Source organism: Flavobacterium humi (assembly GCF_004745595.1).
In the GTDB taxonomy this organism is placed as follows: Bacteria; Bacteroidota; Bacteroidia; order Flavobacteriales; family Flavobacteriaceae; genus Flavobacterium; species Flavobacterium humi.
The window spans coordinates 1-115343 of sequence record NZ_SRLH01000002.1 but is presented as its reverse complement, the minus strand read 5'-3'; the positions used below and the strand labels follow the sequence as shown (position 1 = coordinate 115343).

Here is a 115343-nt window from a genome sequence, read left to right as displayed (position 1 = left end):
ACTTTTTTGGAAAAAGGGATGCTTTCTTTCGGGGTCTTGGTTTTGATAGGTTCGGGGAGTTATATTTTTTATGAAACCAATATCAAAAACCCTTATGTAACCAAAGCCGAAAAACTGGATTGGAGCGAGCAATACGAACGAAAATACCGGAAATTCGGAGAATTGAACCAGCCCGCTATTGCTTCGGTTAAAACCAATGTCGATTTGTTTCCTGAAAGCAACAGTTATGCGGTAAACGGAAAATATGTATTGGTAAATAATTCGGATCAGCCTATAGACAGTTTGTTGGTATCGATTGATGAAAATATCAAATTAAAATCCTTGCATATCCAGGGTGCCAAATGCATACTTGAAGACCTTCATTTTGGGCATTATTGGTACAAATTGAAAAAGAAATTGCTGCCGAAGCAACAACTGGCCATGGATTTTTCATTCATTTCCTCATGGTCGCCGTTTAAAGGACATGTCCCTTTCAATTCCATCCTGGATAATGGCTCGTTTATGAGGATCAGCCGTTATTACCCGGTATTCGGCTACCAAAGCGATAATGAAATAAGCAGTGAAAACGAAAGGGGAAAAAGGAAGCTAAAACCGCAAACGCCACTTCAAAAACTGGAATCGGAGGAGGTAAGCCCTTATAATTTTATTGATTTTGATGCCGTTGTTTCTACCTCACAAGACCAAATTGCAATAGGGTCTGGCGATTTGATACGACAATGGAAAGCCGGTAACCGCAATTATTTCCACTATAAATCGGACCGTAAGATCCCATTCCGGTTTGCTTTTTCTTCTGCAAAATACGAAGTCAAAAAAGAAATTTACAAAGGAATCCCCATTGAAGTGTATTATGACAAACGCCATGGCAGGAATGTGGCTGAATTGATTCGTGCCACAAAGAAAACGCTCGACTATTGCCAGGAAAATTTTGGGGAATACCCGCATAAGGTTATTCGTTATGCTGAAATTTCTGGTTTTGTCAACGGTTTTGCCGCAACAGCCTATCCGGGAACGATTTACATGAAGGAAAATTTCGGTTTTTACAGCGATATCAACAGAGGGGATAAAGAAGATGTCATCAATCAGCTTGCGGGTCATGAATTATCGCATCAATGGTGGGGAAATACCCGGATTAGCCCGCAAATAAAGGAAGGAGGAGTTGTCTTAACCGAAACACTGGCCCAATATACCGAACTCATGCTGTACGAAAAAAGGCATGGCCGGGACCGCGCCCTGGAAACGGTCAAAGTACACCTGGATTTGTACTTGAGCAGCCGGAGTTTAGACCTGGAAGTGCCTTTGTATAAGGTTACTTACGATACGCCGCATCTGCCGTATAACAAAGGCATGATCATCATGCACCAGCTGCGGTTGCTTATTGGGGAACCTCAAGTAAATAAAGCGCTTAAGGCCTTAATCTCGAAACATGCTTATCCAAAACCGGCTCCGGACACCCGGGATCTCATTCGCGAAATTTACAAAGTTACGCCCATCGCCCTGCATCCGAAAATTGATGAAATGTTTAAGGAAATCATTACCTATTCTTCAAAAGTGGAATCTGTAGGCAGCCACGCACTTGGAAATAAAAAATACGAAGTGGTTTTTGAGGTCAGTTCTGAAAAATTCAGGGAAAATAGCAAAGGAGAACGCAAATTAATCCCAAATGACCCGAGTATTGATGTTGGTGTCTATGACGAAAACGGCAAATTGAACAGGCAGGTTTTCCCTATTGAAAACAATCGGGCCAAAGGCAAAATGATCATTTCCTGCAAACCGTCTGTCATTGTCATCGATCCTGATTTTAAAAAAACAGATACTTTTTTAAAGGATAATGAAAAGGAAATAGAGGAAATTCAAAAATAAAATAAAAATCGTAAATGCTTTATTTTTAAAGGCTTCGGTGCCAAAAATTAAAGAGTTTAATTTGCTTTTCGAAAAAAAATGTGCAGTAAAAACCATTTTTTATTTGGAGTGTATTTAAAAAATGTTATAAGTTTGCCCTGTTCAAAAGAATGAAAAAATGACAAACCAAGTTTTAAATATGATGATGTGTATGTGCTGCCCAAACCAAGGGGAGGTATTTGCTATTCGTTAATGTTTTAAAACAATACACATATTTGCAAAACTCCCCAGTCATATGGGGAGTTTTTTTTTACATGAAATTTAAATTACACAAAAAAATAAAATGAATACGATAACGGAAATAACACTAACGGCCATAACAGCATCTGCAATTTGTATGATGATGATGTGTTGTATGCGAAACTTCGCAAGAGGCCGTCTATCTTATTATTTGCCGTAAATAATAGCATAACCTAAACGTAAGCCTCTTGATTTCAAGGGGCTTTTTTTATATCCAAAAATTAAAACAGACAAACAATGAATCAGGAAATCAGTAACCAATTAAAGCAAAACCGGGACATACAGCAGAATTTGAAGTTTTTGGCTGAAAATTTCTCTGGCAAGATTGTGTTTTCTACCAGTTTCGGCATTGAAGACCAGGTAATAACCGATGCGATTTTCTCTCAAAAGCTCGATGCGGTTGAGGTATTTACGCTGGATACTGGGAGGTTGTTCCAGGAAACGTATGCTACCTGGGATAAGACACAAATCCAATACGGGCAAAAGATAAAAGCCTATTACCCCGATCACCAAAAATTGGAAAAATTTATCCATGAAAACGGGATCAATCCTTTTTACGAAAGTACCAACCTCAGGAAACAGTGCTGCCACATCCGCAAGGTAGAACCTTTACAGAGAGCTTTGAACGATGTAAAAGTCTGGATTACTGGTGTAAGGGCCGAACATTCACCAGACAGGAACGCACTTGAAATCCTGCAATGGGACGAGCAATACGAACTTTATAAATACAATCCATTATTGCACTGGACTACTGAAGAAGTAAAAGAATACGTTGCCAAAAAAGGAGTTCCCTACAATATCCTGCACGACCAGGGATTTGTCAGCATCGGATGTGCGCCTTGTACCAGAGCCTTAAAAATTGGGGAAGATTTCCGGGCCGGCCGATGGTGGTGGGAAGAAGCCTCCAAAAAAGAATGCGGATTGCACAGCTCATAACTCATAATTTATAACTCATAATTACAAACAAATGAATTCAACACATTATTTACATCAACTGGAAGACGAAGCCATTTACATTCTCCGGGAAACAGCTGCACAGTTCGAAAAGCCGGCATTGCTGTTTTCAGGAGGTAAAGATTCCATCGTATTGGTGCACCTGGCACTCAAGGCGTTCCGTCCGGGCAAGTTCCCTTTTCCGTTGGTACATATCGATACAGGGCATAATTTCCCTGAAGCCATTGCCTTTCGGGATTACCTGGCCTATAAAATCGGAGAACCATTGATTGTCGCTTCAGTAGAAGATAGTATTAAAAAGTACAACCTGAAAGAGACCCAGGGGCGGTTTCCGTCAAGAAACGCCTTGCAAACCTACGCGCTTTTGGATGCCATCCAGGAAAACGAATTTGATGCCTGCATCGGCGGTGCACGGCGTGATGAAGAAAAAGCAAGGGCCAAGGAACGGATTTTCTCTGTCCGTGATGATTTCGGGCAATGGGACCCGAAACTGCAGCGCCCGGAATTGTGGGATATCCTTAACGGGAAAATTGAAAAAGGGCATAATGTGCGTGTTTTCCCCATCAGCAACTGGACCGAATTGGACGTTTGGAATTACATCCAGCAAAACAATATCGAATTGCCAAACCTGTATTTTTCCCATGACAGGGAATGTATCGTTCACCAGGGCAAATTAGTGGCGACTTCGCAATTTATCCAGCCTTTGCCATCCGATGTTGTAGTGACCGAAAAAGTACGCTACAGGACGGTGGGAGACATGACATGTACGGCAGCGGTCCCATCCGAAGCAGCTTCCATCCAGGACATCATTGATGACATCATCCAGACCAAAATCAGTGAAAGGGGCCAAACCCGTTTGGATGACCAGCTTTCGGAAGCAGCAATGGAAGACCGTAAAAAACAAGGGTATTTTTAAGATGCAAGAGAAAATAAACAAGAAAAAACAATTAAAATGAACACACTAAAATTTATAACAGCGGGAAATGTAGATGATGGGAAAAGCACATTGATTGGCCGCCTGCTATATGATTCCGATAGCATCCATACGGATCAATTGGGCATATTGCAACAACAGACCAAACAACAAGGAGTTGACATCGATTTATCCCTGATTACCGATGGCCTGCGTGCCGAACGGGAACAAGGCATTACAATTGATGTGGCCTATAAATATTTTTCCACCAAAAGAAGGAAATTCATCATCGCCGACGCGCCTGGCCATGAACAGTACACCCGGAATATGATTACAGGAGCTTCCAATTCAGACCTGATCATCATTCTGGTAGATGCCCGAAAGGGAATTACCACCCAAACGAAAAGGCATGCGAGCATTGGTTCGCTTATCGGTATCAAAAAAGCCATTATTGCCGTAAATAAAATTGATCTTGTCGAGTATTCGGAAACTGTTTTCAATTCGATAAAGGGGGAATTCGAAAACCTGAAAGAGGATCTGAATTTCGATGAGATTGTATATATCCCGATTAGTGCGCTCGAAGGAGACAATATCGTGGAAAAGTCTGTAAATACGCCTTGGTTTGAAGGAGATACGTTGCTTAAAACATTGGAATACATTGAAATACCTTCAAGCGAAAACCTGGCTTCCCGTTTCCAGGTGCAATGGGTCATCCGTCCCAAAAACGAAGAAAACCATGATTACCGCGGTTATGCAGGCCAGGTGCTGAGTGGGGCATACCAGGAAGGTGACCGGGTAACCATCTTGCCATCCGGTATCGAAACCACAATTCTTAAAATCGAAAAACATCAGGAAACTATCGTAAAAGCGGTTGCCGGAGAAAATATCGTCCTGCATCTTGCCGGAAATACAGACATCAGCCGTGGCGACAGTATTGTCAAAACAACAGAATTGCCGCTGTCTTCCAATGACCTGAAATCATGGGTTTCCTGGCTTGACCATACCGTTTTGCAAATTGGGAAAACCTATGTATTGCAGCACCGTTTCCGGAAAGTGCGGGTTAAAATTCAATCGATTGACAAAAAATGGGACAGTAACCAATGGCAGTTTAGCCAGGCAAATGAAATCGGGCTGAACGACATCGGGCAGATTTCCTTAAAATCGAACCAGCCGCTTTTCTTTGATGCTTTTTCCGAAAATTCAAAAAACGGAAGCGCCATCCTGATTGATGAAACAACGCATAATACCGTAGGAGCCTTACTTTTTCTGGCGTAAATGCCTAAAAATACAATGATATGACACATCCTATTTATAACAGAAACAACGCAAAGGTTAACAAATTGCCGGATAAGGTCAAAGCCGAAGTATGGGTGGAAGGTCTCTTTTATTGGTTGTTTTCCATTGGGGAATCCTATTCGGAGGCTGGTTTTTTCCTGGCAAAAGAGAAAGAATTGCAACAAGGCTTAAACGGGTTGCTGCAAAGTGTTTCAGAGGCAACCGAAGGGATCCCGGGCCTGGTTGATGATTTCTTCGCAACACTGGAAAAAATCCACAGCTGGCTCGAAGCGGACCTGGAAGCAGTTTTCCGTTTTGATCCGGCGGCCAAATCCCGTAGCGAAGTCCTGATAGCGTACCCCGGTTTTTTTGCCATCGCTGTTTACCGGCTCTCAAACCATCTTTGGAAAATGGGAGTGCCGGTATTGCCCCGCCTGATTTCAGAATATGTGCATAGCAAAACAGGCATCGACATTCATCCTGGCGCCAAGATAGGGGAGCGGTTCTTTATTGACCACGGCACGGGAGTTGTCATTGGGGAAACGGCAATAATTGGCAATGATGTCAAGATTTACCAAGGAGTAACACTCGGAGCCCTAACGGTTAGTAAGGATAAAGCGGAAGAAAAACGCCATCCCACGATTGAAAACCAAGTCACTATTTATGCCAATGCGACCATATTGGGAGGAAATACAATTGTCGGAAGCGAATCGGTAATTGGGGGGAATGTCTGGATCACGCATTCTATCCCGCCAAAATCACTGGTGTACCACAAGAGCGAAATTGTCATCAAAAACAAAAATCCTTTTCCTGAACCGTTGAATTTTGTGATTTAACTATAGAAAAACAGTCAGCACATTTAAAAATATAAAAGATGACCCGAAGCTTAACAAGCGAACGGCATCGAACACCTCTAACAAATAAATTATAGTGAGATGAAAGCAAATACCATTTTAGAAACCATCGGGAACACACCGGTTGTCCAATTGAATAAACTATACGGAAACCGCAAAAATGTGTGGATTAAATTAGAAAAAAACAATCCGGGAAACAGCATCAAGGACAGGATCGCCCTGGCTATGATTGAAGATGCGGAACGCAAAGGAATACTAAACCCGGACAGTGTCATTGTCGAGCCTACTTCAGGAAATACAGGAATAGGGCTGGCTTTGGTCGCGGCTGTCAAAGGCTATAAGGTAATCCTGGTAATGCCGGAATCCATGAGTGTCGAAAGAAGGAAACTGATGGAAATTTACGGCGCCAAATTCGAACTTACCCCCCGTGAAAAAGGAATGAAAGGTGCTATTGAAAAGGCAAACGAACTGGTTTCCCAAATACCCAATGCCTGGTCACCGCAACAATTTGACAATCCTGCCAATGTTGAAGTACACGAAAGGACAACCGCACAGGAAATCATTGCAGATTTTCCGGAAGGGCTCGATTATATCATCACCGGAGTAGGAACCGGAGGCCATATCACCGGCGTAGCCAAAGTATTGAAAGCGAAATTCCCACAGCTCAAAGTGATTGCTGTCGAACCCGAATTGTCTCCGGTATTGAGCGGCGGTGCTCCCGGACCGCATCCGTTACAAGGGATTGGAGCAGGGTTTATTCCTTCCATCCTTCAAAACGAGCTGATTGATGAGGTAGTGCAGGTGGCCAAAGAGGAAGCCTTCGGGTATGCCCGTAAAATAGCCTCGGAAGAAGGCATCCTGGTAGGGATTTCTACAGGAGCGTCATTAGCAGCCGTGGCTAAAAAAATAACTCAAATCCCCGACGGGGCAACCATCCTGACCTTTAATTACGATACAGGGGAAAGGTATTTGTCTATCGAAGGATTGTTCGAATACGATACAATAGAAAATAATACGCTGGCCAGCAAATAAGCCATCGGAACAAATCACACGGTTTTTTCAAAAGGAAAGATTCGGGTGAGATAAAAAAACAACAAAATGAATATAGAAAACCAAGGAAAAGTAATATTAGCCGGAGCTGGTCCGGGAGATCCCGATTTAATAAGTGTCAAAGCACTCAAATACCTGCAAACCGCAGATGTCATTTTAACCGACAGATTGGTTTCGCCAGAAATGATTTCCAAAAATGCCCGAAAAGAGGCCTTGATACTGTATGTGGGCAAGCAATGTTCCAAAGGAATCCATACACCTCAGGAAGATATCAACCAGCTGATGGTCGAATTTGCAGGGCAAGGCCATCTGGTTTTACGGCTCAAAGGCGGCGATGCTTCCTTGTTCTCGAACGTTTTGGATGAGCTGCAGGTATTGAAAGCCCATGGTATCCCATACGAAATCATACCGGGGATTTCCGCGGCATTCGGAGCCGCCGCTTACACGGCCATTCCGTTAACAGCCAGAGAACATGCCCGTGGCGTACGCTTCCTGACATTGTTTGACCTGCATTCCGTGGCACCAAGCCAATGGAAAGACTGGGCCAAAACCGATGACACCCTGGTTTTCTATATGAGTGGGCAAAGATTGCAGCAACTGGCTGATTACCTGACTTTGAATGAAGTAGATGAGAACAAAGGAATTGCTGTAGTGCAACAAGCGACAACACCTTCTCAAAAGACTTCGGTTTTTTCTTTTAAGGATTTGAAAACCAAAGAACTGCCTTCGTTTGAGTACGTTCCGACTATCCTGATTGTAGGCCATGTCGTCCATCTGCACCAGCAATACAATTGGTACAAAGAACAGGCAATTACAGAATCTTATTTTGATAATCACATACTAAACATACAACATGCTAGCTGAAAACAAATTAACACTATTGAAAGACCTGGTCAGGCAGTATTCCCGCGATGAAATTATCTGGACCAAAGGCTATTTGGCCGGGATTTTAACACATCACGAAACACAGCCTGCCTTGGAAGCACCCATCGCAACAGTGACCATAAAACCCACCATTGTTTATGGTACCGAAACCGGGAATTCCAAAAAACTGGCCACCCAGTTGCAGGCATTGCTGAAGAAAAACAAAATCCAGTCAAAAGTGCTGGACGCTTTCCAATATCCTATCGAAAAGCTGGATAAGGAAGAATTGCTTATCATCATCATGAGTACCCAAGGCGAGGGCGATCCTCCTCAAAACGCCATAAAATTCTTCGATAACCTGAGCAATTCTTCTGCAGATTTGTCTAAAACCAAGTTTGCTGTCCTGGGCTTGGGCGATTCGTCCTATCCTTTGTTTTGCCGTGCCGGCGAAGCCATAGACGAGCAATTGACCCGTTTGGGAGGCCAAAGGATTGTGGCTTTCCAAAAAGCGGATGTTGATTACGGTCCTACGGCCGAAAATTGGTTCGATGCCATTTTGGCCACGCTCCAAAGTGCCGCGACAGAAGCACCCCTTGTACAGAAAACGCCTGAAAAAACAGTTTCAGGGAAGAAAACCTATACAGGGATTGTTACCCAAAAAGTAATCCTGAACGACAAAGGTTCGAACAAGGAAACGCACCATATCGAAATTACGGCTGATGATACGCTGGTCTATGAACCGGGAGACGCGATTGGTTTTTACCCCAAAAACAAAGAAGAGGAAATTACACAAATCCTTTCTTTTTTCGAAGCAGGAGCAAACGCAGCACTATTTTCAGGTAAAAATATCAGAGGATTGGGCAAAAAATCTCTCGAAGCTTTATCGCAATTGTTTCAAACGGAAATAACCGAAGAAAAAGCAGATTTGGCAGATCTTCTCCAAAAATACAAAAAGCCGGAAAGCCTTACCGCAGCAGCAGTTTCGGAAGTGCTTCATCCTATTGCGCCCAGGCTGTATTCTATATCTTCTGCCTTGGAAGCCCATGAAGAACAGGTGCATGCTACCGTTACCTTAAGCACATTTACCGTAAACGGAACGCGCAAAACGGGTTTGTGTTCCCAGTTCCTGGCTGATTTTCCAAAGGATGGCGAGATTGAATTTTACATTCACAAAAACCAGCATTTTAAATTGCCGGAAGCCGATGCGCCCATTATCATGATTGGCCCTGGAACGGGGATTGCGCCTTTCAGGAGTTTTTTGGCCCATCGTGATGCTACCGGAGCCGAAGGGAAAAACTGGCTGGTTTTCGGGGAGCAGCATTTTGTTTCCGATTTCTATTACCAAACCGAAATACAGGAATGGCTTTCCACAGGGGTTTTGACCAAACTGGATACGGCTTTCTCCCGTGACCAGAAAGAAAAAATATATGTCCAGGACCGGTTGAAAAAAAATGCAAAGGAATTGTACCAATGGATTGAAGACGGAGCCTACCTCTATGTTTGCGGGCAAAAGAACCCCATGAGCGCCGATGTTGAAAAAGCGCTGTTGGAAATTATCGAAACCGGGAAAAAGACAAGTGCGGCCGGAGCCAAAGAATATCTGGATGCCTTAGAAGCGGAAGGCCGCTATCAGAAAGACGTGTATTAAAAACGCCAAACCGTGGTCGACCACGTCCGGAACGTCAAATACCACGTCCTATAACGTGGTATATGGAGCCTTAAAGGTTATTCACAAATAAAACAAAGCAAAATGAGCGAAAAATTATCACCTATAGAAGCTATAAAAACGCAAAGCGACGGCTTAAGAGGGACCTTAAAAGAAAGTATAGATCTTGATAACCATACCGGGAATGTACGCCCGGATGACGAAACACTGGTAAAATTCCATGGGATGTATGTTCAGGATGACCGGGATAGAAGGGTAGAACGCGCCGAAAAAAAATTAGACAAACTGTACTCCTTCATGATCCGGCTGCGCATTCCAGGCGGTGTGATTAACGCAGACCAATGGCTTGCCACACATGATATTTCCGAAGAATACGGAACCGGAACACTAAAAATCACAACACGCCAGACAGTACAGCTGCACGGCCTGCTGAAGCATCAGTTGCGCCCGACGATCCAGGCGTTCAATACGGCAAAACTGGATTCGATTGCTGCCTGCGGAGACGTAAACCGTAACGTGATTGTGAGTTCCCATCCTCAAATCTCCCCGCTGCACCAGGAAATTTATCAATATGCCGATAAGATTTCTACATTGCTTTTGCCTAAAACACAATCGTATTATGAAGTTTTTGTAGATGGTGAAAAAATCTACGAGCGTTCCTCAGAAGCCGATCCTTTGTACCAGGACCGTTACCTGCCAAGGAAATTCAAGATTGCCATTGCGATCCCTCCTTCTAACGATGTGGATGTTTTTACCAATGATATCGGGTTGATTGCCATTGTTGAAAATAATCAGCTCAAAGGCTTTAATATCGCTGTTGGCGGCGGGTTGGCAACCACTCACGGTAATCCAAACACCTATGCCCGTTTGGGGTCTATTATCGGTTTTACCGATTCGGAAGAGAAGACCTTAAAAGCAGTGTATGAAATTTTAACCATACAAAGGGATTTTGGGAACCGCGTGGACCGGAAATTGTCCAGGATGAAATATACGGTCGATAAATTAACGGTAGAAGGTTTCAAAAAAGAACTCGAAAACCGCATCGGATTTGATTTGCTGCCGGAACAACCTTTCACTTTTACCGAAAGGAACGACCGTTTCGGATGGGAACAAAACCACGCCGGGAAATGGTTTTACACCCTTTTTGTGGAACATGGCGTCGTAAAACCGTACCAAAAGCAATTTTTATACGAACTGGCACAATTGAAGATTTCCAATTTTATCTTTTCCGGCAACCAAAACCTGATTTTAGGGGAAATTGAAGATAAGGATAAAGCCAAAGCAGATGCATTGCTCCACAAACATGAAATAGCCAAAAACGACAGCCAATTGCGCAAGAGTTCCATGGCTTGTGTGGCGTTGCCTACGTGTCCTTTGGCTTTGGCCGAAGCACAGCGCTACCTGCCCGAACTGGTGACCAAAATCGAACCAATCCTGGAAAAATACAGCTTGCAGGACGATGCCATTTCCATCCGGATGACAGGCTGCCCTAACGGCTGTGGGCGCCCTTATGTAGCCGAACTCGGGTTTATAGGCACTGGCCCGGGACAGTATAATTTTATGCTAGGCGGTGATCGTTTTGGCGAAAGGCTGAACAAATTATACAAAGAGAAACAAACGGAATCTCAAATCCTCAGTGAAGTAGATACCCTTTTGGAACAATATACCAAAGAACGGGCTGAAAACGAAACCTTTGGGGATTTCAGTTTCAGGAAATTCTTCAATTAAAAATACAAATGCACAATCGAAATGAAAAAAATAAATACGACAATACTCTTATTCTTCCTGTTTTTTGTCCACCAAAGGACAACTGCCCAGGACCAGATCATCCAGGTTACCGGAATAGTACACGATAAGGACCTGCACGAACCATTGCCGGGCGTAACGGTTTTAATCAAAGATTCTAAAATTGCGGAAATAACGAATGAAAAAGGGGAATTCCAGATCAAATCAAAAATCAGGTTTCCATTCACTTTGGTTTTTACAAGTGTAGGGTTTCAACCGAAAGAGTTTGAAGTCGTATCCCTCGACAATAAGATTTCCATCGAATTGAATACTGACAATACCTTACTGAGCGAAGTGGTGATTTCCGCTTCACGGGTCCAGGAAAAATGGCTGCAATCCCCGGTGTCTATCGAAAAAATAGACATCAAAGCCATCAAGGAAAGCCCTGCGCCTACTTTTTACGAATCCTTGGACAATATAAAAGGAGTGCAGCTGCTAACGTCAAGTTTAACGCTTAAAGTGCCTAATTCCAGAGGGTTTAACGTACCCAATAATTTCCGTTTCATGCAATTGGTTGATGGTGTCGATGTGCAGGCGGCAACTTTAGGGGTACCGCTAGGAAATGCCATCGGGCCTACGGAACTGGATATTCAAAGCATTGAAATCACCCCGGGAGCTGCTTCGGCATTATACGGAATGAATGCCATCAACGGTTTGGCCAGTTTGCAGACCAAAAGCCCGTTTCAGTACCAGGGATTAAGCATTTACCAAAGAACAGGGCTTAACCATATTGATGGGAAAGAACACGACCCTTCTTACCTGAGCGAAGTTGCCCTGCGGTACGCCAAAGCCTTCAATAACAAGCTGGCGTTTAAGGTCAATGCTTCTTACCTGAAGGGAACCGATTGGATTTCGAATAACCTGACAGATCAAAATCCTGCTTATTTAAAAACCGCCAACCCTAATTATGAGGAATTGTCAGGTGAAGCCAATCCCGCCGCGGATTTGTGGAACAATTACGGAGACGAACGAAATAACAGGGTAGCAGTCAAAGCAACCATTAATGGAACACAAAAAACATTCAACGTCTCCAAGACCGGGTATTTGGAGAAAGAATTGGTTACTCCGGAAATAAGCAATGTCAAGTTTGACGCCGGTGCTTACTATAAAATAAAGGACAATATCGAATTATCCTATGTTTACCGTTATGGCTTGATGGACGGTACGTTTCAGCGTGGTAATAAAATAAGGCTGGAAGACGCGACGGTCCAAAACCATAAATTGGAATTAAAAGGAAAAGATTTCCTGATAAAAGCGTATTCTTCCATAGAAAACATCGGGAAATCCTATAATTTAAAGCCGTTGGCCGATAACCTGGATTTGACCCATGCGTCCAACAATGACTGGAAAACAGTATTTCAGAATGCGCTTCAAACAGGAATCAACAACGGAATTCCTTTAGCGGAAGCTTTTGAAAATGCAAGAACCCAGGCAGACCAGGGCAGGGCGGAACCCGGCACACCCGAATTCGAAGCCTTAAAGAATACAATCATCGGGATCAACAATTGGGACCATGCCAACGGAGGCGTAGCAGGTGCTCCTTCTACAGGAGGTGCGTGGCTGAAGCAAAAATCAACGATGTACCATTTCGATTCCCAATACAACCTGACACAATATGTAAAATATTTTGACTTATTGGTCGGTTTTGATTACCGATTGTATTCGGTCATCCCGGACGGGAACAACTTTGTTGATTTTTCAAGGCCGATTGCCGAGCGCAATAGTGCTCTTCCTGACGGTTCTTTCGGTGAAAACCAGAAATATGAAAAATATGGAGGGTTTGCCCAGGCCACCAAAAAGATTTTTAACGATAAACTGAAAATAAATGCGTCTTTGCGAATTGACCGAAACCCGGAATTTGAAGCCAAGTTAAACCCGAGGATCGCTTTGGTGTACAGCCCGGCAGAGAACCATAATTTCAGGATTTCGTACCAAAACGGTTACCGTTTCCCATCCTTGTTTGAAGCTTTATCATTTGTAAATAACGGAAATGTGCGCAGGGTGGGCGGTTTGCCTAGGGTGAATGAAGGGATTGGTTTTTTGGAGAATTCCTATACGCTAACTTCAATCGATCAATTTACAGCTGCAGTAAATGCTGCAGTCGATGCCGGAATTCCTCAAAACCAGGCCGCTTTGAATAATCGTAATGTGCTGGTTGTTGCTAATTTGCCTCAAATGAAACCGGAAAGGATCAATTCCTTTGAAATCGGTTATAAAAGCATCTTGTCGAACAATTCCATTTCCATAGATTGGGACGCTTACCTGAATGTGTATGACGGGTTTTTAGGGCAAGTGGAAGTAGCTGTTCCCAAAACAGGCAAAGTTGGGACGGATGCTTCGGTACTAGACATGCTTACACGGAACAAACAGGACAGGTACAGGGTTTTTACCAACAGTATCAATACCAATAAAAGTTACGGATCGACTTTCGGGATCAAGTACGGCTTTTTTGAAAAATATACTATTGGTGCCAATGTGAGTTTCAATGACCTGATCAACAATAACAAATCGGATATTTTCATTACCGCTTTCAACACACCGAAATGGGTAACCAATATCACATTGGGCAACCGCGAGATTGTTAAAAATGTCGGTTTTAATATTGTGGGACGCTGGCAGGATAGCTTCTTATGGGAAAGTACGCTGGCCAATGGCGACATTCCGGCTTATTTTACGGCTGATGCACAAGTGAACGTAAAATTCCCGGCTTTTTACACCAACCTGAAAATCGGAGGGACAAATCTTTTAAACCATAACTATTACCAATATGCCGCAGGGCCTACTATTGGCGGATTGTATTATTTAGCAGTCACGTTTGACCTGGGCCAGGAGCAGAAAAAACAATAACCATGGAAAATACATTATTCCCGATATTCCTAAAAACCGAATCGGCCCGATTTCTAATTGTCGGGGGCGGAAAAGTGGGTTTGGAAAAAACGGAAACATTATTGCGGCAGAACCCTTTGGTAGCCATCAAGATCATTGCAAAAGAAATTTGCGGCGACCTTCGGCAATTGCTGCACAAAAGCCCTCACGTGGAATGGGAGGAACGTTCTTATAGGCACAATGACCTGGATGCCATCGATTTTATCATAATCGCTACCGAAAATGCCCTATTAAACAGAGAAATCAAGGAAAAAGCCAATCTGGAAGGAATTTTGGTAAATGCTGCCGACCAGCCTGATTTATGCGATTTTTACCTGGGTTCCATTGTGAATAAGGGCCATCTTAAAATTGCAATTTCGACCAATGGTAAGTCCCCGGTTTTGGCAAGACGCTTACGGGAGCATTTTGAAGAAGCCATTCCTGATACCATCAATCAAAGCATTGAAAACCTGAATACGTTCAGGGAACAGCACAAAGGGGACATCCAAACCAAGGTAAGCTCTCTTAATGAAGCGACTGCCTTGCTTTTGCAACGCAACAATCCTAAAAAAGAAGCGAAGAAATATAAAAGGCTGGCTTTTGAAATCGCGGCTGTTTTTTTAGCTGTTTTTTTCGGGTATGGCTTGTCTTCGATTGTTTCCGTACAGGACCTGGCAGGATACGCCAGGGAAATCCCGCCTGCTTTTTACGGCATGGTACTGGTTGGTTTTTTTGCCCAATTGGTAGACGGAGCGGTTGGTTTGGGATATGGAGTGACCTGCGCGACGAGCATGATGCTTTTTGGGATAAAATTGCCGGCCATCAGCGGAAGCATCCATACTGCAGAAATGTTTTCCAGCGGGATCAGCGGTTTTTCGCATTATAAATTCGGAAATGTAAATAAGAAGTTGTTGCTCTGGCTGGCCATTCCCGGTGTTATAGGAGCTGTTTTGGGCGCCTTGCTGCTGATTTATTTAGGGAACAAATACGAAACAATTACGTATGCTGTCCTGGCCACTTATACGATGATTATCGGTATCCGCCTGGTTAGTATCGCTTTTCGGAAAAAAATTGAAAAAAAGAAAATAAAAAACACCGGGATATTAGGGTTTTCGGGAGGGCTTTTGGATGCTTTCGGTGGAGGAGGCTGGGGCCCAATCGTAACCTCGACGCTTTTGGCAAAAGGAAGAAAGTCAAGCTATGTCATCGGGACGGTAAGCCTGGCAGAATTTTTTGTAACCTTGGCGGCTTCCATTACTTTTTTTGCTTCTTTGGGAGTCAGTAATTGGTATATTGTCCTGGGATTGATTGCCGGAGGGTCGCTCGCAGCACCATTGGCAGCAAAACTAGCCGGTAAGCTTCCGCATAAAACAGCGGTGCTTTTGGTTGCTTTCCTGGTTATCGTATTCAGTATCCGGATGTTGTTTAAAGTATTCTGAAAATAAAAAACTCCTTGGTTCTTGCCAAGGAGTTTTGTTTTCATAATTCATCCAAATCAAGGATAAAGAGATTTATAGCCGTTGCTCACGATATTGCTCCCCAGGCCGGAAAACGATACTGAAAACGAAGAATAGCTAAAACTTAAAGATCCGGTTGGCGTACACAAACCAAGTGCATACCTGCACTGGCCGTAGCTTCCGGTGTTTTTTGTTATTTTGCTTTCGCTTCTGGCAGAACCCAATGACATATTTCCCCAATCATTCACATCTGTATTGGAAACGGTCGAACCGGAATAGTATATCGTAATCTGGTAGCCTATTTCGCCTCGCTGCGAACCCCAGATCCAATCTGCTGTCCACCATTGCTTGTACCATCTTGAAGCTACTTTTGAAGTATTGTCTGAAGTTTGTATCGTTCCATTGGCATCCATCATAACTAATCCGCCAAGGATATTGTCCCAGATGATGCCTTCGTTTGTATAAAAACACAAAGTGGTCAATTGTTGCCCTTTATGGTTCCATGTGATCTGAAGGACATCGTCTCCGGCCTTTATATCATGAGTGGCAAGAGCTTTCAGGTTGTTTTGCGTGGAAGATAATTCTTTTCCCGTTTGCACATTTTGCATTTTTCCGATAATTACCGAAGCAGGATTTTTGATATTTCCCGAAGCAATCGCGCTTTCCGGGGCTGATACCAGGTTTTGAGCCATAAGAAGGCTTTTTTCGGAAGAAAGTTTCCCCAAAACGCTTACCTGTGTAATTTGCAAGCCGTTGTTGAGGTTTGCGGCAAGGTTTGCTTTGGAAAGAGCAAGCTGTTCCTGGACTTTTTGCGGCAAATCCTGTGATGTAGGCTGGATCAGTTCTTTTTTCAAACCATCGAATGATAATTTTTCGGTTGTGTTGCCACGGAATGTGTCTGCGCTGTCGTCCTGACAACTGTTGAAAGTGAGCACTAATGCTGCCAAAAGCAACTTGCAGAAGGTTACTGTTCTTGTTTTCATATTGAAATGGTTAAAATTAATATTGTAGTAAAAATAATACAAAAATATATTTAAATCACTATAAATGAAATTATTAACCATTTGGTAACTGCAGCCCATAAAAAAAGCCACCTCAATGGGCGGCTTTTAAAAATAGGTTTCTGGATTAGAATTTCAAGTTCACAACCAAGTCAAAGTTGTCTGAAATCGCTTTGTCTCCCAAGCCTTCGAAAAAGCTTCCTGATCCGTATTTGATATCGTATTTAGTTCTGTCTACAGATAATTTTGCCGTAGCATCGTTTTTGTTAACCGTGATATCGAATGTAATCGGTTTTGTAATTCCTTTGATAGTAAGGTCAGCATTTACAGTATATACGTTTTTTGCTTTTACACCGATAGATTTGAATACTAAAGTTGCAGTAGGATTAGCTTCAACACCGAAGAAATCGTCCGCTTTCAAGTGTCCGTCCAATTTTTCTTTTCCTTCACCGGCTTTTAAATCAGTAGTATTGATGGAAGTCATATCGACAGTAAAGTTACCACCGGCTAATTTTTTCCCGTTGAAGATTAAATTTCCTTCTTTTAGGTTGATGGTTCCCGAGTGCTGTCCTGTCATTTTTTTACCAACCCAGTTGATTTTGCTTTGTGCAACATCTACTTTCTTACTGGTTTGCGCTGTAGCTGACAACGTTCCTAAAGCTACTACTAATGCTAATGCAATTGATTTTAAATTTTTCATTGTTTTATTTGATTTTAGTTAATATTATAAATGGATAAATAATTCTTCTTTTGATTTTCTTACTTTTTTGTTGTGCTGAGTCGCATCTTCTTCATGACGGTATCCTACTGTAGCGATCAAAGACGCATTCAATCCTTTTTGTGCCAGGCCTAATATTTCATTCACTTTTTCAGGTTCGAAACCTTCCATCGGCGTGGCATCGATTTTTAATTCTGCGGCAGCGTTCAATAAGTTCCCAAGTGCCAGATACGTTTGTTTTGATGTCCAGATGTTTTGATCATCGTTAGGCAAGGTTGTTATTTTTGATTTCATAAAATCACCGTAACCTTGTATGTTTTCAACCGGAATACCTCTGGTTTCGGCAATATTTGCAATATAAGTGTCAATATCAGCATCTTCAACATTCACCATATTGGCAAAAATAAACAGATGGGAAGCATCCACAATTTGAGATTGCCCCCAAGCTGCCGGCTGGATTTTAGCCCTTACTTCCGGATCGTCCACAATGATCACTTTATACGGCTGCAAACCATATGAAGAGGAACTCAAGCGGATTGCTTCTTTTAAAGTATTCAAATCCTCAGGCGTAATTTTTTTTGAGCTGTCGAATTTTTTGGTGGCATAACGCCAATTTTGATGTTCTATAAATTTACTCATTTTTTTTTAGCTTCTGTATTTTTCTAATAAATCGTTTAACAATTCCAACTCTTCTGAAGTTAGTTTTTTAGCAAAATAATTTTCGTGGTCTTCTACTTTTGAATCAAGGTCGGAAAGAACTTCAAGGCCTTTTGAAGTAATCTGAATTTCCATTTTACGCCTGTTTTCCGGACAAACTTCGCGCGTGACCAATTCTTTCAAAAGCAACTTATCCACTAATCTGGTCGTATTGCTGGTCTTGGCGATCATCCGCTCCTGGATGACGCACATGTTGGCAGGTTTCCCTTTTTGCCCTCTTAGTATCCGCAATACATTATACTGTTCTGGCGATAAATCGAACGGTTTCAAGATCTCATTGAATTTATCACTGATTACGTTTTGGGCAAACATAATATTAAGCAATGTCCTTGTGGCATTGTCTAACGCTACGGTTGATTTTATCACGTCTTCAATTTTCATATTTGTAATTACCAAATTTGTAGGTACAAATGTAGTACGTTTTAATTACTTGTATATACAAATGTGTATTAAATTTTTGTTAATTTTTATGTATAGGCATTTAGATTGCCTAATTTTAAAAACCTAAAAAACGCATAATGAGGAAAGTTATTGTTTGGATCTACCTGATTGGTTTGAGTTCTTTTGCCCAGCAGAAAAAAGAGGCTAAAGTGTACCAAAGTAATGGCATCGAGGTAAAATCGTATGATTTCGATTCTTTTGAGCATTACCTGAAATATGATGACGACACTACTTATGTCATCAATTTCTGGGCTACATGGTGTGTTCCGTGCGTTAAGGAATTGCCTTTTTTTGAAGAGATCAATAAAAAGTATAAAAACGATAAAATAAAAGTAATCCTGGTGAGCCTTGACATGCCGAAAAAGGTTGAAACCAGCCTGATCCCGTTCCTGCTCAAAAAGAAAATGACGGCTGAGGTAGTCCTTCTGGATGACCCCGACGCGAATTCCTGGATTGAAAAAGTAGACAAGGATTGGAGCGGTGCCATCCCGGCGACTTACATCTACAATAAAAAAGGCCATGCGTTTTTTGAAAAGTCTTTTACTTTTGAGGAATTGGAAAAAGAAATTCTATCACTATCAAATAAATAACAGTATGAAAACAATCAAAATTGCTGCGTTTGTAATCCTTATCGGTTTGATGAGCGCTTTTACCTACGAAAAACCAGGCTCCGGATATCAGGTAGGGGATATCGCCACAGATTTCAGCCTGAAAAATGTGAATTCCAAAAATGTTTCCTTAAGTGACTTTAAGGATGCCAAAGGTTTTATTGTCGTTTTTACCTGCAACCACTGCCCGTATGCAAAAGCATATGAAGACAGGATTATGGCTTTGGATAAAAAATATAAAAACCTAGGGTATCCGGTCATTGCCATCAATCCTAATAATCCGGCCGTGCAAAGTGAGGACAGTTTTGACCTAATGCAGAAAAGAGCCAAGGAAAAAGGGTTTACCTTCCCGTATTTATTCGATGAAGGCCAAAAAATATACCCACAATACGGAGCTACGAAAACACCGCACGTTTATGTGCTTCAAAAAACAAAAGCCGGTAACCAGGTAAAATACATCGGGGCTATCGATGACAACTATTCGGATGAGAGCGCTGTAAAGACCAGATACGTCGAAAATGCGGTAAATGCCTTACTTAAAAATGAAGATGTGCCCGTAAAAATGACCAAAGCTATTGGATGTTCCATTAAAGCGTAGTATTTTTGAAATATTAAATACGAAAAGCAATGAATTTAACACAAGAAGATTGGTGGGAAAAACTCCAGGCTGATGAAAACGCAGTGATTTTGGACGTTCGTACAGAAGACGAATGGAATGACGGAATTATCCCGAACGCCATCAATATAGATATTTATAAAGGACAGGGTTTCATTTACCAGGTGGAAGAACTGGATAAATCCAAAAATTATTATGTGTATTGCAAAGCAGGCGGAAGAAGTGCCCAGGCGTGCAATATCATGAACCAGATGGGTTTTGAGACGACCTATAATTTAATGGGCGGTTTCTCCGAATGGGGCGGACCGGTCGATATGCCGAAAGTATAAACAAAAAGAGAAGCAATTACGCTTCTCTTTTTTTGTTTTATATTTTTTATTCGATGATAGTAATGCCGTTGCAGAATTCATCAATATATTCCTGGTATTGTTTGAGGCCTTCCTGCTGCACTCCGAAATGGACTTCCATCGAACCGCCTTTTCCATTGTAAATAAACCCTTGGTACGCATACCAGAACCCTTGGTATTCGAGATTGAGTTCGAAGTAATGGACTTTCATCCCGTTGATCTTTTTGTCGTATAGTTTCAGGTCTTTCATTTTCCCCAGATCCTTAAACTGTTCTTTGATAGTAGCTTTCAAATCCTTTTCCGCCAGGTAATAATCGTATTCGATAAAATAGGCGGCCAATAAATTGTAAGTGTCATGGAAATCAGCATCCCATTTGGTTTCGCCTTCCTCTTTTTGCCAATGTTTCTTGTTGTATTTTATCTGATAAATCCCTTTTCGGCTAATGTGGGTAAGCATATCAGGATTATTGGCATTGGTTTTGTCCTGTCCGAATGCCATGGCGCCGGAAAACAGGAAAAGGAATAAAAATTTTTGTAACACGATTGTTTTTTTTGATGTTGAAAAGAAAATATTATACAGTTCGCTGCACTACTTCAAATATGGTTCCATCTTCGCATTTTAATGTTTTCGAAGGGAATTTCATCAGCAAGGCATAATCGTGCGTTGCCATAATGATCGTTTTGCCGTTTTGGTTGATTTTTCTTAGGACATCCAGTACTTCAACACTTGTTTGAGGATCTAAATTTCCTGTAGGTTCATCGGCAAGAATCAATTCCGGGTCGTTTAGCAATGCCCTGGCAATGGCTACACGTTGCTGTTCCCCACCGGATAATTGGTGCGGCATTTTGCCCGTCAGGTTTTTCATGCCTACTTTATCCAATACGTCATCGATTTTCTCCTGCATTTCTCCTGCATCGGTCCAGCCGGTGGCTTTAAGCACAAAAAGCATGTTTTCGTTTACGCTCCTGTCCGGCAATAATTTGAAATCCTGGAAAACGATTCCTATTTTCCTTCTCAGGAAAGGGATATCGTCGTCTATCAGCCCGTTCAGGTCGTAATCGACAATCGTTCCTTCGCCATCGGTCAAAGGCAAATCGGCATAAAGCGTTTTCATAAAACTACTTTTCCCGGTACCGGTTTTCCCGATAATATACAAAAATTCACCCGGATTTACATTCAGGTTTACATTGGATAATATTTTGTTTCCTTCTTGATATATAGTGACGTCCTGTAACGATAAAATGGTTTTCGACATGATTTGATTATTTATTTCGTAAAAGTAATAAGTTAACTTTCTTATTCAAAATAAAATTGTACCCATATTCAAAAAAGGGATACTAAACGTGTTTTTTCCTCGTTTTAAGAAATAAGAAAGTGCTATATTTGAAACTTAAATCGTCTTTTCATGCAGAAATTCTCATACTCCATCCTCGCCATAATTCTAGCAGGGTTTACAACCGCTTTCGCACAGCAATCTGAAATTTATACAAACGATTTAGCCGATTACAATAAAGCGATGTCACTTTACAGGGACAAGCAATACCAATCGGCCCAAATCATCTTCGATAAAGTCAAGCAGCAAAACCAAAATCCTGAAATCCAATCGGATTGTACTTATTACAGCGCCAATTGCGCTATCCGGCTGGACCAGATGAATGCTGACGAGGCTATGGAATCTTTTGTGAAAAATTACCCGACCAGCACAAAACAAAACCTGGCCTATACCGAAGTGGCGACCTATTATTTCGAACAAGGTAAATACCCTCAGGCGCTTGAATGGTTTGACAAAGTGGAAGAAGGAACCCTGACCAGCGACGACCAGGATAAATACAATTTTTACAAAGGATACAGTTTTTTCAATTCCGGGAAAAAGAAAGAAGCTTCCCAATATTTGAATAAAGTGGTCAATTCGCAGGAATATGGCTCACAGGCCAAATATTACTTGGGTTTTTTAGCCTACGAAGGAGATGATTACAAGGAAGCGACAAAATATTTCGACCAGGTTTCAGGAGAAGAAAAATACAAAGAGAAACTGTCTTATTTCCAGGCAGACATGAATTTCAAACTCGGGAAATTCGACAAGGCAATCCAGTTGGGGCAAGCGGCCATGGCAGGTTCCAATGCGATGGAAAAATCAGAACTGAACAAAATTATCGGGGAAAGTTATTTCAACCTGAAGCAATATGATAAGGCAATCCCGTTTTTAAAGGAGTACAAAGGCAAAAAAGGAAAATGGAACAATACGGATTTTTACCAGCTAGGTTATGCGTATTATAAGCAAGGTGATTTTGAAAATGCCATTTCGCAATTCAACAAAATAATCGGGGGAAATGATTTCGTGGCCCAAAACGCATATTACCATTTAGGGGAAAGCTACCTGAAAACCGAAAAGAAACAGCAGGCTTTGAATGCTTTTAAAAATGCTTCCGAGATGGCTTTCGATGCAAAAATCCAGGAAGATGCCTACCTTAATTATGCACGGTTGAGTTATGATATCGGGAATTCGTACCAAAGTGTTCCGGATGTACTGAACGGGTTTATGACAAAATACCCTAACAATCCGAATAAAAACGAAATCGAGAACCTGCTGATCAATTCGTACATCACTTCCAAAAACTACAAAGAAGCCTTGTCTCTACTGGAAAAAAACAAAAGTTTCGGAAATAAATCAGCGTACCAGAAAGTATCGTTTTACAGAGGTTTGGAATTGTTTACCGATGGAAATTACCAGGAAGCACTTGCGCTTTTCAAGAAATCGGTAGCGGAGCAAAAGGATGCTAAATTCTCTGCAAGAGGAACGTTCTGGAAAGCGGAAACCGAATATGTCCTGGATGATTTCTCCAATGCATTATTGAGTTTTAAACAGTTTTTGGGATATCCTGAAGCAAAAGATACGCCCGAATTCAAAAATGCCAACTACGATATTGCCTACTCGCATTTCAAACTCAAAGAATATGAGCAGGCGGGCAATTTCTTCCAAAAATATATTGAGGTTTCCAAAGATGATAAAATCCGCCTGACCGATGCATACCTGCGCCTGGCTGATTCTCGCTTTGTGACCACGAAATATTCCGCTGCCATGGAAGCCTATGACAAGGCTATTACATTAAAAACGGTTGATGGCGATTATGCCGCGTATCAAAAAGCGATCAGTTATGGTTTTATGGGGAAAAATGACAAGAAAATTGCCGATTTCAACCAGTTCCTAAAAACATACCCGAATTCCCAATACCGTGATGATGCTTTGTTCGAATTGGCCAATACATATACTGCTGAAAATGAAACGTCATCGGCGATTAAAACTTATGACCAGCTGATTTCAGAATTCAGGACCGGAAGCTATACTTCAAAATCGATCCTTCGCCAGGGCTTGATTTATTATAACGGGGACAAGGACGACCTGGCTTTGGCCAAATTCAAAAAAGTGGCTGCGGATTTCCCTAAATCGGAAGAAGCGCTGGAAGCCGTAAAAACAGCACGGTTGATTTATGTAGACAAAGGAAGGGTTGACGAATACGCTTCTTGGGTCAAAACGCTTGATTTCGTGGAAGTTTCAGATGCGGAACTGGACAATGATTCCTGGGAAGCTGCCGAAAAACAATATTTGCAAGGCAATACCAAACAGGCCATTACCAATCTTTCCAGCTATGTAAGTGCTTTTCCTAACGGAATCCATTCGTTAAAAGCGAATTTCTACCTGGCGGATTCGTATTATAAAGACGGTTCTGTCAATAATTCTGTCCCGAACTACGAATATGTGATTGCCAAACCGCATAGCGAATTTACAGAGCAATCGCTGTCACGTTTAAGCGAGATTTACATCAAAAAAAATGATTACGTTAAAGCACTTCCTGTTTTGCTGCGTTTGGAATCAGAGGCCGATTTCCCTCAAAATAAAACCTATGCGCAAGCTAATCTTATGAAGGCTTATTACGATGGAAAAGACTATCCAAAAGCTGTAGTGTATGCAGATAAAGTTTTGGCCAACCCAAAAACGGACGATAAAATAAAAAGCGATGCCCAGATCATTGTTGCCCGCTCGGCCATTCAGGTCAATGACGAGACAAAAGCCAAAGAATCGTATGCCAGGCTGCAGAAAATAGCCAAAGGAGAACTTGCCGCAGAAGCCTTGTATTATGAGGCTTATTTTAAAAACAAGGAATCAAAATTCGAGGATTCGAACAAGGCGGTCCAAAAACTGGCCAAGGATTATTCCGGTTATAAATATTTCGGGGCCAAAGGTTTGGTATTGATGGCCAAAAATTTCTACGGATTGAAGGATAGTTTCCAGGCCACCTATATTTTGGAAAGCGTGATCAAGAATTTCAAGGATTACCCTGATGTAACCGAAGAGGCCCAAAAACAATTGGATCTTATCAAAACGGAAGAAGCCAAAACAAATTCATCGATTACAAAATAACAGCCTTTAAGAATATGCCGTGCCCGTTTATGTGGTTTTGTGCAGCAGCAAAAAAAATACATATGAAAAATACAATCATCATAATCCTGCTTATCACCTTTCAGTTTTCTTTCGCCCAAAAGAAAGACGAAAATATCGGTACAGAAGTGGTAAACGTTGTAAAACCGTATTCCCCAACTATTTCAGATGCGTTTAAAATAAAGGAAACCCCTTCATTGGATGACAACGAAACCAGCAAAAAGGAAGAAATCAAATACCAGATTTTCTCATTTCCGGTAGCTTCTACATTTACTCCTTCCAAAGGAAAAGCAGCAGGCGTGGACAAAGCCAAACAAGAAAAATTATACCCTAATTATGCCACATTAGGTATCGGTAACTATGGAACGATCAATGGGGAATTATTCGTAACCCATAAATTGGACAAATACCAATATATTGGGGGGATGTTTCGTCACCTGTCGTCACAAGGCGGTATAAAAGGAACGCTTTTGGATGATAAATTCGGGGAAACTTCGGCTAATGTAATGTATGGCTACAGCCGAAAAGACATTACCTTCAAAGCGGATTTGGGCATTAAAAACGAGGCATACAACTGGTACGGCATGCCATTGGAAAACCCGAATTTCAGCAATGTACAGATTGATACAATTCATCCAAAACACAGTTATACCACGATAAAACTTGGTTCGGAATTAGCAGTTTCCCATAGTTTTTTTGAGAAGGCAAATGTAAATTTCATCGCTTTTTCGGATAATTACGGTTCCAAAGAAAACCGTTTCATTATCAAACCGGCGTTTAATTTCGATTTTGGAGATACATCGGTCAAGACCAAATTCAACCTCGATTACCTGAATACTACTTTTGACACGTCTTATTTGCTGCAATATCCTGTTGCAGGCGTGGCTACGAATATCCAAAAATCGAATTTGATTTTCAGCGCGAACCCAAGTTTCCAGATACTCAAGGATGACCTTTCTGTCGAATTAGGAGCAGAAGTAACCTATTATTCGGTAATGAAGGATGTATTTGCAGGAGTAAAAACGGATGCGGACAGCGATTTCTTTATTTATCCGAAAGTCAAAGCTTCTTACAAAGTCGTAGGCGACCTTATGATTGCTTTTGCCGGTGCAGAAGGAGGATTGAAACAAAACTCCTATGCTGATTTTGCTGCCGAAAACAAATTTTTGTCGCCAACATTGGCAATCCGTCCAACGGACAACCAATACGATATTTATGCCGGTTTAAGAGGGAAACTAGCCAGCGCTTTGGCCTATACCGTGAAGGCTTCTTATACGTCGTCACAATACAAAGCTTTGTTTAAATCCAATCCGTATTTGTCGGCACCGTCGGAGAATTACAGTTATGGAAACTCTTTTGATGTCGTGTATGACAATGTGAAAACCCTTTCGTTTTACGGAGAATTAAAAGCTGATGTCAATAAAAATGTTACGCTCGGGCTTACTGCGGAAGTTAACGATTATACGACTGATGAGCAGGAGGAAGCCTGGAATTTGCCTATGCTGAAAGCTGCTTTTACCACTGATTTCAATATCGGGAAAAAATGGTACGCCGGGACCCAATTGTATTTCGTAGGGGAGAGGAAGGATGCTTTTACGAACTACCAGCTTTTCCCAAACCCGGATGCCGTACAAACTTTGGACAGTTATTTCGACATCAATGCACACATAGGTTACAAATACAACGAGCGTTTGACCTTTTTCCTAAGAGGGAACAACCTGGCCAGCCAAAATTACAACCGTTGGCTGAATTATCCCGTGCAGGGCGCACAGGTGGTTGGCGGCGCAAATTATAAGTTTGATTTCTAAAAAGAATGACATTCAAGCAGAAAATCCACCAGCAATACCTTCAACTGGTCCAGGACAAAATAGATGTTTTCCAGGATATGATTTCCGGGCTTACCGAAGATTCGAAAAACGATGCCAAAGGCTCTGCTGGCGACAAGCACGAAACGGCTTTGTCCATGATGCATATCGAACAGGAAAAAATAACAAGGAAATTACAGGAATCTTTGGCGCAAAGGGAGATTTTGGACAAAATAGATGCCGCCCAGGTTTTTTCAAAAGTAGCTTTGGGAAGTTTGGTAAAAACCAATACGCTGACTGTTTACCTCTCTACAGCCTTGCCTAAAATAACGGTCGAAAACCAGAATATTTTTGCCATTTCACCACAATCCCCGCTCGGAAGCCAGTTAATGGGAAACCGGGCCGGGTTTTCCTTTGAAGTGAATAATTCAAAATTCACGATTGAAACCATTGAATAAAATCTTATTTTTAGCCTAAAATACACCAGATGCAGCTCAAATACCTTTTTCTTTCCGCTTTCGTTTTTTCCATCACGGCCCAGGCCCAAAAAAAGATTCCCGCAGACCTGATTGTTTCCAATGCCACGATTTACACGGTCAATAAAAATTTCGAAACAGCAGAAGCCTTTGCAGTCAAAGACGGGAAAATCCTGGCCATTGGCACTTCGGCCGAAATCAATAAAAAATACAGTTCCAAAAACAACATCAGCGCTACCGAAAAATTCATTTATCCCGGTTTTTACGACGCTCATGCGCATTTCTATAATTTTGGGATGAGCCTCCAACGGGTTAATTTACGTGGCACATTGAGTTTTCAGGAAGTTGTGGATAAGGTCATTGCTTTTCAAAAGGAGAAAAACCTCGATTTCATACAAGGAAGGGGCTGGGACCAAAACGACTGGAAAGTCAAGGAATTCCCTACCAAAGAATTGCTGGATCGTTATTTCCCAAACACACCAGTGGCATTAACACGTATTGACGGCCACGCCATGCTGGCAAATAGCAAAGCGCTGGAATTGGCTGGAATTACAGTTAAAACCAAAGCCGAAGGCGGGCAAATCGAGATCAAAGACGGGCAACTGACCGGGATTTTGGTGGATAATCCGATGGAACTGGTGTATAATATCATTCCAAAGCCTAAAAAGACCTTACAAATACAAGCTCTAAAAGAAGCTCAAAAAGAGGCGTTCCAATACGGGCTGACAACCATCAATGAAGCAGGGCTGGAAAAAGAAACGATTGACCTTATTGATAGCCTGCAGGAAGAAAAAGTCCTGGATATCAATATCTACGCGATGGTCCTGGCTACTAAAGCGAACGTTGATTATTACACGCAACTCGGAATTTATAAAACCGATAAACTGAACGTCCGTTCCTTTAAATTTATTGGAGATGGCGCCTTAGGTTCCCGCGGCGCCTGCCTGCATGCAGAATATTCGGATAAGCACAACCATTTTGGGGCATTGCTTTCGCCTGTTTCCGAAATAAAACAAATCGCCAGGCAAATTGCCGATTCCGATTTCCAGATGAATACCCATGCTATCGGGGATTCGACCAATACTATCCTGCTGAAGATTTACAAAGAAGTTTTGGCCGGAAAGCCCGACAGGCGCTGGAAAATCGAACATGCCCAGGTCATGCGCGAAGAAGACTTCGATTATTTCAAATTAGGCATCATTCCTTCGGTGCAGCCTACGCATGCCACTTCCGATATGTATTGGGCGGAAGAACGTTTGGGTAAAAAACGCCTCAAAACCTCGTATGCGTATAAAAAAATGCTCGATAAAGCCGGTTTGGTCGCACTTGGTACCGATTTCCCCATTGAAGAAATCAATCCGATGTATACTTTCTATGCCGCAGTGGCCCGTAAGGACCTTAAAAATTACCCTGAAGGAGGTTTCCAGATGGAAAACAGCCTAACCCGGGAAGAAACCCTCAAAGGCATGACAATCTGGGCCGCTTATTCCGATTTTGAAGAAAACGAAAAAGGAAGCCTCGAAGCTGGGAAATGGGCTGATTTTACCATTTTTGACGCCGATATCATGACTATGGATATTGACGGCATTCCGTATGTGAAACCTGTCAATACCTTTGTAAAAGGAAAGCAGGTGAAGTAAAGGTTTGGAAATGGCTTTCAAAATATTGTACCTCTTTAACTTTTTTGAAAGATTTAGATTACAAATTTAAACTTCCGACAAGGTTTTAAGCTTCTTTTGCTTTCATATTTAAATAATATTTCATTTTTGAATTAAAATTTATAATTAAATATTTATTTTTAGTTTCAATAATAAATCGTATTGCGCAATTTTGTTTCAGTTATATATCAAAAATAACTTATAACCAAAAAAACAGAATTAGTATGTGCGGAATAATAGCCATTATCGGAAAAGGAAAAGATGTCGAATCAGTAAAAAAAATGTCTAAAAGAATGTCCCACCGCGGACCGGATGAAAGTGATCTGCATATCACCGAAAACGGGCATATCTTAAGCCATGAGCGTTTGTCCATCATCGACCTGCATTCCGGTCGGCAGCCTATCCGCGGCACTTCCACAGCTTATATGGTCCATAACGGGGAAATTTACAACCATCAGGAATTACGGGACGGGATTTTGAAACACCACACCTTCAGGACGCATTCGGATTCAGAAGTGATCGTGCATCTTTACGAAGAATTCGGGTATGATTTCCTGGATAAACTGGACGGGGATTTCGCTTTTGTTGTAGTCGACGGTAATGATTTTATAGCCGGCCGCGATCCGCTTGGCGTAAAACCGTTGTATTATGGCATTGACGAGCGTGGCCGCATTTATTTCGCTTCGGAAATGAAACCTATAGCAGACCAATGCAAAACATTTTCCACTTTTCCGCCAGGGCATTATTATACGTCCCAAACCGGTTTTGTAAAATACTATAAACCGGAATATGAAGATTACAGGAAAGCCGATCAGGAACTGGATTTGGCATTGTTGCGGGAAACTTTAACCGAAGCCACACGCAAGCGATTAATGAGCGATGTGCCTATTGGTGTCTTGCTTTCCGGTGGATTGGATTCGTCATTAACATCTTCCATTGCAGCCAGGTTGCTCAAAGAAAAAGGCAAAACCCTGCATTCCTTCTCGATTGGCCTTGATGCTGAGGCTCCGGATGCCAAAGCCGCCCGTAAAGTAGCGGAATTTTTAGGAACTGAACATCATGAAATCCATTTTACCATTCAGCAGGGCATTGAAATCCTGGACAAACTCATCTGGCATTTGGAAACCTATGACGTGACTTCGGTCAGGGCCAGTACGCCTATGTATTTCCTGTCGAAAGCCATAACCGATATGGGGATTAAAGTAGTATTGTCCGGCGAAGGGGCCGATGAAATATTTGGTGGCTATTTGTATTTTAGAAATGCTCCTTCGGTTGAAGAATTCCAAAAAGAAACCATCGAGCGTATCCAGAAATTATTCACCGCCGATTTGCTCCGTGCCGACAAATCGACCATGGCCCACGGACTGGAAGCCAGAGTGCCGTTCCTGGACAAAGCTTTTTTAGAAGTTGCCGTAAAGATCAAAGCAGAAGAAAAACTGCCCAAAACCTATGATGGCAAAGAAAAATATATTTTACGAAAAGCCTTCGATACTCCTGAACAGCCTTATTTGCCAGACGATGTGCTGTGGCGCCAGAAAGAGCAGTTTTCGGATGGAGTAGGATACAGCTGGATCGACACATTAATCGAATACTGTGCGTCCCAGGTCACGGATGAGCAATTGGAAGCGGCCGCTGCCTTATTTCCATACAACACACCAATAACGAAAGAAGCGTATTATTACAGAACGATCTTCCATAAATATTACCCACAAGTCAGCGCTGCCGAAACAGTGCGCAAATGGATACCCAAATGGCAGGAAAATACAGACCCGAGCGGAAGGGCCAACGCAGCCCACGTAAAAGCGGATACTGAAATTGCCAAGGCCGGAATAGCTGTATAACCGTTTGAGTATTCTTTAGAAAGCACCCATTTTACGGGTGCTTTTTTATTATTCCTCAATCCATTCCCGGAAAAGGCTGGTATTGCTTTGGCTGGTGACCAAGTATTTTTCGTAGCCCCGAAGCTTTATGGCGATGGTGTTTTTCGTATAGCGGTCCATTCGTTCGATATGCTTTTTGTTGGCCAATTCGCTTCGGTTTATCCTGAAAAAATCAGATTTATCCAATACTTCTTCAATCTCCTTGAGGGTGGATTGTGTGAGCAAATGTTTTTTGGAATGCTTGTCAACAGCGAAAATAACCCCTTCTTCGGCAGCAAAAAACAAAATATCGCCGGTTTCTATAAAATAAGTTCCTTGGTTGGAAGGCACGGAAAATCGTTTCTTAACCGTTTTTTCAGATGTTGCTCCTGTGATGATCTGGCTCAGTTTGGCGTACAAATCGGTATCTGTAGTATTGGATTTGCGCAACCAAAGGAATTTGTCCCAGGCTTTTTGGAACCGTTCAAACGAAAAGGGTTTTAAAAGATATTCGATCCCATTGCCTTCAAAAGCATCCATTAAAAACTGATTATAGGCCGTGGTGAAAATAATAGGGCAGGAAACTGTCACTTCATTATATATTTCAAAAGCGTTTCCGTCCTGAAGCTCAATGTCGGAAAGGATCAGGTCTATGGAAGGATTGGTTTTCAGGAAAGCGATGGCTTCGGTTACAATACCGATTTCGGCTATTACGGTAACAGGTTCGTTGATGCCTTCCAGGAACCGTTTGAGTTTTTTCCTGGCCGGGATTTCGTCTTCTATGATAACGACTTTTATCATGGGTTCTGGATTATGGGTAAAGTTACGGCAAACCGGCTTTTGGAATGATCGATTGCGATTTCCTGGCTGGATAGCAGGCGGTATTGCTCTTTCAGGTTTACAAGTGCTTTCCCCGAAGGCATTTTTACAGTTCTTTTTTCGATGATGTTGTTGGAAACTTTGAGTTGGCCCTGTATTTCTATGGTAATCAGGACTGGATTGCTTTCGGTTCCCAGATTGTGCTGGATGGCATTTTCCAAAAGCAATTGCAACGTAAGCGGTACGATATAACCGCTGTTTTTCTCTTTTTGGATGATTTTCAATTGATAAGACTGTCCGTATTTGTGCTGCATCAGCCTAAAATAACTCTTAGCGAAGGAAAGTTCGTCTTCTACCGAAACCAATTTTTTGTCTGTTGCCTGCAAAACGTAACGGTAAATTTCGGAAAATTCATATAAGAAATCCGATGCTTTGTGCTTGTCTTCTTCAATGAGCTGGTCCAGGACATTCAGGTTGTTGAATAAGAAATGCGGGCTGAGTTGTGATTTGAGCTGGTTGATTTTGCTCTCGGAAAGCGCTTCATTGCTAAGGAAAAGCTGTTTTTGGTTTTTCTGGTTTTTCGAATAATAATAATACGCCAGGAAAAAACTCCCGTAAATAAAAGCGTTCAGCAAGTTCCCGATGGAATCGTTAAGAAGGGTATTGAGGTTGAAATTCCTTTCGACAGTATCAAAAGCCAAGGCAATCAGCAACGACAACATATTGAGTATGATAAGGTACAAAAGCAAAGAAGTGCTGAAAACCTTGAGTGTTTCCCTATAATCGAATGTTTCTGATTTCTGCCAGCGCTGCATCAAAAACCGCATGAGTGCAAACAGGATACAGGCACTGATGAAATAAAGAACGGCGGCTTCGGGCGTAAACAGGTACCAGCTGAACCTTCCCCGCACCAGAAAACGGATCTGTACCGATTGTGCATAACCGAACAGGAATATGAACAGTAAAAAGTACCGGTTTTGCTTTATCTTCTCAAGCATGTTTTGTATCAACTTTTGTAAAAATAGCCCTATACGGTTATATAGGGCTAAGATAGGGTAAAATTATTTTGTTTTGGTTTCCGGGAAAGAAGCGATTACGTTTCCGTTATCATCATAAAAATCCAGTTTTGCCTTATTGTCCTTGTCTACATAGAACATGGCCTTTGGCATTCCTTTGTCATCAAATAAGAACAAACCGTTGTTTTGGCTTTTGGTTTTTCCGAGCATGACGCGGGTAGTGCTACCTATGAGCCCTTGCGCGGCATATTCCTTGTATTTTTTCTTCGTTGCCTGAGGATCGGTTTGGCCAAGGATTTCCAGTTCTTTCATAATTTTCATTGATTTTTCCTGCGATTCCTCCGTAGGCCTGTCGTTAAAAACAAGGCTGCTCGCTACCGTTCTTTTGTTTCCTTCTTTGTAATCCTGGTTCAGAAGCTGCATGACCTGGTCGCCGTCATATTGATCATAGGTAAGGGATAATCCGGAGCTGTGCCCGTTTGCATTTTTTTGCCCGTCGTAGATGAATCCTCCGCATTCGATACCTTCTTCATTAAAAAATAACATCCCGGAGCGTTTTTTCCGGTTTTCGGTTACAAGGCGGTTATTCACTTTTTCGCCGCTGTTCGGGAATTTATCTACATTGGTGAGGATCATTTTGACAGTCCCGTCTTTTTCCACAATATTGATTCTTTCCACATCGATTTCCCCAAATTTCGCATTGCCCGATTTTTGAAATGCGGATGTGGTAAGCATAATAGCCCCTAAAGCCGTTGTTGCTGCAAATGTTCTTAAAAATACAAGTTCTCGGTTCATTGTTTAGTTGTTTTATAGTGATACATTCGATTTGATAGGACAAAACTATCAGTATCGGATGCCAGTATCAACCAGAAAGCAATGAGCTAAGGAAATAAGCCGTTAAAGCAGGAATTTTTAAATTGAGTTGGGGTTTGGTTTCTATTGTTTCACATTTTTCATCGCCCAGATGAGTAAAATATTCTTCTCTTTTGGCAAATCGAGCTTTGTGATGATATTGCTCCGGTGCCCTTCTACGGTACGTTCCGATAAAAAAAGCATATCGGCAATTTGCTTGCTTGTTTTTTGCTGGGCAATCAGTTCGACTATTTTTCTTTCGGAAAGCGTTAGTTTTGACAACTCATCGTCCGCCGGAAGCGCATCTACAATCAAATCATCTTCCAGGTTTTCGCTTACATAGCGGTTGCCTTTTTTAATTTCGGAGAGGCATTTTTCCAATTCGGTATGGGCGTGCTCTTTTAATATATAGCCGTAAATACCATATTCATTGGCTTTTTTGTACAAAGTCATTTCCTTGTGCATGGTCAGCAGGATGATTTTTGTCTTTAGTTTGTTCTCGTACACTTTTTTGGCCACATCCAAACCGTCCATTCCGGGCATATTAACGTCCAAAATCGCGATATCAGGATGGTGCAGCGAGATTAAGTTTAAAGCGGAAACCCCGTTGGAACAGGCATCCACTACTTTGTAACCGTAAGATTCGACAAAACTTTTTGTGCCTTGCAATGTAAAGGGATGGTCGTCTGCAATTAATATTTTCATTAGGATTTTTTTATTTCGATTCTAACAATTGTCCCGTTTTTGTCGGAAGTGATTTTTGCCTCGCCGCCAATAGCCCTGGTACGTTCAATAATGTTATGGAGCCCAAAAGCGTTCATGCCGGCCAGCGTTTCGGTTACATTAAACCCTTTCCCGTTGTCTTTTATTTCAATATGGATGGTATTGTTCTCTTCGGCAATGGTAATTTTGGCGGCTACGGCATCGGCATATTTGATAATATTCGACAATGCCTCCTGGATAATCCGGTACACCTGCAATTCATCCGGAACCGATAGCGAAGAATGGTAGTTGATATCAGCCGTGACCATAAAACTATTCACAGATTGTGTTCTTTCCACTAATTGTTCCACACTGTTTTTCAAGCCTATTTTATCAAACATGACAGGATGCAGGTTGCGGCTGATGATCCGGATGTCATTAATAATGGCATCAATTTTAGTATTGGCCAGGTCTGTTTTGCCTTCCATCGTATTTTTCAAACTCAGCAATTCGTGGCTTACGCTGTCGTGAAGGTCGCTGGCAATCCGCCTGCGTTCTTCTTCGGTTTTTTCCAGCAATTGCCTGGTGTACAACCGCGCGGCCTGTTTTTCCAGGCGCAGCTGTTTTTGTTTGCGTCGTAGCGAAATGGCCAAAACAAACAGCAAAATCCCAATCAGGGTGCTAAACAACAAGGCAATGGTTGTATTTTTGTTCAGGATTGTTTTTTCCTGCAGTTTTATCTGCTGTTCCTTCTTTTCGGCCTGGTATTTGGCGTTTAATTCCAAAGCCTTGTTTTTTATTTCGGTCGAAGCCAAACTGTCCGACGCTTTCTGCAATTCTGTCTGGTAATAAAAGGCCTGCTCGTACTTTTTTTGGCTCAGTGCCTCTTCTTTGAGCAAAGTATAAAAATTCTGCAATATCTGGTAATTGCTGTTTTCTTCCAAGGCCGGAATCGCGTTTTTGATCTTATTGATATCTACAATTCCTTCCTTTTTCTTAATTTCATATTCAGCAAGGGCAATGTCGTATTCTTGAGTAGAATAAGTGGTATTCAGGCTGGTAACTTCCGGTCTTAATTCATCCAGTATTTTTTTGGCTTCAGCAATCCTGCCTTCTTCCAGCAGTTTTTTGGTATAATACGTATTAATGGAAATCTTGAGCGAACTGTCCTTAAACTTACTTTCCTTAAATAAATGGTACGTCGAATCGATCAGGGCATAAAACCGCGGGTTATGGCTTTCTTCAAAATTCTGGATCCTGTTGTAATAGGCCGTAAAAATATTGCCCGTATCTTTTGCAATGGTAAAATACGCAATCGATTTAGTATAATATTCTTCGCCCTTTTTATAATTTTTCAAGGCCATATTGATGGAAGCAAGGTTGCTGTACACCCCGCCAATGCCAATCAGATTATCCGTTTTGTTAAAATAATGCAAGGATTTCAAGCTGTTTTCCAGAGCCAGGTTTTGGTCACCGATGCTGAAATAGCAAAAAGAAATATCAAAATAAGCATATGCCTTATCCACACAACTTTGGTAATCTACGGCTTCAACAGCAGTAATATTCCGGAAATAGTCAATAGCCTTCTTGAAATTCCCTTCTTCCGTCTCATAACAGCCCAGGTACGAAGCCAGGAAAGTAGTTTGGTCCGGCGGTAACTTATCAGCATACTTTTCAGAAAACGAATGCACCAGCGCTTCAAAATCCTTATCGTAAGCCGAAAAATGCACTATTTTGACACTCACAATACGCAGCACATCCGCCGCAGACTTAAAATCCTTTTCCTTGATTTTCCGGGTATAGAAATCATAAAAAACAGTCCTGTAATTTCCCTTATGGAAGTTGTTTTTATCGTTCAGCCATTTTACAGTAGGGTCTGAAATACCATCTTTAGGCTCATGGTACAGCACGTTGTCCTTCTTTTCCCCGCAGGAAAGCAAAAGGGAAAACACGAGTAACAACCGGATGTATCGCTTCATTGTAAGCATTGATCGTAAAATACTTTTCAGCAAAAGTATCCATTTCCGCCAGATAAAATAATTTTTCCGCCATTTAGGGTATTTCCCCTTATGGATGTGTTGAAGAGGAAAGAACATAGAGCATAGAACATAGAGGAAAGAGTAGACATGTTTTGTAATGGAATTGATGAGCGAATTGGTTAATTAGCGAATTAAAAACCAATCTTTCCAAGCTTTCCACTCCGCCCTTTTGTTTCTTTTAGTTCACCACAAATTTATTTTTATCGGTGTTCTCTGAACCTCATACTTCGGTTTGTATCAAGACAAAAGAAAGAAACAAAAAGAAAAACTCATGATGTAATTGTTCATTTCACTGATGTAAATGCCTATTTCGCTGATGTAAGAGCATTTTCCGTGATGTAATTATCTATTTTCGTGATGTAATTGTTCATTTCACTGATGTAAATGCCTATTTCGCTGATGTAAGAATGTTTTTCGTGATGTAATTGTTCATTTCACTGATGTAAATGTCTATTTCGCTGATGTAAGAGCGTTTTTCGTGATGTAATTGCTCATTTCACTGATGTAAGAGCATTTTTCGTGATGTAATTGTCAATTTCCTTTCTGCCTGTCTATGTTCTTTCATCTATGCTCTTTTTTCTTTTCTCTTTCCTCTTTTCATCCTAAAAACTCTTCATAAAATGTTAATAACTTCAAGGTATTTTGGGGTATTATTCTAACAAAAGAAGGTTCGTTTTTATATATTTGCGTGTTATACAAAAAAATACATTACGATAAGATTATATGAGTGAAGAAGTAAAAAACAATAATTATTCCGCAGACAGTATTCAGGCGCTGGAAGGAATGGAGCACGTAAGGATGCGACCTTCCATGTACATTGGGGATACAGGTACAAGAGGTTTGCATCATTTGGTTTATGAAGTTGTCGATAACTCTATCGATGAGGCCCTGGCCGGACATTGCGATACGATTCATGTAGCCATTAACGAAGACAATTCGATCACCGTTGAAGATAACGGCCGAGGTATCCCAGTCGATATGCACAAAAAAGAAGGAGTTTCCGCCCTTGAGGTTGTTATGACCAAAATTGGAGCAGGAGGTAAATTCGATAAAGATTCGTACAAGGTTTCAGGAGGTCTTCACGGAGTAGGAGTATCGTGTGTAAATGCACTTTCCGATCATTTGCGCGCTACGGTTCACAGAGACGGTAAAATTTACGAGCAGGAATACGAAAGAGGAAAGGCCATGTATCCGGTAAAACAGATCGGGACTACCGAAAAACGTGGGACAATCGTTACTTTCAAACCGGACGGGACCATTTTCCAGCAAACCCTGGAATATTCTTATGATACCCTTGCCGGTCGTTTACGCGAGCTTTCGTTCCTGAACAAAGGCATCACCATTACCTTAACGGACAAGCGTACTTTAAACGATGACGGAAGCCAGGCGGTTGAAACCTTCCATTCCAAAGAAGGTCTGAAAGAATTCGTTAAGTTCCTTGACGGAAACCGTGAGCCGATCATCACCCATGTCATCAGCATGGAAAATGAAAAAGGCGAAGTACCGGTGGAAGTAGCCCTTATTTACAACACCAGTTACTCGGAAAATATATTTTCATACGTAAACAATATCAATACCCACGAAGGCGGAACGCATTTGCAAGGTTTCCGTATGGGGCTTACCCGTACCCTTAAAAAGTACGCGGATGCTTCCGGTTTGTTAGATAAATTAAAGTTTGAAATTTCTGGAGATGATTTCCGTGAAGGTTTGACGGCGATCATTTCGGTTAAGGTTTCAGAGCCGCAATTCGAAGGCCAGACCAAGACCAAATTAGGAAACAGGGAAGTAGTTTCACCGGTATCCCAGGCTGTTGCCGAAATGCTGGAAAACTACCTGGAAGAAAACCCTAACGATGCCAAAATCATTGTCCAAAAAGTAATTTTAGCGGCCCAGGCCCGTCACGCAGCCAAAAAAGCGCGTGAAATGGTACAGCGCAAAACCGTAATGGGCGGTGGCGGATTACCAGGAAAACTATCCGATTGTTCCGAGCAGGATCCTGCAAAATGCGAAGTGTTCCTTGTCGAGGGAGATTCGGCGGGCGGAACCGCAAAACAAGGGCGTGACCGTGCGTTCCAGGCTATTTTGCCTTTACGAGGTAAGATCCTGAATGTCGAAAAAGCCATGCACCATAAGGTTTTTGAAAACGAGGAGATCCGGAATATCTTTACAGCTCTTGGCGTAACTGTTGGGACTACCGAAGATAGCAAGGCCCTGAACCTGGAAAAACTGCGTTACCATAAAGTAGTCATCATGTGTGATGCCGATATCGACGGTAGCCACATTTCTACTTTGATTTTGACCTTTTTCTTCCGTTTTATGAAAGAATTAATCGAGGAAGGGCATGTTTATATTGCCACTCCGCCATTATACCTGGTTAAGAAAGGAACCAAGAAAGAATACTGCTGGACGGAAGCGCAGCGTGACCTGGCCAATGAGAAAATGGGCGGTGGGGCAGCAATCCAGCGATATAAAGGTCTTGGAGAGATGAATGCGGAACAATTGTGGGATACCACCTTAAACCCGGAATTCAGGACGCTGCGCCAGGTAAATATCGACAGCCTTACCGAAGCGGACCGTGTTTTCTCCATGCTTATGGGTGACGAAGTACCGCCGCGTAGGGAATTTATCGAGAAAAACGCCGTTTACGCAAATATCGATGCTTAAGCAGTAATTTAATATAACCAAAAACCAAAATAACCGAATAAACATTTAAAAAAATGAAAGTTACCATTGTAGGAGCAGGAAATGTAGGGGCTACTTGTGCCGATGCTATTGCTTATAGAAGTATTGCCAGTGAAATCGTATTGTTGGATATCAGGGAAGGTTTTGCCGAAGGTAAGGCGTTGGATATCATGCAGTGTGCTACAAACACAGGATACAATACAAGAGTTTCAGGTGTTACGAACGATTATTCCAAAACAGCTAACAGTGATGTGGTGGTGATCACTTCCGGAATCCCAAGAAAACCGGGAATGACCCGTGAGGAACTTATCGGGATCAATGCCGGGATTGTAAAATCTGTTGCTGAAAGTTTATTGCAGCATTCGCCTAATGCTATTTTCGTGATTGTTTCCAACCCAATGGATACAATGACATACCTGGCATTCAAATCATTAGGATTGCCTAAAAACCGAATCATCGGAATGGGTGGAGCGTTAGACAGTTCCCGTTTCAGAACATATCTGTCGCTAGCTTTGGATAAACCTGCAAACGATATCTCGGCAATGGTAATAGGAGGCCACGGAGATACGACTATGATTCCTTTGACCCGTTTGGCTTCGTATAACGGTATTCCGGTTTCTCAATTTTTGTCTCAGGAGCAATTGGATAAAGTTGCTGCCGATACTATGGTTGGAGGAGCAACCCTTACGGCTTTGTTAGGGACATCCGCTTGGTATGCACCGGGAGCTTCCGTAGCGTACCTTGTAGACAGTATCTTGAATAACCAAAGAAAAATGATTGCCTGTTCCGTATTTGTAGAAGGTGAGTACGGGCAAAATGACATTTGCATAGGCGTGCCATGTATTATCGGTAAAAACGGTGTGGAAGAAATTGTTGATATTAAATTAAACGATGCCGAAAAAGCCTTATTTTCCAAAAGTGCAGATGCTGTCCGCAGCATGAATGATGCCTTGAATACTATCTTAGGATAAACTTTTCAAAATAAACTAAAAAGACTGCTTTTTTTGCAGTCTTTTTTTTCATATTAATCAATAAATAAATTGGTTAATCGTATTCAGTATTATATATTTGCACGTTTTATAAAATGGAGTAAACTGTTTTGTTCTATTTCTATGGAATAAACCCAAAACCAAACAAGAAAGAATTAATTAATTTTTACACAGAATGCAGAATAGAGGACTTATTAAATTTATTGCAATAATTTTTGCAGTGGTAAGTATTTACCAACTTTCCTTCACTTTTGTTGCTAACAAAGTTAAGAGCGATGCAAAGCAATTTGCAAACGGGAACCAGGAAAAAGAAGTGAAATATCTAGATTCGATTGGAAAGCAAAAAGTTTTCAATCTTGGAGTTTTAGATTTTACTTACGATCAGGTTAAAACAAAGCAAATCAACAAAGGTCTTGACTTGGAAGGTGGTATCAACGTGATATTGCAGATTTCGGTTAAAGACGTATTGAAGCAATTGGCAAACAATACCACAAATCCTGTTTTTAACAAAGCTTTAGCCGACGCTAAAAAGAACCAACAAGGAAATCAATCTTTTCTTGATGCGTTTTATGTTGCTTTTGATGAAGTTTCAAACGGAACAACAAAATTGGCATCGCCGGATGTTTTTGGAAACAGGAACCTATCGGATGAGATCAAAATCCAAATGTCTGATGCAGAGGTAAAAAAAGTAATCAATAAAAAAGTTGAAGAATCTATTGAAAGTGCTTTTAGAGTATTGCGTGAGCGTATCGACAAATTTGGTGTAACACAACCTAATATCGTTAAATTAGGAAGTACAGGACGTATCCTTATCGAGCTTCCTGGTGCGAAAGATGTGGATCGTGCTAAAAAATTACTTTCAAGTACAGCTCAATTAGAGTTTTGGGAAACATATAAGGTAGAAGAAGTAGGAACTTATTTGATGTCTGTTAACGAGGCGTTGAAAAAAACGGAAAAAACTGTTGAAGTTAAAACGGATTCTACGAATGCCAAAGAATCTAAAATTACAGGTTTATTAGGAAACAAATCAAAAGATTCGGCTGCTGCCAAAAAAGGGAACAATCCTTTATTTGAAAAATTCATGCCAAATCAGCAAGGCGGCCCGGTTTTGGGTTATGCCAATACTAAAGATACGGCTACAATCAATAAATATTTCAAACGTACCGATATTAAAGCATTATTGCCTGGTAATTTATCCGATGTTAAATTATTATGGGGTAAACCAAATGATAAAGCCGGTGAAGTAGTTGAATTATATGCTATTAAAGGAAACAGAACCAATACTCCTCCTTTGAGCGGTGGTGTGATCATTGATGCAAAAGACGACTTCAACCAAATGGGTAAACCGTCTGTTACCATGCAGATGAACGGTGCCGGGGCAAGAATCTGGGAAGAATTAACAGGAAAAGCATATACGCAGCAAAGCAATATCGCTATTGTTCTGGATGATATCGTTTATTCAGCTCCTGGTGTTACCAGTGGGCCAATTGCCGGAGGACGTTCTGAGATTTCAGGGGTTTTCACAGTAGAAGAAACTAAAGATTTAGCGAACGTATTGCGTGCCGGTAAATTACCAGCAGCTGCAGAAATCGTTCAGTCTGATGTAGTAGGGCCATCTTTAGGCCAAAAAGCAATCGATAGCGGTTTGAATTCTTCTATCGTAGGTTTATTACTGGTTTCTTTATGGATGTTGGTTTACTACGGTAAATCAGGATGGTATGCAAATATTGCATTGGCAGTCAACTTATTGTTCCTTTTCGGAGTAATGGCAAGTTTCGGTTTTGTATTGACATTGCCGGGTATTGCAGGTATCGTTTTAACAATGGGTACGGCGGTAGATGCCAACATTATTATCTATGAAAGGGCAAAAGAAGAATTGAGAGCCGGCTTGAGCCTGGACGAAGCGGTTAAAAAATCATTCAGCTGGACGGGTGCTATGCGTTCTATTATTGATGCGAACGTTACGCACATCCTTACAGGTTCTATCTTGTACATTTTCGGAACAGGACCTATCAAAGGATTCGCATTGACATTATTGATTGGTATCGTAACCTCTTTATTTACTTCAATCTTCATTACAAGAATCTTCCTGGACAGAGCCGTTAGAAACAATTCTAACCTTCAGTTTGCGAACAGCTGGTCTAAAACATGGTTCACAGGATTCAACTTTGATTATTTGAAAATCAAACGTGGAACTTATATTTTCTCTTCATTGGTAGTTATCGTTTCTTTCGTTTCGATTTTCTTTATCAACGGATTGGATGAAGGTGTGGATTTTGTAGGTGGAAGGACTTTCCAGGTTAAATTTGAAAAAACGGTTGAAGCTTCTGAGATTTCACACGAATTGTCAGCAGTATTCGGAAGTGCGGAAGCAAAAGTTTTCGGTACGGATGACCAGCTTAAAATTACTACCAAATACAAAATCGAAGACGAAGGTGTAGCAGTAGATAAAGAAGTGAACCAAAAATTATACGAGGTGTTGAAGAAACATTATACTTCAAACATGACTTACGATTCATTCATCAATATCTATGAAGGTAAGAAACTCGGAGTGTTACAGGCTTCAAAAATCAGCCCTGCTATTTCTGCGGATATCAAAACAAACTCTTTCTGGGCTGTTATCGGAGCGATGTTGGTAGTGGCGTTATACTTAGTGGTTTCTTTCCGTAAGTTAGGATATTCATTAGGGGCACTTGCTGCGGTTGCGCACGACGTTATCTTCGTATTGGGTATTTACTCCTTGTGTTATAAATTTATGCCTTTCCATATGGAAATGGACCAGCATTTCATTGCGGCGATCCTTACTGTTATCGGATACTCGATGAATGACACCGTTATTGTATTTGACAGGATCAGGGAATTCCTTGCCGGTAAAACCAAAGGGAATTTCAACCATATTGTAAACGATTCGATCAATACAACGTTATCAAGAACAATCAATACGTCATTGACGATGTTGTTGGTATTGTTGATCATGTTTATTTTCGGTGGAGAATCTATCAGAGGATTCATCTTCGCGATGCTTGTAGGTATCGCTGTAGGAACATATTCATCTTTATTCATCGCTACACCGGTATTGGTTGATACTATGCCTAAAGCAGATAAAGAAGAAATCGAAAGAAGACACGCAGAATTGAACAAATAATCTTTTTAGATTTTACTATAAAAAATGCCTCCAAATTCGGAGGCATTTTTTTATTTTAGCAATCCTCAAAACAAATAATGATGGAAACAATTACCTGGAACGATTTCGAAAAAGTGGCCATGCACATAGGAACGATTATTGATGTTAATGATTTCCCCAAAGCCAACAAACCCGCCTATCAGCTTCTCATTGATTTTGGGGTCGAAATTGGCCTTAAAAAATCTTCAGCACAAATTACCAGGCGCTACAAGAAAGAAGCGCTTATAGGCAAGCAGATTGTGGCTGTGGTCAATTTCCCGGCAAAACAAATAGGCAATTTTATGAGCGAATGCCTGGTCCTGGGTTCGGTAGGAGAGGACAATGATATTGTATTGCTGTCTTCCGATATGAAGGTCAGCAATGGTTTGAGGATAGGATAAACATTATCATTTATATCAATAAAAAAAGCCCGAAATAATAATTATTTCAGGCTTTTTATTTATGATTTTGGGCTGTTAGATATCGTCAAAATCGATATCCGTAAAGCTTCCGGTAGTTTTTGTTTCTTCCGCAGTTTCGGTATTGTATTCTTTCTTGAAATCTTTCTGATGTCTTTCTGAAATTACTTCTTCTCCTTTGTTGTTCAGGACGTAAGAGGTCATTTCACCAAGAATGTCTGTAAATGCAGCAAAATCTTCTTTATACAAATAGATTTTATGCTTTTTGAAGTGGAAAGAGCCATCTTCTTCAGTGAATTTTTTACTTTCAGTGATAGTGATGTAGTAGTCGTCCGCTTTTGTTGAGCGTACATCAAAGAAATAGGTCCTTCTTCCAGCTCGGAGTACCTTAGAAAAAATTTCTTCTTTTTCTAACATGTCGTGTTCGTTCATATTCATTCTATCAATCAATTTAGGGTTGTTTGTTTCCCAAAATTGAAAAAAAAAATACAACTAAACAAGATTTAGAGCATTTCTTTTTCTGCAATTTGCTTTAAATACAATTCTTTGTAATAGCCTTCTTGGTTTACTAGCTGATTATGAGTGCCTTCCTGAATAATTTTCCCTTGTTCAAGGATGATAATTTTGTCGGCATTTTTAGCCGATGAAACCCTGTGGCTTACAATTAAGGTGGTTTTATCCTTGGAAACCGATTCCAAATTGTTTAAAATAGCTTCTTCCGTTTCTGTATCGACCGCGGATAGGCAATCGTCGAGCAACAGGATTTCAGGATTTTTAATTATGGCACGCGCAATGGAAACACGTTGCTTTTGGCCGCCGGAAAGTGTTATTCCCCTTTCGCCCAAAATTGTTTCGTATTGGTCCTTAAAATCAATGATATTATCGTGGACGGCTGCGTTTTTAGCGGAATTGATTACTTCTTCATCAGTTGCATTTTCTTTTCCGAACTTGATGTTGTTTTTTATGGTGTCCGAAAACAGGAAGGCTTCTTGTGGCACTACGCCAATGCTGTCCCGCAATCGTTGCAAATTAGCTTCCGGCAACTTGATCCCGTCAATCGAAATAACGCCTGAAGTCGGGTCGTATAAACGGCTGATAAGGGATATGATGGTGGATTTCCCGGATCCGGTTCCGCCAATAATAGCCAGGGTTTCTCCCGTTTTTACTGAAAAAGAGATGTTGTCCAGTGCTTTGATATGGGTATCTTCATAGGTAAGGGATACGTTCTCGAAGGTAATGTTGCCTTTGAAATCCATCGGGGAAAAGTTCTCGTTTTGTATTTCAGGCTCGATTTTCAGGAATTCGTTGATCCTTTTTTGCGAGGCTTCCGCTTCCTGAATCAGGGACGAAACCCATCCGATGGAAGCCACCGGCCAAACCAACATATTAATATACAGGACAAATTTGGCAATAACACCAATATTCTGGATGCTTCCGTTGATGTACATCATCCCTCCCAAAATAACGACCAATAAGTTGCTGGTTCCTATCAGTAACAGCATCAAAGGGCCGAAATAAGCTTGTACCTTAGCCAATTGCAAACTTTTTTCATTGCTTTCCATTGAAAGTTTTTCAAAATCTTCCTGTTTTTTATCTTCGATGCTATAGGCTTTAATTACCCTGATCCCTGAAAAAATCTCCTGGGAATAACTGGACAAGGCAGACAGGTTTTGTTGGAAAATAGTGCTTTTCTGATTGATTTTAGTACTTAATTTGAATATGAAATAAGCTAAAAGCGGTAAAGGCAGAATCGTAAAAAACGTCAGTTTCATTCCTACCGCCGGGTCTTCAGGAGTGGTATGGCACATATAATAAATCACGACGGCAAAACGGATTACGGTATTGATCGTATACATGACAGCCGGGCCCACGTACATCCTTACACGGCCCACGTCCTCGCTAATCCGGTTCATCAGGTCGCCCGTCCGGTTCTGTTTGTAAAAATTCTGGGTCAGGTATTCGTATTTTTTGAAAACTTCATTCTTAAGATCATATTCCACATGTCGGGACATCACAATCAGCGTTTGGCGCATCAAAAAAGTAAGGATGGCCGCAATTAATGTGGTGATGAGTATGGTAACGATATTTTTAAACAACAGGTTTTTGACAAACTCAGGGTTTGCCGAGCCCGATTTGATATAGTTTTCGATCTCAGCTATAGAATTTCCAATAAGTTCAGGAGTATAAAGAGAAAATATTTGCGCTGCAATTGTTGTCATAATCCCCAGCAAAAAATGGTATTTGTATTTTGCAAAATAGGGATTTAAATAACGAAGTTCTTTCATTTTCTGTATAAAATTAGATATAAATCCTGTTTAAATTCAATAAAAACACTTAATTTATTGTTTTTACTGAGATAAATATAATTATGGATTTGATAATTATATGTGAATATTTTGGTTTATTATTGCAAACTTTTGAATTAAAAGCGTAATTTTGCACCGACTTTTTTAAAAAGCCAAAATCTAAAAAACTTTCTAATTATGATTACTGAATCTTTAAAAGCTAGTGAACTTCATAAAGTAGACCCTGTTTTCGGGCAGGTTTCTTTTGATAATCACGAACAAATTGTTTTTTGTAACGACAAAGATACTGGATTAAAAGCAATAATTGGTATCCATAACACAGTTTTAGGACCTGCCCTTGGCGGTACCAGAATGTGGAAATATACAAACGAATGGGAGGCCTTGAACGATGTTTTGCGCCTTTCTCGAGGGATGACTTACAAGTCTGCGATTTCCGGCCTGAACCTTGGAGGAGGTAAAGCGGTAATCATCGGTGATTCCAAAATAGACAAAACACCAGAAATGATCGCTAAATTCGGCCAGTATGTTGATTCCTTGAGCGGAAGATATATTACGGCTGAAGATGTAGGGACTACTACTGCCGACATGGATTTGATCCGTCAGTACACACCTCACGTAACAGGTATTTCCGAGTCTATCGGAGGATCCGGAAACCCTTCTCCTGTAACGGCTTACGGTGTTTACATGGGAATGAAAGCGGCTGCCAAATACAAATTTGGTTCTGATGCATTAGAGGGGAAAAGAGTTTTGGTACAGGGAATTGGCCATGTAGGTGAAACTTTGGTAGATTATTTAACGGCAGAAGGTGCTAAAGTGATTATTTCCGATATAAACGAAAACCGTTTGGAGGAAATAGGGAACAAATACGGAGCTAAAATATATGTAGGCGACGATTTGTACACTGCTGATGTTGATATCTATGCGCCTTGCGCCCTTGGAGCGACACTTAACGACGATACCATCAAAAAATTAAAAGCGAAAGTAATTGCCGGTGCCGCTAACAACCAGTTGGCTAATGATAAAGTGCACGGTGCGATGTTACAGGACAGAGGAATTCTTTATGCACCTGATTTCCTGATCAATGCAGGAGGAATCATCAATGTGTATGCGGAAATCGTTAAGTATGACAAAGCGGAATCAATGCGTAAAACGGAAAATATCTACAACACTACCTTGGAGATTTTCGATTATGCCGATGCCAATAAGATCACGACCCACGAGGCAGCTTTCAGAATCGCTCAAAACCGTATCGATTTGAGAAAGAAAGAGAATGCCAAATAATCTTTCCTGATTTATGCCGTCGGATTTCTTTGGAAACTAGGTTTTTAAAAATCTGAAGGGCTAAAATCCTAAAAAGATTTAATATTCTAAATAAAATTGTATTTTTGCGAAGCGAAAGAATCCCTCTTTCGCTTCCTTAATTTTAAAAAGTTCTTACAAAGGTGTTAAATAGAAGACATATTCGAGTAAAAGTGATGCAAACCCTTTATTCCATGCATCAAAGCCATTCTGATAATTTGGAAAAAGAAGAAAAATTCCTGTTTCAGAGTATTGAAAACGTGCAGGATTTGTACCTTATCATGATTTCGACATTGGTGGAAATCAGAAGTAAAGAAGAAGCTTTCATCGATATTTCAAGTAAAAAGCACCTGGCAACCAAGGAAGAGAAAAACCCCAACCTGAAATTTGTCAATAATGCCGTCCTGAACATCCTTGCCGGTAACAAATCCTTGTTGAATGCGCTGGAAAACCGCAAAATCAACAATTGGAACATTCATGACGAATACATTTTGATTTTAATGAATGAAATCAAGGAAAGTGCATTTTACCAGGAATATATGGGTAAAAAAGAATCGGATTTCGAACAGGACAGAGAGTTCGTTGCCAATATCTTTTCTGAAATCATCGCTCCAAATATCAAGTTGTACGAATACCTGGAAGACCATAAACTCACCTGGATTGACGATGTTCCGCTAGTGAATACCTTAATCCTGAAACAGCTCAAAGGAATCAAAAATACCGAAAACGGAGATTTCTATGTGCCGAAATTGTATAATGATTCCGACGATAAGGAATTTGTAAGCAGTTTGTTCAAAAAAACGGTGCTAAACGAGAAAGAGCTTGGAAAAGAGTTTGCCGATAAAACACCTAACTGGGAAGCCGATCGTATCGCTGAAATCGATACCATTATCTTAAAAATGGCCATTTGCGAGTTCCTGAAATTCCCTTCTATCCCGGTTAAAGTTACCATCAACGAATACCTGGAAATCGCCAAAGAATATTCTACGCCAAAAAGTAGTATTTTTATTAACGGAATTTTAGATAACTTAGTCAAAGAATTTGAAGCGGCCAAAAAATTAAACAAAGCCGGTAGGGGTCTAATGTAAATTATAAATTATGATTAAAAATGTAATGGGTTTTCTAATGGTTGCAGCGTTGGTTTCAGCTGTATCATGTAAGGAAAACGACCACACCACAGACATTCAAACAGATGAAAACAATATGGTTGTAGCCCAGGATTACGGTACTGCCGAACCGGTTCAGCCAAAAGCCAAACTCAACCCGGAAGATTATCCTAAAATTGAGTTTGAAACCACTACTTTCGATTTCGGGACTATTAAGGAAGGAAATGTGGTGGAACACGTTTTTAAATTCAGGAATACCGGTAAAACGGATCTTGTCATAACCAATGCGCAGGCCAGCTGTGGCTGTACCGTACCCAATTGGACGAAAGAACCTATCAAGAAAGGGGAAAGCGGAGAAGTGAAGATACAATTCAATTCGGCTGGAAAATCCGGCTTGCAGCAAAAAACGGTTACCTTGTCTTCCAACACAGAAGCCGGTAACGAAATAATCAATTTTAAAGCAAATATTACTCCAAAAACTAAATAATATTATGGGATCATTATCATCAATTTTGCCTTTTTTATTAATGTTCGTGGTTATCTATTTTTTTATGATAAGACCGCAACAGGCAAAAATCAAGAAAGAAAAAGAATTTGAATCGACGCTTAAAGTAGGCGATAAAATCGTTACCAAAAGCGGTATGCACGGTAAGATTGCCGAATTGGCCGAAACGACTGTGGTAATCGAAACCATGTCCGGGAAACTGAAAATGGAGCGTTCTTCCATTTCACTGGAGATGAGTGCCGCGGTGAATAAAAAATAATCCGGGTTTTATCGGATAAAAAAATCCCGTCTCGTTGTAATGAGACGGGATTTTTTATGACCTGTATTTATCGTTTAAACCAATTCCTTCCAGGATCATCGGTTTGATTTTCTCGATGCGTGTGAGCTTTGTTTTTTCCTGTTTGGCCGATTCTACATATTCGAGGAATTCCCTTTGCTTGTATGGTGAAAAAGCATTAAAAGCATTGGCCAAAGCCGTGTTGCTACTGAATTCCACATCAAGTAAACCTGAAACAATCTGTTCCTTCTTTTCCGGCTTTTTAGAAATCCCGGCTTTTTCATTGGCAATTGCTTCTTGGATGTATTGCAGGATCAGTTTTTCGTTTTGGAGAATGGCTTCTTTCGATTCAAAGCGCCATTGGCGAAGTGCTTTGGTAACACCTTCCTGCGCATTCACTAAAACCTGTGCTTCATCTTTTAAAAACACACCATTAAAGAACCAGACGGCCAGATACGATTTGAAACCTCCGACACCGATGACATTTTTGCCGTCAATGGTATAAACAGGGCCGCCCCATTTGGTCATTTCAACCAATTCGGTTTTGGCAATGATAGAAACAACCAGGCTTATTTCTTCTTCCCACTGGTTGGTCTTGTTCCACGGATTTTTTTCGTTCATGACAGGAACTTTTTTACTATTTTTTATATTTTTCCGCGGTAATTTCGGCAATTTTTACAATTACCTCTACTGCTTTCTGCATGCTTTCTACCGGAACATACTCATATTTCCCATGGAAATTATGCCCTCCGGCAAAAATATTAGGGCAAGGCAATCCCATGAAGGACAAACGGGAACCATCGGTACCACCGCGAATAGGTTTTATGATAGGCTTGATGTTCAGTTCTTTCATGGCTTTTTCAGCAATATCGATAATGTGCATTACCGGAGCGATTTTTTCACTCATATTGTAATATTGGTCTTTTACATCAATACTTACAATATCCTCGCCAAATTGCTTTGCGTATTTTTTGTTTACTTTCTCGGCAAGTTTGATGGCTAGTTTCTTGCGTTTTTCGAACTTTTTACGGTTGTGGTCACGGATGATCAGCTGTACGTTTGTTTCTTCGATGCTTCCGTCCAAATGAACCACGTGGAAGAAACCTTCATAGTCTTTGGTTCTTTCAGGGACTTCTTCTTTTGGTAATTTGGAAATGTATTTGTTGGCCAAAAGCATGGAATTGATCATTTTTCCTTTGGCGTAGCCGGGATGGACACTTTTTCCTCTAAAGGTCAGTTTCACGCCCGCGGCATTGAAGTTTTCATATTCCAATTCGCCAATCTGGCTGCCGTCCATGGTATACGCCCATTCGCAACCGAATTTTTCTACATCAAAGAAATCGGCACCACGCCCAATTTCTTCATCTGGGGTAAAACCTACTTTAAGGGTACCGTGCTTGATTTGCGGGTTTTGGATCAGGTATTCCATAGCCGTTACGATTTCGGTCACACCGGCTTTGTCATCTGCGCCCAATAAGGTTGTCCCGTCTGTAGTAATCAGCGTTTGCCCTTTGTATTGCAGTAAATCTTCAAAATAACTAGGCGATAAAACGATGTTTTTTTCTTTGTTCAGTATAATATCACCACCATCATAATTGGGAACAATCTGAGGTTTTACATTGGCTCCTGTAAAATCAGGAGTCGTATCGAAATGTGCCACAAAACCTATTGCAGGAACCTCATAATCAAGGTTGCTGGGCAAAGTAGCCTGGATGTATGATTTATCATCTATGGAAACATCGGTCAAACCAATGGCTTTCAGTTCATCGACCAATTTATTGGCCAGGTCCCATTGTTTGGCCGTACTTGGAGTTGTTGTAGAATTTGGGTCCGATTCCGTATCGACAGTTACATAACTGATGAAGCGATCTATTATATGTTGCATGTGTAGTGAGTTTTTGCAAATATACTAATTACCGCGCTTTTTTTATTTTTTTTGGTTTAAAAGTGACTGGCTGAAGGCTATCCGGATACTAAATCATAAATCAATTGCCTGTTTTTCATTTTTGAGCCTTACAGCTTCCGAAGCAAAAAACGAAGATTCCCGAAGTGCTTTTTGCGAAGCGCCCAAATCCAGGTTGAATTGGTATTCGTGTCCTAAAGCCGGCGCATAGTCCTGGTTATAAAATAAAGTGTTTACCGGTACGCCATGGCTTTTTAGTTTGGCTGCCAGTTCGTACGAATGGGATCGGAGCGGATCGTTATTTCCCACTGAAATGAAAGCCGGAGGAAAATCTTTTGTGATGAAAGCCATGACATTGGCATACTTGAAATCAGGGCTTTGGGAAAAATCCCTGTAACCGCTATAGGACCATAAAATTGTTTTCAGGAATTCGCCAAAGGTGCCTTTCAGGTTGATGTTTTCGGTATTATAAGGCCCGCAGTACAATAGGAGTGCCGTTAATTGATTCGATTCCAGCGAGGGTTTTATTTGCATTAACCCCGAATATTCCGTGTTGTAAATAATTGTGGCGGCTTGAGCGGCAATATGTGCTCCGCCTGAATCGCCGGCTAAAATGAAATTGGAAGTGTCAATGGGGAACTGTTTGCGGTTTTCCGAAAGGAATTCCATAGCCTTCATCGTTTGCCGTACTGGCGTAGGATACTGCTTTTCGGGAGCCAGAGTATAATCGATGGAAACAACAGCAAAACCTTTGCCTGCGAGTATTTTGTAATAATTGCTTGTTTGTGATTTGCTGCCCGATACCCATCCACCACCATGAATCCAGACAATCACCGGTATTGTTTTGCCCGAAGGGATGCCAGCCGGGAAATAGACATCCAGTAGCGCATCGGGATCATTAGGATCGTATACAATATCAGTAATAGACCGGATATTTGCAGGGACATATTTTTCCAGCGCTTTATTGACTTTTTTACCTTCTTTATTGAAAGCTTTCCTGATGAGCATGGCAGAAGGCCAGGGGCTTATTTGAAAAAGAAGGAAAACGACCAGCACCAGGGATGCCAGTAATATGAGTACAGAAGCGGTTATCTTGCGGAAGCGTTTTTTTTTGTTTTCGAGGATGGCATTCATAAACCCGGGTTTATGCTAAGGTAAGAAAAATAGTATAAATAAGAAATCCCGCCAAAATTAATTTAACGGGACTACTACAGCTAGTATGTGTGAGATTAATACTCAAAATGAAAGGCAGATATGTTGGGAATCTGCTATGCTTGACAGTACCAAATTTTTTGTTTTTGGGTGAAAAGTTGTACAAAAATAGTATAAAATAGTTCACATTTTATCGCAAAAAATAAGTCCTGTAGAAAATATTTTTTACAGGACTTATAATCAATATGTTAGAAGGTTTAAATACCTAAATAATTGCTTGGGGTAATTTGCATCAGCTCTGTTTTGATAGCTTCCGATACGTTTAAAGTGCTTATAAAAGAATGGATTGCTTCCTTATCGATCACTGTATTGGTCCTGGTCAGGTCCTTTAAGGCTTCGTACGGGTTCGGGTAGGCTTCACGTCGTAAAATAGTTTGGATGGCTTCCGCTACGACAGCCCAGTTTTTTTCAAGGTCTTCGGCGAATTTGTCCTCGTTTAGCAGCAGCTTGTTCAATCCTTTCAAGGTTGCTTCAAAAGCGATAAGCGTATGGCCCATCGGTACGCCGATATTCCGTAAAACCGTACTGTCCGTTAGGTCGCGCTGCAGCCTTGAGATTGGTAATTTAGCTGATAAATGCTCGAAAATTGCATTGGCAATACCTAAATTACCTTCCGAATTTTCAAAATCAATAGGATTTACTTTATGCGGCATTGCAGAAGATCCTATTTCTCCGGCCTTGATTTTCTGTTTGAAATATTCCATTGAAACATAGGTCCAGATATCCCTGTCCAAATCGATAAGAATGGTATTGATTCGTTTCAATGCATCGAAAAAAGCGGCAAAATGGTCATAATGCTCAATTTGTGTGGTCGGAAAAGAATGGTGCAGGCCTAATATTCCTTCCACGAAATCATTCCCGAATTTTCTCCAGTCATGTGTTGGATAAGCCACGACATGCGCATTGTAATTTCCTGTGGCACCCCCAAATTTGGCAGCAAAAGGGACATTAAACAACAAACGCATCTGTTCTTCCAAACGTTCCACAAAAACCTGGATTTCTTTGCCCAGGCGGGTAGGAGAGGCCGGTTGTCCGTGCGTGCGGGCCAGCATAGGCACATTGGCCCATTCAATGCTTAATTCTTTTAGTTTGGCCACCAGGTTGATCAGGCTTGGCAGGTATACTTTTTCAAAGGCTTCTTTGGTAGAAAGCGGAATGGCGGTATTGTTGATATCCTGGGAAGTCAACCCGAAATGGATGAATTCCTTGTACGGCTCCAATCCTAATTTGTCAAAGGCGGACTTGATAAAATATTCTACCGCTTTTACGTCGTGGTTGGTGGTCTTTTCCGTTTCTTTAATAGTCAGTGCATCTTCCGTTGAGAAATTTTTGTAGATATCGCGCAAAGCCTCATAGCGGTTTTTGTCTACACCGGCCAGTTGCGGCAATGGCAATTCGCAAAGTGCTATAAAATATTCCACTTCTACCAAAACACGGTATTTGATTAAGGCTTCTTCGGAAAAAAATGGGGAAAGGGAAACCGTTTTATTTCTATAACGTCCATCAATTGGCGATATAGCATTCAGTTCAGTTAGTTGCATGTTTGTGTGTTGTTTTGAAAGGTGCAAAGATAGTTTTTTTGAATGATTACAGAAAAAGTTACAACGGAAAAGTTGCTATTTCATCTGGTAGAGCTTTGGTTTCAGGAAAGCCATTCCCTCGCTTGCCGTCATCGGGATAATTTCCAGCTGGTTGGGCAAATCATATACCACAGCGGGCTTCAAATCAATATAATATACAGGAGTTATCGGTTTGGAATAATTCATTAGGCCTGCAGCGGGGTATACCTGTAGGGAAGTTCCGATAACAACCAAAACATCAGCTGTTTCTACGATATCGATGGCTTCTTCAATGGCTGGTACTTCTTCTCCGAACCAAACAATATGTGGGCGGAGCTGATGGCCGTTTTCGTCAAGGTCGCCTAAATTCAGGTCCGTTTCCCAATCCAGTATATGGTCATGATCTGCTACGCTCCTTACTTTTAAAAGCTCGCCATGCAGATGTAATACCTGCGTGCTCCCGGCCCGTTCGTGCAGGTCATCAACGTTTTGCGTAATGACATACACATCGAAATTGTTTTCCATTTCGGCAATAATCTGATGGCCGGCATTGGGCAGCACTTCGAAAAGCTGTGCACGCCGTTTGTTGTAAAAATCAAGGACCAATTCCGGGTCATTTGCCCAACCGCCTGGAGAAGCGACTTCCATGATATCATAACCTTCCCAAAGCCCATCCGCATCACGGAAGGTTTTGATACCACTTTCAGCGCTCATGCCCGCTCCGGATAAGATAACTAGTTTCTTTTTCATTTTTTAAATCAAAATAGTTTTTAAATTTACCAAAAATTAATGAATACTATGATAGATCTGGATTATCTGGCTTTCCTGGAAAATATACTAACGGAAAACAGGAAAGAAAAATTCCTGAAAGTACTTCAAAACAGGACACATCATTTTACAGTGGCCATCGAAGATGTTTTCCAGCTCCATAATACCAGTGCCGTAATGCGCAGTTGTGAGGTTTTTGGGGTTCAGGAACTGAATGTGGTTGAGCAGAAATTCGGCAAAAGCATAGACAAGGAAATTGCCATGGGAGCCCAGAAATGGGTAGATATCAAAAAACACGAGACCGTGTCGGACTGTATTGCATCGCTTAAAGCGAAAGGATACCAGATCATAGCCACGACACCGCATGAAAATGATTGCCTGATGGAAGATTTCGATATTTCGAAGCCCAGCGCGCTTTTTTTCGGTACCGAAAGGGATGGCCTTTCAGAGGAAGTTTTGGCCCAGGCAGACGGTTTCCTGAAAATCCCGATGGTTGGTTTTACGGAAAGCCTCAATATTTCGGTTTCGGCGGCCATTATCCTGCAAAACCTGACTGAAAGATTACGCAGATCGGAAGTCAAATGGCAATTGTCCGAAGAGCAAATCCTAGAAAAAAGATTGTCTTGGGCGAAAAACAGCATCAAAGACATCAAAAGGATTGAAGCGCGGTATTATGCCGAAAGAACCGTTTAATTGTTACCTGCCAAAAGTATCATAGTTGTCCTCCGCGTATTTCTCAAAACGTTCCAATAGGGCAATATTGCTTTTTTCGATAGCCGTCAAATCTTTGGAAACATCGTTTGAAACCGGGACATACCAATCTACCGGATCAAAGAACTGGCGGTAACTTTTCTTTTTGAAAGTATAGCCATGCCGGGCAAAAATAGTGTTCCTCAGGATTTCCAATTCCAGTTTTTTCAGGTTCTTGACATCTTCTTCCGTAAGTTTTGTGGTGGAAGTATTTATTTGGGTGATCACTTCGGAAGCAGCCCTGTACGTTGATTCTTCGTAGGATATTTCTTCGCCGTCTTCGAAGGTTTCAGTCACCGAATCTCTTTTGGCGCTGTAATAATCTATGTAATCCCTTTCGTTAGGAAGCATGCGGGTCGGGTCGTATTTGAATTCCTGTTTGACCAGTTGGAATTCCCGGCTTTTTACCACGGCATTTTTATCGTTAGCAACCCACAGGCCGGAAAGAGTGTCGTTTTTGATGTTAAAAGTAAAAACGCCATTGTTTTTACCGTTACCCAATTCTTTCAGTTCGAATGCCAGTTCTCCATTTTTAACAGTAATGACGGTTCCCAGGAACGGGGTTGTATTCCCGGCAACGATGCTTTGTCCGGTTACCTTGTTCTTAACGATGCTTTTGATCAGGATGTTTATTTTGTTGGAATAGACATACTCGACTTCTTTGGTAGTATCGGTTTCCTTGACGGTGAAATCCCCAACCCAGTTGCCATATAATTCTTTGTGAAGCTCTACTTCCGGTTTTTCCAGTGCCGCAGTTTTTTTAGTTTCTTTCTGGCAGGAAAATAATGCCGGGACAATAAGGAGCAAAAGGATTTTTTTCATGGTTTTGAATTTCGGTACAAATAATATTCAACGATTAAAATATTGGGGATCCAACCCAGCCAGGCGATTATCTGATAAACATCCATGGGGGAAGGCTGGAACAAATATACAAGGATTACCTTCCAAAAACGCAAGGTAACTGCCGAAAAAGTCAAGGCAAAACTGCGAAGCATAAAGGCTTGATGTTCAGTAATTTTCTTTTTTCGGATAGCTGTAAAACCTTTCAAAGTAACATAAAACCACAATAAGGACAGCAGTACGAAGGAAATTTTAGAAGTCAGGCCGCCATTGGCATAACAGCCGATAAAAAAACCTGAAGGTGCGGCAAGGAATAAAAGGGTTGCCACATATATTTTTCCAATCGTGCGGTGCACACCCGGATAATTGCGTAGCAGCATATTGCTGAATTGTGTAAATCCGGCCAATAAGACAAAAACGGTACTGATTACATGAATGTAGAATATGGGGAGATAAAGAGCGACCTGACGGACTTCTGTTTGTTTTATGTTCAAAAAAGCCGTGCTGTGGCTAATGGGAAAGTATTGCGAAGTGATTCGCACCATCAGCACAAAAAAATAACCGAACACTAGTAGCCAAAGTATTCCCTGGTACTTTTTTGCGTATACTTTCAATGCCAAGGGACAGGATTTTGAATCGTAATTATTTCTTTTTCAGGATTTTGTATTCCTCGTAACAGCCGCTTATGGCTTCCAGGATCTGTAAATCGTTGGCGGTTTGGGCAAAAGTGTCCGAATAACTGCAGCGTTCCAGGATTTCCGCCAGGTCCTTTTTATCGATGCCTAAAAGCAGGTAAATGGTCTCGCGGTCGTATTTGGTCTGAAGCAGGGACATTAATTTGTCGTCTTTTTTAAGTTCTTTCAGCTTGCGGAGTTCTTTTGGCTTTTTACCAAAGAAATTATACAGCATATCTGCAGGATTGAACAACGAGCCCACAACTCTTGAGAAAGCGTTTGGAGAATTTTCGCCGCCTTCATATCTTTTGGACAAGCCTGAAATGCTGTACCAGTAATTTTCTTTTTCGGGGATGAGTTTGGAATCGACTTCCAGATAACCCGTCAGGTCATAAGGAGGAATGACAACTTCTTCCAGCGCATAGGCTTTTTCGGTAAGATGGATACGGGAAGATTTGTTCTTGATCCAGTCGTTGGTCACTTTTATTTCGATAGACTGAAAGCCCAAACTGGAAATAAGGAGGATATCGTTTACATTCGCTTCGATTTCAAAATTACCTTTGGCATCGGTAATGGCACCTCTAACTAAGTTGACATTGACGATGTTGATGTTCCATAAAGGCAATAAAGTGTTGTCATTTACAACAGTACCGCGAACGGTTGTTTGCTGCGAAAAGGCAGAAAACGATAGTAATACGAAAAAAGTAACTGCAAAATATCTCATGCTCAAATTTGTTGGGCTAAAGTAATTATTCATTACGAGATATTTTGCAGTTTACAGTATTATTATAAGAAAATTAACAATATGTGTTAACTTCTTCTTGGTCTTTTCGGCCTTGCATCACCACCACCGAACTCAGAACGGCGTGGCGCTGTGTTGGAGCGTCTTTCGTTCCTTGGAGCTCTTTCAGATGATTCTCCTCTTGGCATGGAACCTCTTGCAAAACCACCTTCTCTTGGGGCGCTGCCTGAGAATCCGCTTTCGCGTCTAGGGCCAAAGCCACCGCTTCCGCTTCTTGAAGAATTCCTTTCACCTTTGAATCCGCCTGAATTCCTTCCGCCTCCGAAAGAACCTCCGGAATTCCTTCCGTTGTGGTCTCTTCTTCCGCCACCGTCATTTTTGGAGATTTCAACATTGATCCTGCGGCCTTCTAATGTAAGGTCGTTCAGTATTGTCATTACCCTGTCGGAATGTTCTGCATCTGTATTAAAGAAAGAGAAACCTTCTTTTACATCCACTTTGAACACATCGTCACGGCCTAAATCTAACGTTTCTTTTAAGAAATCCTTCAACTGCATCCAGTCGAAATTATCCCTTGAACCGATGTTAACGAAGTAACGCACAGCGCCACCGTTATTATCTCTCGGCTCTCTGTCATCGCGTTCGCGTCGGTCTGAACCTGAAGTGGAAATATCCCTGTTTTTCTTGTAGTAGGCAATAAAACGGTTGAATTCCACAGATACCATTTTCTTGATCAGTTCTTCTTTGGACAAACCGTCAAGAACCTGGTTGATAGCCGGTAAGTAATTGTCGATTTCGTGGTCAACTTCCGTATCTTTAATTTTGTTTGCCAAATGCAGTAACTGGATTTCACAGATTTCAATTCCTGACGGGATTGTTTTCTCTTCGAATTTCTGCTTGATAATCCTTTCGATAGAAGAAATCTTACGCAGTTCGCTTTTCGTTACAATCACGATAGAAGTACCTAATTTACCGGCACGTCCCGTACGTCCTGAACGGTGGTTATAGGTTTCGATTTCGTCCGGAAGCTGGTAGTTTACTACGTGAGTTACGTTGTCTACGTCAATTCCCCTTGCAGCCACGTCTGTAGCAACAAGCATCTGGATCTGGCGGCCACGGAACGACTTCATTACCCCGTCACGTTGTGCCTGGGACAAGTCACCATGTAAAGCGGCAGCACTGTAACCGTCTTCGATCAGTTTTTCAGCGACAGCTTGCGTATCCCTTTTTGTCCTACAGAAAACCACGGAGAAAATATCCGGATTGGCATCTGCCAAACGCTTAAGAGCTTCGTAACGGTCACGGGCATTTACCAGGTAAAATTCGTGGGAAACCGTTGCCGATCCTGAATTTTTAGTTCCTACGGTAATCTCTGACGGATTGTGCATGAATTGTTTTGCAATCCTGGCTACTTCCTGCGGCATGGTGGCCGAGAATAACCATGTGCTTTTTTCGTCTGGCGTAGTGGATAAAATGTTTACAATGTCTTCATAGAATCCCATGTTCAGCATTTCATCAGCCTCATCAAGGACACAGTAATTAATTTGGGTGATATTAACCAACCCTCTGTTAATCATGTCCTGCATTCTTCCTGGAGTAGCCACAATAATCTGCGCGCCTCTTTTAATTTCTCTTGCCTGTTCTGTAATACTGGCACCCCCATAAACGGCTACTACGTTAAGACCTTTCTCGTATTTTGAGTAGTTCTTAATTTCGTTTGTAATTTGCAAACATAGTTCGCGGGTAGGTGATAAAATTAACGCCTGTGTATTTCTATTGTCGGCATCAATTTTTTGAATCAGCGGAAAACCAAAAGCTGCCGTTTTCCCTGTCCCTGTCTGAGCCAACGCAACTAAATCTGTGTCTTGTTCCAATAGCATTGGAATCGCTTTTTCCTGTACTTCGGTCGGATTCGCAAATCCTAGATCGATAATCGCACGTTGTAGCGACTCACTCAATCCTAATTGTTCAAATTTGTTCATATAATATTTTAAATTGGGTGCAAAAGTAGTGTTTATAAACGAGATAAACTAATTTGTTAGTTATTGATTTTGAGCGAGTTGGCTTTTTGTGATAGTCTTAACAAATATTTAATGCTGTTAATGTCATGGAGTTACGGATGATTTATTTCTTTTCTTCTAAGGGTTTGGAAAGATTGTGGAGGTTTACTTCTAGTTTCTTTGTTTGCTCTATTCTCTTTTTTCTTTTGTCTTGACACAAAAGAAACAAAAGGTCGAGCCTGCACAGCACAATCCTGAAAACTACCGCGTCATTGCGCTCCGCGTCCCGAACCGCTCGTCATACTTCCTTGCTACGCGGAACGCTGCCGCTCCATGACTTGTTGTTTTCTACGGATTGTGCTGTGAGGGCGTGGTGGAAGGCTTGGAAAGATCTCCGCAAGCTTGTCATTCCGACGAAGGAGGAATCTCTGTTTTTATGCTTTCTTGCCTCTTGTTTCTTTGCTTTTTCTTCTATTTTCTTTTTAAGGGCTTGACAAGTTTGGTATGTAGAGGCACATTCCTTGCCCTGAATTAGTGATTGTCCAGGAAAGCAACCAGTTGCCTTACGGCGATGCCTCTATGGCTGATTTTGGCTTTTTCTTCTAAAGTAAGCTGGGCGAAGGTTTCTGAAAATCCGTCGGCCTGGAAAATGGGGTCGTAGCCAAAACCTTGATTGCCTGTCTTTTCCAGTATGATGTTTCCGTTGACAATGCCGGTAAACAGATACTGTTCTCCATCAATATTAAGGCAGATAACTGTTTTGAAGTTGGCTTTACGGTTGGTTTGTTGTTTTAATTTCTGCAATACCATCTCGATATTGTCATTGTCACTCCGATGGGAGCCGGCATAGCGTGCCGAATAGACTCCGGGCTCTCCGTTTAGGGCATCTATTTCCAGCCCGCTATCGTCGGCAAAGCATGGATAGCCATAGTTTTGGGTTACATAATCGGCTTTTAGGATGGCATTGCCTTCAATGGTATCGGCGGTTTCCGGAATATCTACGTAACATCCGATATCTTCCAGGCTTAAAATTTGTATATGGGATGGCAGCAATTGCTGTATTTCTTTGATTTTGTTTTTATTGTTGGAGGCGAAAACGAGTTGCATGTCCTGTATTTAAGGGTTATGGGATACAAATATAGTATTTTTCCGGCTGTTATTTTGTGGTTGGGTTGGGAGGAAGCGGCACTTTGATTGTGTTTTGTCATACTACATCCATACTACATCCATACTACATCCTGCACTCTAACTGCACTTTGATTGCATTTTAAGCGCAAGTAGTAGTAGGGGTAAAAGCTATTTGTAATCTTGTTGTGGCAATGAGGAAGGGCACGAGCGTAGCGAACTGACGAAGTAATCTTTATAAACGTATTTCTTTGCTCTTGACTCTTGCTTCTATTTTCTCTTTTCTTTTGTCTTGATACAAAAGAAACAAAAAATCAAGCCTGCACATCACAATCCTGAAAACTACCAAATCATTCCACTCCGCGTTCCGAGCCGCTCGTCATACTTCCTCGCTATGCGGAACGCTGCCGCTTCATGATTTGGTAGTTTTCTACGGATTATGCTGTGAGGGCGCGATGGATGGCGTGGTAAGATTGAGGGGATCCCTCCTTCGTCGGGATGACAGGATTACGGATAACTTTCGGTTATAGCACAATTTCGCTACAACGTTTGTCATTCCGACGAAGGAGGAATCCCTGTTTTATACTTTTGCTTTTGAGGGCGGGATGGATGGTGTGGTAAGATTGAGGAGGTTTACTTCTTGATTCTTGACTCTATTTTCTTTGTTCTATTCTCTTTCCTCTTTCCTCTTTCCTCTTTCCTCTTGATTCGTCTCTCTATTTTCTTTTTTTCAAACGGTCCTTGAATACTTTCTCAAATTTTTCCAATTTAGGCTGGATGACCATCTGGCAATAGCCTTGGGATTTATTGTTTTGGTAATAATCCTGATGGTAGTCTTCCGCTTTGTAAAAGGTTTTGAAAGGTTCTAAAGTTGTTTGTATAGGGTTTTCGTAAACTTTGGCATCATTGAGCTGGGCGATAATGTCGTGGGCCGTTTTTTTCTGCTGTTCGTTTTTGTAGAAAACCACCGAACGGTATTGCGAACCTATGTCATGCCCTTGCCGGTTTTTGGTCGTAGGGTCATGTACCGTGAAAAATACCTGTAGGATCTCGTCAAGGTTCGTCCTGGAAGTGTCGTAGGTAATCTGGACGGCTTCGGCAAAACCGGTATCTCCGCGGGAAACTTCTTCATAGGAAGGGTTGGTTATGTTTCCGCCCGAATACCCTGATACGACCGAGATTACTCCGTCAAGGTTTTCATATACGGCTTCCACACACCAGAAACAGCCGCCGCCAAGGGTTACGGTTTCCGTATTCGGTTTTGTATTTTTTTGCTTTGCGGTTTGGGCAAAGCCGCCCATTGTAAATAGTAGGGCAAGTAAGGCTAGTTTCTTCATTGTTAATTTAATTAGCATCAGGTTCAAAATCTAAAGCGATGGAATTCATGCAATATCGTTTTCCGGTAGGTTCCGGGCCGTCATCAAATAAATGTCCGAGATGCCCTCCACATCGGCCGCATAAGGCCTCCGTACGGGTCATGCCATAAGAATTGTCATTCTTGAAAATTACGCTGGTCTTGCTGGTTTGCTCGTAGAAACTCGGCCAGCCGCAAGAACTCGCAAATTTAGCATCCGAACGGAATAATGTATTGCCACAGGCCGCACAATAATACGTACCTTTCCCGGTGTAATTCCAATATTTCCCGGTAAAGGCTGCTTCGGTTTCGGCATGCCTGGACACTTCATAAACGTCTTCCGGAAGGATTTTCTTCCACTCGGCATCTGTCAGGTTCAGTTTTTCTTTACTGGTGTGCGAATAATAAGGATTTTTAGGCATAGTTGCGGTTTTGATGTTCCGGGCGTCAGGTGCCGGTTTTTCTTTTGATTGTCCGCAAGCGCTTAAGATACAGGATAATGTGAAAGATAAGGCAAGGCAGATGTTTGGTATTCTTTTCATGGTACAATGTTTTTAGTTTGTATTCCGTTGTATTGTATTACAAATGTATACGGTATCTACGAGGGAAAATGTCGGATAGTTTACAAATGATGGGGAATTAACAAAAGATTGGGATTTGATGTCCAAATGGAATAAAAACATGCTTTTTTAAGAGGTGTGTTTTGTGCTGATTGCCAGGAGGTTGTTTGTGTTTCTAACTAATATTAGTGAGATGTAAATATCATTAAATCAGAGTATTGTACGGGTGGTGAAAATTGGGTAGGTTTGGGTATGGATATTGAAAGGTGTGGCGCAAGGTAAAAAATGTTTCATTTCCAAAGAAAGAAAGCCTGCCGGACAAGGCAGGCAGCGTTTTTGAATACATTAAAAGAACTAAAATAAAACAACTATTTCACGGAATTGCAATCATTAAATACCACGATCATGAATGATGAAAACAGACCACAGGAATCTGGTGAAGCCCCCAAACCACATATTTATTATGCCATAGGCAGGACAATAATAGTGAAAGGAAGTGTTTCAAAAAGGCAAAGGCCTCCTGCCATACCACCGAAAAACAAGGATAAAAATTAAACCAAGTATAATGCTATGAGATATGTAATTGCCTTTTTCTTTCCCTGGCTTTCCCTTTTTTTGCAGGGAAAAATCATTTCCGGTTTTGTCTGTTTTATATTGCAGTTAACCCTTATCGGCTGGATTCCGGCTTTTATATGGGCGGTCACTGCCCTGGACAGGATGTACAATGACAGGAGAACGGATAAAATCATTGCGCAAATGAAAAAAAGTTAAAGGAATATGATGCTGTAAAATATTAATCATTTAAACGGCCCTATTATGAGTATATTTAAAGTGGGAGATATTGTTATGTTGAAGTCCGGCGGACCTAAAATGACCATAACAGAAGGATTTGGAAAAGGAATGGTATACAAAACCTGCTGGTTTGTAGATGGCGTGCTGAAATGGGGAGAATTTGTGGGCGACACGCTTACTATTTACGAAGCATAGGCTGTTATAAAGCGTTAAAATGCAGTTAAAACATTGTTTTTTAGTTTGTTATAGAAAAATATGTTGTACTTTTAAAGTGTAGTTCTGATTAATTATCTGAAGAAAATGAATCTGAATAAGAAGCGTTATTTGAGACGATGATAAATCAGGAGTATATAATCGGAGGCCCATAAAAAGGCCTCCTTTTTTTTGCTTGTTTTTGAATGTTAAAACACAGTTAAAATACTGATATTTAGTTTTTTATAATTAATATGTCGTATATTTATAGTGTAGTTCTGATTAATCATTTTGAGGAAAATCAATCTGAAAAGAGGAAATTGTTTGATACGTCAGCCATGATGGTTGGCATTGATGAATCAGGAGTATAGAATGGGAGGCCCGTAAAAAGGCCTCCTTATTTGTTTTGATACCTTTCCTAACCCAGTCGCAATCGCACATAAACATGTTTGATGCCTTTCTTGTCGGAATCCCGTTCGTCTATTTCAAAAATATCCGTCAAGGATTTCATCATAGGGGTCAGTTTGGCAAAACCATAATTCCGGGGATCGAATTCCGGTTTTTTCTTGACAATCAAACTACCGACATCACCCAGGAAAGCCCAACCGTCATCATCTCCTATGTCATCAATGCTAGTTTCGATGAGTTCGATGGTTTGCGGATCTACTTTGGTTACGGTTTCTTTTTCTACAGGGACTGGGCCAGCCGGTTTTTTGGCATTTGCCGGATGGGCAGCGGGTTTGCGTGTTTTTTTCTTGACAGCTCCTTCCAGTACTTCAATATAGACAAACCGGTCGCAGGCCACGATAAAAGGACTGGGTGTTTTCTTTTCGCCTATCCCGATAACTTTCATCCCGGATTCCCGCAAACGGATGGCCAGCCTGGTAAAATCGCTGTCGCTGGAAACGATGCAGAAACCATCTACCTTGCCGGAATAGAGCAAATCCATGGCGTCAATGATCATGGCCGAATCGGAAGAATTCTTGCCCACAGTGTAACTGTATTGCTGGATGGGTGTGATGGCGTGTTCCAACAGGACGCTTTTCCAGCCGGAAGCATTGGGTTTGGTCCAATCGGCGTAAATCCTTTTGGTTGTAGGTGTGCCGAATTTGGCTATTTCTTCCATCATTCCCTTTACATTGCTGTAAGGCACGTTGTCGGCGTCAATGAGTACCGCCAGTTTCAATTCTTTTTTTGTGTCAGCCATATCTTACGTATCGTAGTTCTTCCAAAGATAGGAAGAATTACTGGGAAAGTTACTTTTCTTGATTTGATGGGGCGTATTGAAGCCGTTTCTTTGAGTTAGCGATAGCAGCGGCATCCTTTTGCGCAGCGCAGCGCAGCAAAAGATACAGCGGATAGCGCGGCGCGAAACCCACTGGGAATGACTATTTTCCGTTTCAGGGCTGTTTTGCGAAACTCCCGAAAATAAATTATAAAAAACATAATTTTATTTCTACTTTTGCGACGTTTAAAAAACTCGTAATTTATTATGGTAAAAGATTTATTCGAAAGAATCCAAAACAATAAAGGCCCGTTGGGAAAATGGGCTTCTCAGGCGGAAGGGTACTATGTTTTTCCTAAATTGGAAGGAGACCTGGGGCCAAGAATGCAATTTCACGGTAAAGAAATATTGAACTGGTCTATCAATGACTATTTGGGATTGGCCAACCATCCGGAAGTGCGTAAAGCCGATACCGATGCGGCAATCCAATACGGGGCGGCTTACCCAATGGGCGCGCGTATGATGTCCGGGCATACTACTTACCACGAACAGTTAGAGAACGAATTGGCTGCTTTTGTAATGAAAGAGGCTGCTTACTTATTGAATTTCGGGTACCAGGGAATGGTGTCTATCATTGATGCTTTGGTGACCAAAAATGATATTATCGTATACGATGTGGATTCCCACGCCTGTATTATTGACGGTGTCCGCCTGCATATGGGGAAACGTTTTACATACAAGCACAATGATTTGGAAAGCATGGAGAAAAACCTGCAGCGTGCTACTAAAATGGCTGCTGAAACCGGTGGTGGGATTTTATTTATCACGGAAGGTGTTTTCGGGATGCGCGGCCAGCAAGGGAAACTGAAAGAAATTGTTGCGATGAAGGAAAAATACAATTTCCGTTTGTTGGTTGACGATGCCCACGGTTTCGGGACACTTGGTAAAACAGGTGCCGGAGCAGGTGAGGAGCAAGGTTGCCAGGATGGGATTGATGTGTATTTCTCGACCTTTGCAAAATCAATGGCGAATATCGGGGCTTTCGTAGCGGCCGACCAGGATATTATCGATTACCTGAAATACAATTTGCGTTCGCAGATGTTTGCCAAGGCGTTACCGATGATCCAGACTATCGGTTCGTTGAAACGTTTGGAATTATTGCGTAATTCTTCTGAAATAAAAGACAAACTTTGGGTAAATGTAAATGCATTGCAAAACGGTTTGAAAGAAAGAGGATTCAATATCGGGGATACCAATACCTGCATTACGCCGGTTTACCTTGAAGGTTCTATCCCGGAAGCGATGGTTATGGTAAACGATTTGCGCGAGAATTACGGGATTTTCCTTTCTATCGTAGTATATCCGGTAATTCCAAAAGGGATTATCTTATTGAGGATGATTCCTACGGCTTCGCATACTATGAAAGATATCGACGATACTTTAGCGGCATTTGAAGCGATCCGTGAAAAATTAGTCAACGGGACTTACAAAACAATCGCCGAGAAAACAACGGTAGACGTTTCTTAATCCGAAAACGGAATACAAATAAAAAACCCCTTTTCAATTGAAAAGGGGTTTTGTTTTATAAGAGCTTCAACTCATAACTATAACTCTTTCCTATACGTCCTTCTCCTCTTGAAGGTAACCTGGCCAAAATGTTTCCACATGTTATAAATGGCGGTGTTTTCCTCAAGTTCGGGTGTGCGGATGAAATCCTGGATGCCTTTTGGCTGGAAAGTATTGTAATATTCATTGAATATAATGGCCGTAACGCCTTTGTTCTGGTATTCGGGATCAATACCGATTAGGTAGGACAACACGTCCTTGCTGTGTTTTTTTGCCTGCAGCAGGTGGTAAAAGCCAAAAGGGAACAATTTGCCATTGGCTTTTTGCAAAGCTCTTGAAAAACTAGGCATCACGATTCCGAAAGCAATCAGTGTGTTGTTTTTATCGACAATGAATTTGATGTATTCCGGATTGATGAAACTGATGTATTTCTTTTTGAAATATTCCTTCTGGACGTCGGTAATGGCTACAAAAGAAGCCAAACTGGCGTAAGAAGTGTTAAACAAATCGAACATCTGATCCACATACGGCATGATGTCCTTTGTTTTGGTGAAGTTCAACGGAGTCAGTTCGTATCTTTTCTTGATCAGTTCCTGTGCTTTGTAAAAAGTTTCCGGCAGTACGTTTGAAAAAGGGAATTTATTCTCGAGGTATTCTTTTTCCTTCACATAACCCAATTGTTCCAGATGCGTAACATAATACGGATAATTGTACCAGGTAATCATAGATCCGATTTCGTCAAAACCTTCAGTAAGCACGCCTACTTTGTCCAGGTTGGAGAAACCCATTGGGCCTTCGATATATTCCAGGTTATTGGCCTTGCCTAATTCATATACTTTTTCCAGTAAGGCTTTGGTGACTTCAATGTCATCGATAACGTCCCACCAACCGAAACGCACTTTCCTTTTCTGCTGGAGGTTCACCTCATTCCAATTGATGATGGCGGCAATCCGGCCAACTATTTTATTGTCTTTGTAGGCCAGGTAAAAATGAGCCTCTGCACTTTCGAAAGCCGGGTTCTTCGATTTGTCGAATGTTTCCAGTTCGTCCTGTATCAGCGGCGGTACCCAATACGGGTGTTTTTTATATAATGAAAAAGGGAATTTTACATATTCTTTAAGCAATGAAGGCGTATTGGCCTTTCTGATTTCAATCATATTAGTTTGGTTTTTCTTCTTCGACTTCGTCTAATCTTTTTCGTTTGTTTTCTTTTTCCGGTTTTGCCTCAGGGGTTACATCAGTATCGGTATCCTTTTTCTCTTTGTTGGCTTTTTCCAGTTCTTTGTCTAATTCTTCCTGTGTTTTGGCTTTTTTAGGGTCTTTTTTGCCGCCTTCTTCTTTGCCTTCTTTTATTTCCTTGTCTTTGTGTTTTTTGTCAAAACGCCATGAAAAACCGATTCCTCCATACAAAATGGATGGTGTGTTTTTAAAGTTCGTGCTTACCGAAGCATCTACCTGGAGGTTGCTCTTCAGCAAATGGGTAGCGCCTAAGGCTAAAATCCCATCGGAATAATAATCGCCTTTGATGCCCCTGTTTTCGATAAAAGCAGACCACTTTTCATTGATTCCCCTTGTAATGGTAAGGGCATAGCCAAAGCTTGAAGTGCTCGAACCGATTTTATCGGCAATGATGTTGGTGACCATTACCCATTTTGTACCGAAGTGATTCTGCGCGATAATCATAACTCTCGGGCTTATTGTGGCTTCACCCGGAATGTTGTAATCGTTATCCATTACGTAATTGACTCCTGCGTAACCGGATAATGCCGGGATGAATTGTTTCCATTTGAACTTATGGTTGGCTTTCCAGCTGTAAATGTTCGGTTTTTCTTCTTTCTTTTTGAAAAAAGGATCGTAAAAAAGGTATTTGGCCCCAAAAGTGGTTTGTCGAAGGCCGCTGCGGTTCGTCTCGGCTAAAGGAGTCGAGTATTTGTCCATTTGGAATTGTGCGTCAAGGCTGAACTCCAATTGCTCAAAAAACAAGCCTCCCCTGGCGGAAAGCTCCATTCCAAAGCCTCTTGCATCATAATCCAGCAAATTATGGGATTCATTTATATAGTATAACCCGGATTCTATCTGAAGTACATTTTTCCCCACTGAAAAGCCGCCAATAGACTTACCTGGCCTGTTTGAATTGATCTGGTCTGTAAATTGTCCGTAATTTGCATTCGTGGCACATAAAATGGCCATAGCAATGACAGATTTGAGTAGTTTCATAAATAGTTTGATTTGTGTTAACCAAATGTAGTATATTTTATTATTATTTTAAGAGTCAAAAAACCAATAATGCGTATTTTTGAAAAAAAATAACAATGCAAGAAGCTTCTTTTTACGGTTTGTTCCGAACGATAGTTTTTATGATTGGGTTTTATTACCTGGTTAAATTCCTGGCCCGCATTTTTATGCCTATGATCATGCAGAATATGGTCAATAAGGCGCAGGAAAATTTCCAAAAACAACAAGCCCAAAGTACTTTTAACCAGGCAAACCAAAGCAGCAGCCAGGATTTCGAATCTTCCAAAAACCAAAACCCGAAATCCAAAAAGCAGGTAGGCGACTATATTGATTACGAAGAAGTAGAGTAAGTTTCCGGCTCCGGGACAAGGCTGCCCGTTTTCCCATACCATTGAATATCTGTGCCGAAGTTTTCTTAATTTGACGGAAATAACTATCTTCACGCCTTATTTGATCCAATAACCCTTTTTATGAATAAACTGCAACGTTTTTATCCGCATGCACTCGCTGTTTTGGGCTTTGTGCTCGTATCCCTAATTTATTTCTATCCGGTTTTACAAGGCAAAAAAATCCTTCAGTCAGACATTGTGCAATACACTGCGATGGCGAAAGAGCAGAATGATTTCAGGGCGGAAACCCATACAGAGCCTTATTGGACCAATAGTGCTTTCGGCGGGATGCCAACGTATCAGTTAGGGGCCAATTACCCGCATAATTATATCAAGATGCTGGACAGTGTCATCCGTTTTTTGCCACGTCCCGCAGATTATATGTTTTTATATTTCCTCGGATTTTACGTGTTGCTTTTGGTGTTGAGGATTAATCCGTTAAAAGCATTCATAGGGGCCGTGGCTTTTGGTTTTTCGACCTATCTTATCGTTATCCTGGGTGTGGGGCATAATGCCAAAGCCCATGCTATTGCCTACATGCCGCTGGTTATCGCCGGTGTTTTGATGGTGTACCGCAAACGATATGTTGCAGGAGGTTTGCTTACCTTGTTTGCAGCCGCTTTGGAAATCAATGCGAACCATTTCCAGATGACCTATTACCTGTTGATTTTTTTATTGGTCGTAACGGCTTATTTTGTTTACAAAGCCTTTAAAAGCAAAGAATTCAAACCTTTATTATATAGTTTCGCGGTTTTTGCCGTAGCCGGTATTTTTGCCGTTGGGGCTAATGCTACGGGCATTATGGCTACTTCGGAATATGCTAAGGAAAGTACCCGTGGCAAGAGCGAACTGACCTTCAATCCTGACGGATCCCAAAAAACATCCGACGCTTCCATGACTTATGATTACATTACGGAATACAGTTATGGCCTTGCCGAAAGTTTCGACTTGATTTCCCCGCGTATCTTTGGAGGATCAAACAGCGAGAATGTGGGTACGAATTCGGCGATGTATAATTTTGTACTGTCCCAAAACGTACCGGAAGACCAGGCAAAGGAAATTGTAAAAGGATTGCCTACCTACTGGGGAGACCAACCTATTGTGGCCGCTCCGGCGTATATTGGTGCGATTGTTTTCTTTTTGGCAATCATTGCGTTGTTTTGCGATAAACGAAAAATAAAATATGTTTTCCTGGCGGGAGCTTTGGTTTCCTTATTGCTTTCCTGGGGAAAAAACTTCCCGATACTTACGGATTTCTTCATCAATTACGTACCGATGTATGATAAGTTCAGGGCTGTTTCTTCAATACAAGTGGTGCTGGAAATATGCATGCCTGTCCTTGCCATTTTAGGGCTTCAGAGTTTTTTCCAATTGGAAAATGACCAGAAATGGCCCAATTTATGGAAAGCGGCTGCGGTAAGCGCAGGGACTTTTGTGTTGCTTTTCCTTTTTAAGGGAAGTTTCAGTTTTGCGGGCGGAAGTGACAATTACCTGCTGGAGCAGTACGGGCCTCAATTTGTGGATGCTTTAAAAGAAGACCGAAAGACAATGTTTACAAGCGATTTGCTGCGTTCGATATTTTTCGTATTGCTGGCTTTTGCCGCATTGTGGCTTTCCTTAAAAAATACCATTTCCCAAAAAGTGGCAGTTATCCTGGTTGGGGTTTTAATGATTGCCGATTTGTTCCTTATCGATAAAAACTACCTGAACAGTTCCAGTTTTGAAAGCGCACACCAGGTTGAAGAGCCTTTTGTGGAAGCTCCGTTCGATACGGCGATCTTACAGGACAAATCCTATTACCGTGTTTTTGAAGTGTCCCAAAATGCCATGAGCGACCCGAGGGCTTCTTATTTCCATAAATCGATTGGAGGTTACAGTGCGGTAAAACCAAGGCGTATGCAGGAATTGTTCGATTACCAGATTGCGAAAAACAATTTGGAAGTACTCAATATGCTCAATGTGAAATACCTGATCCAAACCAACGAAAAAGGGGAGCAGATTACCATAAAAAGTACCGGAGCCAATGGCAATGCATGGTTTGTAAAAGAAGTGAAAACGGTAGCCAATGCCAATGCCGAAATGAAAGCATTAGGCAAACTGGATACTAAAAACACAGCTATCATTGATGCTAATGCCTTCGGGTCTTATTTTAAAAATGGTACTAAAACATTTGCAAAAGATACCACAGCTACGATCCAATTGACGCAATATGAGCCAAATAACCTGAAATACATTTCCAACAACAAGGCAGATGGTTTTGCTGTTTTCTCCGAAATGTATTATAAGAATGGCTGGAATGCTTACATCGACGGAAAGGAAATGCAGCATATCAGGGTAGATTATGCCCTTCGCGGCCTGGCTATCCCGGCAGGAAAGCATACGATTGAATTCAAATTCGAACCGAAAGTCGTACAAACCGGAAGCATGATTTCCCTAATCAGTTTTATCATGATCCTGGTTTTATCGGGTTATGGGATATATCAGGAAAGAAAAAAGCATAAAGGAGCATAGTACAATTTAGTCCGATGAAAAAGGTTTTAATCATCACATATTATTGGCCGCCGGCAGGAGGGCCTGGTGTCCAGCGTTGGTTGAAATTTGTAAAATACCTTCCTGATTTTGATATCCAGCCTATAGTATATGTTCCGGAAAACCCTACGTATCCTATTGTAGATGAAGGTTTGCTGGAAGAAATTCCGGAGAAGGCCATCATCCTTAAAAGGAAAATTACCGAACCGTACCAGTTGGCTTCCGTTTTTTCTAAAAAGAACACGAAAGGCATCAGTTCCGGGATTATTCCCAACCGAAAAAAACAAACATTCCTACAGAAAGCACTGCTTTGGGTACGGGGCAATATTTTTATTCCGGATGCCCGTTTTTTATGGGTGGATCCTTCTGTGAAGTTCCTGAAAAAATACATACGGGAGAACGGCATCGATACCATCATCACTTCCGGGCCTCCGCACAGCCTGCATTTGATTGGCCTGAAATTGAAAGAGGAGCTGTCGGTACAATGGTTTGCCGATTTTAGGGATCCCTGGACGACCATAGGATATCATTCGGCCCTGAAATTGTCTTCGTATGCCGAAAAAAGACATCGTTATTTAGAGAAAAAAGTACTCACATCTGCAGATGCGGTTATTGTAACAAGCAAAACGACAAAAGAAGAATTCCAGGCCATTACTTCAAAACCCATTGAAGTGATTACAAACGGTTATGATATCGAAAAGGTTGAAAAACATCCGCTGGACGAGAAATTCACATTGGCCCACATTGGTTCTTTTTTATCCGACAGGAACCCGAAAATAGTGTGGGAATCCTTGCAGGAATTGATTTCTGAAAACAAGCAGTTTGCCGGAAGTTTCCAATTAAAGCTGATAGGGAAAGTAAGCCAGGAGGTTTTGGATTCGATAACGGCACACCATCTGGAGGCGCATTGTGTGAATTTGGGGTATGTTTCCCATAAGGAAGCTATTGAACACCAGCGGAAATCACAAGTATTGTTATTGGTTGAAATTGATTCTGCCGAAACAAAAAGCATTATTCCCGGGAAAGTATTTGAGTACATGGTTTCCGAAAGGCCTATCATTGCCATTGGCCCAAAAGATTCTGATTTTGCCGAAATCATAACGGCGACCAATACCGGTGCCTTTTTTACCTATACGGATAAGGAAAAACTAAAAGAAGTGCTTCTTTCTTATTTTGAATCGTACCTTAAAAAAGACCTGAAAGTCTATGCTGTAGGGCTGCAGCAGTATTCGAGAAAAAACCTTACCGCAAAACTGGCGGGGTTTATTGCACATTCCTGATTTTTTAACCAGGGCCTAGCCCAGATGGAAGTGGCATCCTTTTCCTGGCTGGGACAGACTGGAAAAGATGAAAACGGACAGCTGGAAATTGCTCCCGGCCAAAAATAGAAACTCCGCTGTTATGGCAACAACGGAGCTTCAGTAAACAAACAAACCTAACCAAATTTATATAATCAACTTACAAACTTATTTTCTTGTACCTTCGGCAGCGTCCTCGATTTTTGCTTTTGTACCATCTGCTTTGTAGTAGTAATAGCTGTCATCATCATAATCTTCTGAACCGTTGGTGTACCCGTAATCATTATTGTAATCATTGTTATTGTAGTAATGACCGGCATAACGTCCTTTTACGGAACCTACGATATCGATGATCTGGCATTTCCTGTTGTAAACGATGCGCAATCCGCCTATTTGAGAGATGGCAAAACTGTTGTATCTCATGTAAACGGTACCAATCCTGCTCACCCTGTCCCTGCTATCATAGTTGATAAAGGTGTTTCCTACACGTCTTACGCGTCCAAAACTGTCGTGTTCAATACGGACACCATAATTTACTGGGCCCCTGCTTACCGTTACGGTGCTTCTTTTTCCGGCTGCTTTGAAGTAAAAGTCATCACCTTCGGAATCTTGAGGACGCGTGTTGAAATCGAATTCACCATTTGGGAAAACATAAAATTCAATTCCACGTTCCATAAAAGAAATCGGTTCGGCATCGCGGTAATCGATCGCGTGTTTAGGACCTTTTCCTGTGTTGTCAGAAAAAACAGGATTTTCTGACGCGCTAGCCATATTTCCTACCAGGAAAAAGCTGGCTACTAAAAGAGTAAAATTTCTCATGACATTTTATTTTTTGAAATCAAGGTATTTTCGAAATACGTTAATTTGCTATTTTGCCTACTCTTACGATTTTCGGCTTACTCGAACAGGTAATTGAACTTGTTGTTTAGGTATATTCAATTTGCGTGCCAAAAATTAAGAATGTGCCGCGATTTTTTTTCAAGTATCTGGTATGCTGTTGAAAATAAATTGATTGTGTTGTTAATTTTTTACGAATATTAATATGTTGTTTTTTATATATTTGCCAAAACTTAAACATATTACCAATTTAACTACCCATTATGAAAACTAGCTCCCAAAAGTTTTTAATTATTTTCCTACTTGCCGTGCAAAGTATATCTGCACAGACCTTTATCCAAAGTTACGCCGATGTCGTAAGCCAAGTATCCCAAACCAATGTAACCGCTAACCTTACCGCCTTTGAAAACCTGGGCGTAAAACGAAGAGGCACCGCTCCTTTGCAGAACACATTAAACTGGCTTAAAAACAAATACCTGAGTTACGGGTATACCGCAGGGCAAATGGTCGAAGATTCCTATACCAATGGTACCTATACCTGCAAGAACCTTATCCTGACTAAAATTGGGACGGTTTACCCGAATACCTACGTTATTGTCTGCGGGCATTATGATTCAATTACCGGAACCGGGACAAATGACAACGGAAGCGGTGTGGTAAGCATACTGGAGATCGCAAGGCTTTTACAGAATATACCAACAGAATATTCCATCAAATTCATCAATTTCAGCGGGGAAGAAGACGGATTGATCGGTAGCCAGCATTATGTTTCTTCGATTGTTAACGGGACAACTCCCAAAATGAACATACGATTGGTATTTAACCTGGATGAAGTAGGCGGTGTGGCCGGAATGACCAATAATACGATTACCTGCGAAAAAGATACCAATGGTACGCCTTCTACCAATAATGCGGTTTCTGCAACGATGACAGACCAGCTGATTACTTGTGTAGGATTGTATTCTCCTTTGAATACCTTCTTGTCTTATGCTTATTCTTCAGATTATATGCCTTTCCAAAGCAATAATGAAATTATTACCGGTTTTTTTGAAACTAACGAAACCCCGCACAAACATACCGCTACCGATTTGTTGGCCAATATGGATCCTGTGTACAATTATAAGGTTGCCAAAGCAGCAACGGGAGCCGTAATGCATTTTGCCGTGGCGAATCCTGCGTTGGGCCGAAATGATTTTAATGAAGATTTCCAGGTGAGTTTCTTCCCGAATCCGGCCAAAGATTACATCACCATCAATTTAGGGCTTTTAACCGAAGCTTCGTACCAGTTTTCACTAATTGACACAAACGGGAAAGTGGTTTCAGAAAAAGTGATTGACCATCCGAATCAACTGGAAAAAATAAACATCAGCAGTGTAAGCAAAGGAATGTACCTGGCTGTTTTGGATGCCAATGGAAAAAAAATCAGTAAAAAAATCATTATCGATTAATTTTCTTTAGGAAATTCCCGGAAGCACACGATTCAAATCAAAATTACCAACTCCCATTTTACCGAAATTATGAAAACGGAAACCAAGTTTTTAATTCTTTTCCTTTTATGCCTGAATGGCCTTTCTGCACAGACTTTTATCCAGGGCTATGCCGATGTTGCCAATCAGGTTACTCAAACCAATATTACCAATAACCTGACCCAATTTGAAGCTCTCGGCGTCAAATACAGAGGAACTGCGGCGCTTCAAAACACGCTCGACTGGATCAAGAATAAATATATAAGTTACGGATATACGGCTGGGCAAATGGTTGAAGACAGCTATTCTTATTCAGGCTCGACCTGTAAAAACCTGATCCTGACCAAGATTGGCACATTACATCCAAATACTTATGTTATTGTCTGCGGCCATTACGATACAGTTACCGGAACCGGGACAAACGATAACGGATCGGGCACTTCGATACTGCTTGAAATAGCGCGTTTATTGCGAAATGTACCTACTGACTATTCGATTAAATTCATTAATTTCAGCGGGGAAGAAGACGGGTTACGGGGCAGCCAGCATTATGTGGCTTCGGTTGTCAACGGGACTACTCCTAAAATGGATATCAAACTGGTGTTCAATATAGATGAAGTAGGAGGCGTGGCCGGAATGGTAAATAATACGATTACCTGCGATGTAGACCAGTCTTCGCCTACTTCCAACAATGCTGCTTCTGCGGTTGTGACCAATGAATTGGCTACCTGCGTAGATTTATATTCTCCCCTGAATACTTTTATCAATTTTGCAGATGCAACCGATTATATCCCTTTTGAGAACAATGGGGAAATAATTACAGGTTTTTATGAGACCAATATTTCAACGCGCCCTCATACGGCCAATGATTTTTTGATCAACATGGATCCTGTGTATGTGTATAATGTTGCCAAAGCGGCAGTAGGGGCGACCATGCATTTTGCCATAGCCAATACGACATTGGGCCGGGATGATTTCGATGCGGATTTCCAGGTGAGTTTTTTTCCTAATCCGGCCAAGGATTTCCTAAGCATCAATTTTGGCACCCTGACAGAACCTTCGTATCAATTCTCCTTAATCGACATTAATGGAAAGATAGTGTTGGAAAAGACGGTGCAAAACCCAAAACAACTCGAAAATATAGCTCTGGCTTCCATTGGCAAAGGAATGTACCTGGCCAATTTGCATGCCGGGGACAAAAATATTTCCAGGAAGATCGTAATTGAATAATACATATAAAAAGAAAGGGAAATACAATTGTATTTCCCTTTCTTTTTGTTTTAAATCTTTTCCTTAAGGTATTTCCCGGTTACCGAATCCTTGTTTTTTACCACTTCCTCCGGTGTGCCGAAAGCTAAGATCCTACCTCCGTTTTCACCGCCTTCAGGCCCCAGGTCAATAATATAATCAGCACATTTTATCATATCCAGGTTGTGTTCGATTACAATGATGGAATGCCCTTTTTCTATCAATGCCTCAAAAGAAGCCAATAATTTAGTAATGTCATGGAAATGCAACCCGGTGGTTGGCTCATCAAAAACAAATAATGCCTTGTCTTTTGTTGTTCCTTTGACCAGGAAAGAAGCCAATTTGATACGCTGGGCTTCTCCTCCGGAAAGTGTTGACGACGACTGGCCCAATTGTACATAACCCAAACCGACATCCTGTAAAGGTTGTAATTTCTGGGAAATTTTGGTTTGTTTGGTTGCCGTAAAAAACGTTAAGGCATCATCGATGGTCATGGTCAGGATATCGTCAATATTTTTGCCTTCGAAAGTGACTTCCAATACTTCTTTCTTGAAACGTTTGCCGTTACAGGTTTCACAAGGCAGCGAAACATCGGCCATAAAAACCATTTCGACATTTATCGAGCCTTCTCCCTTACAGGTTTCGCAGCGTCCGCCGTCCACATTAAACGAGAAGTGCTTGGCCTGGTAACCTCTGTTTTTGGACAGTTTTTCTTTGGCATACAAATCCCGTATGTCATCGTAGGCTTTGATATACGTTACGGGATTGGAGCGGGAACTCCTTCCGATAGGGTTCTGATCTACATATTCGATATGTTTTATATGTGAAAAACTTCCGGAAAGCTCGGAAAACTGCCCGGCTTTTTCGCCTACGCCTTCCAATTTCTTTTGCAGGGCCGGGAATAAGATTTTTTTGATCAGCGTACTTTTACCAGAGCCTGAAACACCGGTAACCACCGTTAAAACATCCAATGGGAACGTAACATCTATATTCTGAAGGTTGTTTTCACGGGCTCCTTTTATATCAATATGGTTTTTGAATTTCCTGCGTTTTTTCGGTACCGAAATTTCAAGTTTACCATTTAAGTATAAGGAAGTTAGTGAGTTGGACTTCAATATTTCTTCAAAAGTGCCCTGCGCTACAAGTTCTCCTCCAAAAGTACCTGCTTCCGGGCCGATATCGATAATCATATCTGCGGCTTTCATAATATCCTCATCATGTTCCACAACAATGACGGTATTGCCCAGGTCACGTAATGACAACAATACCTTGATTAATCGTTCGGTATCTTTCGGGTGTAAGCCAATGCTGGGCTCGTCCAGGATATACATTGATCCGACCAAACTGCTGCCCAGTGAGGTTGCCAGGTTGATGCGTTGCGATTCACCACCGGAAAGCGTTGCAGAATTACGATTCAAGGTCAGGTAATCTAATCCTACTTCCTGTAAAAACGACAAACGGCTGTTGATTTCAATCAATAAACGTTTCGCCACTTTCGTATCGTATTCGGATAATTGCAGGTCTTTAAAAAACAAAATCGTATTCTTGATGGACAAATCGACCAGTTCCGGCAGTGTTTTTCCGCCTACCTTTATATTATTGACTTCCGGGCGAAGGCGTTTCCCTTTGCAGCTGTTGCATTTTGTTTTTCCACGGTAACGGGAAAGCATCACGCGGTTTTGGATTTTATAGTTTTTCTCTTCCAGTTCCCTGAAGAAATCATTCAGTCCCTGAAAATAACCGTTTCCTTTCCAAACCAGGTCTTTTTGCTCCTCGCTGAGCTGGAAATACGGCTTATGGATCGGGAAATCGAATTTATGGCTATTGTTGACCAATTCGTCCCGGTACCATCCCATGCTTTCGCCGCGCCACGGATAAATGGCATTTTCATATATGGATAAGGCAGTGTTCGGAATGACCAGCTCTTCATCAATACCGATGATATTCCCGTAACCTTCACAAACAGGGCAAGCTCCGTAAGGATTGTTAAAACTGAATAAATGCACATTTGGTTCCAAAAACTGGATACCGTCAAGCTCGAAATTAGAGCTGTAGGTGTATTTTGTTTCTGAATTCAGTTCCTGTAAAAAGCACAAGCCCTTACCTTCATAAAATGCGGTTTGTACCGAATCGGCCAATCGGTTGAAAAACTCTTCGTCATCTTTTACAACAATCCTGTCAATAATAAGAAGGATGTCTTTATTATCAAGTGAATGCTGGTCAATTTCATCCAGGCGCACCATTTCATTGTTTACCAGGATCCTTGCAAAACCCTGCTGAAGCAATACTTTCAGCTTGTCTTCCAGTTTTCGTCCGGCTTCCAGGTGAATAGGGGCCAGGAGAAGCCATTTGCTGTCTAAAGCGAATGTTTTTATCGTATTGATGACATCGGAAACCGTATCTTTCCTGACTTCCAGGCCTGAAACCGGCGAAAAGGTCTTTCCGATCCGGGCATACAACAATTTCAGATAGTCGTAAATTTCCGTAGATGTCCCGACAGTCGAACGGGCATTGGTGGTATTCACTTTTTGTTCGATGGCAATGGCCGGTGCTATTCCTTTGATGTATTCTACTTTTGGTTTGTCCAGCCTTCCCAGGAACTGTCGCGCATAGGAAGATAAACTCTCCACATAACGGCGTTGCCCCTCGGCATACAACGTGTCGAAAGCCAGGCTTGATTTCCCCGAACCGGACAGGCCGGTAATGACCACCAGTTTATTCCGGGGGATGGCCACATCGAGATTCTTCAGATTATGAATCTGAGCGCCTTTGATTAGTATGTTTTTTTTGGGCTCGAGCGTTGAAAAATCAGTTTGCATATAGAAATATCAGTTTCCACAAAGGTAATGATTTCTTCTGTTTTTTTCGATGCCAAGCCTGTCCGGAAATTTTTTTGTAACTCTGTTTCTGTAAAAATAGTACCTAAATTATGTTAAATTTTAAGATAAATTTTGCATTTATGGAATAAATTACATTAAATTTGGAGTTCAATAACACTAAAAACGAAAGCTTATAACATAAAAATACTTTTTAAAGAGAAATTTCTCAAGATAAACCCAGAATCTAAAAAGTATTGTTATGGCTACGACTCAACTCCCAGACGCTTTATTGGTAAGGAATTATATTGATGGTGATGAAAACGCACTGGCAATTTTAATTAAAAGGCATCAATCTAAAATTTACGGATTTATTTATTCTAAAATTTTGGATAGAGATGTGGCTGATGATGTGTTTCAGGATACTTTTATCAAAGTGATCAAAACCCTGAAAAGCAATTCTTACAACGAAGAAGGAAAGTTCCTGCCATGGGTAATCCGGATTTCACACAACCTTGTCATTGATTATTTCAGGAAAAATAAAAAAATGCCGATGCACCGTGAGACGGAAGAATTTTCTATTTTCTCGATCATGACCGATAACAGCCCGAATATTGAAAGCAGGATCATTACCGAACAGGTAGAATCTGATTTGCTTCGATTGATTGAAGAACTTCCGGACGACCAGAAGGAAGTATTGGAAATGCGTATCTATCAGGACCTGAGCTTTAAGGAAATAGCCGATTTGACAGATGTAAGTATCAATACGGCTTTGGGCAGAATGCGATATGCGCTGATGAACCTGAGAAGAATAATTGAAAAAAACCAAATTATTTTGACGAATTAGGCAATATTCTTTTGGGAGGTTGCGTTATACTGAAAATAAAAATTCAAATGTATGGCAAAACTTTACACTAAAAAGAAAAAAGCAACCCCAAAAATGTTACCTAAAAAAGAAACAGTCAATTTTTTATTGAACTATTCTAAAGCATTAAGAATAGTAAAAATTGGTGATGTGAACTTTGAAACGATTGCAAATTAATTAAAAACGCCCTTTTATTGGGCGTTTTTTTTGTAATATTCTTTCAGGACAGAAGCCCGGCCAATGGTCTTGGTTATGATGTCTTTTTCCAGGTTCCAGCCCCGTGCCGGCGAATATTCCCTTCCGTACCAGATAATCTGAAGATGCAGGTCGTTCCATAATTCGCGCGGGAAAATGGCTTTGGCGTCTTTTTCGGTCTGGACTACATTTTTGCCGTTGGTCAGGTTCCAGCGGTACATCAGCCGATGGATATGGGTGTCCACAGGGAACGCAGGAACTCCAAATGCCTGGCTCATGACAACACTTGCCGTTTTGTGGCCTACGGCAGGCAATTCTTCCAGGGCTTCAAAACTTTGCGGAACCAGGCCATTGTGTTTTTCTATCAGGATTTGGGATAAACCGTAAATCCCTTTTGATTTCATCGGGGAAAGGCCGCAAGGTTTGATTATTTCCCTGATTTCTTCCACAGAAAGCTTAACCATATCATAAGGATTATCCGCTTTGGCGAAAAGCAAAGGCGTAATTTGGTTGACCCTGACGTCTGTACATTGTGCCGAGAGCAATACGGCAACCAACAGTGTATAAGGATCTTTATGGTCTAAAGGAATCGGGATCGTAGGATAAATTTCCTGTAACGAAGTAATAATAAATGCGGCACGTTCGGCTTTAGTCATTTTTAGTGTAATTTTGGAACGTAAAATAAATCAATTTCTATGGCAATAACAAAAATCGATAGCAATAGAAAAAACAACATTTAAAACAGGACCATGACAACATTACAAAAAGGAGATAAGGCACCACAGTTTTCCGCACTTGACCAGGATGGCAAGCCGCACACATTATCGGATTATGCCGGGAAGAAATTGGTGATTTTCTTTTATCCTGCAGCCAGTACGCCAAGCTGTACGGTCGAAGCCTGCAATTTGAGGGACAACTATGAGCGTTTTAAGGCCAATAATTATGAATTGCTGGGCGTGAGTGCCGATACGGCGAAAAAACAATCCAATTTTAAAGCGAAATTCGAATTGCCTTTTCCGCTTTTGGCAGATGTAGATAAGGTTATTATCAATGCATTTGGTGTTTGGGGACCGAAAAAATTTATGGGCCGCGAATTTGACGGTATCCACAGGACGACTTTTGTCATTGATGAAAAGGGAACCATCGAGGAAGTGATAGTCAAAGTAAAAACAAAAGAACATTCGGACCAGATATTGGGATAATGCTTGAAATTATTAAGGAAAAAATAAGGTTACAGAAAGGTTTCATCTGTAGTTTTTGATAAAAGACAGGACTCTTGTGAACCCGGTTTTTTTGTTTTTTTGAAATGTTGATAAGGGAAGAGAAGCTTGCAGGACAGATTATTTTTTAAAATAGGTTTTATATAGGTAAATATTTACAGAAATTCGTCACTATTATATAGGGTGTTCGTCACAAAGGCTTTGTTTTTAACAGTTTGTAGTTTCCGGTGCTTTTACATTTGTGCTTCTAACTTTAAAAAACAAAACGCATGAAAAAACAAAAACTCTTACAAACTGGAAAGCTTTTCCTGGTTCTTTTATTGCTTCTCAACGGCAGTTTATTCTCCCAGACATGGAATAATGTTGCTTTTTCGAATTATTACAATGTGGATGCTACAATCGACAATTCGGATAACATTTACAGCCTGGCAGATAGCAATACAGCAGAAACCCGGGTGGTAAAATACAATAGCATGGATGCTCAGGCCTGGGCCATTAACATTTCCTCCCATCTAATAATGTCAAATTACAATTCCGCTCATATTGCTACCAATAACACTAAAGTGTTTGCCGGAGGTTATTCGACATCAGGAGGCGGAGCAAAAATAATCCAGATGGATAATTCGAATGGGGGCAATATTTCAAACTGGGAATTATTGGGCAGTACTATTCCAAGTTACAATGAAATAAGGGATATTAAGATTGTTGGTAATGAAATGTATGTTTTAGGTCATTTTAATGGGACTTTAACCTACAACAACGGCGCTAACAGTTTGGTAACGAATACCATGCGCTCTATGTACCTGATTAAATATACCGTAGCTCCAAAAGCAGTTCTTTGGGTAAAAAAAGTCAATTGTACAGGCGGTTTTGAAGCAAGTTCTTTAGATGTAGATGCTTCTGGAAGTATATTCGTTACCGGCTTTTACAAAGGGACTATAACTTTCAACGACGGTTCGACAGATTTTAATTTTACGAATAATACTACTTCGGATGCTGCTTTCCTTGCAAAATTGACGTCAGCAGGAAACTACGATTCCGCATTCGGGCTTAAGCAGTTTTTTAACGGATCGTCCAATCTTGCCGGGTCAAAGTTTGCAGTAAATGCCAATGGCTTGAATAATACGGTTTATTTTTCGGTATTGGAGAAAGTATTCGCGTTTTCCAAAATCGGTTCGGGGCCTAATTTATGGACAAGGAGTTTCCCGATAAGCAGGAAAGTTGCGGCGATAGGAGTTAACAAATGTGGTGACGTTTATGTTTCAGGAATGGATTTAAACAGCCAAAAAACAATCTGTTCCGGAGATTTTTTCGCAGACATGCTAAACAAGAATAACGGGACTACGGTTTGGTCATCAGTGTCCACTTCCTGTCATTCGATAGGCAATAATCTGCTTTTCAATTCGACAAATAAATTAAAATCTGTAGGCGGTTATAAAAGCCAATCTTCGGATGTTATCGTTATTGACAATCAATTTACAACCAATTTAAGTTACGGAAGCTTTATTGGGACTTTTGATGACCAGCCTGTAAACAGCTGTTGTGATATTACGATCAGCCTTCCGGCCTCTATTTCAATGTGCGGCACCTTTAGCGCTTTGTGCGGGCCAACTCCTCCTGCCGGAAGCACTTATACATACCAATGGTGGGGACCTTCTCCTTCTAATAATAATTCGGTGTTATTAGGTACAAGTCAATGTTTTACCCCAACACAGCATGGGAATTACCTTCTGAAGGTTACCAATCAGTTTGGATGTACCGTATCCCAAACTGTAAACGTACTAAGCTCCATTCCGGCTCCACAGCTTGGAAATGATATCGTTATATGTAAAGGAGATGTATTGCCAATTATTTCCATAGCCAATCAAGGCTTTGAAAGTGGCCAATACACTATTAAATGGTACATCAATGGTGTTTTGGTCCAAACTGGAGGAGTAACGCTTCAGGTAAGCCCGTCGGCGAGTAGTACAGTGAGTGTTGTCATTTCAAAACCTGGATGTCCATCGGTTTCAGACGGAATTAAAATTACCATTAAAAACTGTGGGCCAACTGCTTGTTTTGTTTTGAAGAATATCCTTTCGGAAGCAAACGAAGATTCCAAGTACGGTCCTCAGCCTGTGAAAAAACTGTGTAAGGAAAGAGTTGAAATTGACGGCAGTTGCAGTGAAAATGAAACAGGTTATCATTTGCGTATCGCGGAATTTGATTTGATGAGCTGGAATTTCATACAAGATTATTACTCAGGTTGGGTAAACGGGACAGCCCAGGCACCGGCAACTATTAACCTGAATACTTTGATAGGAACTGCTTCGCCTGAAACAGGAGGGGTGAGCAGGACTTTCCTGACCAATAAATTATATGTTGTATGTTTATCAGTTGGGCCGGTTTGGAATTCAGCACCGCCACAATTCTTCAGAGTCGTTTCTTGTGCAAAAGGAGAACCGGAATTTGTTAAGGTAGATGCCCAGGATTTGGAAAGCAACGTGTTTTCTTCACTTGAAATCTTCCCTAATCCTACCAATGGAAAGGTTACAATCGGCCTGAACGGCATGCATGCAGAAGAAATATCGGTATACAATTCTTTAGGAGAAACAGTGTACAAGGCTAAAATCACAGAGAATGTACCAAGCGCCGGAATTGATTTGTCCGGATTGCCTTCAGGGATTTATATCGCTCATATTAAAACGTATGATGGGCAGGCCGCTGTAAGGAAAATTATTAAGAATTAAGATAAATGACAATACTAAAAAACCCAATTATGTATATAATTGGGTTTTCTTTTTTAGAATGTATTTCGGATTATTCTATTTTCTCTAATTTTTTATTGGTGTCATAACCAAAAAGATGGTCTTTTTTGATTAATTCAGCAATTCCTTCCGGAAGCATTTTTTCCCAACCCGGTGTTCCGTGGCTGATCATTTTAAGTACTTCACGAGAGAATATCTTAAGGTTTTCCCTGTCAAAATCAGTGATATCGATTACTTTTCCGTTATAGGCGAAGAATTTGTACAATTCCTTCATTCGTGGATGTACCTTAAGGTTTTGCGAATTCAGGATAGTTCCGTCTTCATCTTCCATCGGGTACAAAAGCACTTTTAAGTCACGATAGAACAATTTACCGAAAGCTTCAAGGATTCCGCCGCTTAAGTGACGATAATATTTCTCATCAAAAATATCGATAAGATTGTTGACACCCAATGCCAACCCCATTCTTTCCTTGGTATAATTGGAGAAATATTCTACCACTTTGTAATATTCCTGAAAGTTGGAAATCATCACGGTCTGGCCTAAAGAACAAAGCAATTCGGCCCTGTCCATGAAGTCCCTTTCGTCAATTTCCCCGTCAGAACGAAGGTTGGAAAGCGTAATTTCAAAAACCACCAGGGTATTTTCCCTTTTCACTTTATTCTCATCTACAAACATCTGAAGCGATTTCTCGTACATGTCCATGTTAACTTTCGTTACAGGGCGGAAACTACCTCGCAATGCCAGGATATTTTTTTTGTATAAGACAGCTGCCGGCAAGATGTTTTTTCCGTTAGGATCGAACATTACGGCGTCTGTCATGTTGTTTTTGACCAATTGCAAACTCATCAGGCGGTTGTCAACATCTGCAAAACGCGGGCCTGAAAAATTAATGGTATCGATTTCCAGCTGGTCCTTATCGATATGGTCGTACAAATAACGGAGCAATCTTTTTGGATCGTTGTATTTGTAAAAAGCGCCGTAAATCAGGTTCACGCCTAGTTTTCCAAGGGTTTCCTGTTGCAGCCTTGCATCGGTTTCCTTAAAACGGATGTGGATGAATATTTCGTTGTACGCCTCGTCCGGGTCAATCTGATATTTGATGCCCACCCAGCCATGGCCTTTAAACTGCTTGGCAAAGTCTATCGTCGCAACGGTATTGGCATAACTGAAAAACATTTTTGAAGGATGCTTGTCACGGCTCAAACGCTGTTCAATCAGTTCGACTTCATGGTTCAGCATTTTCCGAAGGCGGCTTTCGGTTACATAACGGCCGTCATCCTCGATTCCGTAAATGGCATCGCTAAAATCCTTGTCGTAGGCAGACATGGCTTTAGCAATTGTACCTGATGAACCTCCTGCTCTAAAAAAATGACGGACTGTTTCTTGTCCTGCACCAATTTCGGCAAAAGTTCCGTAGATATTATCGTTCAGGTTGATTCTAAGGGCTTTGTCTGTTATTGAAGGTATTTGTTCAATAACTTTATCTCCCTTCAGCGTAATTTCGTTTTCTAATTTTTTCATTATTGGGGTAAATACATTGCAAAGTTAATAAATTGCACCCTTTTACATCAAAATAATCTTTATTTTTGTGAAAAATAATTTAGTTGAAAGTCTATTTTTTAGGTACCGGGACCTCGCAAGGTATTCCTGTTATAGGGAGCCAACATTCCGTATGTAAAAGCCAGGATCCGAAAGACCATCGTTTGCGGGTTTCCGTTTGGGTGGAATGGGACGGATTTTCTTTTGTGGTAGATTGCGGGCCGGATTTCAGGCAACAAATGCTCACTTCGGGTTGCCAGCATATAGATGCTATTTTATTTACACACGAACATTCCGACCATACGGCCGGTTTGGATGATATCCGCCCGTTTTTCTTCCGTCAGGGCAATATCCCTATTTATGCCCATCAGCGGGTGCTTAAAAACCTGGAGAGGCGTTTCGATTATATTTTTGAGACCGAAAACAGGTATCCGGGTGCTCCAGGCGTTACACCAATTGAAGTCATAGATGGCAAGCAGCTGTCTTTTGGGGAAAAATTCGTGGAACCTATTGATGCCATGCATGGAAACCTTCAGGTCTTCGGTTACAGGTTTGATGCTTTTGCCTACCTGACCGATGTAAAACAGATTTCTCCCGTGTCTGTTGCGAAATTGCAAAACCTGGAAGTTTTGGTTATAAACGCCCTACGGGAAGAACCTCACGATACTCATTTTAATTTGCAGGAAGCACTTGATTTTATTGCGGTTGTACGCCCTAAAAAAGCCTATTTAACACATATAAGCCATATTTTGGGATTCCATGAAGAAGTGCAGGAAAAACTTCCTGAAAATGTATTTTTAGCCTACGATAATTTAACAATCACTATTTAAAATTCAATTGCACCATGAAAAAACTGGTTTTATACGGATTAATATTTTCTGTTCTGATTAATATTTTTCAGTTTATGTATTCTTCGAAAAAATTTCAATTCGATGAAGAAAGAGCAACGAAATTCAGGACCAAAATAAACGACAGCCTTACTAAAATCATTGCCGAAAAAGAAGAAGGCGATTATTTTTCGCTTGCCCATAATGATAAAGCCATTGATTACCTGGAAGCTTATGATGTAAACAAACTGATGCCTTTCGTAAAGGAAAAACTAATGGATTTAAATTCAAATCCTGCCGGGAACAAGCTCATTCCTTATGACGGTATGGTGATAAACAAAGTACGTTTCCTTAACCACAGATGGATTATTGCAGACTTTACCGGGCAAACCGGCTGGGGCGAAATAATTATCAAGTATTTTATGGAAAAGGACGGTTCCGTAACTTTTGAAACGGCAGAAACATTGCTGTATCCTCAAAATTAATAATTAAAAAAGGACTTCCAATCGAAGTCCTTTTTTTATTGACGTAAAAGCAATTATTTTATTACTGTTTGAATAAAAAGAAATAATACAAAATGACTTTCTCATTGGATACCTCGTCAAAACTCAACAATTTATAACCTGCGGAATTATAAACCTCTTTGCCTTCAAGCTTGCCTATCGAGTTACCCGAAGCATCATATATGGTTTTGCCGTCAAATCGCCCTAAAGTACTTCCCAAAGCATCATACACAGTATTGCCGTCCATTCTGCCTAAAGTATTTCCGGAAGCATCATAAGCGGTATTGTTGTCAATTTTTCCTATTGTACTGCCTTTGTAATCGTATACGTTTTTAGTATCGATTTTTCCCATTTTGCTGCCTGAAGCATTGTATAGTTGCTGGCTTTGAGCATTGAATGAAACCAGGAACAGGGCAATTATCCCTAAAATCTGTAAGTTCTTTTTCATATTTATTGTTTTAAAATTGGGGTTATTTTTTTAAAGATATGTATTTTATTGCAATAACCAATTTCTAAAGTCGTAGAAATTTTGGGGAGCAACACCGTGGCCTACCGGATATTCCTTATACACATTTTCAATGCCTAAAGCGTCCAGTACCGGTTTTGCCATACGGGCCCAGTCTACAGGAATTACCTGGTCTGCAGAACCGTGTGAAGCAAATATTGCCAGGTTTGAGAAATCATTGGCTTCAAAACCATCCTTCACGATTTCTTTATCGAAACAGCCGCTCATGGCAACTACCCTGCGGATTTTTTCAGGATAGGAAAGTGCAATCGCATAACTTAAAATCGCACCCTGGCTGAACCCGATTAAAGTAACATTTTCAGCATCAATTGGGTAATCGACAGTTAATTGATCAATGAAACCGGCTATCAGGTCGCGGGAATTCCGGGCCTGGCCCAAATCGGAAAATTTGTTTTGATCGGCATCAAAATTAATGGCGTACCAGGCATAACTCCCGTACATCAAATCGTACGGAGCACGGGCTGAAATAACATAATATTCCTCCGGTAATTCCGAAGCAAAAGAAAAAAGATCTTCTTCATTACTGCCGTAACCGTGCAAAAGCAGTAGTACCGGATTTTTGCCTACTATTGTTTTTGGTTCCCTAACCAAGTGGTGTAAAGTCATGATTCCTGTGTTCAATTTATTAAATATTTTTAAACCATTTCTGGAAAAGCGACCCCAAAAGCGGGATTGGCCTTAATTCTCCTCTGATGGCGCTGAAAATTCCGTAAGTCCATAAAACAGAAACGAAAATCCACATTGACATCGTAATCATCGGATTCCCAAAAGGCCCGATCAGGAGCCCTAATGCGATAAAAGTAATGGAAAGCCCCAAAGATTGCCTGATATGGAAAGAAGCAAACGGATTTTTGGTTTCAGAGTTCATGGATAAGGCGATTAAAACGCCAACAATTAATATATAGCTTGTTATGGCTGCCGTTTTCCCTTCTTCAATTTGATTTTGCATGCTGTATTTTTTAAGATAAGACTAATTTTCCCTGATTGTAAATCCCTATTACTTTTCCTGTTGTCTTCATTCCTAAAAAAGCGGAATTTTTAGATTTGGAGTGAATGTTTTCAAGGGTAAAGACAGATTCTCCTTCCGGATCGAATAATGTAATGTCAGCTTGCTGTCCTTCGGCGATGTTGTTTTTTCCCAATCCGAAAATCGCTTTCCCGGAAGTTAATTTTGCTACGATTACCGGGGTTGGCAGTACAGTCTGCAAGGCAGAGAAAGCACTTTCCAGGCCGATAGTCCCGTATTTGGCAAAATCGAATTCCATTTTTTTATGTTCGATGTCTATTGGATTGTGGTCTGCGGTAATACAATCGATGGTATTGTCTAAAACACCCGCCAGCAAAGCCTTTCTGTCTTCTTCGCTTCGAAGCGGTGGCAAAACCTTATACCGGGTGTCAAAACCTTCGATGGCAGTATCGTTCAATACCAGGTTGTGCACGGCCACACTGCAGGTTACCTGTAAACCTTTGGCCTTTGCCGCAGCAATCAATTCGACAGATTTGGCACTTGATAGGGTAGGGATGTGCAATTTTCCGCCGGTATATTCTAAAATGAACAGGTTGCGGGCAATAATCAATTCTTCTGCCAACGATGGTATCCCTTTGAGTCCCAATTGGGTGGAAGCGATTCCTTCGTGCACCATTCCTTTGCCTTTTATAGTATTGTCCTGTGAGAAAGCGATGATCAGCCCATTGAAATCCTGAGCATATTGCAGGCTAACTTTTAGTAAATTGGCATTGTCCAGGCTTTTGCCATAATCACCAAAGGCAATCGCCCCGGCGTTTTTCATGTCAAATAATTCTGCCAGGTCCGTGCCGTCGCTGTTTTTGGTCAGGGCGCCGATAGGATACAGGCTTGTTGCGAATCCTGCTGCTTTCTGTTTTACAAAATTGATTTGGGACTGATTGTCCAAAACAGGAAAGGTATTGGGTTGCAGCGCGATTCCCGTAAATCCTGAACGGGCAGCCGTTTGCAATCCGTTTGCGATGGTTTCGCGGTCTTCAAAACCCGGTTCCCCAAGCGAGACACTAGTATCGAACCAACCTTTTGACACATGCAGGTTAGGCACTGTAATTTCTTTAAAACCTTCAGCGCTTCCTATATTTGAGCCAATTTCTTCAATAATCCCGTTACTGATTTTGATGTCAGCAACCTGATTGTGGAATTTATTTTCAGGGTCAATAATCCGGGCGGCTTTGAGTATTACGTTCATTTTACAAATTTTTGAATGAGTATTTCAAGGAGAATAAATAGCAGTGTAAAAATAAGGAACCATTTCCAGGCCTGGCTGTCTGTCCTTTCTATCTGGATGGTATCGAAAAACGATTCTATACTGTCGATCTTGTTTAATTCATCAAGGACATCATCGCTGGGAAGCGTTAGGTTGCTTTCGTCCCGGTTATAATTGAAACTGATATTCCCGATGGCTTTCTTGTTTTGGATAATTTCGAAATTCCCGGCCAAAGTTGGGTTGTCATTAGAAGAAATCCTGATTTTGTCAGACATGACCTGCTGCATCGGGATAAATTCTTCAGTAGCGTTCTTTATAGAAACTATCATCTCGTCATCTGCTGATTTTGCAGCCACTAAAAACGGATCGGCGTTGCCTATGGTTTCATATTTGACACCGTTTTTATCCGCACTCAGCGCCATTTTATAAAAAGTAGGGACAATAAGCGGCGAGTTCTGGAAATTGCTGTTGGTTTTATTTATCGGTGCCGAAAAAACAAACAGGGATCCGATTTGTTGACGTATCGTGGTCAGGAAAGCACTTTGATCGTCGTAACTTATGGCCTGCGGATAATTGTTTTGGAGTGTAAAGGATTTCAATACGTTCGGGTATTGGAAATTCGTGATTTTCTTTTCAAAAACATTGGAAAACAAAGGGTTGGAAAAATTGATCTTCGTGATTTTCTTTTCCTGGCTTTGCAATCCCTGGAACTGGATCCCACCGAAATGGGCCAAAAACGAGTTCAGGTTCGTTATTTCATTTTCTTCCGAAGGGATGAAGACTACGTTGCCGCCTTTCTCCACAAAAGATTTCAAATTGGTCTGCAATGCGACAGGAATGCTCTGTAATTCGTTAAGGATAATGGCATCCTGTTTGTCCAACTGGCTGTAATCAAGTGTCCCGATGGTCGAATTGGCATACTTGAATTCCGGTTGGGTATAAATCCGTGAGAGGAAATTGCTTTTGTCATTTTCGCCAATGCTCAAAACATGGGTGGTTTGGGGTTTGGAAATGGAGAAATAGAGTGAATTATCGAAAGACAGACTATTGTCATCAATACTTATATACCCGTGGAAATCTTTTTTAGGGATGGTAAAATGAATTTTTTCCTTGTTTTTTTTCAGGTTCAGGATGGTTTTGGCAATCAATTCATTTTGGTTGTATACGGAAACCGGTATTGCTTTTTTCTCCTCCGAATTGGAAGAAAAGTCAACGCCTATTTCATAGAAATCATCCAGTGACTGCGACAGGTAAACACTGTCAATGGCCACATTTTTAAGCTGTTCAGCTTCCGGTATCACAAAATAGGTTTTGTTGTTTTGAGGGATGCCTTTGAGGTGGTTCTTATTCATCCCGATGGCGTCTGTAATAATGACGATGTCTTTGTTTTGGGCCGGATTCCTTGTTTTTATTTTGGTCAGGGCAGTTTCGAGAGAAAACGGAAGCGCGCTGTATTTTAGGTTCTGTAATTCTTTTTCAATGGCTTTTATGTTGGTATTCCAATAGCTTTCATTGTTGGTGATGATCGAAAAAGAGGTGTTTTCAGGAGTATTTTCAAGTAAATCCTGAACGGCACGTTTGAGTAATTCACCTTTTTGCCCTTTTGCCTGCATACTATAGGAATTATCTAGGATAACGAATAGTTCGTTGTTGGCATTGGCATTGTCTTTGGCTTTAAAAAAAGGCTGGGCAAAAGCGATAATCAAACTGGCCAGCAGCAGTAACCGGGTGGCAAGGAGCAGCCACTTTTTTATTTTGGAACTTTTCCGGGTCTGGATAGAGAGTTCTTTGAGAAGTTTTACATTGGTAAAAAATTCTTTCTTAAATCGCCGCAACTGGAATAAATGCACTAAAATTGGTATAACCAATAAGAAAAGGAAATACAGGATTTCGGGATGTTTAAATTGCATTTATTCGGAAAAGTTTACTTCACATGACTGTATTTTAGCATAGTTCAGTGAATTTCATTTGTCAAAGATACTATTTTCAGCTTATGTGTGGGATTATTTTTTTCGCTTCTTTTTATAAAATTCCTTGTCTGCAATATAAATCGTTTTTACGACTTCACAATATACAATATCACCCGTTTTGTTGGTAATAAAGGTTGTTTTTGGATATTCGGTTTCTTTGTTTTCCTGTACTTTGTTTCGAATGTCTTCGATTTCTGCAGTTGTAAATTCGAAAGAGGCATAGACATCTTCACGGGCCGGGCGTTTGAAACGGATGTGCGCACTTTTGTCCCAAACGATATAGTCTTCCTTAAAAAGGTACATCAGTTGAATCATCGGGATGGGATCTACGGCAGAAAACAGGCTTCCGCCAAATATGGAACCGATATAATTGCGGTTTTTATAACTTATCGGAATCTTGATCCGTACACTTTTCAGGTCATCCGAAACATATGTGACACGGGCGGTACTGCGGCGGTACATTGGGGAAAGGTTAAAACCGATTTTGAGCAAAGTGGATTCTTTGAGGAATTTCCTTGCTATTTTTGCTGCAGCTTGATACATCAGGATTGCATGTTTTTAGGAGAATAAGAGGCTTCCGTTAACGGATTATTTTTTCTTTTTCTTGGCAGCCCTGCTTTTCAGGATATTCCTATTGACAGAACTGGATGTTTTTTTCTTGGTTTTAGAAGGCCCTCCCAAATTCACTTTTTTATTCTTTGCCGATTTTTCATGGGTATTTCCCTGGCCTTCCAGCTTTACTTTTTTAAGTAGAAATTTAACTTTCTCTTTTTCTTTTTCAGGGCCGATGAGGGTTTTGGAAATTTCCACTTCAGCCGGAAATTCAAGTATCGTGATTTCTTTGTTCATCAGCAATTCGGCTTCCACTTTGATATCTTCTTCGCGGGGAGCGATGAAACTGATGGCAATCCCCGAAGCATCGGCACGCCCGGTCCGCCCGATACGGTGGATGTATTGTTCCGGGCTTTCGGCCATTTCGAAGTTGATGACATGGGAAATATTTGAAATGTCCAATCCACGGGCCATCACATCGGAAGTAATAAGCCCTCTCAAATCCCCGTTCTGGAACGAAGCCATAGATTGTAAACGATAATTTTGCGATTTATTGGAATGGATAACCCCGAATTGCTCCGGGAAATCCGCCTCGATCCGCTCATGGAGCATGTCTGCGATTTTCTTGTTGTTTACAAACACCAGGATGCGGGACAAGGAATCATCGGTAAGCAGCAAATGCTTCAATACATTTATTTTCGTATTGAAATTAGGGACGTGATAGGATAATTGTTCTATTTTTTCCAATGGAGCACCGGATGCCGCCAGCGAAACTTCTTCCGGAAAATCGAAATAGTCGTTCAGGATTTCATCCACTTCATCGGTCATGGTAGCTGAAAACAAGATATTTTGGCGTTTCGGTTTTAACATAGCCAGGATGGAAGTCAATTGCGGCCTAAAACCCAGGTTGAGCATCTCGTCAAACTCATCGATCACTAATTTCTGCACTTCCTGCAGCCCTAATACACCATCCAATGCCAGGTCCATAACACGGCCGGGAGTTCCAACAAGTACATCAATCCCTTGGTATACATGGTTTTTCTGCGTATTGATATTAACACCACCGTAAATTCCCAACGTTCTGACTGACATGTATTTTGTCAGTTTTTCGACTTCTTCCACCACCTGTACCACAAGTTCCCGGGTTGGGACCAAAATCATAATCCTGGGATTAAAGGTATCGGCAAATTTATATTGTTTCAGAATAGGCAATAAGTACGCAAATGTCTTTCCTGTACCGGTTTGAGCTATCCCCATCATATCATGCCCCGACATAATTACAGAAAATGATTTTTCCTGAATTGGAGTAGGAGTGGTCAGCCCTAAATCGGCTAACGCTTTCTGAACGGATTTTGGAAGATTAAATTGCTCAAATGATGCCATTGGTAATAATTTTCTGCAAAGGTATTGTTTAAAGTTAACATTTATCAATTATAAAGCACCGTTCGTCGAAAAAAATAGCTTTTAACTCATTTAAAAGTTATATTGGACGGTAATTTTTGAAAAAGATTGGTTTTAATGGGTAATTCGAATTATTTAAAAGACGATTTTTATCAACATCTTAAAGGAGATGAAGAATTGTTTGGAAAAATAATCACCTCAAACGGAAAGTATTTTTTTGTTTGGGATTATGTAAACCAGGAACATTTGTGGATTTCCGGTTCCGTTTTGAAAAAACTGGGTTTTAAAAGCGAACCGCCTGAAAATGATCTAACCACTTGGAAATCAAGATTGAAATTCACCCTTGCACCAAACGATACCCTTCAGGGGAATCCATCGAAAAAAGAAATAACGCTTGAGAATTCCCAAAAAATTACCATCAAGGCCACTGCGAACCTTTTTTATATCAGGAATCAGGAGAAAGAAATTTTAAGGGTACTTGGAGTTTTAGAGAAGAACTGGTTTAAAGATGCTTCCGGAGCCAAAATTTCCAAGAAAAACAAATTCGAGAAAACACTTCAGGAAAGCCAGAACCGGTTTAAATTTATTTCGGAAAATATTTCAGACGGAATTTACATTATTGAAAATGACCAACTGGTATTTGCCTCTAAGGCGTATTTGAAAATGATGGACCTCTCCGAAGAGCAAAAGCAGCAAAGCCATAAAAAAGATATGTTCTGTATGGTCCATCCGGACGATTTGGAGATGGTAAAAGGGGCTATTTACGGTGCCGCCGAAAACAAACAGCCTTCCGTTAAGTATATTTTCAGGTGCCTTACCGGCAAAGGGGAATACAAATGGAGGGAAGACATCATGAACATTCATTATGATGCTTCCGGTAAGGCTTTCAGGGCGATCACCATTGCCAGGGACATTACCCAGGAAAAAATCGAAAAAATCGAAAGCATAAAGAAACAGGAATCCATAGACCTGCAAAACCAGCTGCTCATCAAATTGTATTCCAACGTGATGGACAATGCCCTGGAAAACAAAATCAAGGAAGTCACCATTCTGGCTGCTAAAGGGCTTACCATAGACAGGGCCAGTTTCTGGGAAATAAAAAACGAGGAATTAATCTGTAAAAACCTGTTTGATAAGATTGAAGAGGTCCATTCCAGTGATGCAATATTGGATGTCAGGACGATACCCAAATATATTTCCGCCTTGAACAATAAAACAGCCTTCACGACAGATGAAATGTACACCGACCAGGATACCATTGAATTGATTGACAATTATTTAAGGCCTCTTGGTGTTACAGATATGCTCGATGTGCCCATTAGGGCCAATGGGAAATTCTATGGGGTTTTATGTTGCGAACACCGTGATAATCCAAGGGTTTGGAGCGAGAACGATATTTCTTTTGCCCGGGCGCTGGCCGATTATTTAAGCCTGGCATTGGAAGAAGACAGCAGGAAGCAAGCGGAAATCAAGCTCAATGAAAACCAGGAAAAACTCAAATTCATTGCCGAAAATACTTCTGATGGGATACTGGTATTCGAATCCAACGCGATGACGTATGTTTCCCCGGCCTATTCTAAATTTTCCGGCTATTCGGAAGAATACATGCAGAATTTGAGCCTGGAAAATATCTTTTCATTGGTCCATCCGGAAGACAGGGAACGGCTTAGGATCATCATTTACAGCAATTTGGGCAAACAAAAACAGAATTTCAGCTATGAATACCGTTTCAAGGGAAGTGACGGCGAGTACCAATGGCGGGAAGATTCGGCAAATGTGATTTACAAACCCGACGGCATGTATTCAAAATACATCCTCATCTCCAGGGATATCACCGAAAGGAAAAAAACCGAAAGGCAGCTTATTGAAAGCGAACAGCAATTGAGGCTCATTACCGAAAATACTTCCGATGGTGTTTTGGTCATCGAAAACGGCAAACTTTCCTATGTTTCCCCGTCGTACGTCAAATTACTCAACTATCCCAAAGAAGTGTACCTGAATTTCACACCTGAAGATGTGTACAGCAGGTTCCATCCCGATGATATTGTTACGGTACAGCCTTTTATACAGGAATGCCTGGCCAGGCATCTGAAAGAGTTCAAATACGAGTTCCGGTTCAGGGCTTCGGACGGAGAATACCATTGGAGGGAAGATTCTGCCAATGTTATTTATGATGAAAATGGGAAATATTCGAAATATATTGTCGTGACCCGTGATATTTCGGCCAGGAAAGAAGCGGAGAAAGAGAAAAACAGGCTTTTTCAAATTACTGAAAAACAGAATGAGAAACTGATCAATTTTACCCATATCGTATCGCATGACATCCGTTCCCATACCAGTAATTTATCGATGATCCTTGATTTATTCGAAGAAACCACAGATCCGCAAGAACAGAAGGAATATTTCAGCATGCTCAAGCAAAGTACCGACAAGCTTTCGGATACGATTTTTTTCCTGAATGAGACCGTGGCCATTCAAAGCGGCGAAAAAGGAAAAAAAGTCCGGCTGAACCTCAAAAAAGAGATAGAAAAAGCAATTTTAGGGATCAATGCCATTATAAAAACCAATAAAGTCCGGTTGAAAATCAATATAGAAGACCATCTCGAAATCGAAGGGACACAATCGTACCTGGAAAGTATTATTTTTAATTTACTGACCAATGCCATCAAATACAAATCACCGGAGAGAGACCCGGTAATCAAAATCAAGGCAGGGAAAATAGCGGAAGAAATCAAGCTAAGTGTCCAGGATAACGGCTTGGGCATTGACCTGGAAACTAATAAAGACAAGATTTTCGGGATGTACAAAACGTTTCACGGAAATCCTGATGCGGTAGGATTGGGCTTGTTTATGATGAAAAACCATATCGAATCTATGGGTGGAAGTATCGATGTGGAAAGCGAGGTAGGAGTAGGAACCACCTTTAATTTGTATTTTATATGAAAAAGATCGACCTGACGTACATTTTGGATGATGACAATATTTTTATTTTCGTATTGATGAAATTATTAGCCAAAAACGAAAATTTCAACAGAGTCCTCGAATTTAAGAATGGTAAGGATTTGTTGGAAACGCTGACAAATTCTGAAGGGAATATCCCCAATGTAATCCTCTTGGATATCAACATGCCGGTGCTTGACGGCTGGCAGTTTTTGGAAAAACTCGAAGCCATGCCCAATAAAGACCATTTTAATGTCTTCATCATGACTTCTTCGATTGATGCGAACGATATCGAAAAATCCAAGTTATTCTCGACAGTAAAGGATTTTATTTCCAAACCGATCAATAAGGAAAAACTCGACAGGCTCCTGGATTATTTTTAAAAACAAAAACCACCTGTTGCCAGATGGTTTTGAATATAAAGGTTTGGTTTAAACGTATTAATTGTTAAGCATTACCGGCATAACAAGCATGGTAACGGTTTCCCCTTCGTCAAGGCCATCAACAGGAGTCAAAATACCGGCTCTGTTGGGCATGGACATTTCAAGCATGATCATATCAGACTGAAGGTTGGTTAGCATTTCCGTCAGGAAACGGGAATTGAAACCGATCTGCATATCGTCTCCCTGGTAATCACAGGTCAAACGCTCTTCCGCTTTGTTGGAGTAATCGATGTCTTCCGCGGAAATGTTCAGTTCGGTCCCGGCAATTTTTAATCGGATCTGATGGGTAGTCTTATTCGAGAAAATGGCCACACGACGTACGGAACTTAAAAACTGCGTTCTGTCGATCATTAATTTATTCGGGTTTTCTTTCGGGATAACCGCTTCGTAATTCGGGTATTTCCCGTCAATCAATCGGCAGGTCAGGATGTAATTGTCAAAAGAGAAAGTGGCGTTTGCATCATTGTATTCAATGGTCACTTCCGCATCTGAAGCCCCTAAAATCCCTTTAAGGATGTTCAACGGTTTTCTTGGCATGATAAAATCAGCAACTTCAGAAGCCTTTACATCGGTTCGGGCATATTTTACCAGTTTATGGGCATCGGTAGCTACAAAAATAAGGCCTTCCGGAGAAAATTGGAAGAACACACCAGACATTACCGGACGCAAATCATCGTTTCCGGCAGCAAATATGGTTTTGCTGACTGCGGTAGCCAATACTTCGGCAGGAACAATCGTTTTGGAAGGTTCCTCAAGGCTTACCGATTTAGGGAATTCTTCTCCAGGGGCATAAGCCAGGGCGTATTTTCCTGATTGTGAGCTGATTTCTATCGTATTGTTTTCTTCAATGGTAAAAGTCAGCGGCTGTTCCGGGAACGTTTTTAGGATTTCCAGTAATAATTTGGCAGGAACGGCAACACTTCCTTCACTTGTCGAATCAATCGAAAGCGACGCAGACATTGTCGTTTCCAGGTCTGAAGCGGAAACTAAAAGTTGGTTTTGTTTTAATTCGAATAAAAAATTATCTAAAATAGGCAGGGTATTGCTGCTGTTGATAACACTTCCTAAAACTTGTAATTGTTTTAATAAATAGGAACTTGATACTATAAATTTCATCATCGTATTTTTAAATCTTGTGTCTCAAATTTTGAAGACATTTTTTATATTTTACAAATATATCGTAAACTAATCAGTATTAAAAACAATTTTATCAACAACTATCGACCGAATTGTCTTTTCCTTAAGTAAGTGACCGCTACGCCAAAAATCAGCAGTAACACCAATGGCAGCCCAATAGTTAGAAATTGTGTATAGGTGTAATTTTCGTATACTTTTTCCTTGTCCAGCAATGGTAAATCAACTTCTTTGCTTCGAATGTTAATAAGTCCGTTGTCATCCAGCAGGTAATTGACACAGTTCATCAGGAATTCTTTGTTGGAATACATCTGGTTGGTCCATTTGTCAAAGCCCAGTTCGAGAGGCTGCCCTTCTTTGTCCAGTTGGTTTTTGATGATATCGCCATCCGATACGACGATCATTTTGGTTGCTTTTCCTTTGGTTTTGAAGCCATTGTCCTTAAACGGAAGCACCCTGTTTTCAAAGACGGAAGAGAATTTCCCTTCCAGTAAAACACTCACTGGGATATTCCCGCCTTCCGGAAAATCTTCCGGCTGGGGTTTTTCGTTAACCATCTTAAGATCGACTTCTACAGGAGCTCCGACTTTTTTGGAATAAGGGGAAGTTTGCAGCAATATTGTCTTTTTGATTCCGTTTTTGAGGGTATCGATAGAATTGGAAAAATCAAGTTTAAGGCCGTCAAGGTTGTTTACGATTGGATGTTTCCCGTTTGGAGAAATATAAGGCGCGTAAAACCAGAAATAGTTTTGGTATTGCGTTTCGTTCCCTCTGTTTCCGGAAGCCAGCGCAATAGGAGTGGCGTACATATCCTTGATAATGTCGGGGTTGATCCTGAAACCATATTTGAAAAACATATCATTCAATCCCAAATCCATAGGAAAGGCCAATGTGTTTCCGGTCTGGTTCAGGTTTTCCATATCTACGTTTACGGTTTCCACCAGCCAAAGTGTTTTCCCACCATTGATGATAAACTGGTCCAGCACCTGTTTTTCCTGGTCTGAAAAAGTTTCTTTTGGTTTGGTAATCAGGGCCAAATCATAGCTTTCCAACTGTTTTAGCGTTTTGACAGGGTTTTTTGCCACAGAATCCAACGTAAAAGGTGCAATGTAATAACTGTCGCGGATAGTGGTTAAAAAATCGGCTTTTAAAATATCTTCCAGTTCGCCGTTCCCTTTAATGACGGCAATTTTCTTTTTCTTTTCTGTCGTAATTTTATAAAAAGCATCTGTAAGTGCGTATTCGAGGTGTTGTACCGAACTTACCACTTTCTGCTCGGTTGAAGCACCCAAACGGTTCTTTAGCAAAGGCAGTTTGGTACTTTTGTTTTTATAGGTGGCGATTGCCCAGGGGAAAACCACTTCTTTGGATTGTTTCCCTTTGTCGTCAACGGTGACATTTACAGGGGTCATGCCACGCTGCAGGAATGATTTCATCACGGCATCGGCTTCTTCCGGATTTTCCAGCGGATTGACAAATTGGTAAATGATATTAGGGTTGTACGCTTTGTACTCCTCCAGGATTTGCTTGGTTTCGGTTTGCAGGCGCTTGAATTCAGCAGGGAAATTACCTTCCAGGAAAACATCGATATACAAAGGCTCTTTTGCATTTTTGATAATGTTCAGAGACGTTTCAGACAAGGTATAACGTTTGTCATGCGTTAGGTCGAAGCGATGGAAAAACTGGCTCCCGATCCCATTAAGGACCAATAAACAGGCAATGGTTAGCCACAAATTTTTTAAACTCTTTTTTTGGATAGGTACCATTACAATTTATATGATTTTAATTTGTAGACAGTTAAGGATAAAAATAAGACGGTTATGCTCACAAAATAAAGGACATCTCGTGTATCGATAACACCACGGCTCATGCTTTTAAAATGATAATCCATTCCTAATGAGGCGATTGTATTTCCGTAATCGCCAAAAACAGGATAATTTGAAATGCCCTGGAATCCGAAATACAATACAAAACATAAAAAGACCGAAACGATGAATGCTACGATCTGGTTATCGGAAAGGGTCGAGGCCCAAATCCCGATAGAAGTATAGGAAGCCATCAAAAACATCAGCCCGAAGTAGGACCCGAGCGTACTCCCGAAATCGATATTTCCTTCCGGCAGCCCCAAATCGTAAATCACTTTTACATAAACCAATGTTGGTATAATGGCGATAAGTAGCAATAAAAAAGCCCCCAGGAATTTTCCGTTTACGATCTCCCAAAGCGATAGCGGTTTGGTCAGCAGCAGTTCCATGGTCCCTTGTTTTTTTTCATCCGAAAAACTGCGCATCGTTACAGCAGGAATCAGGAAGAGCATGATCCATGGCGCTATGGTAAAAAACGGGGTCATGTCGGAAAATCCGGAATTGAGAATGTTATAGTCCCCTTCAAAAACCCATAGGAAAAGGCCGCTTAGCAACAGGAATATGGCAATGACCAAATAGCCTATCGGCGAACCGAAAAAGGAACGGAATTCTTTAAAAAGTATGGCTTTCATGTATTGTGTATTCGTTTTAGGATAGAATTTTAATGCAAACTTACTAATTTATCTACACTCCAGGCTTCTGGTTTGTCGTTAAAAAGCTTTTTGGTAAAGGTCCAGACGTCATAAAACAATTCTGAATTCCTGTAATTTTCCAGATCCTGTTCGGTTTCCCAATAACTGTACGTAAAAAAAATGCAGGGATTGTCCTTGTCCTGGTATAATTCCAGGAAACGGTTTCCCGCAGCGCCCCGGATTTTCTCTTTCATTTGCTCGAAATTTTCCAGGAAAGCTGGGATATTCTCTTCGTGAAAACTTAATTTTACTATGCGTACAAACATTCTGTATTATTTTTATATCTAAAGTGTTCCGTATTTAAAACCGTTGCAAATCTAATCAAATACCACCGAAACCACATCCCTGTATTTCAGCCCCAATAACGATTTGGCAGAGCCGACGGTTTGCGGGTTGCTTTTGTAAATGGCAATTTCCAGGAAACCCGCTTCATTGAAAAGGGCCAGTTTTTCGCCTTCGTAATCTTTCAGCGTGTATTTTTCTGATACTTTAAAGTCAGAATAGCCGGCATGTATTTTTTTAATGTTTTTAGTGCCGAATTTAATCTCAAACGATCTGTTTTTGCCTATATCTGCAAACATTTTCCTCGAAATATTAGTAACGCAGTTCCCGTAATGGTCAATGTAAACCACATAGCCTTTTATGCTGTTCAGGTCGGAAGCGGCGACAGCCTGGAGTTCGTTCACGACTTTTATCTGCTCGATTTCCTTACCGATAACACTCAAGGCACCGCCTTTTGCCAAATGGCAGCCTACCTTGACAAATACGTCCATAGCCGCGGAACCTTCCGTCAAACGGTCATGGATGTTGATCTCGACCATCTTTTGCGGTACGATCTTTTGGGTCAGGATGCTCAAAATGCCATTATCGGCACAAATAAAATAATGATCGTTCCATTGCACGGCAATATGCTTGCTTTCGTAAGTACGTTCGCTGTCTACGCCAATAATGTGGACCGTTTTTTTAGGAAACGCGGCATAGGAAGCATTGATGATATAACTGGCTTCCGAAATATTAAATAAATCTACATCGTGTGAAATGTCAATGATTTGAACTTCAGGATATTCTGAAATTATCTTTCCTTTAAGCGCACCTACAAAGTGATCTTTCAAGCCAAAATCGGTGGTAAGTGTAATTATTGACATTATTTTGTTTATAACTATTCCTGAAATGTTTCGGTAAATTTAGTAGATTTGAGAGAAACAAAACGAATTTATTTTTAATTAAAAACTTCCGGCTTTTGAACGAACGTATCATAGAATTAATAGATATTGCTCCGAAAGAATTTTGGGGCGCGCAAGATACTCATCTTGAAACGATCAAAAAGTACTATCCCAAATTGAAAATTGTGGCGAGAGGGACAACTTTGAAGGCTTTTGGGGAAAAAGAAGAGCTTGACGAGTTCGAAAAACGCTTCAACAGGCTGATGCTGCATTTCACGCGTTACAATAATATCGATTCCAATGTGATAGACAGGGTAATCTTAAGCGATTCGAGAGAAGAGGAACGCATGGCCGACCATGATAAAATCCTGGTGCACGGCATTGGCGGGAAACTGATTAAGGCGATGACACCCAACCAACAGTTATTGGTCGAAATGATGACCAAAAACGATATGGTTTTTGCTGTCGGGCCAGCCGGTACCGGTAAAACCTATACAGGGGTTGCCATGGCTGTCAAAGCATTGAAAGAGAAGCAGGTAAAACGAATCATCCTCACGCGACCAGCTGTGGAAGCAGGTGAAAACCTGGGCTTCCTGCCAGGAGATATGAAAGAAAAACTGGATCCTTACATGCAGCCGTTATACGATGCATTACGCGACATGCTTCCGCCGCAAACCCTTGAGGATTATATACTAAAAGGCATCATACAAATAGCGCCATTGGCTTTTATGAGAGGGCGTACGCTGGACAATGCTTTTGTAATATTGGACGAAGCGCAGAACACGACCCATTCCCAAATGAAGATGTTTTTGACACGGATGGGGAAAAATGCCAAATTCATGATTACCGGCGATCCCGGCCAGGTAGATTTGCCAAGAAGGACAATTTCTGGGTTGAAGGAAGCGATTTTGGTTTTAAAAGATGTAGATGGAATAGGTATTATTTACCTGGACGACAAGGACATTGTCCGCCACAGGTTGGTTAAAAAAGTAATCGATGCCTATAAACAGATTGAAAACAACGATTAAAGCAGTAAGGTTTTCAGCGGAATACAGAAATGTCATCCGCAGGAAATAAAAGAAAACAATGAAAGAATACTTCAAGTATGAACATGGTTATGTCAATATAAATAATCAGGATTTATTTTTAACCAATTCGGGAAATTGGTCTGAAACCCTAACGATCGAAGAAAAATCTTCAAAAACAATTAGGAAGAATAATGCAAAAAACGTCAAAATCTATATCTATTTTTTGTTGGTTATTTGTTTAATGGCACTGATCATTTCCCGGTCTCAAACGGGAGCAATTCCTTTAGGGCTTATTTTACTTGCTTTCGGGGCTTTCCTCTATATGAAAAGGGATTTAGGGAATCGGTACAAAATCCCTCTGTCAAAAATCAAAAGCATTGAAATTTCAGCAAACGAAGCCAAGATCATTTTCCTTAATGAAAGTAATGTTGAAGATTCGGAAACAATCCGGAAAATAGAAAGCAAAGGGATTCCTATATTGTCTGAAATAATAGATAAACGGAAAAGGTAAATTCTGTTTAATTTTCCTGTGTAACTTTGTATCTTTGCGGTTTGGAACCAAAACAAACAACAACACAACAATGAACACGATTACAACTACGCATTTTGATTTCCCCGGACAAAAATCGGTTTACCACGGCAAAGTAAGAGAAGTATACAATATCAATGATGATCTTTTGGTCATGGTTGCTACCGACAGGCTTTCTGCTTTTGATGTCGTAATGCCGAAAGGAATACCTTATAAAGGCCAGATCCTGAACCAGATTGCCACTAAATTCATGGAACTGACACAGGACATCGTCCCAAATTGGTTGATTGCCACTCCTGATCCTAATGTAGCCGTAGGTCATTTATGCGAGCCTTTCAAAGTGGAAATGGTTATCCGAGGTTACCTTTCAGGGCATGCCGCACGCGAATATGCCTTAGGGAAAAGAATACTCTGTGGTGTGGCCATGGCAGAAGGTTTAAAGGAAAATGATAAATTTCCGGTGCCGATTATCACACCTTCCACGAAAGCGGACAATGGCGAGCATGATGAAGACATTTCAAGAGAAGATATCCTAGCCAAAGGCATTGTTTCGGAAGAAGATTACCTTGTTTTGGAAAAATATACCAGGGATTTGTTTCAAAGAGGAACGGAAATAGCGGCTTCCAGAGGTTTGATCCTTGTGGATACCAAATACGAGTTCGGTAAAACCAAAGAAGGGAAAATTGTCCTGATTGACGAAATCCATACGCCGGATTCTTCCCGCTATTTTTATGCTGATGGATATCAGGAAAGACAGGACAGGGGTGAGGACCAAAAACAATTATCGAAAGAATTTGTACGCCAGTGGCTGATTTCCAATGGATTCCAAGGAAAAGAAGGGCAGGAGATCCCGGAAATGTCGGAAGAATATATCGCTTCGGTTTCGGATCGTTATATCGAATTGTTTGAAAATATTTTGGGAGAGGCTTTCGTAAAGGCCGATATATCCAATATCCATGACCGGATCGAACAAAACGTCCTGGCTTTCCTAAACAGATAAAATAACCCAATTTTAAAGTTATACTAACCACGCATTGCGTGGTTTTTTTGTTCTTTGCAACGTTTTAAGAAGGCATCCGAAAAGGGAAATGTTAAAGATATGTTATAATCGGTTTTTCCTGTAACGAAACAAATCAGAGTGCGTCTACTAGGTAATCATTAATCAAATAAATAAATCATCATGAAAAAAACAATCATTTTAGGTTTAGCGTTAGTCGCTTTTGCAAATGTATCTTTTGCATCCAATTCAAATCTTTCAGTTCAAAACAGCATTGAAGTTGTTTTCAAACCAACACCATTATGTTCTGCTATCATTAAAGGGGATCTTGAAACCGTTAAGAAATTCATCGAGTATGGAGCAGATGTGAATGAATCTTCAGAAGGATTAACTCCTTTGATGCTTGCCGCACGTTACAACAAAGCGGAAATCGTGACATTATTGCTTGAAAAAGGAGCAAGGATAGATGCTAAAGACGAAAGAGGCTTGACAGCTGCAAAATATGCTGAAATGTCAAACGCTACCGATACTATGGCGTTGCTTAGAAACAAAAAAGCATAATTAAGAAGAAGAAAAACAAAAACCGCCTTGCTCAAACAAGGCGGTTTTTTTATGCAATATGATGAAAACTATTATTTCTCTAAAATAACTTTAAGGTTATCAAGGCCTCCTTGAAGGTCTTTTCCAATCATCTCATCCATCCCCATAAAAGGCGCCATAACATTCCAAGGATAAGGCATTTCACCCGCAAAGCCCCATTTTACTTTGGTTTGTGTTGGGGAAACCGCTTCGGTTACGAGATAGGCATTGTTTTTTGATTCCATAGGTACTTTGAAACGCAATTCTAAATCTATTTTTTCTCCTTCAGTGATTTTTTTAATTTCCTGTTCTCCCGAGCCTACATTTTTATTTTGGCTTTCCCACGCATAGATGAAGCCGACAGTTCCGTCAGTTCCGGTATAGGTTTTTTTCATGTTTGGGTCCAATTTGTTCCAGACACTGAATTGATCCTGGTTCTTTACAAATTTCAGAAACTTAAATACACTGTCTTTCGGTTGGTTGATGACAATTTCCCGCTCAATTGCAAAGTCCTTTTTCATAAACAAACCGGCAATTGCCGCCAGAACGATCAGCACAACTAATGCTAAAACGATTTTTTTAACGATTTTCATAGTATTTGATTTTAGGTTGATTTTGTTTTTTTCAATCCGGATTCGTAATTGTTGATGCAGTCTTGCACAGAAATTTTCCGCATCAGTTCGGCGATCAGGTCAAAAGGGATCGAATCCCATTTCTTGAACCGTATGCAAGATTTGCCCATGTCTAATTTGTATTTGCTGTGTTTTGGAAATTCGGCCGTAAACCAATCCAGGATTTTAGCATCCGAATACATTCCCATATGATACAAAGCGATGAAATTTTTCTGCGAAGCAATTGCTGCGAACGGCAAGGGCAATTTCGGGTCACAATGATATCCGTTGGGATATAAAGAATGCGGGACAACATAACCGATCATTCCATAACTCATACATTCTTCAAAGCCTTGGGGAAGATTCTCCAGGATGCTTTCCCGGAGTTTGCCAAATGCGTTTTTACGATCTTCCGGAAGTTCGTTTAGGTATTCGGCAATTGTTTTTGCTTGTGACTGCATTTTGGAATAAGATTTTAACGTAAATATAAGAAAAAAAAGCAATGTGTCATTTTGTGATGTATTTTTTGTAAAAAAGCTGTTTTAAGTTGTTTTGTATTGATTTTAAAGTAATTAATGATTAATTCAGTAATCTTAATTCAGTTTCATCTTTGTCTTTTTCTGTTAAATAAGTGTTAATTTTAGTACTATGCAAAACAAGATACCTTCTTTTGGTTGTATCTTTGCATAAGATATTATTATATGATTTTAATGTCCTCATAAAAAAAACAAACAAACAATAACAATTAAAAATCAATCATCATGAAAAATCTAGCACTTAATTTAGCAATTGCCTTAGTCATTATCGCCTATGTGGGCGGAGCGTCATTTGGTTCAAAAGAAGGAAAAAAAGCATCTGGCGATACTCCGGATACGGTTCAATCTGTATTAAAATCAAAAAACAACGAAACACTTTCTTCAGATTTTAAAATGCCTGACAGTAGCACTGCTCCAAAAAACTTGCTTTACACAACCGGTATTCCTTCCATACGCATTGAAAGGGTAGTGCCGCTAAAGAATAAAAAAAGTAAAATATATTTTTCTGAAGTTGCCGAAAATGACCTTCCGGCGAGAATCCAAACCACGATAGAAGAAATCATCGCCCAGGATAATGCGGTTACGGGAAATAATCTTTCTGAAGAAACTCCGGCAGTAAATGTATCGATTGATGCGGTTGCTTTCAACCCTTCCGGAAAAACCATCGAGGAAATCATCGCCCAGGATAATGCGGTTACTGAAAATAACCTTTCTGAAGAAACTCAGGCAGTAAATGTATCGATTGATGCGGTTGCTTTCAACCCTTCCGGAAAAACCATCGAGGAAATCATCGCCCAGGATAATGCGGTTACGGAAAATCATTTTTCAGAAGAAATAAGCGACTTACGCTTAAAATAAATCAAAATTCAGAAAAAAATAGAAACAGGCGCGGGAATAGCATCCCGAAGGAAGAAAAAAAGCACCATTATGGATCGATAATGATGCTTTTTTGTTTTTCAGATTATTTGAAATAAGAGAATGTCTCGTTATTTTCTATCCTTAATAAAGATTCGTAAATCAATTGGATGACATGTTCCACATCATCACGGTGTACCATTTCAACAGTAGTATGCATATAACGCAAAGGCAGGGAAATCAATGCCGATGCCACACCTCCGTTGCTGTAGGCGAAAGCGTCGGTATCGGTACCGGTAACGCGGGAAGACGCATGGCGCTGAAAAGGGATCTTTTTCTCTTCAGCAGTAGTTACGATCAGTTCCCGAAGCTTATTTTGGACTGCCGGCGCATAGGCGATAACAGGGCCTTTTCCTATTTTCAGGTCACCTTCAATCTTTTTATCGATCATTGGAGTGGTGGTGTCATGGCAAACATCGGTTACAATGGCAACATTCGGGCGGATGGTTTTGGTAATCATTTCCGCTCCGCGAAGGCCTACTTCTTCCTGAACGGCGTTTACAATATACAGTCCAAAAGGAAGTTTCTTTTTGTTTTCTTTTAAAAGCCTGGCTACTTCAGCGATCATGAAACCACCCATTCTGTTGTCAATGGCACGGCATACGAATTTATTTCCGTTAAGAATCATAAACTCATCAGGATATGTGATGACGCAGCCCACATGGATGCCCAATTGCTCCACTTCTTCCTTGGTCGAACATCCGCAGTCAATAAAAATATTGTCTACCCGGGACTGTTCTTCTTTGGCTCTATTGCGGGTATGGATCGCCGGCCATCCGAAAACACCTTTTACAATACCTTTTTTAGTATGGATGTTCACTCTCTTGGAAGGGGCAATCTGATGATCTGAACCGCCATTCCGGATCACATAAATCAATCCGTCGTCAGTAATATAGTTCACATACCAGGCAATTTCATCCGCATGCCCTTCAATAACCACTTTATACGGGGCATCAGGATTGATGATTCCGACTGCAGTCCCATAAGTATCTGTTAGGAAAGTATCTACATAAGGGCTTAGGTAATCCATCCAGAGTTTTTGTCCGTCTTGTTCAAATCCGGTCGGTGCAGCATTATTAAGGTAGTTTTCAAGAAAGGTAAGTGAGGCTTTGTTTAGTATCGATTTTGATGCCATAAAAATTTTTTTTGCTAATTTATAAATTTGGCATCACAGTTGATTAATAATTATATATTTTTGATGAAATTTTAAACTAACTATGAAATCCATACAATTAGTAATTGTTATTTTTTTTATGGGACTTGCAGCCAGTGCCCAAGTTGTGAAAAAAGACACAGTTGAAGTCGAAAAACCTCTGGTTGGATACGACACTATTGCTAACATTCCCATAGAATTGGAGGAGGTTTATGTATCGAATAGGTATAATATTAAATCTGCCGAAGAAAGAAAACAATTCCTGATCCTCCAAAGAAGGGTTATGAAAACGTATCCGTATGCTAAAATTGCCGCCGACAGGCTCACGGCGTTGACCAACGGAATGAAACTGCTTAAATCGGACAGGGATAAAAAGAAATACTTCAAAATAGTCGAAAACTACCTGACCAACGAATTTGAAGAACAGCTCAAAAAACTAAGCCGCAAGGACGGCCAGATATTGGTCAAACTCATCCACAGGCAAACCGGTTCCTCTACTTTTGATTTGATCAAAAACCTGAAAAGCGGCTGGAAAGCCTTTTGGTCCAACAACACCGCCCGTTTATTTGACATCAACCTCAAAACAAAGTTCGATCCTTATAATGTTTCCGAAGATTTCCTGATCGAAGGGATATTGTACAAAGCCTTTACCGACGGCCGCTTACCGAAACAAGCCGCTAAGATAGACATGAATTACAGCGAGCTGGCAAAAGTCTGGCGTGAAAAGCTTAGGATCATGAAAGAAGCAAGGGAGAAAGAAGCCCAAAATCAAAACTAATAGTAAGCACCTGCACAAGGTGCTTTTTTTATGCCCTGTTTTTTTTGGCGTGTCCCTTCCCATGTGATTTGCTAAAATGGTATTTTGTATGCATCGGGCCGGGCTCTTCGTTGCAATCTTTTGTTTCGTTCCTCCCCAAAAGGATTTTCTCTTCGATCCCTCACGCGGGCCTGATTAGCGAATTAGCGGATTTGTACCTTCCTTATATATAGGTATGTTTTCAATTCGCTTATTCCTTTCATCCATTATCTCCTTCCTTGATATATAAGTATAGTTTCTATTAACGGAGGATTTTTTAATTCGCCCATTCCTTCCTTATATATAATAGGTATGTTTTCCATCCGTCCATCTGCTCCTATAATATATAGGTATGTTTTCAATTCACTTATTCCTTCATTCGTCCATTATCTCCTTCCTTGATATATAAGTATAGTTTCTATTAACGGAGGATTTTTTAATTCGCCCATTCCTTCATTCGCTCATCCGCCCATTCCTTCCTTATATATAATAGGTATGTTTTCCATCCGCCCATCTGCTCCTATATATATAGGTATGTTTTCAATTCGCCTATTCCTTTCATCCATTATCTTCTTCCTTATATATAAGTATAGTTTCTATTAACGGAGGATTTTTTAATTCGCCCATTCCTTCATCCGCTCATTCCCTCCTTTAATATATAAATAGGTATGCTTTTTAATGTCCGGATCCGCTCCTTTTTTCATGGGCTAATCCGTTTTTGGGTGTTTTGGGCGGTTTTTGTGCTTTCCCAAACGGCCTTCAGGGCATCTTTGCACCTTGAAAAAGGCCTTTTTTGCTGTTTTTGCTGTTTTTCTTTGGGCCGGTTTTGATAATGGAGTAGTGGTTGTGGTGGTGTTTTGGGCGGCCAAGGCTGTTTTGTGGGTATTGGGCTTAAAAAAGTTTGTGTTGTAACGTTCGGGTTTTCAGGGCGGTAAAAAAAAGATTAAAAAAAGATGAAAAAAAGGTTAGGAAATGTAAAAAGAGTTGCTACTTTTGCACCCGCAATCAGCAAGAAGTTCATTAAGAAATCTGAAAAAACAAGTTTAAAAAAACTTTGAAAAAAGTTAAAAAAAGATTTGGATTGTAAGGGATAAAGATTTTATCTTTGCCACCCGCAAGTAGGGTAGTTCTTTAAAAATAATGAGGTCAAAACGGGATGAAAATTTTCTCAAAAAAAGTTTCAAAAAGTTTTGGTAATTAAAAAAAAGAGTTCTACTTTTGCACCCGCTAATCGAATGAGAGGCGACAGAAAATAAGAAGACACGTTCATAGACATATTGAATTGACAGCCGTTTTTAGACAGAGATGTTTAGAGACAAATAAAAAAGAGAGTAAGAGGAATCGTAAGATTTTAATTAAAGCTAGCGTCGTTAAAATATTAAAAATATACGATGAAGAGTTTGATCCTGGCTCAGGATGAACGCTAGCGGCAGGCTTAACACATGCAAGTCGAGGGGTAGTTATCTTCGGATAATGAGACCGGCGCACGGGTGCGTAACGCGTATGCAATCTACCTTGTACAGGGGGATAGCCCAGAGAAATTTGGATTAATACCCCATGGTATAATTGAATGGCATCATTTGATTATTAAAGTTCCAACGGTACAAGATGAGCATGCGTCCCATTAGCTAGTTGGTGTGGTAACGGCACACCAAGGCAACGATGGGTAGGGGTCCTGAGAGGGAGATCCCCCACACTGGTACTGAGACACGGACCAGACTCCTACGGGAGGCAGCAGTGAGGAATATTGGTCAATGGGCGCAAGCCTGAACCAGCCATGCCGCGTGCAGGATGACGGTCCTATGGATTGTAAACTGCTTTTGTACAGGAAGAAACACTCGGACGTGTCCGAGCTTGACGGTACTGTAAGAATAAGGATCGGCTAACTCCGTGCCAGCAGCCGCGGTAATACGGAGGATCCAAGCGTTATCCGGAATCATTGGGTTTAAAGGGTCCGTAGGCGGGTTTATAAGTCAGTGGTGAAAGCCCATCGCTCAACGATGGAACGGCCATTGATACTGTAGATCTTGAATTATTAGGAAGTAACTAGAATATGTAGTGTAGCGGTGAAATGCTTAGAGATTACATGGAATACCAATTGCGAAGGCAGGTTACTACTAATGGATTGACGCTGATGGACGAAAGCGTGGGTAGCGAACAGGATTAGATACCCTGGTAGTCCACGCCGTAAACGATGGATACTAGCTGTTCGGAGCAATCTGAGTGGCTAAGCGAAAGTGATAAGTATCCCACCTGGGGAGTACGTTCGCAAGAATGAAACTCAAAGGAATTGACGGGGGCCCGCACAAGCGGTGGAGCATGTGGTTTAATTCGATGATACGCGAGGAACCTTACCAAGGCTTAAATGTAGATTGACAGGACTGGAAACAGTTTTTTCTTCGGACAATTTACAAGGTGCTGCATGGTTGTCGTCAGCTCGTGCCGTGAGGTGTCAGGTTAAGTCCTATAACGAGCGCAACCCCTGTTGTTAGTTGCCAGCGAGTCAAGTCGGGAACTCTAGCAAGACTGCCAGTGCAAACTGTGAGGAAGGTGGGGATGACGTCAAATCATCACGGCCCTTACGCCTTGGGCTACACACGTGCTACAATGGACGGTACAGAGAGCAGCCACTGCGCAAGCAGGAGCGAATCTACAAAACCGTTCTCAGTTCGGATCGGAGTCTGCAACTCGACTCCGTGAAGCTGGAATCGCTAGTAATCGGATATCAGCCATGATCCGGTGAATACGTTCCCGGGCCTTGTACACACCGCCCGTCAAGCCATGGAAGCTGGGGGTACCTGAAGTCGGTGACCGCAAGGAGCTGCCTAGGGTAAAACTGGTAACTAGGGCTAAGTCGTAACAAGGTAGCCGTACCGGAAGGTGCGGCTGGAACACCTCCTTTCTAGAGAATGACGCCTTTTGGTTATGCTTTGGATTTTTTTTACTCTCGCTGTTAATTCAAATAATATTAAAGCAAAAAACAGAGTCTCGTAGCTCAGCTGGTTAGAGTACTACACTGATAATGTAGGGGTCGGCAGTTCGAGTCTGCCCGGGACTACTTTTTGAAGCTTTAGAAGGAAATTCTGGAGGTTGAGTGGCCGTTTGAAGTACTGTTAACTGAAAACTGTTAACGAAACACTGGAAAACGGGGGATTAGCTCAGCTGGCTAGAGCGCCTGCCTTGCACGCAGGAGGTCAACGGTTCGACTCCGTTATTCTCCACTGGTCTTTTTGGTAAAGACGAAAGTTCATTGACATATTGAGATAAAAAAACATTTAAAAAGTAGAAAGAACACAGATTGTTGTTATTTATAGTAACAATCGAAAGTACAATAAGCAAAATAAGGGCGTATGGGGGATGCCTAGGCTCTCAGAGGCGAAGAAGGACGTGATAAGCTGCGAAAAGCTACGGGGATTGGCACACACGAATTGATCCGTAGATATCCGAATGGGGCAACCCGGCATGTTGAAGACATGTCACACCGATAGGTGGGCAAACCCGCTGAACTGAAACATCTAAGTAGGCGGAGGAGAAGAAAACAAAAGTGATTCCGTAAGTAGTGGCGAGCGAACGCGGATTAGCCCAAACCAGAGTTGTTACGGCAATTGTGGGGTTGTAGGACCACGACATTTCTTGCGGATTGAATTAGAACTACCTGGAAAGGTAGACCATAGAGGGTGATAGTCCCGTATAAGTAAGAGAAGATAAGGATAGTGGTATCCTGAGTAGGGCGGGGCACGTGAAACCCTGTCTGAATTTGGCGGGACCATCCGCTAAGGCTAAATACTCCTGAGAGACCGATAGTGAACCAGTACTGTGAAGGAAAGGTGAAAAGAACCGTGAATAACGGAGTGAAATAGATCCTGAAACCATACGCTTACAAGCGGTCGGAGCCCTTTCGTGGGGTGACGGCGTGCCTTTTGCATAATGAGCCTACGAGTTAACGTTGCTGGCAAGGTTAAGTGATTAAGTCACGGATCCGTAGCGAAAGCGAGTCTGAATAGGGCGCTTTAGTCAGTAGTGTTAGACGCGAAACCGTGTGATCTACCCATGGGCAGGATGAAGCTGTGGTAACACATAGTGGAGGTCCGAACCGGTTGACGTTGAAAAGTCTTCGGATGACCTGTGGGTAGGGGTGAAAGGCCAATCAAACTCGGAAATAGCTCGTACTCCCCGAAATGCATTTAGGTGCAGCGTTAGTTATAAAGTTATATAGAGGTAGAGCTACTGATTGGATGCGGGGGCTTCACCGCCTACCAATTCCTGACAAACTCCGAATGCTATATAATGTTCACTAACAGTGAGGGCTTGGGTGCTAAGGTCCAAGTCCGAGAGGGAAAGAACCCAGACCATCAGCTAAGGTCCCCAAATGTATGCTAAGTTGAAAGAACGCGGTTTGTCTGCATCGACAGCTAGGATGTTGGCTTGGAAGCAGCCATTCATTTAAAGAGTGCGTAACAGCTCACTAGTCGAGCGGACGAGCATGGATAATAATCGGGCATAAGTATACTACCGAAGCTATGGATTTGTATGTAAATACAAGTGGTAGGGGAGCATTCTAACAGGGTTGAAGGTGTATCGTAAGGTATGCTGGACCGGTTAGAAAAGAAAATGTAGGCATAAGTAACGATAATGCGGGCGAGAAACCCGCACACCGAAAGACTAAGGTTTCCGCAGCTATGCTAATCAGCTGCGGGTTAGTCGGGTCCTAAGGCGAACCCGAAAGGGACAGTCGATGGCCAACGGGTTAATATTCCCGTACTACTTATAATTGTGATGGGGTGACGGAGTGATGAAAGTACCGCGAACTGACGGAATAGTTCGTTAAAGCACCTAGCTATAGGCTCAGTAGGCAAATCCGCTGGGACTGGTGAAATGCGATAGTACTCGGAGGCTTCGGCCAAAGAGATAGTGTACCTAAGGGCTTCCAAGAAAAACCTCTAAACTTAGATTATAAGTACCCGTACCGTAAACCGACACAGGTAGTCGAGGAGAGAATCCTAAGGTGCTCGAGAGATTCATGGCTAAGGAATTAGGCAAAATAGACCTGTAACTTCGGGAGAAAGGTCGCCAGCGCAAGCTGGCCGCAGTGAAGAGGTCCAGGCGACTGTTTATCAAAAACACAGGGCTCTGCAAAATCGTAAGATGAAGTATAGGGCCTGACACCTGCCCGGTGCTGGAAGGTTAAGAGGAGATGTTATCTTCGGAGAAGCATTGAATTGAAGCCCCAGTAAACGGCGGCCGTAACTATAACGGTCCTAAGGTAGCGAAATTCCTTGTCGGGTAAGTTCCGACCTGCACGAATGGTGTAACGATCTGGACACTGTCTCAGCCATGAGCTCGGTGAAATTGTAGTAACGGTGAAGATGCCGTTTACCCGCAGTGGGACGAAAAGACCCTGTGCACCTTTACTATAGCTTAGTATTGGTCTTGGATAAGTGATGTGTAGGATAGGTGGGAGACTGTGAAATGGCGTCGCCAGGCGTTGTGGAGTCATTGTTGAAATACCACCCTTTGCTTATCTGAGGTCTAACCCCTGAATCAGGGGGACATTGCTTGGTGGGTAGTTTGACTGGGGTGGTCGCCTCCAAAAGAGTAACGGAGGCTTCTAAAGGTTCCCTCAGCACGCTTGGTAACCGTGCGTAGAGTGCAATGGCATAAGGGAGCTTGACTGAGAGACATACAGGTCGATCAGGTACGAAAGTAGAGCATAGTGATCCGGTGGTTCCGCATGGAAGGGCCATCGCTCAAAGGATAAAAGGTACGCCGGGGATAACAGGCTGATCTCCCCCAAGAGCTCATATCGACGGGGGGGTTTGGCACCTCGATGTCGGCTCGTCACATCCTGGGGCTGGAGAAGGTCCCAAGGGTTGGGCTGTTCGCCCATTAAAGTGGCACGCGAGCTGGGTTCAGAACGTCGTGAGACAGTTCGGTCTCTATCTACTGTGGGCGCAAGAAATTTGAGTGGATCTGATTCTAGTACGAGAGGACCGAATTGGACTAACCTCTGGTGTATCTGTTGTTCCGCCAGGAGCACTGCAGAGTAGCTACGTTGGGAAGGGATAAGCGCTGAAAGCATATAAGCGCGAAACCCACCACAAGATGAGATTTCTTTTAAGGGTCGTGGAAGATGACCACGTTGATAGGCTATAGATGTAAAGGCAGTAATGTCATAGTCGAGTAGTACTAATAACCCGTAAGCTTATGTACACGCTTGTCCCGTCTTCGGACGGGGCAGCAAACTTTCTAAAATATGATTTTTATCTCAGTATGTTAAGATATTTACAGCGAATGCTGTAGTCCTATCCTGCCATAGCAGGGAATGACTTAAAACTTAAGGTGGTTATTGCGGCGGGGCTCACCTCTTCCCATCTCGAACAGAGAAGTTAAGCCCGCCTGCGCAGATGGTACTGCAATCCTGTGGGAGAGTATGTCGCTGCCTTTCTTTAGAAAGTCCTTCACGTAAGTGAAGGACTTTTTTGTTTGGTTTAAGCGAACTAAAGTTCGCGTACCTGACTGCCACAGGCAGTCCTCCTCTTAATATCAAATCTTTCTTTAGAAAGTCCTTCACTTTACGTGAAGGACTTTTTTGTTTTAGATACTTTTCAAAGCAAAAATACCTTT

The 115343-nt window shown here is 41.2% G+C and carries 98 protein-coding genes, 2 tRNA genes and 3 rRNA genes (1 of these 103 running past the window's edge); 56 read left to right on the top strand and 47 right to left on the bottom strand.

Annotation, left to right across the window (positions count from 1 at the left end; genetic code table 11):
- The 11 genes from E4635_RS03435 to E4635_RS03385 all read left to right on the top strand — a co-directional run.
- Positions 1-1860 carry the 3' portion of an ABC transporter permease/M1 family aminopeptidase gene (locus E4635_RS03435; protein ID WP_135525227.1) on the top strand. The gene continues 1698 nt to the left of window position 1, outside the view, so only the last 1860 of its 3558 coding nucleotides appear in the window; its start codon lies off the left edge, out of view; its stop codon occupies positions 1858-1860.
- A 516-nt stretch (positions 1861-2376) separates the two neighbouring features.
- Entirely contained in the window at positions 2377-3075 is a 699-nt protein-coding gene (locus E4635_RS03430) for a phosphoadenylyl-sulfate reductase (protein WP_135525226.1), read from the top strand.
- A gap of 31 nt (positions 3076-3106) precedes the next feature.
- Positions 3107-4009: a sulfate adenylyltransferase subunit CysD gene (gene cysD / locus E4635_RS03425; protein ID WP_135525225.1), complete on the top strand. Its 903-nt coding sequence runs from the start codon at positions 3107-3109 to the stop codon at positions 4007-4009.
- Between the two features lie 36 nt (positions 4010-4045).
- Entirely contained in the window at positions 4046-5281 is a 1236-nt protein-coding gene (locus E4635_RS03420) for a sulfate adenylyltransferase subunit 1 (RefSeq protein ID WP_135525224.1), read from the top strand.
- A 20-nt stretch (positions 5282-5301) separates the two neighbouring features.
- Positions 5302-6117, top strand: a complete 816-nt coding sequence (gene epsC / locus E4635_RS03415) for a serine O-acetyltransferase EpsC (protein ID WP_135525223.1) — start codon at positions 5302-5304, stop codon at positions 6115-6117.
- Positions 6118-6216: 99 nt separating this feature from the next.
- Positions 6217-7167 carry a cysteine synthase A gene (gene cysK, locus E4635_RS03410; protein ID WP_135525222.1) on the top strand — a complete coding sequence of 317 codons (951 nt, stop codon included), beginning with the start codon at positions 6217-6219 and terminating at the stop codon, positions 7165-7167.
- Between the two features lie 66 nt (positions 7168-7233).
- Positions 7234-8049, top strand: coding sequence for a uroporphyrinogen-III C-methyltransferase (cobA, locus tag E4635_RS03405; protein ID WP_135525221.1), 816 nt, complete (start codon positions 7234-7236; stop codon positions 8047-8049).
- Positions 8039-9697, top strand: coding sequence for a diflavin oxidoreductase (locus tag E4635_RS03400; protein ID WP_135525220.1), 1659 nt, complete (start codon positions 8039-8041; stop codon positions 9695-9697). Before cobA ends, E4635_RS03400 begins: the two co-directional genes overlap by 11 nt.
- Positions 9698-9799: 102 nt before the next feature.
- Entirely contained in the window at positions 9800-11443 is a 1644-nt protein-coding gene (locus E4635_RS03395) for an NADPH-dependent assimilatory sulfite reductase hemoprotein subunit (RefSeq protein ID WP_135525219.1), read from the top strand.
- A gap of 21 nt (positions 11444-11464) precedes the next feature.
- Positions 11465-14347 (top strand): TonB-dependent receptor, encoded by a 2883-nt coding sequence (locus E4635_RS03390; protein ID WP_135525218.1) that lies wholly within the window; start codon positions 11465-11467, stop codon positions 14345-14347.
- Positions 14348-14349: 2 nt separating this feature from the next.
- Positions 14350-15804, top strand: coding sequence for a TSUP family transporter (locus E4635_RS03385; RefSeq protein WP_135525217.1), 1455 nt, complete (start codon positions 14350-14352; stop codon positions 15802-15804).
- Between the two features lie 56 nt (positions 15805-15860).
- Here the strand turns inward: E4635_RS03385 and E4635_RS03380 are convergent, their stop codons facing one another.
- The 4 genes from E4635_RS03380 to E4635_RS03365 form a co-directional block, all read right to left on the bottom strand.
- Complete coding sequence (locus E4635_RS03380; RefSeq protein WP_135525216.1) at positions 15861-16805, bottom strand: hypothetical protein; 945 nt, start codon at positions 16803-16805, stop codon at positions 15861-15863.
- Positions 16806-16950: 145 nt separating this feature from the next.
- Positions 16951-17523, bottom strand: coding sequence for a YceI family protein (locus tag E4635_RS03375; RefSeq protein WP_135525215.1), 573 nt, complete (start codon positions 17521-17523; stop codon positions 16951-16953).
- Positions 17524-17547: 24 nt separating this feature from the next.
- Positions 17548-18180 (bottom strand): NAD(P)H-dependent oxidoreductase, encoded by a 633-nt coding sequence (locus tag E4635_RS03370; RefSeq protein WP_135525214.1) that lies wholly within the window; start codon positions 18178-18180, stop codon positions 17548-17550.
- Positions 18181-18186: 6 nt separating this feature from the next.
- On the bottom strand, positions 18187-18639 hold the full coding sequence (locus E4635_RS03365) for a MarR family winged helix-turn-helix transcriptional regulator (protein WP_135525213.1): 453 nt from the start codon (positions 18637-18639) through the stop codon (positions 18187-18189).
- Between the two features lie 137 nt (positions 18640-18776).
- Between E4635_RS03365 and E4635_RS03360 the strand changes: the two genes are divergently transcribed.
- Genes E4635_RS03360 through E4635_RS03350 form a run of 3 tightly spaced genes read left to right on the top strand, consistent with a single transcriptional unit; the run spans position 18777 to position 20252 of the window.
- Positions 18777-19289: a TlpA family protein disulfide reductase gene (locus E4635_RS03360; protein WP_135525212.1), complete on the top strand. Its 513-nt coding sequence runs from the start codon at positions 18777-18779 to the stop codon at positions 19287-19289.
- Positions 19290-19293: 4 nt separating this feature from the next.
- The gene (locus E4635_RS03355; protein ID WP_135525211.1) at positions 19294-19905 is read left to right on the top strand and encodes a thioredoxin family protein; all 612 of its coding nucleotides are present in this window, start codon (positions 19294-19296) and stop codon (positions 19903-19905) included.
- 29 nt (positions 19906-19934) lie between these two features.
- Complete coding sequence (locus E4635_RS03350; RefSeq protein ID WP_135525210.1) at positions 19935-20252, top strand: rhodanese-like domain-containing protein; 318 nt, start codon at positions 19935-19937, stop codon at positions 20250-20252.
- A gap of 46 nt (positions 20253-20298) precedes the next feature.
- Here E4635_RS03350 and E4635_RS03345 read toward each other — a convergent pair whose 3' ends face one another.
- Together E4635_RS03345 and E4635_RS03340 are read right to left on the bottom strand one after the other, a co-directional pair.
- Positions 20299-20811, bottom strand: coding sequence for a hypothetical protein (locus tag E4635_RS03345; protein ID WP_246020664.1), 513 nt, complete (start codon positions 20809-20811; stop codon positions 20299-20301).
- 31 nt (positions 20812-20842) lie between these two features.
- Entirely contained in the window at positions 20843-21526 is a 684-nt protein-coding gene (locus E4635_RS03340; protein WP_135525209.1) for a cell division ATP-binding protein FtsE, read from the bottom strand.
- A gap of 150 nt (positions 21527-21676) precedes the next feature.
- Here E4635_RS03340 and E4635_RS03335 point away from each other — a divergent pair, with 150 nt between their 5' ends.
- The 5 genes from E4635_RS03335 to asnB all read left to right on the top strand — a co-directional run bounded on the left by E4635_RS03335 (position 21677) and on the right by asnB (position 30489).
- Entirely contained in the window at positions 21677-24691 is a 3015-nt protein-coding gene (locus tag E4635_RS03335; protein WP_135525208.1) for a tetratricopeptide repeat protein, read from the top strand.
- Positions 24692-24753: 62 nt separating this feature from the next.
- Positions 24754-26517 (top strand): porin family protein, encoded by a 1764-nt coding sequence (locus tag E4635_RS03330; RefSeq protein ID WP_135525207.1) that lies wholly within the window; start codon positions 24754-24756, stop codon positions 26515-26517.
- 5 nt (positions 26518-26522) lie between these two features.
- Positions 26523-26972, top strand: coding sequence for a hypothetical protein (locus E4635_RS03325; protein ID WP_135525206.1), 450 nt, complete (start codon positions 26523-26525; stop codon positions 26970-26972).
- A 29-nt stretch (positions 26973-27001) separates the two neighbouring features.
- A complete protein-coding gene (locus E4635_RS03320) occupies positions 27002-28630 on the top strand; it encodes an amidohydrolase (protein WP_135525205.1) in 1629 nt (542 codons plus the stop codon).
- A gap of 242 nt (positions 28631-28872) precedes the next feature.
- A complete protein-coding gene (gene asnB, locus E4635_RS03315; protein WP_135525204.1) occupies positions 28873-30489 on the top strand; it encodes an asparagine synthase B in 1617 nt (538 codons plus the stop codon).
- Between the two features lie 48 nt (positions 30490-30537).
- Here the strand turns inward: asnB and E4635_RS03310 are convergent, their stop codons facing one another.
- From E4635_RS03310 to E4635_RS03290, 5 genes are all read right to left on the bottom strand, one after another.
- Complete coding sequence (locus E4635_RS03310) at positions 30538-31308, bottom strand: LytR/AlgR family response regulator transcription factor (protein WP_135525203.1); 771 nt, start codon at positions 31306-31308, stop codon at positions 30538-30540.
- Positions 31305-32324 (bottom strand): sensor histidine kinase, encoded by a 1020-nt coding sequence (locus E4635_RS03305; protein ID WP_135525202.1) that lies wholly within the window; start codon positions 32322-32324, stop codon positions 31305-31307. Before E4635_RS03305 ends, E4635_RS03310 begins: the two co-directional genes overlap by 4 nt.
- A gap of 63 nt (positions 32325-32387) precedes the next feature.
- Positions 32388-33137 carry a hypothetical protein gene (locus E4635_RS03300; protein WP_135525201.1) on the bottom strand — a complete coding sequence of 250 codons (750 nt, stop codon included), beginning with the start codon at positions 33135-33137 and terminating at the stop codon, positions 32388-32390.
- Between the two features lie 141 nt (positions 33138-33278).
- Complete coding sequence (locus E4635_RS03295) at positions 33279-33899, bottom strand: response regulator (RefSeq protein WP_135525200.1); 621 nt, start codon at positions 33897-33899, stop codon at positions 33279-33281.
- Entirely contained in the window at positions 33899-35875 is a 1977-nt protein-coding gene (locus tag E4635_RS03290) for an ATP-binding protein (RefSeq protein WP_169630192.1), read from the bottom strand. Before E4635_RS03290 ends, E4635_RS03295 begins: the two co-directional genes overlap by 1 nt.
- Positions 35876-36658: 783 nt before the next feature.
- Between E4635_RS03290 and gyrB the strand changes: the two genes are divergently transcribed.
- The 4 genes from gyrB to E4635_RS03270 all read left to right on the top strand — a co-directional run bounded on the left by gyrB (position 36659) and on the right by E4635_RS03270 (position 43170).
- Positions 36659-38599, top strand: coding sequence for a DNA topoisomerase (ATP-hydrolyzing) subunit B (gene gyrB / locus E4635_RS03285; RefSeq protein ID WP_135525198.1), 1941 nt, complete (start codon positions 36659-36661; stop codon positions 38597-38599).
- Positions 38600-38652: 53 nt separating this feature from the next.
- Positions 38653-39588 carry a malate dehydrogenase gene (gene mdh / locus E4635_RS03280; protein ID WP_135525197.1) on the top strand — a complete coding sequence of 312 codons (936 nt, stop codon included), beginning with the start codon at positions 38653-38655 and terminating at the stop codon, positions 39586-39588.
- 193 nt (positions 39589-39781) lie between these two features.
- The gene (gene secDF / locus E4635_RS03275) at positions 39782-42751 is read left to right on the top strand and encodes a protein translocase subunit SecDF (protein ID WP_135525196.1); all 2970 of its coding nucleotides are present in this window, start codon (positions 39782-39784) and stop codon (positions 42749-42751) included.
- Positions 42752-42831: 80 nt separating this feature from the next.
- Positions 42832-43170, top strand: a complete 339-nt coding sequence (locus E4635_RS03270; RefSeq protein WP_135525195.1) for a tRNA-binding protein — start codon at positions 42832-42834, stop codon at positions 43168-43170.
- A 75-nt stretch (positions 43171-43245) separates the two neighbouring features.
- Here the strand turns inward: E4635_RS03270 and E4635_RS03265 are convergent, their stop codons facing one another.
- Positions 43246-43620, bottom strand: a complete 375-nt coding sequence (locus E4635_RS03265) for a PUR family DNA/RNA-binding protein (protein ID WP_169630205.1) — start codon at positions 43618-43620, stop codon at positions 43246-43248.
- 71 nt (positions 43621-43691) lie between these two features.
- Positions 43692-45473: an ABC transporter ATP-binding protein gene (locus E4635_RS03260; RefSeq protein WP_135525193.1), complete on the bottom strand. Its 1782-nt coding sequence runs from the start codon at positions 45471-45473 to the stop codon at positions 43692-43694.
- Between the two features lie 198 nt (positions 45474-45671).
- Here E4635_RS03260 and E4635_RS03255 point away from each other — a divergent pair, with 198 nt between their 5' ends.
- From E4635_RS03255 to yajC, 4 genes are all read left to right on the top strand, one after another.
- Positions 45672-46775, top strand: coding sequence for a Glu/Leu/Phe/Val family dehydrogenase (locus tag E4635_RS03255; protein WP_135525192.1), 1104 nt, complete (start codon positions 45672-45674; stop codon positions 46773-46775).
- Between the two features lie 194 nt (positions 46776-46969).
- Positions 46970-47881, top strand: coding sequence for a transcription antitermination factor NusB (gene nusB / locus E4635_RS03250; protein WP_135525589.1), 912 nt, complete (start codon positions 46970-46972; stop codon positions 47879-47881).
- Positions 47882-47891: 10 nt separating this feature from the next.
- A complete protein-coding gene (locus tag E4635_RS03245; protein WP_135525191.1) occupies positions 47892-48386 on the top strand; it encodes a DUF1573 domain-containing protein in 495 nt (164 codons plus the stop codon).
- 4 nt (positions 48387-48390) lie between these two features.
- Positions 48391-48663 carry a preprotein translocase subunit YajC gene (yajC, locus tag E4635_RS03240; protein ID WP_135525190.1) on the top strand — a complete coding sequence of 91 codons (273 nt, stop codon included), beginning with the start codon at positions 48391-48393 and terminating at the stop codon, positions 48661-48663.
- Between the two features lie 54 nt (positions 48664-48717).
- On the opposite strand, the gene E4635_RS03235 is transcribed toward yajC, so the two are convergent.
- From E4635_RS03235 to E4635_RS03215, 5 genes are all read right to left on the bottom strand, one after another.
- Complete coding sequence (locus E4635_RS03235; RefSeq protein WP_135525189.1) at positions 48718-49302, bottom strand: YdeI/OmpD-associated family protein; 585 nt, start codon at positions 49300-49302, stop codon at positions 48718-48720.
- A gap of 16 nt (positions 49303-49318) precedes the next feature.
- Entirely contained in the window at positions 49319-50566 is a 1248-nt protein-coding gene (pepT, locus tag E4635_RS03230; RefSeq protein ID WP_135525188.1) for a peptidase T, read from the bottom strand.
- 93 nt (positions 50567-50659) lie between these two features.
- A complete protein-coding gene (locus tag E4635_RS03225; RefSeq protein ID WP_135525187.1) occupies positions 50660-51718 on the bottom strand; it encodes an alpha/beta hydrolase in 1059 nt (352 codons plus the stop codon).
- 275 nt (positions 51719-51993) lie between these two features.
- Positions 51994-53337: an adenylosuccinate lyase gene (gene purB, locus E4635_RS03220; RefSeq protein ID WP_135525186.1), complete on the bottom strand. Its 1344-nt coding sequence runs from the start codon at positions 53335-53337 to the stop codon at positions 51994-51996.
- Positions 53338-53412: 75 nt separating this feature from the next.
- Complete coding sequence (locus tag E4635_RS03215) at positions 53413-54105, bottom strand: SIR2 family NAD-dependent protein deacylase (protein WP_135525185.1); 693 nt, start codon at positions 54103-54105, stop codon at positions 53413-53415.
- A gap of 48 nt (positions 54106-54153) precedes the next feature.
- Between E4635_RS03215 and E4635_RS03210 the strand changes: the two genes are divergently transcribed.
- Positions 54154-54816 (top strand): TrmH family RNA methyltransferase, encoded by a 663-nt coding sequence (locus tag E4635_RS03210; RefSeq protein ID WP_135525588.1) that lies wholly within the window; start codon positions 54154-54156, stop codon positions 54814-54816.
- 3 nt (positions 54817-54819) lie between these two features.
- Here E4635_RS03210 and E4635_RS03205 read toward each other — a convergent pair whose 3' ends face one another.
- The 7 genes from E4635_RS03205 to msrB all read right to left on the bottom strand — a co-directional run bounded on the left by E4635_RS03205 (position 54820) and on the right by msrB (position 62150).
- Positions 54820-55695, bottom strand: coding sequence for a YARHG domain-containing protein (locus E4635_RS03205; protein ID WP_135525184.1), 876 nt, complete (start codon positions 55693-55695; stop codon positions 54820-54822).
- A complete protein-coding gene (locus E4635_RS03200; RefSeq protein WP_246020662.1) occupies positions 55692-56333 on the bottom strand; it encodes a DUF2306 domain-containing protein in 642 nt (213 codons plus the stop codon). The genes E4635_RS03205 and E4635_RS03200 overlap by 4 nt, the downstream gene beginning before the upstream one ends.
- A gap of 22 nt (positions 56334-56355) precedes the next feature.
- Complete coding sequence (locus E4635_RS03195) at positions 56356-57111, bottom strand: carboxypeptidase-like regulatory domain-containing protein (protein WP_135525183.1); 756 nt, start codon at positions 57109-57111, stop codon at positions 56356-56358.
- 86 nt (positions 57112-57197) lie between these two features.
- The gene (locus E4635_RS03190; protein WP_135525182.1) at positions 57198-59111 is read right to left on the bottom strand and encodes a DEAD/DEAH box helicase; all 1914 of its coding nucleotides are present in this window, start codon (positions 59109-59111) and stop codon (positions 57198-57200) included.
- Between the two features lie 549 nt (positions 59112-59660).
- Positions 59661-60236 carry a non-canonical purine NTP diphosphatase gene (locus tag E4635_RS03185; protein ID WP_135525181.1) on the bottom strand — a complete coding sequence of 192 codons (576 nt, stop codon included), beginning with the start codon at positions 60234-60236 and terminating at the stop codon, positions 59661-59663.
- Positions 60237-60970: 734 nt separating this feature from the next.
- Positions 60971-61591, bottom strand: coding sequence for a peptide-methionine (S)-S-oxide reductase MsrA (msrA, locus tag E4635_RS03180; protein WP_135525180.1), 621 nt, complete (start codon positions 61589-61591; stop codon positions 60971-60973).
- 7 nt (positions 61592-61598) lie between these two features.
- Entirely contained in the window at positions 61599-62150 is a 552-nt protein-coding gene (gene msrB / locus E4635_RS03175) for a peptide-methionine (R)-S-oxide reductase MsrB (protein WP_135525179.1), read from the bottom strand.
- 423 nt (positions 62151-62573) lie between these two features.
- Between msrB and E4635_RS15690 the strand changes: the two genes are divergently transcribed.
- The 3 genes from E4635_RS15690 to E4635_RS03165 are packed head-to-tail and all read left to right on the top strand — an operon-like array spanning position 62574 to position 63155.
- Complete coding sequence (locus tag E4635_RS15690; RefSeq protein ID WP_169630191.1) at positions 62574-62723, top strand: hypothetical protein; 150 nt, start codon at positions 62574-62576, stop codon at positions 62721-62723.
- Between the two features lie 15 nt (positions 62724-62738).
- Positions 62739-62939: a YqaE/Pmp3 family membrane protein gene (locus E4635_RS03170; protein WP_135525178.1), complete on the top strand. Its 201-nt coding sequence runs from the start codon at positions 62739-62741 to the stop codon at positions 62937-62939.
- Positions 62940-62984: 45 nt separating this feature from the next.
- Positions 62985-63155 (top strand): YodC family protein, encoded by a 171-nt coding sequence (locus E4635_RS03165; RefSeq protein ID WP_135525177.1) that lies wholly within the window; start codon positions 62985-62987, stop codon positions 63153-63155.
- A gap of 415 nt (positions 63156-63570) precedes the next feature.
- On the opposite strand, the gene E4635_RS03160 is transcribed toward E4635_RS03165, so the two are convergent.
- Positions 63571-64359: an NYN domain-containing protein gene (locus E4635_RS03160; protein WP_135525176.1), complete on the bottom strand. Its 789-nt coding sequence runs from the start codon at positions 64357-64359 to the stop codon at positions 63571-63573.
- Between the two features lie 285 nt (positions 64360-64644).
- Here E4635_RS03160 and E4635_RS03155 point away from each other — a divergent pair, with 285 nt between their 5' ends.
- Entirely contained in the window at positions 64645-65904 is a 1260-nt protein-coding gene (locus E4635_RS03155; RefSeq protein WP_135525175.1) for an aminotransferase class I/II-fold pyridoxal phosphate-dependent enzyme, read from the top strand.
- A gap of 77 nt (positions 65905-65981) precedes the next feature.
- Here E4635_RS03155 and E4635_RS03150 read toward each other — a convergent pair whose 3' ends face one another.
- Together E4635_RS03150 and E4635_RS03145 are read right to left on the bottom strand one after the other, a co-directional pair.
- A complete protein-coding gene (locus E4635_RS03150; RefSeq protein ID WP_135525174.1) occupies positions 65982-67100 on the bottom strand; it encodes a GTP cyclohydrolase in 1119 nt (372 codons plus the stop codon).
- Between the two features lies 1 nt (position 67101).
- Complete coding sequence (locus E4635_RS03145) at positions 67102-68160, bottom strand: transporter (RefSeq protein ID WP_135525173.1); 1059 nt, start codon at positions 68158-68160, stop codon at positions 67102-67104.
- Between the two features lie 95 nt (positions 68161-68255).
- Here E4635_RS03145 and E4635_RS03140 point away from each other — a divergent pair, with 95 nt between their 5' ends.
- From E4635_RS03140 to E4635_RS03130, 3 genes are all read left to right on the top strand, one after another.
- Positions 68256-68528 carry a DUF4834 family protein gene (locus tag E4635_RS03140; protein WP_135525172.1) on the top strand — a complete coding sequence of 91 codons (273 nt, stop codon included), beginning with the start codon at positions 68256-68258 and terminating at the stop codon, positions 68526-68528.
- A 120-nt stretch (positions 68529-68648) separates the two neighbouring features.
- The gene (locus tag E4635_RS03135) at positions 68649-71078 is read left to right on the top strand and encodes a YfhO family protein (protein WP_135525171.1); all 2430 of its coding nucleotides are present in this window, start codon (positions 68649-68651) and stop codon (positions 71076-71078) included.
- Between the two features lie 14 nt (positions 71079-71092).
- A complete protein-coding gene (locus E4635_RS03130; RefSeq protein ID WP_135525170.1) occupies positions 71093-72376 on the top strand; it encodes a glycosyltransferase family 4 protein in 1284 nt (427 codons plus the stop codon).
- A gap of 186 nt (positions 72377-72562) precedes the next feature.
- Here E4635_RS03130 and E4635_RS03125 read toward each other — a convergent pair whose 3' ends face one another.
- Positions 72563-73213, bottom strand: coding sequence for a hypothetical protein (locus E4635_RS03125; RefSeq protein ID WP_135525169.1), 651 nt, complete (start codon positions 73211-73213; stop codon positions 72563-72565).
- Between the two features lie 281 nt (positions 73214-73494).
- Here E4635_RS03125 and E4635_RS03120 point away from each other — a divergent pair, with 281 nt between their 5' ends.
- Together E4635_RS03120 and E4635_RS03115 are read left to right on the top strand one after the other, a co-directional pair.
- Entirely contained in the window at positions 73495-74679 is a 1185-nt protein-coding gene (locus tag E4635_RS03120; protein WP_135525168.1) for a M28 family peptidase, read from the top strand.
- A 69-nt stretch (positions 74680-74748) separates the two neighbouring features.
- On the top strand, positions 74749-75927 hold the full coding sequence (locus E4635_RS03115) for a M28 family peptidase (protein ID WP_135525167.1): 1179 nt from the start codon (positions 74749-74751) through the stop codon (positions 75925-75927).
- Between the two features lie 50 nt (positions 75928-75977).
- Here E4635_RS03115 and uvrA read toward each other — a convergent pair whose 3' ends face one another.
- Positions 75978-78764 (bottom strand): excinuclease ABC subunit UvrA, encoded by a 2787-nt coding sequence (gene uvrA / locus E4635_RS03110; RefSeq protein ID WP_135525166.1) that lies wholly within the window; start codon positions 78762-78764, stop codon positions 75978-75980.
- A 259-nt stretch (positions 78765-79023) separates the two neighbouring features.
- On the opposite strand from uvrA, the gene E4635_RS03105 reads away from it, so the two are divergent.
- Together E4635_RS03105 and E4635_RS15685 are read left to right on the top strand one after the other, a co-directional pair.
- Positions 79024-79608 (top strand): RNA polymerase sigma factor, encoded by a 585-nt coding sequence (locus E4635_RS03105; RefSeq protein ID WP_135525165.1) that lies wholly within the window; start codon positions 79024-79026, stop codon positions 79606-79608.
- A 51-nt stretch (positions 79609-79659) separates the two neighbouring features.
- Positions 79660-79803, top strand: a complete 144-nt coding sequence (locus E4635_RS15685) for a hypothetical protein (RefSeq protein ID WP_169630190.1) — start codon at positions 79660-79662, stop codon at positions 79801-79803.
- Between the two features lie 14 nt (positions 79804-79817).
- Here the strand turns inward: E4635_RS15685 and E4635_RS03100 are convergent, their stop codons facing one another.
- On the bottom strand, positions 79818-80477 hold the full coding sequence (locus E4635_RS03100; RefSeq protein ID WP_135525164.1) for an endonuclease III domain-containing protein: 660 nt from the start codon (positions 80475-80477) through the stop codon (positions 79818-79820).
- 93 nt (positions 80478-80570) lie between these two features.
- Between E4635_RS03100 and bcp the strand changes: the two genes are divergently transcribed.
- Together bcp and E4635_RS03090 are read left to right on the top strand one after the other, a co-directional pair.
- Positions 80571-81023: a thioredoxin-dependent thiol peroxidase gene (bcp, locus tag E4635_RS03095; protein ID WP_135525163.1), complete on the top strand. Its 453-nt coding sequence runs from the start codon at positions 80571-80573 to the stop codon at positions 81021-81023.
- A gap of 287 nt (positions 81024-81310) precedes the next feature.
- Positions 81311-83770 (top strand): T9SS type A sorting domain-containing protein, encoded by a 2460-nt coding sequence (locus E4635_RS03090; RefSeq protein ID WP_135525162.1) that lies wholly within the window; start codon positions 81311-81313, stop codon positions 83768-83770.
- 70 nt (positions 83771-83840) lie between these two features.
- Here the strand turns inward: E4635_RS03090 and E4635_RS03085 are convergent, their stop codons facing one another.
- Entirely contained in the window at positions 83841-85310 is a 1470-nt protein-coding gene (locus tag E4635_RS03085; protein ID WP_135525161.1) for a TonB-dependent receptor, read from the bottom strand.
- A gap of 83 nt (positions 85311-85393) precedes the next feature.
- Here E4635_RS03085 and E4635_RS03080 point away from each other — a divergent pair, with 83 nt between their 5' ends.
- The gene (locus E4635_RS03080) at positions 85394-86158 is read left to right on the top strand and encodes an MBL fold metallo-hydrolase (protein WP_135525160.1); all 765 of its coding nucleotides are present in this window, start codon (positions 85394-85396) and stop codon (positions 86156-86158) included.
- A 14-nt stretch (positions 86159-86172) separates the two neighbouring features.
- Positions 86173-86640, top strand: coding sequence for a hypothetical protein (locus E4635_RS03075; RefSeq protein ID WP_135525159.1), 468 nt, complete (start codon positions 86173-86175; stop codon positions 86638-86640).
- Between the two features lie 61 nt (positions 86641-86701).
- Here E4635_RS03075 and E4635_RS03070 read toward each other — a convergent pair whose 3' ends face one another.
- The 7 genes from E4635_RS03070 to E4635_RS03040 all read right to left on the bottom strand — a co-directional run bounded on the left by E4635_RS03070 (position 86702) and on the right by E4635_RS03040 (position 93320).
- A complete protein-coding gene (locus E4635_RS03070; RefSeq protein WP_135525158.1) occupies positions 86702-87106 on the bottom strand; it encodes a 5-fold beta-flower protein in 405 nt (134 codons plus the stop codon).
- A gap of 45 nt (positions 87107-87151) precedes the next feature.
- Positions 87152-87790 carry an alpha/beta hydrolase gene (locus E4635_RS03065; protein WP_135525157.1) on the bottom strand — a complete coding sequence of 213 codons (639 nt, stop codon included), beginning with the start codon at positions 87788-87790 and terminating at the stop codon, positions 87152-87154.
- Between the two features lie 19 nt (positions 87791-87809).
- On the bottom strand, positions 87810-88133 hold the full coding sequence (locus E4635_RS03060; RefSeq protein ID WP_135525156.1) for a DUF4870 domain-containing protein: 324 nt from the start codon (positions 88131-88133) through the stop codon (positions 87810-87812).
- Between the two features lie 10 nt (positions 88134-88143).
- Entirely contained in the window at positions 88144-89397 is a 1254-nt protein-coding gene (locus tag E4635_RS03055) for a dihydroorotase (protein WP_135525155.1), read from the bottom strand.
- On the bottom strand, positions 89394-91325 hold the full coding sequence (locus E4635_RS03050; protein ID WP_135525154.1) for a vWA domain-containing protein: 1932 nt from the start codon (positions 91323-91325) through the stop codon (positions 89394-89396). Before E4635_RS03050 ends, E4635_RS03055 begins: the two co-directional genes overlap by 4 nt.
- A 93-nt stretch (positions 91326-91418) precedes the next feature.
- Positions 91419-91928, bottom strand: coding sequence for a PaaI family thioesterase (locus tag E4635_RS03045; protein ID WP_135525153.1), 510 nt, complete (start codon positions 91926-91928; stop codon positions 91419-91421).
- Positions 91929-91973: 45 nt separating this feature from the next.
- Entirely contained in the window at positions 91974-93320 is a 1347-nt protein-coding gene (locus tag E4635_RS03040) for a DEAD/DEAH box helicase (protein ID WP_135525152.1), read from the bottom strand.
- A 135-nt stretch (positions 93321-93455) separates the two neighbouring features.
- Here E4635_RS03040 and E4635_RS03035 point away from each other — a divergent pair, with 135 nt between their 5' ends.
- Together E4635_RS03035 and E4635_RS03030 are read left to right on the top strand one after the other, a co-directional pair.
- Positions 93456-96281, top strand: a complete 2826-nt coding sequence (locus E4635_RS03035) for a PAS domain-containing protein (protein ID WP_135525151.1) — start codon at positions 93456-93458, stop codon at positions 96279-96281.
- Positions 96278-96661, top strand: coding sequence for a response regulator (locus E4635_RS03030; RefSeq protein ID WP_135525150.1), 384 nt, complete (start codon positions 96278-96280; stop codon positions 96659-96661). The genes E4635_RS03035 and E4635_RS03030 overlap by 4 nt, the downstream gene beginning before the upstream one ends.
- A 57-nt stretch (positions 96662-96718) precedes the next feature.
- On the opposite strand, the gene dnaN is transcribed toward E4635_RS03030, so the two are convergent.
- The 5 genes from dnaN to E4635_RS03005 all read right to left on the bottom strand — a co-directional run bounded on the left by dnaN (position 96719) and on the right by E4635_RS03005 (position 101557).
- Complete coding sequence (gene dnaN, locus E4635_RS03025; protein ID WP_135525149.1) at positions 96719-97837, bottom strand: DNA polymerase III subunit beta; 1119 nt, start codon at positions 97835-97837, stop codon at positions 96719-96721.
- A 101-nt stretch (positions 97838-97938) separates the two neighbouring features.
- Complete coding sequence (gene gldG, locus E4635_RS03020) at positions 97939-99621, bottom strand: gliding motility-associated ABC transporter substrate-binding protein GldG (protein WP_135525148.1); 1683 nt, start codon at positions 99619-99621, stop codon at positions 97939-97941.
- A complete protein-coding gene (gene gldF, locus E4635_RS03015) occupies positions 99621-100352 on the bottom strand; it encodes a gliding motility-associated ABC transporter permease subunit GldF (RefSeq protein ID WP_135525147.1) in 732 nt (243 codons plus the stop codon). Before gldF ends, gldG begins: the two co-directional genes overlap by 1 nt.
- Before the next feature lie 29 nt (positions 100353-100381).
- Positions 100382-100678, bottom strand: coding sequence for a putative quinol monooxygenase (locus tag E4635_RS03010; protein WP_135525146.1), 297 nt, complete (start codon positions 100676-100678; stop codon positions 100382-100384).
- A 51-nt stretch (positions 100679-100729) separates the two neighbouring features.
- Complete coding sequence (locus tag E4635_RS03005; protein ID WP_135525145.1) at positions 100730-101557, bottom strand: SAM hydrolase/SAM-dependent halogenase family protein; 828 nt, start codon at positions 101555-101557, stop codon at positions 100730-100732.
- 95 nt (positions 101558-101652) lie between these two features.
- On the opposite strand from E4635_RS03005, the gene E4635_RS03000 reads away from it, so the two are divergent.
- The 4 genes from E4635_RS03000 to E4635_RS02985 all read left to right on the top strand — a co-directional run bounded on the left by E4635_RS03000 (position 101653) and on the right by E4635_RS02985 (position 104690).
- Complete coding sequence (locus E4635_RS03000; protein ID WP_135525144.1) at positions 101653-102603, top strand: PhoH family protein; 951 nt, start codon at positions 101653-101655, stop codon at positions 102601-102603.
- 58 nt (positions 102604-102661) lie between these two features.
- A complete protein-coding gene (locus tag E4635_RS02995; RefSeq protein ID WP_135525143.1) occupies positions 102662-103114 on the top strand; it encodes a hypothetical protein in 453 nt (150 codons plus the stop codon).
- 70 nt (positions 103115-103184) lie between these two features.
- Positions 103185-104132: a phosphoribosylaminoimidazolesuccinocarboxamide synthase gene (locus tag E4635_RS02990; RefSeq protein ID WP_135525142.1), complete on the top strand. Its 948-nt coding sequence runs from the start codon at positions 103185-103187 to the stop codon at positions 104130-104132.
- Between the two features lie 180 nt (positions 104133-104312).
- Positions 104313-104690 (top strand): ankyrin repeat domain-containing protein, encoded by a 378-nt coding sequence (locus E4635_RS02985; protein ID WP_135525141.1) that lies wholly within the window; start codon positions 104313-104315, stop codon positions 104688-104690.
- Positions 104691-104761: 71 nt separating this feature from the next.
- On the opposite strand, the gene E4635_RS02980 is transcribed toward E4635_RS02985, so the two are convergent.
- Both E4635_RS02980 and E4635_RS02975 read right to left on the bottom strand, forming a co-directional pair.
- The gene (locus tag E4635_RS02980) at positions 104762-105301 is read right to left on the bottom strand and encodes an SRPBCC family protein (protein ID WP_135525140.1); all 540 of its coding nucleotides are present in this window, start codon (positions 105299-105301) and stop codon (positions 104762-104764) included.
- Positions 105302-105312: 11 nt separating this feature from the next.
- A complete protein-coding gene (locus tag E4635_RS02975; protein WP_135525139.1) occupies positions 105313-105780 on the bottom strand; it encodes a DUF1801 domain-containing protein in 468 nt (155 codons plus the stop codon).
- Between the two features lie 300 nt (positions 105781-106080).
- Here E4635_RS02975 and E4635_RS02970 point away from each other — a divergent pair, with 300 nt between their 5' ends.
- Positions 106081-106713: a hypothetical protein gene (locus E4635_RS02970; RefSeq protein ID WP_135525138.1), complete on the top strand. Its 633-nt coding sequence runs from the start codon at positions 106081-106083 to the stop codon at positions 106711-106713.
- A 103-nt stretch (positions 106714-106816) separates the two neighbouring features.
- Here the strand turns inward: E4635_RS02970 and E4635_RS02965 are convergent, their stop codons facing one another.
- Entirely contained in the window at positions 106817-107905 is a 1089-nt protein-coding gene (locus E4635_RS02965; RefSeq protein ID WP_135525137.1) for a M42 family metallopeptidase, read from the bottom strand.
- Positions 107906-107987: 82 nt separating this feature from the next.
- Between E4635_RS02965 and E4635_RS02960 the strand changes: the two genes are divergently transcribed.
- The 6 genes from E4635_RS02960 (at position 107988) to rrf (ending at position 115164) form a co-directional block, all read left to right on the top strand.
- Positions 107988-108701 (top strand): DUF4294 domain-containing protein, encoded by a 714-nt coding sequence (locus E4635_RS02960; RefSeq protein WP_135525136.1) that lies wholly within the window; start codon positions 107988-107990, stop codon positions 108699-108701.
- 1406 nt (positions 108702-110107) lie between these two features.
- Positions 110108-111621: ribosomal RNA gene (locus E4635_RS02955) — 16S ribosomal RNA — on the top strand.
- Between the two features lie 82 nt (positions 111622-111703).
- Positions 111704-111777, top strand: a tRNA-Ile gene (locus tag E4635_RS02950).
- An 89-nt stretch (positions 111778-111866) separates the two neighbouring features.
- Positions 111867-111940: transfer RNA gene (locus E4635_RS02945), tRNA-Ala, on the top strand.
- A 108-nt stretch (positions 111941-112048) separates the two neighbouring features.
- Positions 112049-114929: ribosomal RNA gene (locus tag E4635_RS02940) — 23S ribosomal RNA — on the top strand.
- Between the two features lie 125 nt (positions 114930-115054).
- Positions 115055-115164: ribosomal RNA gene (gene rrf, locus E4635_RS02935) — 5S ribosomal RNA — on the top strand.
- Together the 16S, 23S and 5S rRNA genes with 2 tRNA genes alongside form the textbook arrangement of a ribosomal RNA operon.
- Positions 115165-115343 lie beyond the last annotated feature (179 nt).

Bases quoted from the DNA above. Each gene is read 5' to 3' on its own strand.
- E4635_RS03255 (WP_135525192.1), top strand. From the start codon at position 45,672: ATGATTACTGAATCTTTAAAAGCTAGTGAACTTCATAAAGTAGACCCT.
- E4635_RS03100 (WP_135525164.1), bottom strand. From the start codon at position 80,477: ATGACTAAAGCCGAACGTGCCGCATTTATTATTACTTCGTTACAGGAA.
- epsC (WP_135525223.1), top strand. From the start codon at position 5,302: ATGACACATCCTATTTATAACAGAAACAACGCAAAGGTTAACAAATTG.
- mdh (WP_135525197.1), top strand. From the start codon at position 38,653: ATGAAAGTTACCATTGTAGGAGCAGGAAATGTAGGGGCTACTTGTGCC.
- E4635_RS03420 (WP_135525224.1), top strand. From the start codon at position 4,046: ATGAACACACTAAAATTTATAACAGCGGGAAATGTAGATGATGGGAAA.
- E4635_RS03125 (WP_135525169.1), bottom strand. From the start codon at position 73,213: ATGAGAAATTTTACTCTTTTAGTAGCCAGCTTTTTCCTGGTAGGAAAT.
- E4635_RS03295 (WP_135525200.1), bottom strand. From the start codon at position 33,899: ATGAAAATATTAATTGCAGACGACCATCCCTTTACATTGCAAGGCACA.
- secDF (WP_135525196.1), top strand. From the start codon at position 39,782: ATGCAGAATAGAGGACTTATTAAATTTATTGCAATAATTTTTGCAGTG.
- E4635_RS03120 (WP_135525168.1), top strand. From the start codon at position 73,495: ATGAAAACTAGCTCCCAAAAGTTTTTAATTATTTTCCTACTTGCCGTG.
- gyrB (WP_135525198.1), top strand. From the start codon at position 36,659: ATGAGTGAAGAAGTAAAAAACAATAATTATTCCGCAGACAGTATTCAG.
- msrB (WP_135525179.1), bottom strand. From the start codon at position 62,150: ATGAAAAGAATACCAAACATCTGCCTTGCCTTATCTTTCACATTATCC.
- gldG (WP_135525148.1), bottom strand. From the start codon at position 99,621: ATGGTACCTATCCAAAAAAAGAGTTTAAAAAATTTGTGGCTAACCATT.
- E4635_RS03305 (WP_135525202.1), bottom strand. From the start codon at position 32,324: ATGCTTGAGAAGATAAAGCAAAACCGGTACTTTTTACTGTTCATATTC.
- msrA (WP_135525180.1), bottom strand. From the start codon at position 61,591: ATGAAGAAACTAGCCTTACTTGCCCTACTATTTACAATGGGCGGCTTT.
- cobA (WP_135525221.1), top strand. From the start codon at position 7,234: ATGAATATAGAAAACCAAGGAAAAGTAATATTAGCCGGAGCTGGTCCG.
- E4635_RS03075 (WP_135525159.1), top strand. From the start codon at position 86,173: ATGAAAAAACTGGTTTTATACGGATTAATATTTTCTGTTCTGATTAAT.
- E4635_RS03380 (WP_135525216.1), bottom strand. From the start codon at position 16,805: ATGAAAACAAGAACAGTAACCTTCTGCAAGTTGCTTTTGGCAGCATTA.
- pepT (WP_135525188.1), bottom strand. From the start codon at position 50,566: ATGCAACATATAATAGATCGCTTCATCAGTTATGTAACTGTCGATACG.
- E4635_RS03330 (WP_135525207.1), top strand. From the start codon at position 24,754: ATGAAAAATACAATCATCATAATCCTGCTTATCACCTTTCAGTTTTCT.
- E4635_RS03310 (WP_135525203.1), bottom strand. From the start codon at position 31,308: ATGATAAAAGTCGTTATCATAGAAGACGAAATCCCGGCCAGGAAAAAA.
- E4635_RS03050 (WP_135525154.1), bottom strand. From the start codon at position 91,325: ATGCAATTTAAACATCCCGAAATCCTGTATTTCCTTTTCTTATTGGTT.
- yajC (WP_135525190.1), top strand. From the start codon at position 48,391: ATGGGATCATTATCATCAATTTTGCCTTTTTTATTAATGTTCGTGGTT.
- purB (WP_135525186.1), bottom strand. From the start codon at position 53,337: ATGCAACTAACTGAACTGAATGCTATATCGCCAATTGATGGACGTTAT.
- E4635_RS03190 (WP_135525182.1), bottom strand. From the start codon at position 59,111: ATGAACAAATTTGAACAATTAGGATTGAGTGAGTCGCTACAACGTGCG.
- E4635_RS02975 (WP_135525139.1), bottom strand. From the start codon at position 105,780: ATGCAGTCACAAGCAAAAACAATTGCCGAATACCTAAACGAACTTCCG.
- E4635_RS03335 (WP_135525208.1), top strand. From the start codon at position 21,677: ATGCAGAAATTCTCATACTCCATCCTCGCCATAATTCTAGCAGGGTTT.
- E4635_RS03215 (WP_135525185.1), bottom strand. From the start codon at position 54,105: ATGAAAAAGAAACTAGTTATCTTATCCGGAGCGGGCATGAGCGCTGAA.
- E4635_RS03145 (WP_135525173.1), bottom strand. From the start codon at position 68,160: ATGAAACTACTCAAATCTGTCATTGCTATGGCCATTTTATGTGCCACG.
- E4635_RS15690 (WP_169630191.1), top strand. From the start codon at position 62,574: ATGAATGATGAAAACAGACCACAGGAATCTGGTGAAGCCCCCAAACCA.
- E4635_RS03350 (WP_135525210.1), top strand. From the start codon at position 19,935: ATGAATTTAACACAAGAAGATTGGTGGGAAAAACTCCAGGCTGATGAA.
- E4635_RS03150 (WP_135525174.1), bottom strand. From the start codon at position 67,100: ATGATTGAAATCAGAAAGGCCAATACGCCTTCATTGCTTAAAGAATAT.
- E4635_RS03385 (WP_135525217.1), top strand. From the start codon at position 14,350: ATGGAAAATACATTATTCCCGATATTCCTAAAAACCGAATCGGCCCGA.
- E4635_RS03355 (WP_135525211.1), top strand. From the start codon at position 19,294: ATGAAAACAATCAAAATTGCTGCGTTTGTAATCCTTATCGGTTTGATG.
- E4635_RS02985 (WP_135525141.1), top strand. From the start codon at position 104,313: ATGAAAAAAACAATCATTTTAGGTTTAGCGTTAGTCGCTTTTGCAAAT.
- E4635_RS03030 (WP_135525150.1), top strand. From the start codon at position 96,278: ATGAAAAAGATCGACCTGACGTACATTTTGGATGATGACAATATTTTT.
- E4635_RS03185 (WP_135525181.1), bottom strand. From the start codon at position 60,236: ATGCAACTCGTTTTCGCCTCCAACAATAAAAACAAAATCAAAGAAATA.
- bcp (WP_135525163.1), top strand. From the start codon at position 80,571: ATGACAACATTACAAAAAGGAGATAAGGCACCACAGTTTTCCGCACTT.
- E4635_RS03160 (WP_135525176.1), bottom strand. From the start codon at position 64,359: ATGGCTGACACAAAAAAAGAATTGAAACTGGCGGTACTCATTGACGCC.
- nusB (WP_135525589.1), top strand. From the start codon at position 46,970: ATGCAAACCCTTTATTCCATGCATCAAAGCCATTCTGATAATTTGGAA.
- E4635_RS03105 (WP_135525165.1), top strand. From the start codon at position 79,024: ATGGCTACGACTCAACTCCCAGACGCTTTATTGGTAAGGAATTATATT.
- cysK (WP_135525222.1), top strand. From the start codon at position 6,217: ATGAAAGCAAATACCATTTTAGAAACCATCGGGAACACACCGGTTGTC.
- E4635_RS02995 (WP_135525143.1), top strand. From the start codon at position 102,662: ATGAAAGAATACTTCAAGTATGAACATGGTTATGTCAATATAAATAAT.
- E4635_RS03375 (WP_135525215.1), bottom strand. From the start codon at position 17,523: ATGAAAAATTTAAAATCAATTGCATTAGCATTAGTAGTAGCTTTAGGA.
- cysD (WP_135525225.1), top strand. From the start codon at position 3,107: ATGAATTCAACACATTATTTACATCAACTGGAAGACGAAGCCATTTAC.
- E4635_RS03340 (WP_135525209.1), bottom strand. From the start codon at position 21,526: ATGTCGAAAACCATTTTATCGTTACAGGACGTCACTATATATCAAGAA.
- E4635_RS03360 (WP_135525212.1), top strand. From the start codon at position 18,777: ATGAGGAAAGTTATTGTTTGGATCTACCTGATTGGTTTGAGTTCTTTT.
- E4635_RS03370 (WP_135525214.1), bottom strand. From the start codon at position 18,180: ATGAGTAAATTTATAGAACATCAAAATTGGCGTTATGCCACCAAAAAA.
- E4635_RS03390 (WP_135525218.1), top strand. From the start codon at position 11,465: ATGAAAAAAATAAATACGACAATACTCTTATTCTTCCTGTTTTTTGTC.
- E4635_RS03035 (WP_135525151.1), top strand. From the start codon at position 93,456: ATGGGTAATTCGAATTATTTAAAAGACGATTTTTATCAACATCTTAAA.
- E4635_RS03320 (WP_135525205.1), top strand. From the start codon at position 27,002: ATGCAGCTCAAATACCTTTTTCTTTCCGCTTTCGTTTTTTCCATCACG.
- E4635_RS03270 (WP_135525195.1), top strand. From the start codon at position 42,832: ATGGAAACAATTACCTGGAACGATTTCGAAAAAGTGGCCATGCACATA.
- E4635_RS03235 (WP_135525189.1), bottom strand. From the start codon at position 49,302: ATGAACGAAAAAAATCCGTGGAACAAGACCAACCAGTGGGAAGAAGAA.
- asnB (WP_135525204.1), top strand. From the start codon at position 28,873: ATGTGCGGAATAATAGCCATTATCGGAAAAGGAAAAGATGTCGAATCA.
- E4635_RS03055 (WP_135525155.1), bottom strand. From the start codon at position 89,397: ATGAACGTAATACTCAAAGCCGCCCGGATTATTGACCCTGAAAATAAA.
- E4635_RS03365 (WP_135525213.1), bottom strand. From the start codon at position 18,639: ATGAAAATTGAAGACGTGATAAAATCAACCGTAGCGTTAGACAATGCC.
- E4635_RS03205 (WP_135525184.1), bottom strand. From the start codon at position 55,695: ATGAAAAAAATCCTTTTGCTCCTTATTGTCCCGGCATTATTTTCCTGC.
- E4635_RS03430 (WP_135525226.1), top strand. From the start codon at position 2,377: ATGAATCAGGAAATCAGTAACCAATTAAAGCAAAACCGGGACATACAG.
- E4635_RS03070 (WP_135525158.1), bottom strand. From the start codon at position 87,106: ATGAAAAAGAACTTACAGATTTTAGGGATAATTGCCCTGTTCCTGGTT.
- E4635_RS03265 (WP_169630205.1), bottom strand. From the start codon at position 43,620: ATGAACGAACACGACATGTTAGAAAAAGAAGAAATTTTTTCTAAGGTA.
- E4635_RS03400 (WP_135525220.1), top strand. From the start codon at position 8,039: ATGCTAGCTGAAAACAAATTAACACTATTGAAAGACCTGGTCAGGCAG.
- E4635_RS03155 (WP_135525175.1), top strand. From the start codon at position 64,645: ATGGTAAAAGATTTATTCGAAAGAATCCAAAACAATAAAGGCCCGTTG.
- E4635_RS03085 (WP_135525161.1), bottom strand. From the start codon at position 85,310: ATGAAAAAATTAGAAAACGAAATTACGCTGAAGGGAGATAAAGTTATT.
- E4635_RS03210 (WP_135525588.1), top strand. From the start codon at position 54,154: ATGATAGATCTGGATTATCTGGCTTTCCTGGAAAATATACTAACGGAA.
- E4635_RS03065 (WP_135525157.1), bottom strand. From the start codon at position 87,790: ATGACTTTACACCACTTGGTTAGGGAACCAAAAACAATAGTAGGCAAA.
- E4635_RS03325 (WP_135525206.1), top strand. From the start codon at position 26,523: ATGACATTCAAGCAGAAAATCCACCAGCAATACCTTCAACTGGTCCAG.
- E4635_RS03130 (WP_135525170.1), top strand. From the start codon at position 71,093: ATGAAAAAGGTTTTAATCATCACATATTATTGGCCGCCGGCAGGAGGG.
- E4635_RS03135 (WP_135525171.1), top strand. From the start codon at position 68,649: ATGAATAAACTGCAACGTTTTTATCCGCATGCACTCGCTGTTTTGGGC.
- E4635_RS03165 (WP_135525177.1), top strand. From the start codon at position 62,985: ATGAGTATATTTAAAGTGGGAGATATTGTTATGTTGAAGTCCGGCGGA.
- E4635_RS03005 (WP_135525145.1), bottom strand. From the start codon at position 101,557: ATGTCAATAATTACACTTACCACCGATTTTGGCTTGAAAGATCACTTT.
- E4635_RS02960 (WP_135525136.1), top strand. From the start codon at position 107,988: ATGAAATCCATACAATTAGTAATTGTTATTTTTTTTATGGGACTTGCA.
- E4635_RS03060 (WP_135525156.1), bottom strand. From the start codon at position 88,133: ATGCAAAATCAAATTGAAGAAGGGAAAACGGCAGCCATAACAAGCTAT.
- dnaN (WP_135525149.1), bottom strand. From the start codon at position 97,837: ATGAAATTTATAGTATCAAGTTCCTATTTATTAAAACAATTACAAGTT.
- E4635_RS03090 (WP_135525162.1), top strand. From the start codon at position 81,311: ATGAAAAAACAAAAACTCTTACAAACTGGAAAGCTTTTCCTGGTTCTT.
- E4635_RS03115 (WP_135525167.1), top strand. From the start codon at position 74,749: ATGAAAACGGAAACCAAGTTTTTAATTCTTTTCCTTTTATGCCTGAAT.
- E4635_RS02980 (WP_135525140.1), bottom strand. From the start codon at position 105,301: ATGAAAATCGTTAAAAAAATCGTTTTAGCATTAGTTGTGCTGATCGTT.
- gldF (WP_135525147.1), bottom strand. From the start codon at position 100,352: ATGAAAGCCATACTTTTTAAAGAATTCCGTTCCTTTTTCGGTTCGCCG.
- E4635_RS03395 (WP_135525219.1), top strand. From the start codon at position 9,800: ATGAGCGAAAAATTATCACCTATAGAAGCTATAAAAACGCAAAGCGAC.
- E4635_RS02970 (WP_135525138.1), top strand. From the start codon at position 106,081: ATGAAAAATCTAGCACTTAATTTAGCAATTGCCTTAGTCATTATCGCC.
- E4635_RS03140 (WP_135525172.1), top strand. From the start codon at position 68,256: ATGCAAGAAGCTTCTTTTTACGGTTTGTTCCGAACGATAGTTTTTATG.
- E4635_RS03300 (WP_135525201.1), bottom strand. From the start codon at position 33,137: ATGAACCGAGAACTTGTATTTTTAAGAACATTTGCAGCAACAACGGCT.
- E4635_RS03195 (WP_135525183.1), bottom strand. From the start codon at position 57,111: ATGAGATATTTTGCAGTTACTTTTTTCGTATTACTATCGTTTTCTGCC.
- E4635_RS03045 (WP_135525153.1), bottom strand. From the start codon at position 91,928: ATGTATCAAGCTGCAGCAAAAATAGCAAGGAAATTCCTCAAAGAATCC.
- E4635_RS02965 (WP_135525137.1), bottom strand. From the start codon at position 107,905: ATGGCATCAAAATCGATACTAAACAAAGCCTCACTTACCTTTCTTGAA.
- E4635_RS03170 (WP_135525178.1), top strand. From the start codon at position 62,739: ATGAGATATGTAATTGCCTTTTTCTTTCCCTGGCTTTCCCTTTTTTTG.
- E4635_RS03225 (WP_135525187.1), bottom strand. From the start codon at position 51,718: ATGAATGCCATCCTCGAAAACAAAAAAAAACGCTTCCGCAAGATAACC.
- E4635_RS03260 (WP_135525193.1), bottom strand. From the start codon at position 45,473: ATGAAAGAACTTCGTTATTTAAATCCCTATTTTGCAAAATACAAATAC.
- E4635_RS03010 (WP_135525146.1), bottom strand. From the start codon at position 100,678: ATGTTTGTACGCATAGTAAAATTAAGTTTTCACGAAGAGAATATCCCA.
- uvrA (WP_135525166.1), bottom strand. From the start codon at position 78,764: ATGCAAACTGATTTTTCAACGCTCGAGCCCAAAAAAAACATACTAATC.
- E4635_RS02990 (WP_135525142.1), top strand. From the start codon at position 103,185: ATGAACACGATTACAACTACGCATTTTGATTTCCCCGGACAAAAATCG.
- E4635_RS15685 (WP_169630190.1), top strand. From the start codon at position 79,660: ATGGCAAAACTTTACACTAAAAAGAAAAAAGCAACCCCAAAAATGTTA.
- E4635_RS03040 (WP_135525152.1), bottom strand. From the start codon at position 93,320: ATGGCATCATTTGAGCAATTTAATCTTCCAAAATCCGTTCAGAAAGCG.
- E4635_RS03245 (WP_135525191.1), top strand. From the start codon at position 47,892: ATGATTAAAAATGTAATGGGTTTTCTAATGGTTGCAGCGTTGGTTTCA.
- E4635_RS03290 (WP_169630192.1), bottom strand. From the start codon at position 35,875: ATGAAGCGATACATCCGGTTGTTACTCGTGTTTTCCCTTTTGCTTTCC.